Origin of the sequence: Methylobacterium sp. Leaf466 (genome assembly GCF_001425565.1) — a bacterium.
Classification (GTDB): Bacteria; Pseudomonadota; Alphaproteobacteria; order Rhizobiales; family Beijerinckiaceae; genus Methylobacterium.
The window spans coordinates 1-112,956 of sequence record NZ_LMRC01000031.1 but is presented as its reverse complement, the minus strand read 5'-3'; the positions used below and the strand labels follow the sequence as shown (position 1 = coordinate 112,956).

Here is a 112,956-nt window from a genome sequence, read left to right as displayed (position 1 = left end):
GTGCGCGACTTCAAGGCCCGCCACGCCTCGACGTTGCTGACCTTCGACGCCGTGGTCGATGCGCTCGACCGGGTGGAGGCCCGCCGCCAGGCCGCCGAATAGAGCACGATGCGGAATGAAGGGGAATCCGGTTTTCCGATATCATCGTGAAACACCAAGGAGATAGCGATGCGCCGCGCTGCGCATTGGGCGATCCGGGGCTACCAGCTCACCCTGTCGAGCCTCGTCGGCCGCCAGTGCCGCCATTGGCCGACGTGCTCCACCTACACCGACGAAGCGATCCAGCGACACGGGCTCTGGGCCGGCGGCTGGATCGGGTTTTCACGGATCTGCCGGTGCGGGCCGTTCGGGACGCACGGCATCGACCTGGTGCCGGAGACCCTGCCGGGCCGTGCCGCATGGTACCGGCCGTGGGCCTATGGCCGCTGGCGCGGGGTGCTGGCGCCGCCTCCATCGGCCGGAGACGTGGTGGCGAAGGACGGCGACGGCCGTTAGCGTGCTTGTCCCCTACAGCGAAGTACAGTCGGATGGTTCACTTCGCTGATCTGACGAGCAGTACCGTCCTGCCCGTCACAAACCCTCACCCCCCGAATGCCCTCAACGCGACCAGCGCCCCGGTCACCGTGAGCGCGCCCCCGATCCGCGTGGCGATCTGGGCGAAGGGCATCAGCGCCATGCGGTCGGCGGCGGTGAGGATGGCGACGTCGCCGGTGCCGCCCTGGCCGCTGTGGCAGGCGTTCACGATCGCCGCCTCGATGGGATACATCCCGAGGCGACGCCCCACGAAGAAGCCCGTCGCCATCAGCGTCGCCACGGTGGCGACGATGGTGACCACGTTGGGGAGGGTGAAGGCGGCGGCACCGTGATTTCGTCCCGCCCGGTTTCGGTCTAAAGGGCACGGCCCGCCCCCTTGGCGGGACCGCCGAAAAATTCCGCTTACCTGCCTCGTTCGCAGGAGTGAGCGACAGGAGACCTGACCGATGCCCATCCTGACATTCCCCGACGGCAATACGCGCGACGTCGAGGCCGGCACCACCGGGCGCAGCGTGGTCGAGGGCATCGCCAAGAGCCTGGCCAAGCGCACCGTCGCCATGGCGCTGGACGGCAGGGTCTGCGACCTCGCCGACCCCATCGACCGCGACGCGCGCATCGAGTTCCTCGACCGCGCCGACCCGCGCAGCCTGGAGCTGATCCGTCACGACTGCGCCCACGTGCTCGCCGAGGCCGTGCAGGCCCTGTGGCCGGACACGCAGGTGACCATCGGCCCGGTGATCGAGAACGGTTTCTACTACGACTTTTCGCGCCCCGAGCCGTTCACGCCGGAGGACTTTCCCAAGATCGAGGCCAAGATGCGCGAGATCATCGCGCGCGACGCGCCGTTCACGAAGGAGATCTGGACGCGGGAGGACGTGCGCGACCTGTTCTCGGAGAAGGGCGAGGCCTACAAGGTCGAACTCGTCGACGCGATCCCCCCCGGCGACGACCTCAAGATCTACCGCCAGGGCGAGTGGTTCGACCTGTGCCGCGGCCCGCACATGACCTCCACGGGCAAGGTCGGCACCGCCTTCAAGCTCATGAAGGTCGCCGGCGCCTACTGGCGGGGCGATTCCAACAACCCGATGCTGACGCGCATCTACGGCACCGCCTGGGCCACCAAGGAGGACCTCGACGCCTACCTGCATCGGCTCGAGGAGGCCGAGCGCCGCGACCACCGGCGCCTGGGCCGCGAGATGGACCTGTTCCACTTCCAGGAGGAAGGGCCGGGCGTCGTGTTCTGGCACGCCAAGGGCTGGACCGTGTTCCAGGAGCTCATCGCCTACATGCGCCGGCGCCTGAAGGGCGACTACGCCGAGGTCAACGCCCCGCAGATCCTCGACAAGTCGCTGTGGGAGACCTCCGGCCACTGGGACTGGTACCGGGAGAACATGTTCGCGGCCCAATCCGCCGGGGACGAGGCCGAGGACAAGCGCTGGTTCGCCCTGAAGCCGATGAACTGCCCCGGCCACGTGATGATCTTCAAGCACGGCCTGAAGTCCTACCGCGACCTTCCCTTGCGCATGGCGGAGTTCGGGGTCGTCCACCGCTACGAGGCGTCCGGCGCCATGCACGGCCTGATGCGGGTGCGCGGCTTTACCCAGGACGACGCGCACATCTTCTGCACCGAGGACCAGCTCGCCGCCGAGTGCCTGGCGATCAACGACCTAATCCTGTCCACCTACGCCGACTTCGGCTTCGGCGACATCGTCGTGAAACTCTCCACGCGCCCGGAGAAGCGGGTCGGGTCGGACGCCCTGTGGGACCACGCCGAGGAGGTAATGACCCGCGTCCTGGCGCAGATCGAGGAGCAGTCGGGCGGGCGGATCAAGACGTCGGTCAACCCGGGCGAGGGCGCCTTCTACGGGCCGAAGTTCGAATACGTCCTGCGCGACGCCATCGGCCGCGACTGGCAGTGCGGCACGACGCAGGTGGACTTCAACCTGCCCGAACGGTTCGGCGCCTTCTACGTCGACGCCGAGAGCCAGAAGACGGCGCCCGTCATGGTCCACCGCGCCATCTGCGGGTCGCTGGAGCGGTTCACCGGCATCCTGATCGAGCATTTCGCCGGGCATTTCCCGCTGTGGCTCGCCCCGGTCCAGGTGGTGGTGGCCACGATCACCCAGGACGCCGACCCCTACGCCCGCGAGGTCGTCGCCGCCCTCGACCGGGCGGGGATGCGGGTGGAGGCGGACCTGCGCAACGAGAAGATCAACTACAAGGTCCGCGAGCATTCGCTGGCCAAGGTGCCGGTGATGCTGGTGGTGGGCCGCAAGGAGGGCGAGGAGCGCACCGTCTCGATCCGCCGCATGGGCAGCCAGCAGACCCGGACCGTGGGCCTCGACCAGGCGCTGGCCGACCTCGTGGCGGAGGCGACCTCGCCGGATCGCAGGCGGGCAAATGCCGTCGCCGAGAGCGTGCCGAGCGAGGACCTGACGCTCGACGGGCGGCATGCGGTGGCTCCGGCGCCGTGAGCCGACGTTTGGACGTGTGCCCCTGTTCGATGTCGTCTTTCAGGGCCGCGTTTGGTACCTTCGGGACATGAGCCAAGCCGCCATCGAATCACGCCCGTCCCCGCAGAGCCTGATCGGCACATGGCGCCGGTTCGGGGAGATCGGCCCGGTCTATGAAATCGTCGGTGTCGGAACGACATCGTCCGCGGGTGATCCAGCCATGCGGGTTCGGGTCGTCGAGACGAACGAAGAGGTCGACTACCGCCTGAAGGACCTCCTCGACGATCCGATCGAAGGCTGATGTTCGCCATCGCCTTCGATCTGGTCGTCGCCGACACCCAAGCCCATCACCCCAAAGGTGTCCCGCAGGCCTACGCCGATATCCGTTCTACGCTCGATCGCTACGGTTTTGCGTGGATTCAGGGAAGTCTCTACGTCAGCTCCGACGAGGATCTCGCGGTCCTCTTCTCGGCGATCACGGCATTGAAAGCGCTTCCCTGGTTTCCACGGTCGGTACGCGACATCCGTGCCTTTCGGATCGAACAATGGTCAGATTTCACGACGCTCGTGCAATCCTGACCGCTATCACCCCGCCTTGGCCAGAACCTCGATATCCCGGTTCAGCCCGCTCTCGACCTTGAACTCGCGGGTGTAGACCTGACCGTCGTGGCGGGCGATCAGCACGTAGTCGCCCTCCGCCAGCGTCACCGCCGGGAAGGCGCCGATCGCCTCGCGGATGGTGTCGCCGCCCGGGGTCAGCACGCTGAAGGCGGTGCCGGCGAAGGCCTCGGCGCCGGGTGCCGCCACGAGCTTGAGGGTCACCGTGGCGGCACGGTGGTTGAGGGTGGCGTCGGTGACCTTGCCGACGTCGACCTTGAGGTCGGCCCGCTGGATCGCGTTCGATTCCCCGTAGGTGGAGACCACGTGATAGGTCCCCTCCGGCAGGCGGATCAGGTCGCCGGCCTTGACGGCGCTGCGCACCAGGCGCCCTTCGGAATTGGCCCCGATCGGCACGAAGATCGAGAAGGCGAGGTCGGCCGGCGCGATCCGCACGTCGCCGATGGCGCCCGAGAGCCGCAGGGCACCGGCGTTGATCCGCACCTGCTCGGTCATGGCGGCGCCGGAGACGACGATGCGCCTGGAGGCGCTGGCGAAGCCGTAGGTGACGGTGGCGACGTAGGCCCCCGGCGCGAGGGAGAAGCGCGGGTCGGCGTCGGTGGAGCGGGCGACGATGGCGGGGCGGCCGGCATCGCTGCGATCCTCGTAGATGCGCCAGGTGAGGCCCGAGCGCAGGGCCCGGTCGCTCCCGGCGAGAAGCGCTGTGAGACTCAAGGCGGTCTCGCCCTGGGTGGAGGGGAGGGGCAGTTGCCCGCCGGTGATGGACGGGGTCGGCAGGCCCTGGTTGCGGCCCGGGGGCTCCTCGGCCCGAACCGGGGCCGGGCCGGCGATCGTGAGGATCACGGCGAGGATCGAACCGCACCGTCCGGATCGACGGCAGGTCAGCCGCATCGCATTCATCCCACGCCTCCCGAAAGCCCGCATCCACCGGCCATGCCGCGCGACCGTGGCGGCTCCGTGACGAAAGCCGATGCCGGCGTGGACGCCCGTCCGCATCCATGGATCGCTTGGGGCATTTCTGGGGGTATTTCCGGACCCTTTGCCGCGTCCGCCTCCATTCCGGCGGATGGGCCGCTTCGCCTATAGGGGGTGTCGCACCGTGGGCGGGACCGAAAGCGGCCGCCCACGACCGACAGCCGCGAAGAGCCCCGATGACCGCCACCCTCGACCTGCTGCGCACCCGCCGCTCCGTGCCCCCGGTGAACCTCGCCGAACCGGGTCCGAGCGAGGAGACGCTCGACGCCATCCTCGCCATCGCCGCGCGGGTGCCCGACCACGGCAAGCTCGCCCCCTGGCGCTTCATCGTCATCGAGCGTGAGGCGCGGGCGCGCATCGGGGAGGTGATCGCCGAGGCCTACGGCGCCGACCATCCCCAGGCCGATGCCGGCCGCCTCGAGCTCGAACGCAGACGGCTGTCGCACGCCCCCTGCGTCGTGGCGGTGGTGTCGCGCGCGGGGCCGCATATCAAGATCCCGGAGTGGGAGCAGGTGCTCTCGGCAGGGGCGGCGACCATGAACCTCGTGGTGGCGGCCAACGCGGCCGGTTTCGCCACCGCCTGGCTCACCGAATGGTTCGCCTACGACCGGCGCGTCCTCGACGCGCTCGGGCTGGCGCCGCAGGAGCGGATGGCCGGCTTCGTCCACATCGGGCACCCCACGGACATCCCGAGCGACCGGCCGCGGCCGGATCCGGCTTCGATCGTCACCCGGCTCTGAGGGTCCCCACCGAAACGAAGGACTTCGAGCCACCGGACTTCCAGCAGAATTCACGTCGCGACACGAAGTCCCTGTTTCCGTGGGAGCCCCGAGGCCCGCATGCACTACGATTCGACCGACCGGACCCTGCCGCACAACCCGTTGAAGGCCCTCGTCGCGCCGCGGCCGATCGGCTGGATCAGTTCCATGGACAAGGCGGGCGCGCTCAACCTCGCCCCCTATTCCTACTTCAACGCCATCGCCAGCGACCCGGACATGGTGATGTTCTCCTCCTACGGCCGCAAGGACGCGCTGGCCTTCGCGGAGGAGGGCGGCGAGTTCGTGTGCAGCCTCGCCACCTACGCCCTGCGCGATGCCATGAACGCCACCTCGGCGCCGCTGGAGCGCGGCCGCAGCGAGTTCGCCTTCGCGGGCCTGACCCCGGCCCCGTCGCGAAAGGTGAGGCCGCCGCGGGTGGCCGAATCGCCGGCGGCGATCGAGTGCCGCTGGGTGCGCACCGTGCCGCTGGTACCCCTGGAGGGCGGCGAGGCCAGCCACTTCATGGTGATCGGGCAGGTGGTGTCGGTCTATATCGACGACGCCTTCGTCAGGGACGGCCAGGTCGACACCGCCGCCATGGGCCCGATCATGCGCGGCGGCCATACCGACTACTTCACGGTCACGCCCGAGAGCCGGTTCGAACTCAAGCGTCCGCCTGGGGCGGGGCAGTGATCGCCGCGACCTGGCCGGGCCGGGCCGCGATCTTGGCCGCGAACCCATAGGCCCGGGCGGCGGCGACATCGCCCGCCAGCTCCGGATCGTCGGGGCAGGCCGTATCGATCGCCGCGATGCCGGCGGCGGCGGCCGCGATCCGCACGAGCCCCCTGATCCGGGCGAGCGGCGCGACGAGCCCGCCGGCCGCGTCGCGACAGGCCGGCAGCCCCATCTCGGCGCAAAGGGCCTGCGCGTCCCAGGCGATGCCCGACAGCCGCGGACCGGCTCCGACGAGGCTCGGCAGGCCGAGGACGCCGCGGGCGTCGGCGATCATCGCCACGATCCGGATGGACCCGTCGCCGAGCCCGGCCCGCGCCTCATGGACCGCCAGCCGGACGCCGAGACGCGCGACGTCACGCCCGTCGCGCACCGGTAGCAGGAGGCCGGCGGCACCGGTCGCGATCGGGGCCCCGCCGTCGCCGTCCTGCGTGGGAGCCGGCGCGAGCCAATCCACCCCGGCGGGCCAGTCCACCCCGGTGGGACCGAACCGGTCCTGGCCTGCGTCGCCCAAGAGAATCGCTCGCATGAGGGAATCGCTCGCATCGGCGGTCGCCGGCCTGCGGGAAGGGTGAACGGCGCGGGGCCGCCTTCAAGCTTCCTTTACCATAGGCAAGACAAAATCGCGCGACCGAGGGAGGGCCGACGCCATCCCTCCGGCGCGGCGTCCCATCCGGCGCGGCGCCCTCACCCGGACAGCGCATGTACCTGTTCACCACGCCCACCGCGACCACCAGGGAGACCGGCACCGGCCGGGACGCCGGTGCGCGCGCCACGGCCGGGACGGGCGGCGGCGCGGTGGTGGACGCCATCCGCGAGGGTGCGCAGAGTTCGGGGATGGGGTTCGACTATCTCCTGGCCACCGCCAAGCGCGAATCCGGGCTCGATCCCTCGGCCAAGGCCGGGACCTCCTCGGCCACCGGCCTGTTCCAGTTCATCGAGCAGACCTGGCTCGGGGTCATGAAGACCGCCGGACCCAAGCTCGGCCTCGCCACCTATGCCGACGCCATCACCGCGCGCGCCGACGGTACCTTCGCGGTGGCGGATGCCTCCGCCCGCCAGGCGATCCTCGACCTGCGCCGCGACCCCAGGATCGCCGCCACCATGGCCGGTGCCCTGACCCAGGCCAACCGCGACGCCCTCACCACCAGCCTCGGGCGCGAGCCGACCTCGGGCGACCTTTACGCCGCCCATGTGCTCGGCGCGCGCGGGGCGGCCTCCCTCATCGGCACGGCGCAGGCGAGCCCGGCCCGCGCCGCAGCCCTCGACATGCCCGAGGCCGCGGCCGCCAACCGCTCCCTGTTCTACGACAGGACCGGGCGGCCGCGCGGCGCCGCCGAACTCTATGCCTTGCTGGGCACCGCCCAGGCCGCGGGCCAGGCCGGGGCGGCTCGGCCGGTCGCCTCCACGATCACCGACCTGCCCAGCGCCTCCACCGCCTATGCCGCCCTCGAGGGCGGCGGCCTGCGCTCGATGTTCCAGACCGACCGTCGCCAGGGCGCCGTCTCGGACGGCGTCGCCAAGCTCTGGCAGGCGCGCGGCACCATCGAGGCGACCCGCAGCGCGCCGAGCTACTTCCCGCGCTCGGACGGCACCGGCACCGAGACGGTGGCGGCGCCGGCCGCCACCGCGGTCCAGGCCGAGACGGCGCGGGTCTCGACCGTCTCCGTCGCCCTCGTCGGGGCACCGGCGCCGCCGCCGCGCCCGGCCGAATTCGTCGTGCCGCCGAGCCGCCAGGCGGGCAGCCTCGTTCCTTTCCTCTCCACGACCCGGAGCGGTCCATGATCATCCGCCAGTTCCTCGCCTGGACCCAAGACGATTCGACGGCCCGGCGGGCGGAGGCGGCGACGCATCTCGCCAGGGCCTTCCTCTACGGCGGCCTCGACGCGGAGGAGACCTGGAACGCCAGGACCGCCCTGATCGGGCTCCTCGACGATCCCTCGCGCCAGGTTCGGCTGGCGCTGGCGCTGGCCTGCGCCAGTGCGCCCGAAGCGCCGCGCGCGCTCATCATCGCCCTGGCCTCCGACCAGGCCGACATCGCCGCGGTGGTGCTGGCGCGGTCGCCGGTGCTGAGCGACGCCGACCTCGTCGACGGCATCGCCATCGGCTGCGAGACGGTCCGTTCGGCGATCGCCGCGCGCGACCGCCTCAGCTACGCGGTGGCCGGCGCCCTGGCCGAACTCGGGGAGGTGCCGTCCCTGGTGGCGCTCGCGACCAACCACGAGGCCGAGATCACCACCGGGAGCCTCCTGCGCATGGTGGCCCGGCACGGCGACGCGGCGCCCTTGCGCGAGGCGCTGCTCGCCCGGCCGGACCTGCCCCTCGAAGTGCGCCAGGCGATCACCGCCCGCCTCGCCGAGACGCTCGCCGCTTTCGCGGTGGATTCCGGCTGGCTGACGCCGGTGCGCTCGGAGCGCGCGAGCCGCGAGGCCCGCGAGCGCGCCACCCTCACCTTCAGCGTCGACGCCCACCCCATCGACCTCGCCCGCCTCGTGACGCACCTGCGCCGCCAGGGCGAACTCAACGCCGGCCTGATCCTGCGGGCGATCCTGTCGGGGCGGATGGCCTTCGTGGAAGCGGCCCTTTGCGATCTCACGGGCCTCGGCGGCAACCGCGTCGCCGGGCTGATGCTCGATTCCTCGGGTGCGGGATTCACCGCCCTCCATCGCCGCGCCGGCCTGCCGGAGGCGCTGCTGCCGGCCTTCTCCGGCGCCCTCTCGGCGTGGCGGGAGGCCAGCCGCGGCCGCGTCGAGATCTCGGACGCGGCACTGTCGCGGCGGATGATCGAGCGGGCGCTCACCGCCTGCGAGGCGATGCCCTTCGCCGAGGCGTCCGGCATCGTGGCGCTGCTGGCGCGCTACGAGGCCGAAGCCGCCCGCGACGAGGCCCGCCTCGTGGCCAAGGCGCTGGGCGAGGTCGCCCAGGCCGAGGAGAAGGCCCGTATCGAGGCCGAGGTGATCGATGCCGAATGGCGCGACGCGCAGGCCCGGATCGCCCAGGCGCCGGACTACGCCGACCTGGAGGCGACCGCAGCCCCCGCCGCCGATGTGGCCGCGCCCGGATCGGTGGCCGCCATCCTCGACGGCCTGTCCGACGCGCTGATGCGGGAATTCGCGCAAGGGGTCGAGCGGACGCCCCCCACGGCTACCACCGAGGACACGATCCCCGACACCCTCGTGGCGAGCTACCGCGCCGACCGGGTGCGGCTCGCCGCTTGATTGAGCCGGCGGAGCCGGTTCACCCGAACTGCTCGCGCAGGATACGCTCGTCGAGGCTGTGGTCGGGGTCGTGCAGGAGGACGAGGTCGGTCTCCTGGTCGAGCCAGGTCTCCACCGTGGCGACGCGGCGGAACTCGGTGTGGTCGGCCACCGCCGAGACCGGCCGATGCTCGGCGTCGATCACCTCGATGCGGATGCGGGCGTAATCGGGCAGCAGCGCCCCGCGCCAGCGCCGGGGCCGGAACGCCGAGATCGGGGTCAGGGCCAGGAGCTGGGCGTTGAGCGGCAGGATCGGCCCGCCCACGGAGAGGTTGTAGGCGGTCGATCCGGCCGGGGTCGCCACGAGCACGCCGTCGGCGATGAGTTCGGGCAGGCGGACATGACCGTCCACCGCGATCGTCAGCTTGGCGGTCTGGTGGGTCTGGCGCAGCATGTAGACTTCGTTGAGGGCGCGCGCCCGGTGCGACCGCCCCTCGGTGTCCACCGCCTCCATCAGCAGGGGATGGATGATGCTGACCTGCGCCGCCTCCAGCCGCTCGATCAGCCCGTCCTCCCGGAATTCGTTCATCAGGAAGCCGACGGTGCCGCGGTTCATGCCGTAGATCGGGGTGCCGGCGGCCATGAAGCGGTGCAGCGCCTGCAGCATCAGGCCGTCGCCGCCCAGGGCCACCACCACATCGGCCTCCTCGGGCGCCACGTGGTCGTAGCGGCGCATCAGCGTCGCGGCGGCCTGGCGCGCATCCGGCGTCGGGCTCGCGATGAAGGCGAGCCGGTGGAAGCGCCGCGGGTTCAGCATGCGTCCGCCTTCTTGACGCGGGGGCTTCCCGCACCTCTCCATCGGGGGCCGCCGTATCGGCGGGTCCGACGAAAGGCTCTTAGCATGGAGCGTCCGCTCCTCGTCTACACCACCTTCCCCGACGCCGGCACGGCGCTGGCCATCGGCGAGGAACTGGTCCGGGCCAGGCTCGCCGCCTGCGTCAACGTGCTGCCCGGCATGACCTCGGTCTATGCGTGGAAGGGCACGGTGGAGCGCGGGAACGAGGTCGTGACGATCCTCAAGACCCGCGAGAGCCTGGGGCCCGCCCTGGCCGCGGCGCTCAAGGCGCGCCATCCCTACGAGACGCCGATCGTCCTGCATCTGCCCGTGCTGGAGGCCGACCCGGACACGATGGCCTGGATCGTGGCCGAGACGGGCGACGAGCCTCAGGCTCCGCCGACGGGGTAGCTCCGGCCCTTCCACAGGGCGGCGCCCGCCCGCTTCTTGCGCAGGAGCACGTTCCATTGGATCGCCAGCGCCACGGCGACGCCGAGCGGATGGAGCAGGATGGTCGCCGCCGGCTCGCGGGTGACCAGCGTGATCGCCATGCGGGTGCCCAGGGACACCAGCAGGGCGGCGAAGGCCACGAAGGTGGCGGCACCGGATGAGGCGCCCACCGCGGCGGCGGCCAGCAGCAGCCACGGGAGGATGTGCCCCCCGGCGAGCAGCAGCGTCCAGACCGGCAGGGCCCGGGGGGTGGCCAGCCCCTCGTGGGCGTTCTTCGAGAAGCCGGCCCAGGATTCCCCGAAGCTGCGGTACATCCGGCAGGTCGCCAGCGCATGGCCGGCGACGAGGTCGGTGCGGTGTCCGGCCTCGCGCAGGAGCCGCGGTAGGAAGACGCCGTCGTGCAGCCGCGCCCGGATGGCGCCGTGGCCGCCGGTGGCGGCATAGACGGCCCGGTCGACGAGGACCAGTTGCCCGCAGGCCGCGCCGAGGGACGGACGCAGCGAGGCGCGCATCATCGCGATCGGCAGGTAACCGACGAGCAGGAAGTTGATCATCGGCACGGTGAGCCGTTCGCCGAGCGTCTCCATGCGCTGGCGCGGCACGGCGCTGACGAGAGCCGCGCCGCTGCGGGTGGCATGGGCGGCCAGACCGGCGGCGGCCCGCGGCGCCAGGGCCACGTCGGCATCGATGAACAGCAGGCGGTCGCCGCGGGCCTCGGCGGCGAGCTTCGCGCAGGCGTGATTCTTTCCCGTCCAGCCCTCGGGAAGGGCCGGGATCGCGACGAGGCGAAGGCGCGGGTCGGCGTTCGCCATGTCCCGCACGATCGCGGCGGTGGCGTCGGTGGAGTGATCGTCGCCGACGAGAACCTCGACGGCGATGCCGGTGCTGGCAAGGGCGGCGGTGACGGTGCCGGCGATGGTCGCCGCCTCATCGCGCGCCGGGATCAGGATCGAGACGAGACCGCCGCTGGCGGCGTCGGGCTCGGGCGTCCGCAGCAGGGTGAGATTGATGGCGGCGAGGACGGCGGGAAGCAACGCGAGGGCGAAGGCGGCCAGCGAGAGGGCGAGCATCACGGGGCGGGTTTCCCGAGCGCGGCGGCGCGGTGGGCGGGGTCGAAACGGCGTCCCGTGACGAGGCCGCGCAGGCGACGCCAGCCGTCGTAGACGCCCCCGACGCCCTTCGTCCCCGCCACGAGATCGTCGAAGCGGGCGGGATCGCGGGCGATCACGTCGCCGCTCAGCCGGTCGAGGGTCGCGGTCAGGTCGGCCTCCAGGCGTGGCAGGCGCTGACCCCGGGGCAGGGCGAGGAGGTCGCGGGCGAGGATCGGCGCGCCGAAGGCGGCGAAGGCCTCGCCCCCCCGCTCCTCCCAGAACGCGTATTCGAGGGCGAGCGGCACCAGGACGGCGTCCGGGGCGATCTCGGCGACATGGGCGACGCCGGCCTTGAGGCCGAGGGGCCGCACCCGGACGTCGGAAAAGCGCCCCTGTGCGGTGATCCACATCATGGCGTCGCGCCGCGCCAGGAGCAGGCGGGCGGCGCGCAGGAACTGGGCCGCCCCGCGCGGCGAGTCGATGTCCACCGCGAAGGCGCCGATGCGGGAGAAGATGCCGTAGCGCTCGAGCATCTTGGCGTCGAACGGCGCGAAGCTGACACGGGCGGGGAACAAGCGGTCGGCGAGGAGGACGACGACGGCCGCATCCCACCAGGCCGGGTGGTTGCAGTAGACCACCACCGGCCCGGGGTGATCGGCGATCGCCGGGCGCCCCCAGTCCGCCAGCCGTACCGCGTTGAGGTGGCGGCGGGTGAACCGGGTGAAATAGGCGACCATGAACGCCCAGGCGAGGGCCGAACGCGCGGCGCCCGGATCGTCCGCCGCCGGCCGCCGGCTCACGCTCGAACCCGGGACATGCGCTTCATGCCGCGCTCTTGCCGGCCCTGGCGCCACCCTGGATGTCGGTATCGAGGGCATCGGCCGCGATCCAGCCCGACATCATCACCATGGGCATGCCGGGGCCGGGATGGGCGGCGCCGCCGGCGAGATAGAGGCCGCGCACCTGGCGCGAGCGGTTGCCCGGCTTGAACGCGCCCATGAACTTGCCGTGGGAGGCGAGACCGTAGATCGCGCCGTTCAGGACCTTGTAGCGCTCGTGGATGTCCTGGGGCGTCAGGTGCCGCTCCACCACGATGCGCTCCTCCAGGTCCGGCATGCCGGCGGTGCGCTTGAGCTTGTCGAGGATCACCTGCCGGTAGGCCGGGAACATCGTGTTCCAGTCGTGATGGGGCCGCAGGTAGGGCGTATGGACGAGGACGTAGAGCGCCTCGCCGCCCTCGGGCGCCACGCTCGGGTCGGTGGAGGAGGGGGCCGCGAGATAGGCGGTGGGGTCCGGGGCCGGCTCGCCCTTGTGGTAGATGTAGTCGAACTCCTCCTCCGGATCGCGGGAGAAGACGAAGTCGTGGTGGTTCAGGTGCTCGTAGCGCTTGTTCAGCCCGAGGTAGAGCACCACGCCCGAACAGGCCGGCTCGAAACTCTTCTTCTCGTAGGATCGGCCGACGTCGCCACCCACTAGCTCGCGGTAGGTGCGGACCGAATCCATGTTGGAGATCACGGCGTCGAACGGCGTGACGCCGGTGGCGGTCTTCACGCCCTTGACCGCGCCGTTCTCGATGGAGAGGCCGGTCACCTCGTCGCCGGGGCGCAGGGTCGCGCCGAGTTCGCCGGCGAGCTTGGCCAGGGCCTCGGCCACCGCGCGGGTGCCGCCCATCGGATACCAGACGCCCTCGGCGGTCTGCATGTGGGCGATGGCGCAGAGGACGGCCGGGGCACCGTAGGGCGAGGAGCCGACGTATTGCACGAAGTGGTCGAGCATCTGCGCCAGGCGCTCGTCCTTGACCTTGGACCGGATGGTGCCGGCCACCGACGAACCCATGCGCAGGGACAGGACGTCCCGCAGGGTGCCGGGATTCATGTTGGCGCGAATGTTGATGGTGTCGAACAGGTCTTCCACCGGCTTCCAGAAGAAGAACTTCTCGGAGACGCCGTGGAGATGCTCGGAGATTTCGAGAAACTTCTTGTAGCCCTCGCCGGAGCCGGTGCCCGGCGCGAAGCGGTCCATGGACGCCGCCATGGTCGGCACGTCGGCCATCAGGTCGATCTGGGTGTTGTCGTCGAAGAAGCAGCGCCACTGCGGGTCGAGCCGGCGCAGGTCGAGGTAGTCGGTGATGTCGCGCCCGGCCTCCTGGAAGATGCGCTCCAGCACCTTCGGCACGGTGAGGATGGTCGGCCCCATGTCGAAGCGGAAGCCGCCCTCGTGCAGCACCGCCGCCTTGCCGCCGAGCCAATCGTTCTTGTCGTAGAGCGTGACCTTATGGCCGCGCGCAGCACTCACGCAGGCCGCTGCCAACCCGCCCAACCCCGAGCCGATGACGGCAACCGAAGACTCGACACCCATGTTCTTGACGCTCCCGCGGGCAGCATGACCCACCGCTGCCCGGATGCAAGCTAGGCCGGATCACCGGACGGTCAACGCGCTACCCGGTCGCGCCCCATCGGGGTCCATCGGTCCCGCGCCGCGCGCTCGCGGAGGTGGAGAAATCCGGCCGGCGGCGGCCGGGCCCGGCCCGGTCCGGTCCGCCCGACCGTCGCGCGATCGGGGCTTGCGATCAGGGCTTGACTTCGGCGGCCGGAAGCGGCTTGGGGCTCTCGGCGAGGGTACGCAGGTAGGCGATGACGTTGGCCCGCTCCTGCGGCGAGGAGATGCCGGCGTAGGCCATCTTAGTCCCCTTGATGTACCCCTTCGGGTTCTCGAGGAAGCCGTCGAGCTGCGCGTAGTCCCAGACGCCGCCCTTCTCCTTCAGGCCGGCCGAGTACTCGAAGCCGGCGTGCGAACCGAGCTTGCGATCGACCACCTCCCAAAGGCCGGGGCCGACCTTGTTGGCGCTGGCCTTGTCGAAGCTGTGGCAGGCCTGGCAGGCCTTGCTGCCGGCCTGGCCCTTCTCGGCGCTGGCGCTGGCCAGGCGGACCGCGATCGGCTCCACCTTGGCCGCCGCCGCAGGGGCGCCGGTGGCGGCGACGGGCTCGGGCAGGGCGTAGCCCGCACCGCCGGCGGGCTTGGAACTGTAGATCAGCTCGGCCACGAACCCCGAACCCATGGCGAACAGGAGGGTGCCGAGCACCGCGCCAGCAACCTTGTTCAGCTCGAACGAGTCCATTCTCGACAACTCCGGTGCGACCAGCCGCGATGGCGCGCGGGCACGTCCGGCGGTCGTTGCACGCCGGACTTTTAAAAAGGGTTGAGGGTGCTTAGCCGCTCGGGGTCGATCTTGACAATGCCGGATCGAAATTCCTCGGCGTCGCAGTCGCCGCTTTGCCGGGACGGGACGGAGGAAGCGCCGGAAACCGCTGCGGTCCCGGCTTGGAAGAGTCCCGACCATGACAAGAGTCCCGACCATGACAAGTGCCGACCCCCCTGGTAAGCACGCGGCGCGGGCCGCCGCTTCGCCTTCGACCGGTCGGCCGCGAAGGTCGCCGATCCGCGGCGGGCCGCCGCGCCACGCAGGGTTTTTTGGGCATCGATGTCGGATCCCCTCGTCCTGATCCCCGCCCGTCTGGCGGCCACCCGCCTGCCGAACAAGCCGCTCGCCGACATCGCTGGCGAGCCGATGATCCTCCACGTCTGGCGCCGGGCGGTGGAGGCGGGGATCGGTCCGGTGGTGGTGGCCACCGACGCCGAGGAGATCGTCGCGGTGATCGAGGCGGCCGGCGGGCTCGCGGTGCTCACCGCGGCGGACCACCCCTCCGGCTCCGACAGGCTGGCGGAGGCCCTGGAGATCATCGACCCCGAGGGCAACCACGACGTGGTCGTCAACGTGCAGGGCGACCTGCCGACCATCGACCCGGCGGTGATCGGCGCGGCGATCACGCCGTTGGCCGACCGCACGGTCGACATCGCCACCCTCTGCGCGGTCATCACCCGCGACGAGGAGGCGCGCGACCCGAACGTGGTCAAGCTCATCGGCCACAGCGTCGGGCCCAACCGCCTGCGCGCGCTCTACTTCACCAGGGCCCAGGCGCCCTGGGGCGACGGGCCGCTGTTCCACCACATCGGCCTCTACGCCTACCGCCGGAAGGCGCTGCGACGCTTCATGGCGCTGCCGCCGGGCGAACTGGAGCAGCGCGAGAAACTCGAGCAGCTGCGCGCCCTCGAGGCGGGCATGCGCATCGACGCCGTCGTCGTCGAGGACCTGCCCCTGGGCGTCGACACCCCCGCCGACCTGGAGCGCGCCCGCGCGCTCCTCACCGCCCGCCGCCTGAACTGAGCCGCATGACCCAGACGACGATCTCCTACCAGGGCGAGCCCGGCGCCAACTCGCACATCATCTGCTCGCAGGCCTATCCGGACTGGACGCCGCTGCCGTGCCCGAGCTTCGAGGACGCCTTCGCGGCGGTGATCGAGGGGCGGGCCGCCCGCGCGATGATCCCGATCGAGAACTCGATCGCGGGGCGGGTCGCCGACATCCACCACCTGATCCCGACCTCGCCGCTCCACATCGTGGCCGAGCACTTCCTGCCGATCCACTTCCAGCTGATGGCGCTGCCCGGCACGCCGGTGTCGGCGCTCACCAGCGTCCACAGCCACGTCCACGCGCTGGGCCAGTGCCGGCGCCTGATCCGCCGGCTCGGGCTCAAGGCGGTGGTGGCAGGCGACACAGCGGGTGCCGCCCGCGAGGTGATGGAGGCGCGCGACCCGAGCCGCGCCGCCCTGGCGCCGGCCCTGGCGGCGGAGGTCTACGGCCTCGACATCCTGGCGCGCGACGTCGAGGACGAGAGCCACAACACCACCCGGTTCGTGGTGTTCGCGCCCGAGCCGGAGGCGCCGGCGGCGGGTGTCGCCGCGGTGACGAGCTTCGTGTTCCGGGTGCGCAACCTGCCGGCCGCACTCTACAAGGCGCTGGGGGGCTTTGCCACCAACGGCGTCAACATGTCGAAGCTCGAGAGCTACATGGTCGAGGGCCAGTTCTCGGCCACGCAGTTCTATGCCGAGGTCGACGGCCGGCCCGACGACGCCGGCCTCGCCAGGGCGCTCGAAGAGCTGCGCTACTTTTCGCGGGAACTGCGCATCATCGGGACGTATCCGGCGCATCCGTTCCGCGAGGCGTCGCGGGTGGCGGCCGAATAGGCCTATTCGCGCTTGAGCACCCGGTCGACCAGGAGGTCCGACCAGAACCCGGCCCGGAACTCGCGCGTGAGCCGTTCCGGGTCGTATGTGGTCTCGACCCAGGTCAGGAAATCCATCCCCTTCGCCTCGCCCTCGCGCCGGTAGAGGTCGAAGAAGGCGTCGAGGATGCCGGTCTTGGCGAAGCGGAAGTGGCCGTAGCGGGCCGAGAGCTGCCCCATCGCCTCGGCCACCGGCCGGCCCTCGTGCAGGATGAGGTAGAGCACCGAGCCGAGGCCGGCCCGGTCCGCGCCGGACTTGCAGTGCATGACCGCCGGATAGGCGATACCGTCGAAGAAGGCCTTGGCGGCCAGGATCGTCTCGCGGGAGGGCGCCTCGCGCGAGCGCAGCACGAATTCCACCAGCACCAGCCCCTCGCGCTCGCAGGCCTCCCGCTGCAGCGGCCACGAGCCGTGCTCGCGGCCACCGCGCAGGGAGACCACGGTCTTCACGCCCTGGCGGCGGAACCAGGCGAGCTGGTGCGGGGTCGGCTGCGCCGAGCGCCAGATCTTGCCTTGCCCGAGCCTGTGACGGTTGAGGTAGGCCAGCCTGAAGATGCCGTGATCCACCAGCAGCATGTTGGCCCAGGCCTTGGCCCGCGAGACCGGGCCTGCGATCGGCCGCTCGAACCGGGCGATGCGCGCCATGCGCCGGGCATAGCGGGTCTCTGGCTTCAGGAAGCGCTTGAACACGAGGGGGAGGGGCCAGCCGGGGTCTTCGAGGGACGATCCGTCCGGCTCTACCAGTCGGCCAACGGGGCGGCAACGTGGCCGGCATCGGGGACGGGCGCCACGTCGGACCGGGCGCCACGTCGGACCGGGCGCGTGCTGCGCATCCGGCATCGGGCTTGCCTTGCGCGACCGGCCTTGTCTTTGCCGACATCGTAGTCTTCGATGCCGGTTCGCTCTTCCCATCCGCCGCGGGGACACGTCATGAGCACGAGCACGATCAGCATCCGCCGGGCCCGCACCGAGGACGCGGATCGTCTCTCCGACGTGTTCGACGAGACCTGGCGCGAGGCCTACCGCGGCATCATCCCCGGCATCTGCCTGGAGCAGATGATCGCCCGGCGCGGCCCGGCCTGGTGGTGCGCCGCCGCCCGGCGCGGCCGCCCGCTCGTGGTGGTGGAGGCGGCCGACACCATCGTCGGATACGCCAGCTACGGCCGGACCCGCGGCAGCATCCTGCGCACGGCCGGCGAGGTCGACGAGATTTACATTACCCCCGCCTACCAGGGCCTCGGCCTCGGCCGGCGCCTGTTCCGGGCGATCCGCAACGACCTGGCCGACCGCGGCATGGGCCGGGTGGGCGTGTGGTCGCTGGCGGACAACGAGCGGGCCCTGGCGTTCTACGTCGGCCAGGGCGGGATCGTGGTCGGGCAGTCGGTGGAGCGGCTGGCCGGCGCGCTCCTGCCCAAGGTCGGCTATCGGTTCGGTTGAACGCCGACGCGCGTTCGTTCGTTCACGTCCGTAAGGGGCCGCCATCCTGTCGCGGTCGCCCGAGGAGCGAACGACCATGGACGTCACGGCCGCCGATTGGGATTCCCGCGTCGACCGGTTGAGCGCGAAGCTGCCGGATCGCCTGCGCGCCGGCCTCGACTGGCTGCGCGAGCCGTCCCGGCGTCCGGTGCGGATCGTCGCGGCGGCGCTGTTCATGCTCGGCGGGGTGTTCTCGATCCTGCCGGTCCTCGGGCTGTGGATGCTGCCCGTGGGCCTCGCCCTCATCAGCCAGGACGTCCCGGGCCTCAAGGTGCCCCTCGAACGCTCCGCCCGCTGGATCGAGCGGACCTGGGAGCGCCTGGCCGCGCGCTGGCGCAAGCCAAGCGCCTGACCCTTCGCTCCGGTCGAAACGCCCGGATTGTCACCGGAAACCGCCGCGGACGATTTTGCTTCGCGGCGCGGGCGCCTTAAAGACACGGGCAACGGGGCCACAGGCCCTCGATGCCCGGGAGATAACGAACCATGATCATCGACGCCGTCTCGATCGGAAAGAACCCGCCCCACGACGTCAACGTGATCATCGAGGTGCCGATCGGCGGCGAGCCCATCAAGTACGAGATGGACAAGGAGGCCGGCGCCCTGGTGGTGGACCGCTTCCTCTACACCGCCATGCACTACCCGGGGAACTACGGCTTCATCCCCCACACCCTGTCGGGCGACGGCGACCCCTGCGACGTGCTCGTGGCCAACACCCGCGCCATCGTACCCGGCGCCATCATCAGCGTGCGCCCCGTGGGCGTCCTCGTGATGGAGGACAATGCCGGCGAGGACGAGAAGATCATCGCGGTGCCCTCGCGCAACCTCACCATGCGCTACGACCGCATCGAGAACTACACCGACCTGCCCGACATCACGATCCACCAGATCCAGCACTTCTTCGAGCACTACAAGGACCTGGAGCCCGGCAAGTGGGTCAAGATCCTGCGCTGGGGCGACAAAGCGGAGGCCCACCGCCTCATCCTCGAGGGCATCGAGCGGGAGAAGGCCCGCAAGGCCTGAGGCCGCCCGGAGCGGGCACAGGTCCGCATCCGGCCTCACCGGCCGGATGCGGGTTTCAGAGCGGCTCGCCGCGCAGGAGCCGCGGCAGGGCCTTGGCCTCGCCCGACGCCTGGCCGATGAACCGGCGCTTGAGGCGGGGCAGCCTGTCGACGAGGCCGAGGCCGAGATCGCGCAGGAGACGCAGCGGCAGGATGTCGTTGGAGAACAGGCGGTTGAGCCCGTCGGTGGCGGTCGCCATGGCAAGCGTGTCGAACCGGCGGCTGCGCTCGTAGGCCAGCAGCACGTCGCGCCCGCCGGGGTCCATGCCGAGCCGCAGGGCGTCGGTGACCGCCTCGGCGAGGGCGGCGACATCGGCGAGGCCGAGGTTGAGGCCCTGGCCGGCGATCGGGTGGATGACGTGGGCGGCGTCGCCCAGGAGCGCCAGCCGCTCCGCCTGGAACGCCCGTGCGATGCCGAAGGCGAGGGGGTAGGCGCGCGGCGCTCCTTCCAGCGCGATCCGTCCGAGACCGGCGCCGAAGCGGCGCTCGACCTCGTCCAGGGTGTCCTCGTCCGTGCCGCCCAGGAGAGCGGTGGCATCCGCGCTCCGCTCCGTCCAGACGATGGAGGAGCGGTGCCCGAGGGATCCGCCGTCCACGAGGGGCAGGATCGCGAAGGGGCCGCTCGGCAGGAAATGCTCGATCGCCCGGCCGTGGTGCGGGCGCTCGTGCGCCACCGTGGCGACGATCCCCACCTGCGGGTACGACCAGCCGACCCAACCGATCTTGGCGGCCTCGCGCAGGCGCGAGCGGGCACCGTCGGCCGCCACCACCAGGCACGCGGCGACGACGCTGCCGTCGTCGCGCCGCACCGACAGGGCGCCCACGGCCGGGACCGCCTCCACCACGCCGGAGGCCTCGAGGCGGACACCGGCGGCGGCGCAGGCCGAGAGCAGCGCCGCCACGAGGGGCTCGGCCTCGACCATGTGCGCGAAGGGTGCGGTCTCGCCCGCATCCGCATCCTGCGCGAAGGTGAGGAACACAGGACGCACGGGGTCGGACAGGCGGCTGTCGCTGATCGTCATGTCGCGGATCGGCTCGGCCGCACCCGCGATCCCGGACCAGAGCCCGAGGCGCGTCAGCAGGCGCCTTCCCGCGCTGGCGACGGCGTAGGCGCGCCCGCGATGGCGGTGGGCTCCCGCCGGCAGGGCGGGATCGCAGACGAGGACGTCGAGGGATTCGCCGTGCGCCTGCTTGAGGGCCAGCGCCAGGACGAGGCCGGGGATGCCCGCGCCGGCCACGAGGATGGTCCGTCGCGGCAGGCGTCTCTCGGCCGGGTCCGTCGTCACGCCGTCCATTCCGCTCATTCCTTCCTGCGTCCCATCCTGCATCGGTGTCGCGAACCGTCTGGATCGCGGCACCGGGACTGCTATGTCCCCCGTCCAACGGCCGCAACGCGGCCATCGGTCCGGATCACCTTCCCACGGGATCGCGACCGCATGAAGGGCACCCCGGCCGCATGACTGGCATCGTCACCGAACTCCTCCACGTCCTCGATCTCGACGCGATCGCCGAGGATGCCTATCGCGGGATCAGCCCGACCGTCGGCTGGCCCCGGGTGTTCGGGGGCCAAGTGGTGGCCCAGGCCCTCGTGGCGGCGACCCGGACCGTGCCTGCGACGCGTCCGCCCCACTCGCTGCACGCCTACTTCCTGCTCGGCGGCGACCCGAAGGAGCCGATCCTCTACGAGGTCGAGCGCATCCGCGACGGGCGCAGCTTCACCACCCGGCGGGTCGTGGCAAAGCAGCACGGCCGGGCGATCTTCGCGATGTCGGTGTCCTACCACGACCCGGAGACCGGCGTCGTCCACCAGTTGCCGATGCCGGACGTGCCCGGCCCGGAGGGCCTGCCCGATTCCCGCGAGGTCGCCGCCAAGGGGGGAGGGGGCATGCCGAGCCCCGTCCTGGCCTATTTCGGGCGCGAGCGCCCGATCGAGCTGCGGCCGGTGGAGATCGAGCGCTATCTTCGGCGCGAACCGCGCGAGCCGCGCTTCCACGTCTGGCTGCGCGCCGCGGCTCCCCTGCCCGACGATCCGGCGATCCATCAGGCGGTGCTGGCCTACGCCTCCGACATGACGCTGCTGGACGCCACCCTGATCGCCCACGGCCAGACCGTGTTCGACGGGGCCATCCAGTCGGCCTCCCTCGACCATGCCCTGTGGTTCCACCAGCCGTTCCGCGCCGACGAGTGGCTGCTCTATGCGCAGGACAGCCCGAGTGCGGGCGGTGCGCGCGGTTTCGCGCGGGGGCTGATCTACACGCAGGACGGCCGCCTCGTGGCATCGGTGGCGCAGGAGGGGATGATTCGCCCTCGCCGCAGCGAAAGCTGAGCCGTCGCACAGCCCGGTTTGCCTATTTTGTCGCCAATATGCGACTTCGATGATCTGAAGCCCCCGGCTCTCCGCCCACGAGCGCATCGCCCAGCCGCTTTGGGCGCCAGAACAGGCCGCCGGGCGGGCAGATACGCCCGGACACAAAAGGTTCCGCTTGGCATAGTCCTTGAATGACGGCGGCCCGAGCGGAGCCATGCCGGCCCCCGCGACATCGTCCGGATCGCGTCCGGTCCCGCCCTCGAGCGGGACGGGGGTCCGGGCCAACATCGGACAAGGGGGCGCCGCCCATGAAAATCGTGATGGCCATCATCAAGCCGTTCAAGCTGGAGGAGGTGCGCGACGCCTTGACCGGCATCGGCGTCCACGGCCTCACCGTGACCGAGGTGAAGGGTTACGGCCGGCAGAAGGGCCACACCGAGATCTACCGCGGCGCCGAATACGCGGTCAGCTTCCTGCCCAAGCTCAAGATCGAGGTCGCCGTCTCCGCGGACGTCACCGGAACCGTGATCGACGCCATCGCCGCCGCCGCCCGCACCGGCCAGATCGGCGACGGCAAGATCTTCGTGCTGCCCCTCGAGAAGGCCGTCCGCATCCGCACCGGCGAGACCGACGCCGACGCCCTCTAGGACGTCGCAGCCGCCCCTCACGGGCAGGACGGCCCGCCGCGGGCAGCCCCCACCCTTCACCCCTTCACATCAGCATCGCACCCCGATCGGGAGTCTCGTTTCCATGAAACTTCGCAATGCCCTGGCGCTCGGGATGGGAGGCGCCGCACTGGCCCTTCTCATCATCGAGCCATCCCTCGCACAGACGCCGACGCCCGCCGCGGCCGCGACACCGCCGGCACCGGTCCCGAACAAGGGCGACACCGCCTGGATGCTCATGTCGAGCGCCCTCGTGCTGCTGATGACGCTGCCGGGCCTGGCCCTGTTCTACGGCGGCCTCGTGCGCACCAAGAACATGCTCTCGGTTCTGACGCAGGTCTTCGCCATCGCCTGCCTCGTCTGCCTGCTGTGGGTCTGCTTCGGCTACAGCATGGCCTTCACCAACGGCGGCGGCCTCAACGACTTCGTCGGCGGCTTCTCGAAGGCCTTCCTCAAGGGCGTCGACCCGACCACCACGGTGGCCACCTTCTCCAACGGCGTCGTCATCCCGGAATACGTCTACATCTGCTTCCAGATGACGTTCGCGATGATCACCCCCGGCCTCATCGTCGGCGCCTTCGCCGAGCGGATGAAGTTCTCGGCGCTGGTCGTGTTCATGGTCCTGTGGGCCACGCTCATCTACTTCCCGATGGCGCACATGGTCTGGTACTGGGGCGGCCCGGATCTGGTCGGCAACGCCGCCGCGGCGGTGGCCGCAGCCACGGACGAGGCCTCCAAGGCCACGGCCCAGGCGGCGCTCGACGCGGTCAACGCCGACGCCGGCATGATCTTCAAGTGGGGCGCCCTCGACTTCGCCGGCGGCACCGTCGTGCACATCAACGCCGGCGTCGCGGGCCTGGTGGGCTGCATCATGCTCGGCAAGCGGATCGGCTACGGCCGCGACCTGCTCGCTCCCCACTCCCTGACCATGACCGCCATCGGCGCCTCGCTGCTCTGGGTGGGCTGGTTCGGCTTCAACGCCGGCTCCAACCTCGAGGCGAACGGCACCACGGGCCTGGCCATGATCAACACCTTCGTCGCCACCGCCGCGGCCGCCGTCTCCTGGCTGTTCGTGGAGTGGCTGCTCAAGGGCAAGCCGTCGCTGCTCGGCATGCTCTCGGGCGCCATCGCCGGTCTCGTCGCGGTGACGCCGGCGGCGGGCTTCGCCGGCCCGATGGGCTCGATCGTGCTGGGCCTCGTGGCCGGCGCGCTCTGCTTCATCATGTGCTCCACGGTGAAGAACGCGCTCGGCTACGACGACTCGCTGGACGTGTTCGGCGTCCATTGCGTCGGCGGCATCCTCGGTGCCCTGGCCACCGGCATCCTCGTCAGCCAGGACTTCGGCGGCGCGGGCCTGCCGGACTACACCACCAAGCCCGGTGAACTCGTGGTGGGCAGCTACGACATGGCCACGCAGATGCTGGCCCAGGCCAAGGCGGTGGGCTTCACCATCCTGTGGTCGGGCATCGGCTCGGCGATCCTGTACAAGCTCGTCGACCTGACCATCGGCCTGCGCGTCACACAGGACGAGGAGCGCGAAGGCCTCGACATCGCCGACCACGGCGAGCGCGCCTACAACTACTGACCGGCCGACGACGGGATCGGCGGTCGCCGCCGAGACCGTCGATCGCGGCGAGCTGACGTCAAAGGGCTCCGGTTCATCGAACCGGAGCCCTTTTTCATTGCCCGCCGCTGCCGCGCGGCGAAGGCACCACCGGTCGAACCGGCGAGCACACGCGTCCGGCGACGGCGATCCGACGGCGAAATTGTGTCGCGAAAACAACATCGCGGCGGGAACCCCCATGCAGAGGGGTTATCTGCCCAAGAATTGGGCATTTGCCCGAAAGTTAGTTTTGCTGTCTCCCCCCGTTTCCGGCACCGTCAGTCAACGTCGAAAAAGGGGCTGAGGTCTATGAAGTCGAAGATGTCCATGCGCGGAGTTGCTGCTTCCGTCGCGGCCCTGCTGAGCCTGGGCCAGGCTCATGCAGCAGATCTCGCAGCCCCCAAGGTCATGCCGATCGAAGCCAAGGCTCCGGATCCGTTGATCGGCTTCTCGTTCGGTTCGCGCTACCAGACGGACTACAACTTCCGCGGTATTTCCCAGTCGAACCGCCAGGGCAGCTACCAGACCTTCTTCGAGGCACAGTATTTCGGCGGCTTCGCCTACACGGGCTTCGCCACCTACCAGACCCGCCTGCCGACGCGCCCGGACATGGAGTTCGATCTCGTCGCCGGTATCCGCCCGACCTTCGACAAGCTCGCCTTCGACTTCGGCGTGATCTACTACTTCTACCCCAACGAGACGCAGCTGTTCGCCGCCCCGGGCGTGCCGTTCACCACCAAGAACACCGACTTCATCGAGTACGCCGGCAAGGTCACCTACCCCCTGACCGACTCGCTCACCGTCGGCGCCAACGTGTTCTTCGCGCCGAACTACCTCGGCACCCACACCAACGGCACCTACGCTTCGGGCACGCTCGCCTACACGCTTCCCGCGACCCTGTTCTCCTTCCTGCCCGAGGCTTATGCCGGCGGCTTCTCGATCTCGGGTGAAGGCGGCCATTACTTCCTCGGCGCCCTCAAGAACTCGGCCAGCGGCTTCAACCCCGCCATCGGTCGCTTCAACGTGATCGACCTGCCGAGCTACGCCTACGGCAACGTCGGCATCTCCTACACCTACAAGAACATCGTCCTCGACGCCCGCTACCACACCACCAACCTGAACCAGGTCCAGTGCGGCACCGTCTCGGGAGACTTCCGCGGACTGGTGACCGGCGGCCGTTCCAAGTGGTGCGGCGACTCCTTCATCGGGTCGATCACCTTCCAGACCTCCACCGCGGCTCCCGGCATCTACGCCGAGCCGGGCGGCCTGCTGAACCTCTTCCGCTGATCTCAGCCGACGCGACTGCCTTGGGGCTCCGGAGCGATCCGGGTCCCTTTTTCGTGGGCGCGTCCGATCGCGCCGCAGAGGTTCGCGACGGGTGTTCGGCCGCCGCCCACAGGCATCTGGCGGCCACGGCGGCATCCTTAAACGGCCGTTAACTCGACGGCCGTTAGCGTTACCGGACAGTTCTCATTGTGTCTGGTCCCGCATGCGCTCGCTCCGACGTTCCGCATCGCCCTACGAGACCTTCGTCGAATCCCTGCGTCCGTTCCTGGCCAAGCGGATGACGGAACTCGGCGGCCTCGTCCTGTTCGCGGGCGCCACGGCGCTCACGGTGGCCTTGGCCACCTGGTCGATCGACGACCCCAGCCTCAACCACGCCACCAACCATGCCGCCCACAACGTGCTCGGCGCGCCCGGTGCCGTGGTCTCCGATCTCGCCATGCAGCTGATCGGGCTCGGCTCGCTGGCCTTCGCCCTGCCGCCGACCCTGTGGGGCATCCGCCTCATGCGCTCGCGCGACCTGCCGAACGGCGGCCTGCGCATCACCCTGTGGATCATCGGGTTCTTCGCGGCCAGCGCCGTCGCCAGCGCCCTGCCGCCGACCACGCGCTGGCCGCTGCCGACCGGGCTCGGCGGGGTCGCCGGCGACGCGCTGATGCATGCCGCCCGCACCCTGGTCGGCGTCGTCTCGACCGCTGCGGCCTCCCTGTGCGGCTTCGGCTTCGCGGTCGTGGCGATCCTGGCGCTCACCGCCGCCTGCCGGGTGGGCCCGGCGGACGAGATCGAGGAGGAGCCCTATCCGGCCGTGCGCAGCCCCGTGCGGCGCGAGCCCGGCCGGGCGGAGCGGGAGGCCGCCGACGAGCCGAGCTTCGGCATCCTGTCGCTGGGTACGGTGGCGCAGGGCGTCATGGCCGGGCGGGAGGGCATCGGGACCTGGGTGCGCGACTGGCGGGCGCAACGGACCGCCGCCGCCACGGCGGCCGTCTACACGGGCAACTCGCCGGCGCTCGCCGCCAAGCGGGCCTTCGCGGACGAGGACGAGCCGGCCTGGACCGGAGCCGCCGGGCACGACGGGCGGCGCGAGCCCGTCTTCGACGTGTCGGATCGGCCCGCGGCGCCTGCACCGGTCGCGGCGCGCAGGGCAAGCCTGGCGCCGGTCCTGCACGACGACGAGGGCGACGACGACACGGTCGTCGAAGAGCCGCTGCACGAGACGCCCGCGCCCGTGCGCTCGCGGGTCAGCCAGCCGCCGTCGTCGGTACCGCCGACCGTGCGCCCGGCCGCCGCAGCGCCCGCCCCGCGCAACGGCGCCTATGCGCATCCGGCCCTGACGCTGCTGGCCGAGCCCAAGGGTCCGTCGGCGTCCAGCCTGATCTCCTCCGATGCGCTGGAGCAGAACGCGACGCTGCTGGAGGCCACGCTGAGCGATTTCGGCGTGCGCGGCGACATCCTGGCGGTGCGGCCCGGCCCGGTGGTGACCCTCTACGAGCTGGAGCCGGCGCCGGGCACCAAGTCGAGCCGGGTGATCTCGCTCGCCGACGACATCGCCCGCTCGATGTCGGCGGTCTCGGCCCGCGTCGCCGTGGTGCCCGGCCGCAATGCCATCGGCATCGAACTGCCCAACGACAAGCGCGAGACCGTGTACCTGCGCGAACTCCTGGCCTCGGCCGACTTCGCCGAGACGCCGCACAAGCTCGCCCTGTGCCTCGGCAAGAACATCGGCGGCGAGCCGATCATCGCCGATCTCGCCAAGATGCCCCACCTGCTGGTGGCCGGTACCACTGGCTCGGGCAAGTCGGTGGCCATCAATACCATGATCCTGTCGCTGCTCTACCGGATGAAGCCGGAGGAGTGCCGCCTGATCATGGTCGACCCCAAGATGCTGGAGCTGTCCGTCTACGACGGCATCCCGCACCTGCTCTCCCCGGTCGTGACGGACCCCAAGAAGGCGGTCATCGCCCTCAAGTGGGCCGTTCGCGAGATGGAGGAGCGCTACAAGAAGATGTCGAAGCTCGGTGTGCGCAACATCGACGGCTTCAATGCGCGCCTGACGGAGGCCCGCGACCGCGACGAGGTCCTCACCCGCACCGTCCAGACCGGGTTCGACCGGGACACCGGCGAGGCCGTCTACGAGACCGAGGAGATGGACCTCAACCCGCTGCCCTACATCGTGATCGTGGTCGACGAGATGGCCGACCTGATGATGGTGGCGGGCAAGGACATCGAGGGCGCGATCCAGCGTCTCGCCCAGATGGCGCGCGCCGCCGGCATCCACCTGATCATGGCGACGCAGCGCCCGTCCGTCGACGTCATCACCGGCACCATCAAGGCGAACTTCCCGACCCGGATGAGCTTCCAGGTGACGAGCAAGATCGACAGCCGCACGATCCTGGGCGAGATGGGCGCCGAGCAGTTGCTCGGCCAGGGCGACATGCTGTTCATGGCCGGCGGCGGGCGCACCACTCGCGTGCACGGGCCGTTCTGCTCGGACGCTGAGGTCGAAAGCGTGGTCGCCCACCTCAAGCGCCAGGGCCGGCCGTCCTACCTCGACGCCGTCACCGCCGACGACGGCGCGGGCGATCCGGCCAAGCCGGGGGAGCCCGAGGCCGACATCGCGGTGTTCGACCAGGGCAGCTTCGGCGAGGCCGGTGGCGAACTCTACGACCAGGCCGTGGCGGTGGTGCTCAGGGACAAGAAGGCCTCGACGAGCTACATCCAGCGCCGCCTGCAGATCGGCTACAACCGCGCCGCCTCGCTGATGGAGCGCATGGAGGTCGAGGGCATCGTCGGGCCGGCCAATCACGCCGGCAAGCGCGAGATCCTGGTGGAAGCGGACGCTCAGGTCTCCTGAGCGCCCGAGTCGCCTGCGCGGCCCAAGTCGCCTGATCGCCCAAATCGCCTGATCGCCCACGATCGTCCCGGACCTCACGAAGGTCCGGGATCGCTGTCGGCTCAGGCGCGGTGGATGCTGGCGCCGGTGATCTCGGCGAGCCTGGTCGCACCGACCTGGCGCATGATGGTCTCGAACTCGCGCTGCATGATGGTGAGCACCATCTCGACGCCGGGCTGGCCGAAGGCGGCGAGCCCCCAGACGTAGGGCCGACCGATGCAGACGGCGGTGGCGCCCGAGGCCAGCGCCTTGAGGACGTCGGTGCCGCGGCGGAACCCGCCGTCGACCAGCACGGGGATGCGCCCGTTCACCGCCCCGACGACCTCCGGCAACACACCGATGGTCGACTGCAGGCTCTCCTCGGCACGGCCGCCGTGGTTCGAGACGATGATGGCGTCGACGCCGTAGTCCAGCGCGGTCCTGGCGTCCTCGTGGGTGACGATGCCCTTGAGGACGAGCTTGCCCTTCACGATGCCGCGCAGGCGCTTCACGTAGTCCCAGGTCATGCCGGTGCCGTAGAGGTTGGTCACCTTGGACACGTCGATGCCGTCGAACATCGGCTTGCGGCTGACCTCGTTCTTGAACCCGGGCGTATGGCAATCGGTGCAGGTGCGGGTGTCGCCGCGACGGTCGCGAAACAGGGTCTCGGTGTTGCGGCCGCCCTGGCGGTCTACGGTCAGGACGATGGCGGGCGCGCCGGCCATCTCGGCCCGCGCCACCAGCAGTTCCGTCACCGCCCAGTCGTCGGTGGGGTAGAGCATGTACCAGACCGGGGCGCCGCGCTCCTTGATCACGTCCTCGATCGAGGTGCTGCCCACCGTCGAGAGGATCATCTGGTGACCCTTGACCTTGCAGGCGCGGGCGGCCGCCGCCTCGGCCTCGGGATGGAAGGCGCCGACGCTGCTCACGGGGGCCAGCGCAATGGGGCTCGCCCAGGTCTCGCCGAAGATCTTCACCGAGGTGTCGATCTTGCGCACGTCGATCAGGCGGCGGGTGCGGATGGTGATCTTGTCGAAGTCGTCGCGGTTGGCCTTGAGGGTCTTGTCCGCGTCGACGCCGCTGGCGAGGTAACCGTAATGGGCCGGGGGCAATTCCTTCTTGGCCACCGGCTCGAAGTCGAACACGTTGAGCGCCTGGGCCGGCGAGGCGATGAGGTCGCCGTTCATGACGGGGGCTTGCCGCAGCACGTCGTAGCTCTGGGCGATGGCCTCGGATGTGCCGAGCGCCAGCAATCCGGCCACGGCCCTGGCGCCGCTCGGGGCGAGGAGCGGGCTGGCGGTCAGATACTCAAGCAATCGGCGCCGGTTGAACGATGTCTCGGACACGGATTTACCCTCGGAAACTGAATTTTCATGCATGATCGGACTCGCAGTTCGGTCATCGGCAATGATGTCGTCTATCATCACCGATGACCGGCCTACTATGCCGCAGCGCAAAATTTTTACGTCGCACCGCAAATAAATTGACGGCCGTCGCCGCCGGGGCACGCGGCCGGCGGCGGTCGGGGCCGCTCAGGGCTCGGGCAGCGTCTCGGCGTCGCCCGTGAGCTGGACGCGGTGGAGGCGGGCGTAGGCCCCGCCCGATGCCATGAGGGCCTCGTGGGTTCCGGTCTCGACCACGCGGCCGGCTTCCATCACCACGATGAGGTCGGCGTCGCGCACGGTGGAGAGGCGGTGGGCGATGACCAGGGTGGTGCGGCCGCGCATCAGCTTGGCGAGCGCCGCCTGGACCAGGCGCTCGGATTCCGAATCGAGGGCGCTGGTGGCTTCGTCGAGGAGGAGGATCGGCGCGTCGCGCAGGAAGGCGCGGGCCAGCGAGATGCGCTGGCGCTCGCCGCCCGAGAGGCGGCCGCCCCCGGGCCCGACCCGGAAGTCGTAGCCCTCCGGCAGGCGCGAGACGAAGCCGTGCGCCGCGGCGGCTTCGGCGGCGGCCTCGATCTCGGCGCGGGTCGCACCGGTCCGGCCGAAGCCGATGTTGGCCGCGATCGTGTCGTCGAACAGCACGATCTCCTGCGAGACCACGGCCACGGCCTCGCGCAGGGAGGCGAGCGTCACCGCGCGCACGTCCTGGCCGTCGATGGCGACGTGTCCGGCGGTGACGTCGTAGAGGCGCGGCACCAGGTTGAGCAGCGACGACTTGCCGGAGCCCGAGCGCCCCACCAGCGCGGTGACCGAGCCCGCCGGCACGGTCAGGTCGATCCCCTCCAGGGCCGGGGCGTCGTCGCGGTAGCGGAACCGCACGCCCTCGAACCGGATCTCGCCGCGATCCAGACGCAGGGGCGTTGCGTCGTCTGCCTGCCGGACCCGCGGGGCCTCGTCCATCAGGGCGAAGTAGCGCTGCAGGGCGGCCGCAGCCTCCTGCAGGATGGCGTTGAGGGTGCCGAGCGCCCGGGCCGGCTGGGCCGCCAGCAGGAGCGCGGCGACGTAGCCGGTGAAATCGCCCACCGTGCGCTCGCCGGACATGACGCGCTGGCCCACCAGCACCAGCACGGCGGCCACCGCCAGGCCGCCGCCGACCTCTAGGAGCGGATCGAGCCGTCCGCGGGCGTTGGCGGTCTTCATCTTGAGGCGGCGGACCTCGTCGAAGGCCTGCCTGGCCCGGCCCTTGAGGTAGCCCTCCAGGCCGTAGGTCTTGGCGATGCGCGCCCCCTGCAGGCTCTCGTTGATGAGGCTGGCGGCCGCTCCCATCTGCTCCTGGGTCGAGGTCGAGACCCGCCTGAGCTTGCGCCCGATCCGCGCGATCGGCCCGGCCACGAACGGCACCGTCACCGCCGCCACCAGCGTCAGCACCGGGTCCATCCAGACCAGCGCCGCCACCAGCGCCACCAGCATGGCGATGTCGCGCAGGAGCACCGTCGAGATCCGGGTCAGCGCCTCCTTGATGTAGGCGAAGTCGGTGGTGAAGCGCTGCGTGAAGGCGGCCGGGCTCTCGCGCCCGAGCTGGGCGAGGTCCGCCTCGATCAGGTGGGAATAGAGCGCCACCTGCATGTCGGCCTCCACCCGCGTCACCACCCGGTTGGTCAGCACCGTCTGCCCGAACAGCGCGAAACCGCGGATGGCGGTGATGGCGACCACGACCATCGGGCCGTAGGACAGCGCGCCGACGTCCTTGGCGTCGAAGGCGTCGAAGGCGGACTTGATCAGCACCGGATAGAGGCCGGTGGCGGCGCCGACGATGGCGATGAGCACCAGCACCACGGCCAGCGTCGCCCGGTGCGGCGCCAGCCATTCCCGCCAGACGCGGCCGAGGAGGGGGAGGGTATCGCCCCTCGGGAGCGGCCGACGCGCCATGCTGATCCGTTCGTGGTGTCCGACGCGAAGGCCGGTCGCCGCCGCGTCGCCCGCTGTTTGGCGGTGCCCGGTCCCGAGATCAAGATCATGGGGCGGATTGGCAATGTGATAGTGTTACACTAAGACGTCGCGATCGATGAGGACGAGGCCCCGCATGCGACCCCGATTTCCCTCCCGCCCGGACCGGCGCTCACGCGCGATCGTGTTCCTGACGGTCCTGCTCTCCGGGCTCGGGTCCGCTTTGGCCCTCGGGTCCGCCACGAGCCAGGAGGCGGCCCCGATCCGGGCGGTGGCCACCTTCTCCATCCTCGGCGACCTCGTGCGCCAGGTCGGCGGCGACCGGGTCGTCGTCTCGACCCTGGTGGGGCCGGATGCCGACGCCCACGGCTACAATCCGGCCCCCGGCGACGCCCGCACCCTGCTCGAGGCGCAGCTCGTGTTCGTCAACGGGATCGGGTTCGAGGGCTGGATCGACCGGCTGATCAAGGCCTCGGGCAGCAAGGCGCCGGTGATCACGGCCTCGACGGGGGTCGCCACCATTGCGGATCAGGATCACGGGCATGATCATGGAAAAGACCACGCGGTCGATCCGCATGCCTGGCAGAGCATTCCCAACGCCAAACGCTACGTCGCCAACATCCGGGACGGGCTCGCCAGGGTCGATCCCGCTCATGCCGCGGCCTATGCGGCCAACGCCGCCGCCTATCTCGCCAGGCTCGACGCCCTCGATGCGCGGGCCAGGGCGGCGATCGCGGCGATCCCGGCCGACCAGCGCCGGGTCATCACGACGCACGATGCCTTCGGCTACTTCGGTGCCGCCTACGGCCTTCGCTTCATCGCCCCCCAGGGGGTCTCGTCGGACAGCGAGGCGAGCCCGCGCGACGTCGCCCGGATCATCCGCCAGATCCGCAAGGACAAAATCCCCGCCGTCTTCCTGGAGAACATCGCCGATCCGCGCCTGATGCAGCAGATCGCCAAGGAGAGCGGCGCCCGCATCGGCGGCAAGGTCTATTCGGACGCCCTCTCGAAGCCGGACGGGCCGGCGGCCAGCTACATCGACATGATGACCAACAACTTGGCGGCGTTCGGCTCGGCCCTGACGCCGCCCTGAGCGCTCAGCCGCCGGTCATCGGCGGGAAGAAGGCGATCTCGCTGGCCCCGGCGAGCGCGGAATCCGGCTTGGCGTGGACCTTGTCGATGGCCGCCCGCACCACGCCGGCATCGGCGAAGGCGGCGGCATACTCCTCGCCGCGCCCGCGCAGCCAGCCGACGAGGTCCGCGACCGTGGCGATGCCGGCGGGCAGCTCCACAATCTCCTCGGCCTTGCCGACGCGCTCGCGCACCCAGGCGAAATAGACGAGCTTCATTGTCCGGCTCCTCAGCCCTGCCCCGATCAGCGCGGATCGTCGATCACATGCTTGATGCCGGCTCTCATGTAGTCGTAGCCGGTGTAGAGCGTGAGGGCCGCGGCGAGCCAGAGCAGGCCGATCCCGGCCGCCATGGTGCCGGGCAGCAGCGTCTCGCCGGCCGGACCGGCGACCAGGAAGCCGATCGCCACGAGCTGCAGCGTGGTCTTCCACTTGGCGACCTTGCTCACCGGCACGCCGACCTTGAGCTCGGCGAGGTATTCCCGCAGGCCCGACACCAGGATCTCGCGGCACAGGATCACGATGGCGGCCCACAGGGTCCAGCCGGAGATCGACCCGTCCGCCGACAGCATCAGCAGGCAGGCGGCTACCAGGAGCTTGTCGGCGATGGGGTCGAGCATGCGACCCAGCGCCGAACTCTGGGCATAGGTGCGGGCGACGTAGCCGTCGAGATAGTCGGTGATCGCGGCCAGGACGAAGACGCCGAGCGCGGTGAAGCGGGCCGCCGGCTCGTCGGGCCAGTACAGCAGGGCGACCATCACGGGCACCGCCGCCAGGCGCCCGTAGGTCAGGCAATTCGCCAGGTTCCAGGCCGGCGACCGGCGTCGGGGGAGGACGGCGTTCATGGGCGCGGTGAACCACGCTGGGTCGCGGGGGTCAACCGGTCCGCTAGGCCATCCCATGCGGCGAGGCCGCGCCATCCTCACCCGTTCGCATGGAAGAAATCGTACACCGCCCGCGCGGTGGCGGCGTTGACGCCCGGGGTCTTGGCGATGTCCTCGAAGGCGGCGCGCTCGATGGCCTTGACCGTCCCGAAGTGGTTGAGCAGGGCGCGCTTGCGGCTCGGGCCGATGCCGCCGATCTCGTCGAGGGGGTTGCGCACGAGCTCGCGCTTGCGCTTGGCCCGGTGGGTGCCGATGGCGAAGCGGTGGGCCTCGTCGCGCAGGCGCTGCACGAAGTACAGGGTCGGATCGCGCGGCGGCAGCTTGAACGGCGGCTTGCCCGGCACGAAGAAGGTCTCGCGGCCGGCGTCGCGGTCGCGGCCCTTGGCGATGCCCACGAGCGTCACGTCGGTGACGCCGATCTCCTCGAGGGCGGTGCGCGCGGCGTCGAGCTGGCCCTTGCCGCCGTCGACGAGGACGAGGTCCGGCCAGGCCGGGAAGGTCTCGACCTCGTCGGGCAGATCGGCCGGGGGAGCGGAGGCATCGGCGGCCACCACGGGCTCGACGGCGTTGCGCGGCGCTTCCTTGACGAGGCGCTTGAAGCGCCGCTGCAGCACCTCGCGCATCATGCCGTAGTCGTCGCCGGGGGTGATCTCCTCCGACTTGATGGTGAAGGTGCGGTAGTGGGTCTTCATGAAGCCGGTGGGTCCGGCCACGATCATGCCGCCGACCGCGTTCGTGCCCATGATGTGCGAATTGTCGTAGACCTCGACCCGGCGCGGACTGCTGGCGAGCCCGAACGACTGCCCGAGCGCCACCAGCAGCTTGCCCTGGGAAGCGGTGTCGGCCAGCCGGCGGGCCAGGGCCTCCTTGGCGTTGCGCTGGGCGTAGAGGACGAGGTTCTTGCGCTCGCCGCGCTGGGGCATGTGGATCTCGACCCGGTGCTCGGTGCGGCTCGACAGGGCGGCGCCGAGCAGCTCGGCGTCCTCGATCGGATGCGAGACCAGCACGATCCGGGGCGCGGGCTTGTCGTCGTAGAACTGCCCGATGAAGGAGGCGAGCACCTCGTCGGGCGTCATGGTCCGGTCGGCCTTGGGGAAATAGGCGCGGTTGCCCCAGTTCTGGAAATTGCGGAAGAAGAACACCTCGATGCAGAACTGGCCGGCCTGTTCGTCGAGCGCGAAGACGTCGGCCTCCTCGACCCCTTGGGTGTTGACGCCTTGCGTCCCCTGGATCGCCGAGAGCGCGGCGATCCGGTCGCGAAAGCGGGCGGCGCGCTCGAATTCGAGGGCCTCGGAGGCCGCCTGCATCTCCTCGCGCATGCGGTCCTTCACCGCGTTCGACTTGCCCGAGAGGAAGGCGCGGGCGGATTCGGCCATGCCGGCATAATCGTCGAGGGCGATCTCGCCGGTGCAGGGGCCGGCGCAGCGCTTGATCTGGTAGAGCAGGCAGGGCCGGGTGCGGTTCTCGTAGTAGCTGTCCGAGCAGGTGCGCAGCAGGAAGGCGCGCTGAAGCGCGTTCACCGTCCGGTTCACCGCCCAGACGCTGGCGAAGGGCCCGTAGTAGCTTCCCTTGCGCCGGCGCGCGCCGCGGTGCTTGACGATCTGCGGGGCCTCGGAATCCGCCGTCACCAGGATGTAGGGGAACGACTTGTCGTCGCGCATCAGCACATTGAAGCGCGGCTTCAGCTGCTTGATGAGGTTGGCCTCGAGCAGCAGCGCCTCGGTCTCGGTGGCGGTGGTGACGAACTCCATCGCCGCCGTCTGCGAGATCATGCGGGCGATGCGGTTGGAATGCGCCTGGCCCCGCGCGTAGGAACCGACGCGGGCCTTCAGGTTCTTGGCCTTGCCGACGTAGAGCACGTCGCCCTTGTCGTCGAACATCCGGTAGACGCCCGGCCCCGAGGGCAGCGTCGTCCAGAACCGGCGGATGATCTCGGTGCCGGCCTTAACCGCGCCTTCCTCGAAATCGAAGTCGATCTCGGGGCTGTCGTCGGCACGCTCGGGCGACTCGTCGACCTCCTCGCGCTCGTCGAAGCCGTCCGGCGGCAGGTCCTTCTGGAAGGAACGGTCTTTCGCGGGCACGCGGCTCATGCCGGAGACTTAGGCCGCGGCGCCGAGCGAGGGAAGGGCCGGGCGCGTGTCACGCCCGGCCGACGTCCTCGATCCTACCGCACGGCCTCGACCACGATTCGATCGTCGGCGGGCGGGCTCGCCGGCCGCCGGACGAGCCGCGGGCGCCAGACGCCGAGCACCACGTTGGCCGTCGACACCGCCAGCAGCGTCCACAGCACGCCGCGCTCCGAGCCGAGGTCGGCCAGCATCGCGGGGTCGACCCGGCCGGCGAGGGCGCCCGCACTGAGGTCGGCCTCCTGCCGCATCGGCCCCTGGATGTAGACGAGCCCGCCCTCGAAGATCAGGACGCCGGTGGCGAGCTTGGCCCAGGCCCAGCCGGCGTTGTGGAAGGCGCGCTGGGCGATCGCCAGCAGGCCCGCCAGCAGAGTCAGCGCCATCGACGGGAGGAAAACCCAGGTGGCGACGGCCCCCATGGCACCGCGCATCAGGGCGTAGCCGGGCAGCGCGGCCGGGGGCGGGGTGAAGCTCAGCATCACGACGAGGCAGGCCATCGCCCCCATCATGCCGATGGCGCCCATCGTGTGCAGGAATTTCAGGAGGCGTCGCACGACGTCCGGCCCTCCGCCGCCATTGCTCGAGGGGTCAGCCTACGACAGGAAGCCGGTCCCCGCGAGCGGACCCGCCGCCGCAGGATCGCCGCGGCCGGGAGAGCGCGTTGGCCCCCTCAATACCCCCGCGCGGCGATCGCCTCCGACCAGTTCACCGCGCGCCGCGCCATGCCGATGTGCTGGCGCTCGTACATGCGGCCCTCGACCTTGATGGCGCCGCGGCGGGCGTTCTCGGGCTTGTCGAAGGCGTCGATCACGAGCTGGGCGCGGCGGACCTCCTCTTCGGTGGGGGCGAAGGAGGTGTTGGCGGGCTCGAGCTGGTTGGGGTGGATCAGGGTCTTGCCGTCGAACCCGAGGTCGCGCGCCTGGCGGCACTCGACGCGGCAGCCCTCGACGTCGGCGATGTCGTTCCAGACGCCGTCGAGGATGGTCAGGCCCTCGGCACGGGCCGCGGCCAGGGTCAGCATCATCCAGGGCAGCATCGGCACCCGGCCGGGCACGAGCTGGGCCCAGGTGTCCTTGGCCAGATCGTTGGTGCCGAGCACGAAACAGGTGAGGCGGGTGCGCCGGTCGCGCCGGGCCTTCGCGATCTCCTGGATGTTGAGGATGGCGGCCGGGGTCTCGATCATCGCCCAGATTGCGATGTGCTCGGGCGCGTCGAGGGCCTCCAGGTGGTTGGCGATGCTCTCGAGCACCGCCGGCGAGGAGACCTTCGGCATCAGGATCGCGTTGGGCCGCGCCTGGATCGCCGCCTTGAGGTCGGCCTCGCCCCACGGGGTCTGGGGGGCGTTGACGCGGATGACGAGTTCGCGCTCGCCGTAGCCGCCCGATTCCACCGCGGCACAGACCTGCTGGCGGGCCAGTTCCTTCTCGTCGGGCCCGACCGCGTCCTCGAGGTCGAGGATCAGCGAATCCGCCTGCAGCGTCTTGGCCTTCTCCAACGCCCGGGCGTTCGAGCCGGGCATGTAGAGGACGCTGCGGCGAAGGCGGAGGTCGGACATCGGGCATTCCCCTGGTGAGGCCGCGGAACTTAATGCACGGCGCCTGCCGCGACACCCTGCCAAGCTGCGAAAACCTGTCGATCCCACCGGTTTGATACCATCGCGGAGGCGCCGGACACGGGCGACATCCCCGGTTGCCGACGCCGGGAGGCGGGGCGCACGAAGCCTTAACCGGTTGCCGCCATCGTCCGATCCTCCCGCAGCGGAACGGGTTTCGCACGCCGACACACCCTGGGCGCGAGGCCTCGTCCCCGGCCGGGACGGGCGCGTGGGGGCGCCGGCCCGCGGCGTGGCCGAGGGGCAAGGGCCGTGACGCAGCTTCGCAAAGACATCCGTGGGACGTTCTCGGGGGCGCAGGAGCGGGTGATCGCTCATCCCCCGGGCGATGCGGGCCTTGCCGTCGCCCTGATGCGCTGGCTCGACGGCGCCACGCGCTTCATCGCCCCCCACCCCGCCGTCACGGCCGCGCGGCGCGGCGTCCACGAGCGCGCCGACGCCGTCGTGGAGATCGAGACGAACACGGGAGGGATCGTGAACCGCGTGGCGCGCCGGCACCTCCTGGCCGCCCTGGCCGAGATGGAGGCGGCGATCGACGCCCACGGCCGTGCCAATGCCGACGCGGACAGGGTCGGGATCGCCACGGAGGGCAGCCCGGTCCGAGAGCCGGCGGCGGCCCGACCGGCGGGATCAGGAGAGTCTTAATCCTTCTCGCCCACTCTCCTATCTTCGAGACCGAGTCGCGCGCCCAGGACCGTGAGCGAGGGCTGGGGTCCTCCGGCGGGGATTGCTTCTTCCATGGTGGCCGCGCTCGCTTCGCTCCTCACCGACATCGAGGATTCCGTCGCCCGCGGCGGGCTCGGTCGTCGTGACGGCCTTCTGCGCGGGCTCACCACCCTCTTCACCGACGAGGCGCCCCGCCTCGGGGAAGATCAGGTCGCGGCCTTCGACGCCGTGATCCTGCATCTGGCCCGCGAGATGGAGGATGCGGCGCGCGCCGAACTGTCCGAACGGCTCGCCGACATTCCCAACGCCCCGCGCGGGGTGGTGCGGGACCTCGCCTTCGACGCGGTGCTGGCGGTGGCCCGGCCGGTCCTGGCGCGCTCGCGCCGGCTGGTCGACGCCGACCTCGCCGCCCTGGCCTCGCGGCGCGGCCAGGGCCACCTCCTCGCTATGGCGCGGCGCCTGGTGCTGAAACCGGCCGTGGCCGACATCCTGGTGGCGCGCGGAGAGCCCGAGGTGGTGCGCCTCGTCGCCGGAAACCCTGGCGCCCGGTTCACGCCGCAGGGGTTCATGGCGCTCGGCGACCGCGCCTTCGCCGATGCGGACCTCGGGCAGATGCTGGCACGCCGCGGCGACCTGCCGGCCGACCTGCGGCTGCGCCTGGCCAATTTCGCGAGGGTGCGCGCCGCCGAGCCGACGCCGACGCCGCTCCCGCCGGTTCGCAGCAACGCCCTCCTGGCGGCCGAGGTGTTCGTGAGCACCCAGGCCCGCCGGGTCGACATCGACGAGGGCGTGCTGATCGCCTGGATCAGGGCGGGCAAGGTGATGGAGGCGCTGGTGGGCCTCGCGCGCCTCGCCGGCGTTCCGAGCCAGATGGCGGTGGATGCCTACGAGAGCGGGAGCTACGAGCCGCTGCTGCCGATCGTGCGCTCGATCCGGTTCGGCTGGCGCATCCTGTCGAGCCTCACCACCGCCAGGACCGCGGACGAGCCGCCGCCGGAGATGATGCACGACGTGATGCAGGCCTTCCAGGGCCTCAGCGTGGTGGCGGCCCAGGCCCAGGTCAGAGCCGCCGCGGCGCGCTACCGTCGCCCCTGACGGCGAGCGGCGTGCCGAAGGTGCGCGCCACGAGGCCCGGATAGGCCAGCGCCTGCCCGATCCCGCGCGCGCCCAGGAGCCCCAGGAAGGCGAGCCAGAGGCCGAGGTTGCCCCCGCCCGCCTGCCATGTCGCGACGATCAGCACCGCATAGACCAGGGTCGCCGCCAGCATCAGGTCGCGCATCGCCCGGGTCCAGGTGGCGCCGATGTAGATCCCGTCGAAGGCGAAGGGCAGGCCGGCGATGAGCGGCGCCAGGGCCGCGGGCACGAGGTAGAGCCGGGCGGCCTCGCGCACCTCCGGGCTCGTGGTGACGCCGTCGATGAAGCGCTCCCCGCCGAGGAGGAACAGGCCGGAGATCGCAGCACCGAACACCAGGCACCAGGCGAGGCTGAGGCGGGCGGCGCGTCGGAACGCCGTCTCGTCGCGCGCCCCCACCGCCTGGCCGCACAGGGTCTCGGCGGCGGTGGCGAAGCCGTCGAGGAAGAACCCGCCCACGAGGAAGAGATTCCACAACACGGCATTGGCCGCCAGGGTCACGTCCCCGGCCCGCGCCCCCAGCGCCGAGAACAGCACGATCGCGCCGACGAGGAGCAGGGTGCGGATCATCACGTCGGCGTTGACGCTGAGCATGCGCGCCAACGCCAGGGGGTCGCGGATCGCCGCCAGGGGCACGCGGAACGGCCGCGACCCGAGGCGGGCGAGGACGAAGAGACCCAGGCCCGTGCCGGCGGCCTCGGCGACGAGGGTGGCGATCCCCGCCCCCGTCACCCCGAGGCCGGCGCCGAGCACCAGGACGAGGGTGAGCGCGATGTTGGCGAGGTTGATCGCGACCTGGATCACCAGGCCGATGTCGGTACGGCCGCGCCCGAGCACCGACCCGAGAATGGCGTAGTTGGCCAGCGTGAACGGCGCGGCGAAGATGCGCACGTGGAAATAGGCCGCCAGGGCCGCCAGCACCTCGGGGCTCGCCCCGCTGATCCGGAAGGCCAGCGCCGCGATCGGCACCTGCGCCAGCACGATGACGAGCCCGACCAGCACCGCGGCGGCCAGCGCCCGGGCGAGGGTGCGGTCGACGTCGTCACGGTCGTGCGCCCCCACCGCCTGGGCGGTGAGCCCGGCGGTGGCCATGCGCAGGGAACCGAACGACCAGAAGATCGCATCGAAGATCACCGCCCCCAGCGCCATAGCGCCGAGCAGCGCCGCCTCCCCGAGCCGCCCGATCACCATCGCGCCGACGAGGCCGAGCAGCGGCGTCGTCACATGGGCGAGGGTCATCGGCAGCGCCAGGGCGAGGACGCTGCGGCTGGTGGGCGGCAGGGAGGCGGCCATGCGGCGGTTCGCGGCCTACTTCGAGACGGACAGCAGCCGCGACAGGAACCACAGCGGCACCACCACCACGGCCCCGGCCAGGATCCAGCCGCCGAAATCCTGGAAGGTCACGAGGCCGAGGTCGATCAGGTCCCGGACCGTGTCGTAGACGCTCCAGAACAGGCGCCCGGGGGTCAGGCCCAGCATCGCCATGCCCGCGCCCACCAGGACGGACAGGAGCAGGAGCTTGACGAACACCGCCACCGGCGAGCCGCCGAGGAACCGGTGCAGGGCGGAGCGCGGGCGGGCGGGGTGGATGCCGGGATAGGCCGGGCCCTCGCGGCGCGGGTCGTGGTCGACGATCATCGGGTCAGGTCCTCAACGGTTCGGGGCCCTCGAAGCCCTGCGAAACCGGCGGAAGCGTGACCGGCGCGCCACAGGCGTGTGAAACTGCACCGGCACTGGAGCGTTACGCGGTTCCGTGGCAAGGGCCGGACTGGCATCCTCCACGGCTGCGCCGTCGCGCGTGGGCGATTCCCCATAGGCGACGGCCCCACCCACTCCCTCGGCCATCCGACAACGAAACGAACGCTTTCATGATCGACCACGCCCTGTTCGACCCGGCGACGATCGATCCGGAGACCAAGCGCCTCAACGCCGAGGTCATCGCGGCCCATGCGGCGCAGGACGACCCGTGGTCGCTGCCGATCGCCGAGGTCCGCGCCCGCCGCCGCCGCGGCACCCAGGCCTCGCCGGCGATGCCGCGCAGCGCGCGCGCCGAGGTCATGACCATCGATGGACCGGGCGGGCCCCTCTCCCTGCGCGTCATCCGCCCCCTCGCCGCGAAGTGGGGCAAGCTGCGCGGCGCCTACCTGCACATCCACCGGGGCGGCTGGGTCTGGGGGGCGGCCGACGAGCAGGACCCGTGGCTGGAGCGCATCGCCGACCGCTGCGGCTTCGTCTGCCTGTCGGTCGAGTACCGCCTCGCGCCCGAGCATCCCTATCCGGCCGCCCTCGAGGATTGCGAGGCGGCGGCCCTGTGGCTGGCCGGGCCGGGCCGGGCCGAGTTCGGCATCTCGGCCCTGACGATCGGCGGTGAATCCGCTGGCGCGCACCTGGCGGTGATGACGCTGCTGCGCCTGCGCGACAGGCACGCCATGCCGAACGCCTTCCGCGGCGCCAACCTCAACGCCGGCTTCTTCGACCTCGGGCTGACGCCGAGCGTGCGCAACTGGGGCGAGGAACGCCTCGTCGTGAACACCCGCGACCTCACCACCTTCGCCAACGACTACGTCCGCGACGGCATCGACCGGCGTCGCCCCGACGTCTCGCCTCTCTATGCCGACCTCAGGGGGCTGCCCCCGGCGCTGTTCTCGGTGGGCACCCACGACCCCCTCCTCGACGACACCCTCTACATGTCCTCGCGCTGGGCGGCGGCGGGCAACGGCGGCCATACCGCGATCTATCCGGGCGGCTGCCACGTCTTCATCCGCTATCCCGGCGCCCTGAGCGAGCGGGCCCTCGAACTGATCGACCGCTTCCTCGCAGCGCTTGCCTGATCCCGCCCCGCCGCAGCCGGAGGGGCTGCCGGAGCGCTTCGCCGCCTGGTTCGCGGCGCGCGGCTGGCAGCCGCGGCCGCACCAGCTCGACCTCCTCGCCCTGGCCGGGGCCGGACGCTCGGCGCTCCTCGTGGCGCCCACCGGCGCGGGCAAGACCCTGGCCGGGTTCCTGCCGACCCTGGTCGCCCTGTCGCAACGGCCCTCGGGCCGGAAACCGCGTGGGCTGCACACCCTCTACGTCTCGCCGCTCAAGGCCCTGGCGGTGGACATCGCCCGCAACCTCGAGGCCCCCATCGCCGAGATGGGCCTCGCCGTGCGGGTCGAGACCCGCACCGGCGACACGCCCTCGCACAAGCGCACCCGCCAGATCGAGCGCCCGCCCGACATCCTGCTCACCACGCCGGAACAGCTCGCCCTGCTCATCGCCCACCGCGAGGCGGAGGAGCTGTTCTCGACTCTGGCCTGCGTGGTTCTCGACGAGCTGCACGCGCTGGTCACCTCTAAGCGCGGCGACCTGCTGTCGCTGGGCCTCGCTCGCCTGCATCGCCTGAGCCCCGGGCTCAGCGCGATCGGCCTGTCGGCGACGGTGCGCGAACCGGACGCGCTGAGGCGGTATCTGGTGCCGCAGGGATGCTCTTCCCCCCCGTGTGGGGAGGGGGCGATGCGCATGGCCGACCTCGTGGTCGTCGAAGGCGGTGCCGCCCCCGACCTGCGCATGCTCGTCACGGGGCGCCGGCTGCCGCTGGCCGGCCACACCGCCCTCCAGACCATGCCGGCGATCTACGAGCTGATCGGGACCCACCGGATGGTGCTGGTCTTCGTCAACACCCGCCTGCAGGCCGAATACACCTTCCAGGAACTCTGGCGCATCAACCAGGACGCGCTGCCCATCGCCCTTCACCACGGCTCCCTCGACGCGAGCCAGAGGCGGCGGGTGGAGGCGGCGATGGCCGCCGGGCAGCTGCGCGCCATCGTCTGCACCGCGACACTGGACCTCGGCATCGACTGGGGCGACGTCGACCTCGTGATCAACATCGGGGCGCCCAAGGGCGCGAGCCGGATCATGCAGCGCATCGGCCGGGCCAACCACCGGATGGACGAGCCCTCGAAGGCCTATCTCGTGCCGGCCAACCAGTTCGAGATGCTCGAGTGCCAGGCCGCGCTGGAAGCGGTGGAGGCCGCCGCCCAGGACACCCCCGATGCCCGGCTCGGCGCCCCCGACGTGCTCGCCCAGCACGTGCTCGGCATGGCCTGCGCGGGTGCCTTCGATCCCCTGTCGCTCTACGACGAGATCGTCTCGGCCGCACCCTATGCCGGCTTGTCGTGGGAGGACTTCGAGGGCGTGGTCGATTACGTCGCCACCGGCGGCTACGCGCTTCGCGCCTACGAGCGGTTCGCCAAGATCCTTCGCGGGCCGGACGGTCTCTGGCGGGTGCGCGACGCGCGGGTCGCGCAGCAGTACCGCATGAACATCGGCACCATCATCGAGGCGACGACGGTGAAGGTCCGCCTCGGGCGCGCCATGCGAGGCAAGCCCGGCACGGTGGTGCCCAGGACCGGACGGGTGCTCGGCGAGATCGAGGAGGATTTCGCCGACGGCCTGACCCCGGGCGACACCTTCCTGTTCGCGGGCGAGGTCCTGCGCTTCGAGGGCCTGTCGGAGGACGAGGCGCTAACGAGCCGGGCCGGGCCGGGCACCGATCCGGCGATCCCCTCTTATGCCGGCTCGAAGTTCCCGCTCTCGACCTTCCTGGCGGCGCGGGTGCGGGCGATCATCGCCGATCCGTCGAGCTGGGACCGGCTGCCGGCGCAGGTGTCGACCTACCTCGGCCAGCAGCGCGACCGCTCGGTGCTGCCGGGCGCGGGCGACCTCCTGGTCGAAACCTTCGCGCGGGGCGGGCGCCACTATCTCACCGCGTTCCCCTTCGAGGGACGGCTGGCGCACCAGACCCTGGGCATGCTGCTCACCCGGCGGATGGAGCGGGCGCGGCTGCGACCGCTGGGGTTCGCCGCCAACGACTACGGCATCGCGATCTGGATGACCCGCGATCTCAGCGAGCGCATCGCCCTGGAGCCGGGCTTCCTCGACGCCCTGTTCGCGCAGGACATGCTCGGGGACGACCTCGAGGCCTGGCTCGACGAATCGGCGATGATGAAGCGCACCTTCCGCCAGTGCGCGGTGATCGCCGGACTGATCGAGCGGCGCCATCCCGGCAAGAAGAAGACCGGCCGGCAGGTCACTATCTCCACCGACCTCGTCTACGACGTCCTGCGCAAGCACCAGCCCGACCACCTCCTCATGCGGGCCGCGCGGCAGGATGCGGCAACCGGACTCCTCGACGTGGTACGCCTCGGCGTGATGTTGGAGCGCGTTCAGGGGCGCATCGTCCACCGGGCCCTGGACCGGGTCTCGCCGCTCTCCGTCTCCGTCATGCTGGAGATCGGTCGCGAACGGGTCTACGGCGAGGGGGCCGACGAGATCCTGGCGGAAGCCGAAGCCCAGCTCCTCGACGAGGCGCTGGGGTAACGGGGTGGAGCGCGCCTCACAGAGACCACAACAGCCAGACCACAACAGCAAGGATGCCGCCTTGGCGCTCGGCCAGAGACTCGAACGAACCGCGAAGATCCCCGGCCTGAGTTTGGCCGGCGAAACCCTCGTCCTCGACCTGTGCGGCGGCCTGTGGCTGCCCGCCCACCGCACTCTGGTGGTCTCGGACCTGCACCTGGAGAAGGGCTCGTCCTTCGCCGCCCAGTCCGGGCAGTTCCTGCCGCCCTACGACACCCGCGAGACCCTGGCCGGCCTGCACGAGGTGATCGCGCGGCTCGATCCGGCCTGCGTCGTGGCGCTGGGCGATTCCTTTCACGACGCGCGCGGCCCCGAGCGGCTGGAACCGGGCGACCGCGCCCTCATCGCCGTGCTGCAGGAGGGGCGCGACTGGGTCTGGATCGCGGGGAACCACGACCAGGCGGTGCAATCGGGCGTCGGCGGGCGCTACGCCGAGGTCCTGGCACTGGGCGGCCTGACCCTTCGCCACGAACCGCTGCCGGGCGCGAAGGAAGGCGAGGTCGCCGGCCACCTCCACCCCTGCGGCAAGGTCGCCATGCGCGGGCGCGCCGTGCGGCGGCGCTGTTTCGTCACTGACGGCCATCGGATGGTGATGCCGGCCTTCGGCGCCTACGCCGGCGGCCTCAACGTGCGAGACCCGGCCTTCGAGCCGCTGTTCCCGAAAGGGTTTAATGCGCATCTGCTCGGCGACGGTCGCATCTTCGCGATCGGCAAGGCGATGCTGGCGCGGGATTAGGGGCGTCAGGCCGCCACCAGCAGCGACACCCCGGCGACGCTCGACAGCACGAGCCGGAGACGTCCGAGCCAGAGCGGCACCAGCCCGCGCCGGACGAGGTCCTGGTCGACGAGGCCCCAGCCGAGGACGAGCAGGCCGAGCACCCGCAGGTCCCAGGGGGCGGGTATGGCGAGCGCCGCCCAGGCGACCAGGGACGGCACGATGGCGATGACGTAATCGGCGTTGCCGCCCTCGCGCGCCGCCGCGGCACCCCAGCGGATGCCCCCCAGGAACGAGGCGATGACGGCGCCGTAGGCCGAGAGGATGAGTCGGGGCGAGAGGCCGATGGTGCCGAGCCCGCCGTCGCTGCCGCTCAGGGAGAGGGCGGCGAACCCGATGAAGGGGATCAGGCCGCCCAGGCCCAGGACGACGGCGATCAGGGGAACCGGCTTTCCGAGAGGCATCGTGTCATCCGGCTGCGATCGCGCGCCACTGCGGGATCGGCAGACCGGGCTATTCGCACCGCGGACCGAGGTTCCCGCAAGGCGGCCATGAGCCGCCGGGGTGCGGCGGATCGCGCCGCCGCACCCCGAGACCCAGTGTCAGCTACGCTTCGGAGCTAAGACCGGAGCGGGGGCGGGGGCTCCCAGCAGCGTCATCGCCGCCGACGCGGCGACCGCCGGCGGTTCGTTGGCGGGCAGGTCTACCGCCTTGGGCTTGAAGGCGGCCGCCAGGCTGCGCGCGGTGGCCAGATCCTTGGGCGCGAGCTTACCGGCGACATCGTCGCGCTTCTTGCCGGCGTCCTCGTCGCCCTGGGCGGCGGCGGCGGAGAACCAGAGGTAGGATTGCACGAGGTCCTGGGGCACCCCGAGGCCGCGGGCGTGGAGCACCGCGAGGTTGTACTGGCTGTCGCGCACGCCGTGATCGGCACCGCGCCGGAACCATTGCGCCGCCGTGACGAAATCGGGCTTGCCGGTGGCGCTCGGGTTCTCGGCGAAGATCACCGCCAGGTTGTGCATCGAGCGGATGTTGCCCTGGTCGGCGGCGCGACCGTACCAGATCTTGGCCAGGGCGATGTCGCGGGTGACGCCCAGGCCCTTCTCGTACTGGCCGGCGAGCTTGTACTGCGCCGGCGCGTAGCCCGCCGCGGCGAGCTTCTCGAACAGCTTGGCCGCCAGCACCATGTCGCGGGTGACGCCGCGGCCTTCGGCCTGGCGCGCGGCAAGGTCGTAGATGGCGGCGCCGTCGCCGTCGAGGGCCGCCTTCTTCACGGAGGCGAGGCTCGCGGGCAGGCCGTTCAGCACTCCCGCGAGGCTCCCCATGTCGGCGACCTTGGGCACGGCCTTGCGGGCGGGCGACGGCGCCGGCTTGGCGCCCTCGGCCGGATCGACCGGGGCGGCGGGCGGCGGGGACGCACTCGCCGCGGTGTCGGGCGCGGTCGAGATCGACTGCGTCGTCAGGGGATCGGCACGCCCGGCATCCGGGGGGAGGGCCGCCGGCTTGTCGAGGGCGACGGACTTCTCGGTATCGACAGGCTTGTCGGAACCGAGGGCCTTGGTGCCGGCATCCACGGGCGCGGCGTTCGAGGGAGCCGTCGCGTCGGCCGATGCGCCGACCTCCTGCACCGGCGCCTGGGCCGGCGAGAACGCGCGGATGGCCTGGAGGCCGCCCAGCGCCAGGATCACGGCGGCGAGGCCGAGCAGGAGGTGCTTGCGGCGCTTGTCGATCGCCGCGCGCATCTGGCCGGTGCGCGAGGGCGTCGGCTCGCCGGCGGCGACGCCGGCCTCGTCGGAGGCCGGGCGGACGCTGCCCAGGCCTTCGCGAAAGCGGCTCTTGGGGCTCGCGGTCTCGGCCGCTTCGGCCTGTGCGGCGAGGGCGGCGCGGCGCGCGGCGGCGATGAAGTTCGACTTGATCTCGCTGCTCGACGGGGCGGGCGCCTCAGGCTCGGGCTCGATCGGCGTGGCGCCCGGCCGTGCGCGGGTCGGCCGGCCGGCGCCAGGCTCCAGGATCTCGTCCTTGGCCCGCGACCACTCCGAGGGGGAATCCGGGGTCGGCACCACGGCGCTCTTCGGAAGCTCCGGCCGCTTGGGCGCGGCGCCCTGCGGGCGGGGTGCGGCCGCCGGCGTGGGCGCCTCGGGCATGGCGATGCGGGCCTGAGGCGCGGCGGGCGCCGGAGCAGACGCCGCGGGCGCTTGAGGGGACGCCGCAGGCGCTTGAGGGGACGCCGCAGGCGCTTGAGGGGACGCCGCAGACGCCTGCGCGGTCGGGCCGCCGAACTGGCCCGCGAGCCGGTCGAGGGCGGCATGGACGCCGTTGAGCGTCGCCTGCATGCGCTGCTCGGACGCCGCCTGATGGGTCCGCAGCTCCTCCAGATCCGCCTTGAGCGAGCCGATCTCGGTGCGGCCGGCCACCGGCGCCTCGGGCGTGCCGACCTGGGCGAGGAGGTCCCTCATCGACCGTTCGAGGCCGAGGATCGCCGGGTCGGAGCCGCGGGTCTCGATCCGCTGCGACAGGGCGACGATCTGCTTCTCGAGGGCGTCGAGCCCTTCGCCGGAAGAGCCGGCGCCGGGGCCCTGGACCCGGTCGACCTTGTCGGCGAGGTCGTGGAGCATGGAATGGATGCTGGCGAGGTCGCCGCCGGGGACGGCCGGCCGGCGCAGGGTCTCGCCGAGGTCCTCGAGGCGGCCGATGAGGTCGCCGACCGGGTTGACGCCGACCCGGTCGACCTTGTCGGCCAGGGCGTCGATCCGGTCGATGATCGCATCCGACCCGGAGGCGTCGGACAGGGGCCGGGTGCGCAGGACGTCGAGCATCTCGCCCATCGCCTGGATCTGGCGACCGATGCCGTCGTCCTTGGGCGCCTTAAGGTCGCTGCGGATCTCCTCCAGCAGCGGCCGGATCTCGGCCATGCGGGTGGCGTCCTGGTCGGCGTCGCCCTGCAGCTTGGCGATCTGGGCGCTCAGGGCCTGAAGGCCCTGGGCGAGGCTCTGGATGCGCTCGGGGCCGGCCAGGGCCGCGATGAGGTGGCGGATCTCCTCGATCTCTCCGAACAGCCTGCCGAGGGCGTCGCGGTCGGCATGGTCGGAGGGTGCGACGCTCAGCACCCGGTCGAACCGGTCGGCCAGGCGCTCGACGTCCCCCGCCACGCGGGCGTGGACGTTCTCGGCGACGTCCTCGGCCAGCCGCGAGACCTGGACCTGGATCATCTCGATGGGCTTGACGATCGCGGCGAGGTCGGCGGGCTTCTGCGCCTGCCCGACGCCGCTGGCGAGGCTGAGCACCGCCTGTTCGAGGGCGTTGACGTCCTGGCCGGTGGCGAGGCCGCCGATGGAATCGCGCAGGCGGCTCGTCTCGCGCTGCAATTCGCCGATCGTCGAGGACGGCGTGCCGCCGAAGGTCGCCTCCATGGCGGCGGCCACCTCGTGCTGGAGCGCCGCCACCGAGCGATGCGCGGAGGCCTGGCCCTCGCCGCGCTCCTCGAGCTCGCGCTGGCGCTGGCGGATCTCGCCCACCGCGTCGGCCATCTCGAGGGCGGCGGATCGGCCGCGCCGGCCGAGGGCGCGCGGCTGGGCGAGCTGCTCGCCGAGCTCCGCCATCCGGCGCTCGATGGTGGCGAGGCGCTCGGTCATCTCGGCGACGGGCGGAAGCCCGCCGTCGAGCACCGTGGACAGCCGCGCCTCGATGCCGGCGACGCTCGTGGTGGCCGCGTCGCGCGCCGCCTCGTGGGTGCCGTCGATCTTCCTGTCGATGGCGTCGAGGCGCTGGAACATCTGCGCGAGGGATGCGGCGAACGCGTCGAGCGGGACAGGCGGCTCCGCCGGGGCGGCGACGGCCGCTTCGACGGAAGCGGGCGCCTCGTCCGAGACCGCGGGCGCAGGTGCCTCCACGGGCGGGGAAACGGGGGGAAGGCTGCTCGCCTCGGCCGGACGGTCGGCGACGGGCGGGGCCGGCGGCGCATCGGCGGTGCGAGCGAACGCAAAGCCCGGATCGGGCATACGCGATTCGGGCAGGCGCGGCTCGGCGATGGCGGCGGTGGACGAGGCGAATCGCTGGGGCAGGCTTGCGGGAGCCGGACCTGGGGACGGGACGGTCGCGGTCGGCAGGCTTCCGGGACCGCGCTTGCGCCGCGCATGCGGCTCGGCCTCCTGCTCGACCACGGAGGCGATCCAGGTCTCCAGGGGAATGCCGGCCCGGCGCGCCACGTCGCGGGCCGCGTCGAGCACGTCCGGATCGAGGCCCTTGAGGTTCAGCGTCGCGTTGCGTTTCATCGTCAAACCTGAGCGGCGAGGTCCGGACTTCGCCCCGACGTCTCCGAGGCGCCTCGCGGCGACGGGGACGGAAGGGTTCGATTGCGCTCGACATTTGGCGTTCTTGGTAAACAGCGGGTTAAGGACTATGCCGAAATGGGAAAGCGGCCTCCGACCGGCCCCGTCCGGCGGCAGCGGTTCACGGCCCCCTTGACGTTTGTGCCGCCTGATAGTTTACATATGAACCATCGAGGAAGCCGGCGGTCCCGACGGGCCGAAACGGCGACCCCAGATCCTGGAGGATGCGAGATGCCGAGCTATCGGGCGCCTGTCGAGGACACGCTGTTCCTGCTGAACGACGTGTTCGGCTTCCACCGCTACGACAACCTCGCCGGCTTCTCGGATGCGTCGCCCGACGTGGTCGAGGCGGTGCTGAACGAGGGCGCCAAGCTCGCCGAGACGGTGCTCGCCCCCCTCAACGCGGTGGGCGACCGCGAGGGCTGCAAGCGCCATCCCGACGGCAGCGTCACGACGCCCACCGGGTTCAAGGCCGCCTACGACGCCTATGCCCAGGGCGGCTGGATGGGCCTTTCGCTACCGGAGGCCTACGGGGGCCAGGGGCTGCCGCACACGCTCAACTGCGCGATCCAGGAGTTCGCCTCGTCGGCCAACCTCGCCCTCGGGATGTACCCGGGCCTGACGCAGGGTGCGATGGCGGCCCTGCTGGTCCACGGCTCCGACGCGCAGAAGCAGACCTACCTGCCCCGGATGGCCGAGGGTGCCTGGACCGGCACGATGAACCTCACCGAGCCCCATTGCGGCACGGACCTGGGCCTCCTCAAGACCAAGGCCGTGCCCAACGGCGACGGCTCCTACAGCCTCACCGGCACCAAGATCTTCATCTCGGCCGGCGAGCACGACATGGCCGAGAACATCATCCACCTCGTCATCGCCAGGATCGAGGGCGCGCCGGCCGGCACCAAGGGCATCTCGCTGTTCGTGGTGCCGAAGGTCCTCGTCAACGCGGACGGCTCGCTGGGCGCGCGCAACGGCGTCTCCTGCGGCTCCCTCGAACACAAGATGGGCATCCACGGCAATTCGACCTGCGTCATGAACTACGACGGTGCCACGGGCTGGCTGGTCGGCCAGGAGAACCGCGGCCTCAACGCCATGTTCGTGATGATGAACGAGGCGCGCCTGGCGGTGGGCATCCAGGGGCTGGGCCAGTCGGAGGTCGCCTACCAGAACGCGGTGGCCTACGCGAAGGACCGGCTCCAGGGCCGGTCGCTCACCGGGGCCAAGGCGCCCGAGAAGGCGGCCGACCCGATCATCGTCCACCCCGACGTGCGCCGCACGCTGATGGGCATCCGCGCCTTCAACGAGGCGGGGCGCGCGCTGATCCTCTGGACCGCCCTGCAGGCCGACATCGGCCACCGGTCCGACGACGAGGCCCAGCGCCGGGCCGCCGAGGACCACATGGGCCTGATGACCCCGGTGGTGAAGGGCGTGCTCACCGACAAGGGCTTCGACAACGCGGTGGCCGCCCAGCAGATGTTCGGCGGGCACGGCTACATCGAGGAATGGGGGATGTCGCAGTTCGTGCGCGACGCCCGCATCGCCATGATCTACGAGGGCGCCAACGGCATCCAGGCGATGGACCTCATCGGCCGCAAGCTGCCCAAGGACGGCGGCCGCGCGATGATGGCCTTCCTCGGCGAGGTCCAGACCTTCGTGAAGGACCACGGCGAGGACGAAGCGATGACGCCGTTCACCGCGCCGCTCCAGGCCGGGCTGAACGACCTCCAGGCCGCGACCCTATGGTTCATGCAGAACGCGTTCTCCAAGCCCGACAATGCCGGCGCGGGGGCCACCGACTACATGCACCTCCTCGGCCTCGTGGCCATGGGCTACATGTGGGGCCGGATCGCCAAGGCGGCCATCGCCGCGAAGGCCTCGGCGCCCGAGCGCATGGAGGCCAAGCTCGTCACCGGCCGCTTCTACATGGAGCGGATCCTGCCCGAGACGGCGATGCGCCTCGTGCGGATCAAGGCGGGTTCCGAGACGACCATGGCGCTGCCGGTCGAGGCGTTCTAGAGCGCTCGGACCGAGCCGTTCGACACGGGTCGTTCCGGGGCGCTCGCAGAGCGAACCCGGACTCCATGACAGCCGTCGGTTCAGACCGAGGCACGACCTCGGCTGATGGCTTCCGGGTTCTGCTGCGCAGCCCCGGAACGACGGGATCAGGTCGGCAAGACACAGCCCGCTCGTCGGCGGGGACAACCTGGGACGCGCACATGACCGAGGCCTTCATCTACGATCACGTCCGCACCCCGCGCGGCCGCGGCAAGCCCGACGGCGCGCTGCACGAGGTCACCGCCCTGCGGCTGGCCGAGGTCGCGCTGCGCGCGCTCAAGGACCGCAACCACCTCGACACGCGACAGGTGGACGACGTCGTCCTCGGCTGCGTCGATCCGGTCGGCGAGGCGGGCGGCGACATCGCCCGCGCCGCGGCGCTGGTGGCCGACTACGGCACCCACGTGCCGGGCATCCAGATCAACCGGTTCTGCGCCTCGGGCCTCGACGCGATCAACTTCGCCGCCGCCCAGGTCATGGCCGGCCAGCACGACATGACGGTGGGCGGCGGCGTCGAATCGATGAGCCGCGTCGGGCTCGGCGCCTCGGGCGGCGCCTGGCCGGTGGACCCGCAGATCGCGATCAAGTCGTGGTTCATGCCCCAGGGCGTCTCGGCCGACCTCATCGCCACCAAGTACGGCTTTTCCCGTGACGATTGCGACGCCTATGCCGTCGAATCGCAGAAGCGCTCGGCCAAGTCCTGGGCGGACGGGTTGTTCAAGAACTCGGTCGTGCCGGTGAAGGACATCAACGGCATCACCCTGCTCGCCACCGACGAGCACATGCGGCCCTCCACCGACATGCAGTCGCTGGGGCAGCTCAAGGCCTCCTTCGTCCAGATGGGCCAGATGGGCGGCTTCGACGCCGTGGCCATCGACGCCCATCCGGACGTGGAGATGGTCGAGCACGTCCACCACGCCGGCAATTCGTCGGGCATCGTCGACGGTGCCGCCGCGGTGCTGCTCGGCTCGAAGGAAGCGGGCGACCGCGCCGGGCTGAGGCCGCGTGCGCGGATCCGCGCCTTCGCCAACATCGGTTCCGATCCGGCCCTGATGCTCACCGGCCCGGTGGACGTGACGAAGAAGGTGCTAGCCCGCGCGGGCCTGAGCCTGTCCGACATCGACCTGTTCGAGGTCAACGAGGCCTTCGCCGCCGTGGTCCTGCGCTTCATCCAGGCCTTCGACGTCGATCCGGCCAAGGTCAACGTCAACGGCGGCGCCATCGCCATGGGGCATCCGCTCGGCGCCACCGGCGCGATGATCCTCGGCACGGTGCTCGACGAACTCGAGCGCACCGGCAAGGAGCGGGCGCTCGTCACCCTGTGCATCGGTGCCGGCATGGGCACCGCCACGATCATCGAGCGCGTCTGAGGATCGGCCCGCCGACCGGCGGCCGCTCTGCCCGGCCGTACCAAAGCCTGATAGACGCGGGCCCGCGCCCGACGCCGCCTGGAGCGGCGCGGTTCGAGCCAACATTGCGGAGGAAACGCCCCTATGACGAGACTGCTTCCCACCCTGGCCCTGGCCGCCCTGCTCGGCCTGCCGATGGCGGCCCGCGCCGACGAGGCCTCCGACCGGATCGAGGCCGCCAAGGCGCTGGTCCAGAAGACCGTGATCAAGAACCTCGAGACGGGCTTCACCGGCGCGCTGGAGAAGACCGTGGCCGCCATGCCCGCCGAGAAGAGCGACAAGGTCCGCCAGGAGGTCCGCGCCGAGTTCGACCGCCAGCGCACCGCGCTGATCGAGGGATTGTCGAAGGAATACGCCGACAAGTTCACCCTCGACGAGATCAAGCATCTCTCGGGCATCTACGACGACAAGATCTACCAGAAGTTCCAGGCGATCAACGCCGATCCGGGTTCGACCATCACGCTGATCTCGCAGGCGGCGGTGACCAAGCTCGTCAACATGCTCACCGTCGCCGCGGCGGCCGACGCTCCGGGCCTGCCCGGGCAGGCGCCGGGCCCGGCACCGACTCCCGCACCGGCCCGCTGAGCCGCGATGCCCCGCGGCCGGGCGGCGACGACCATACGACCGGGCCGCCCCCCCGCCGCGGTGGCGCAGAACCGGGCGGCGCGACCTCGCGCCGCCTCAGTGGACCGGGGCGACGCGCACGGCCGGCGTCTCGAAGCCCGTGGGGACCGGGGCGGCCTGCGTCTCGAACCCCGCCACGGCCGGCAGGGCTTCGATCTGGGGCTTGGCGAAATGGTAACCCTGGAACAGCGTCGCTCCGAGTTCGCGCAGGGTGTCGAGTTCCGCCCGGGTCTCGACGCCCTCGGCGATCACCGCCACGCCGAGCTGGCGCGCGATGGCGATGATCCCGCCCGTGATGATCTGGCGGCCCTTGTCGGTGTCGATGCCGCGCAGGAGGTCCATGTCGATCTTGATGAGGTCGGGCCGGAAGTTGGCGAGCAGGCTCATCCCGGCGAAGCCGGCGCCGAAATCGTCCAGCGCGGTGAGGAAGCCCTGCTTGCGGTACTCGGTGACGATGCGCTGGACGTGGGCGGTATCGCGGAATTTCTCGTTCTCGGTGAACTCGAACATGATCCGGTCGTGGGCGAACCCGAAGCGGCGCGCCGCCTCCAGGGACGAACGGATGCAGGCCGCCGGCTCGTAGACGGCGTTGGGCATGAAGTTGATCGAGAGCTTGGTCTCGTCGTCGGCGGGAAAGAGCCTGCCCGCGAGTTCGATTGCCTTCACCCGCGCCGCTTGGTCGAAGCGGTAGACCGTCTCCTCCGTGACGCGGCTGAGGATGGAACCGGCGGACTCGCCGTTGGTCCCGCGCACCAGGGCCTCGTAGCCCCAGATGCGGCCGCGTTCCACGTCGAGGATGGGCTGGAAGGCCATCGTGAAGGTGAAGTCCAGGGCTTTGCCGGTTCCACACCCCTTGCAGGCTACCTTCGCGCTCATCCCATCGTATCCCATGTTAATGTCGGTCGTTTGTCTTCAAAACCATGACGGCAAAAATCCTTTCATCGACTTAAGAAGCCGACGGTCCACGCCGCCCCCTTTGGAGGATCAGCCATGAATCTCACGAACTTCCGCTTCGAGACCGACGCCGACGGAATCGCGCTCGCCACCTGGGACATGCCCGGCCGCTCGATGAACGTGATCACGGCGCAGGTCATGGCCGAGCTCCATCAGATCATCGACGCCGTGGTGGCGGATGCCGCCGTCAAGGGCTGCGTCATCACCTCGGGCAAGGACAGCTTTTCGGGCGGCGCCGACCTGACGATGCTGCAGGGCCTCGGCCGCGAATACGAAAAGCTCAAGGCGAAGTCCGGCGAGGAGGAGGCGATGCGCCACTTCTTCGAGGAGTCGCGGCAGTTGACCCTGGTGTTCCGCAAGCTCGAAACCTGCGGCAAGCCGTTCGCCGCCGCCGTCAACGGCCTCTGCCTCGGCGGCGCGTTCGAGCTCAGCCTGTCCTGCCATCACCGGGTGTTGTCGGACGACGAGAAGACCCGCGTCGGCCTGCCCGAGATCAAGGTCGGCCTGTTCCCCGGTGCCGGCGGCACCCAGCGCGTGCCGCGCCTGATGCAGACCGGAGACGCCCTGCAGATGCTGTTCAAGGGCGAGCAGATCCGCCCGCTGATGGCCAAGACCATGGGCCTCGTCCACGAGGTCGCCCCCAAGGCCGAGATCGTGGAGAAGGCGCGTGCCTGGATCAGGGCCGGCGGCTCGGCGGTGGCGCCCTGGGACGCGCCCAAGTTCAAGGCGCCTTCCGGCAAGGTCTACTCGCCCGCCGGCATGATGATCTGGCCACCCGCCAACGCGATCTACCGCCGCGAGACCCACGACAATTATCCCGCCGCCAAGGCCATCCTCGGGGCGGTCTACGAGGGCCTGCAGCTGCCGATGGATCTGGCCCTGCGCGTCGAGAGCCGGTACTTCGCCAAGATCCTGCGGTCGAAGGAGGCCGCGGCGATGATCCGCACGCTGTTCCTGTCGATGGGGGAGCTCAACAAGGGCGCGCGCCGCCCCAAGGACGTGGCTCCCACCAGCGTCAGGAAGGTCGGCGTCGTCGGGGCCGGATTCATGGGGGCGGGCGTGGCCTACGTGAGCGCCAACGCCGGCATGGAGGTGGTGCTCGTCGACCGGTCGATGGAGGCCGCCGAGAAGGGCAAGGCCTACGCCCATACCCTCATCACCGGACAGATCAACCGGGGCCGCGCCAAGACCGCCGACCGTGACGCGCTGCTCGCCCGCATCACCGCCAGCGCCGATTATGCCGACCTCAAGGGCTGCGACCTCGTCATCGAGGCGGTGTTCGAGGACCCCGCGGTGAAGGCCGAGGTGATCGCCAAGGTCGAGGCGGCCATCGGGCCGGAGGTGATCTTCGCCTCCAACACCTCGACCCTGCCGATCTCGGGCCTGGCCAAGGCTTCCTCCCGGCCCGACCAGTTCGTGGGCATCCACTTCTTCTCGCCCGTGGAGAAGATGATGCTCGTGGAGATCATCAAGGGCGAGGCGACCGGCGACCGGGCCATCGCCACCGCCCTCGACTACGTGCGGGCCATCAAGAAGACGCCCATCGTGGTCAACGACAGCCGCGGCTTCTTCGCCAACCGCTGCGTCACGGCCTACCTGCTCGAAGGCCACAAGATGTTCCTCGAAGGCGTGCCCGCCGCGATGATCGAGAACGCCGGCAAGCTGGCCGGCATGCCGGTGGGCCCGCTCTCGCTCAACGACGAGGTCGCCCTCGACCTCGGCCTGAAGATCGCCAGGGCCACGGAGGCGCAGCTGGGCCCCGACGCGGTCGATCCCGGCCAGAAGCAGCTCCTCGTCACCCTGGTGGAGACCGAGGGCCGGCTCGGACGCAAGAACAAGCGCGGCTTCTACGACTACCCCGAGGGTGCTCCGAAGCGGCTGTGGCCGGGCCTGAAGGCACTACAGCCCAAGACCCTCGACCCGGACGCGGTGGATGTCACGGAACTCAAGCACCGCTTCCTCGTGGTGCAGGCGCTGGAGGCCGCCCGCACCGTCGGCGAGGGCGTGATCACCGATCCGCGCGAGGCCGACGTCGGCTCGATCCTCGGATTCGGATTCGCGCCCTTCACCGGGGGCACCCTGTCCTACATCGATTTCATGGGCGCCGGGGAGTTCGTGGCGCTGGCCCGCAGCCTGGAGGCCAAGCACGGCGCGCGCTTTGCGGTGCCCGAGAACCTCGCGGCGATGGCCGAGACGGGGAGCACCTTCTACGGCGAGGCCGCCAAGCGGGCGGCCTAGCCCAGGACGCTCGACGCCACCCGGGGCCGGTGCCGCGAGGCGGGACCGGCCCTTCCCATGTCCGGTGACCGGCGGCGGGGGAGGGGGTATGACCCCTCGACCCTCCCTCGGTCATGTGCCGCAACGGCAAGGACACGCGATGTTCCTCACCTCGCCCGATCTCGCGGACCCCGCGATCCGGCATGCCTTTTTCACCCGCCGGGGCGGCGTCTCGGAGGGCCTCTACGCCTCGCTCAACGGCGGGCTCGGCTCGAGCGACCACGCCGGCCGCGTGGCCGAGAACCGGCGGCGGATGTGCGCGGCCCTCGGCGTCGCCGAGACCGCCCTGGCCAGCCTCTACCAGATCCATTCCGCCGAGGTGGTCGTGCTGACGCAGGCGCCGGCGCTGGCGGAGCGACCCAAGGCCGATGCGATGGTGAGCGTCGTGCCGGGGCTGGCGCTCGGCATCGCCACCGCCGATTGCGGTCCGATCCTGTTCGCCGATACCCGCAACGGCGTCGTCGGTGCCGCCCATGCCGGCTGGAAGGGGGCGCTCGGCGGCGTCGTGGCCGCCACGGTGGCGGCGATGGAGGCGCTCGGCGCCGAGCGCGGGTCGATCGTCGCCGTGCTCGGTCCCACCATCCACCAGCCGTCCTACGAGGTCGGCACGGACCTGCGCGACCGCTTCGAGGAGGCGGCACCGGGGGCGGCGCGGTTCTTCGCGCCCGGCGACCGGCCGGGCCATGCCCAGTTCGACCTGCCGGGCTTCGTCCTGTGGCGCCTGGAACAGGAGGAGATCGGCCGCCACGCCTCGCTCGGCCTGTGCACCTATGTCGACGCCGAGCGCTTCTACAGCTACCGGCGCACCACCCACCGCCAGGAGGCCGACTACGGCCGCCTGATCTCGGCCATCGCCCTGGCGCCCTGAATTCCGGCCCCGACAAACGGATTCCAGGGGTGCGACAATCCGTCATCCTGGTCGAGCCGGAAAGGCGCCGTCGCGATTGAACCTTGGCCGTTCGAGCGCGTTCAGGGTCGAGGTAGCCCAAGGTCGAACGAACACAACGGACGGATCATCGCCACAAAGGGGTCGCTTTTCCGGCGACTGGCGTGATCGGTCCGCAACAGCTTCTTCCAGGCTGCTGAACTACAGACGAGGCTTCGTGAGGCCGGCGCCGGCGCCGTCTCATCGACAGTATGAGGACCAGCACCATGAAATCCTTCCTTCGGGCCACCACCGCTCTTGCCGGCATCGTCCTGGCGGGCTCGGCCTTCGCCGCCGACCTTCCGCGCCGCGCCGCGCCGCCGGTCTTCGTCCCGGTCCCGGTCTTCACCTGGACGGGCTTCTACTTCGGTATCAACGCCGGCTACGGCTTCGACGCCGGMAACCAGGACCGCAACGTCTACGACAACGTGTTCCCCGGCCTCGTGCGCAACTTGCCCGGCACCGCCAACGGCCCGTCGCAGATCGCCTTCTCCAACAGCTCCAACGAGGGCTTCACCGGCGGCGGCCAGGTCGGCTACAACTACCAGTTCACCCCGGGCTCGGGCCTGGTGGTCGGCGTCGAGGCCGACGCCCAGTACGTCGANCTCCAACGAGGGCTTCACCGGCGGCGGCCAGGTCGGCTACAACTACCAGTTCACCCCGGGCTCGGGCCTGGTGGTCGGCGTCGAGGCCGACGCCCAGTACGTCGATTTCGGCCGTAACCGGAACGCCTTCGTCCTGACCCCCGGCTTCGCCCCGATCGACGGCAACGTCACCTTCGTCGATCCCCGCGGCACCGCCAGCCTCGACTACTTCGGCACCGTGCGCGGCCGCATCGGTTACGCCTTCGACAAGGTCCTGTTCTACGGCCTACGGCACCGGCGGCTTCGCCTACGGCGCCGGCAGCAACGAGCGTTCGTTCGGCGGCTTCCGCGGCAACGACGACTTCCGCACCGGCTACGCCGCCGGCGGTGGTATCGAGTACGCCCTTCCCACCGACTCCTTCCTGAACTTCTTCAAGTCCTCGGCTGTCACGCTCAAGGTCGAAGGCCTGTACGTGAACCTCGAGAACAACAACCGCAACGCCGGCGTCTACGCCTTCGACACCAACGGCGTCACCTACCGCCAGCCCGGCTTCTCNCTACGGCACCGGCGGCTTCGCCTACGGCGCCGGCAGCAACGAGCGTTCGTTCGGCGGCTTCCGCGGCAACGACGACTTCCGCACCGGCTACGCCGCCGGCGGYGGTRTCGAGTACGCCCTCCCCACCGACTCCTTCCTGAACTTCTTCAAGTCCTCGGCYGTCACGCTCAAGGTCGAAGGCCTGTACGTGAACCTCGAGAACAACAACCGCAACGCCGGCGTCTACGCCTTCGACACCAACGGCGTCACCTACCGCCAGCCCGGCTTCTCCAACCGCAGCAACGGCACCGAGTTCGTCGAACAACAACCGCAACGCCGGCGTCTACGCCTTCGACACCAACGGCGTCACCTACCGCCAGCCCGGCTTCTCCAACCGCAGCAACGGCACCGAGTTCGTCGCCGTCCGCGCCGGCCTGAACTACAAGTTCGGCTCCTACTAGGATCCGACCGTTCCGATCGGAGCCGGCTTTCGGCCGGTTCCGGCTCGATCCGCATGAGAAAGAGGCCGCCCCTTCGCCGGGGCGGCCTCTTTCGCGTCATTGGCCCTGTTCGGCCCAACCGCCGACGGGAAACCCCGTCGCCGCTTCTGTTCGGCCCTACCTCAGGGTCGACGGCTCGCCGGGCTTGAGGGGGCGATCCTTGCCCTCCGGCCCGCTATCGGCACCGCGTGCGTCGAGGCGCTCCAGGTGTTCGAAGACGTGCTCGAAGGCGCTGGTGACCGCCTGTTCGAAGGTTCCGTCCGCCTTGCCCATGGCGGCCTTAAGCCCGGCGATCAGCGCGCGGTGTGTCTCGATATCGCTCGACATGGCGGTTCCTCCTGGTCCGGTTGGACGACGATCCGGGAAGCCAAGCGTCGGCGTCGGGCGCCGGTTCCAAGGCGCCGGTTCCGACGGATGTAAGCCGCAGCTGCCGGGCGGCACTCCACGCCGGCTTCAGAAACGACGACGCTGCTCCAGGTCGGCGAGGTCTGCGGGTTCCGCCACGTCGCGCCGTGCCGCCGCGATGACGAGGTCCGCGTGGCGCAAAAGTTCCTTCACGCGGCTCGGCGAACCCTCGACGTGTGCCACCCGACCGAAGACGTCGAGCATGTATCCGAGCACGTAGGGCGACCCGGCCGCGTTCTGGCGGATCAGGTGGAACATGGCATCGCACAGCCCGCCGTAATCGGTCACGGGATGGATCAGGGCGATCCGGCCCTGACGGGCGAGGACGCCGGTGGGAAGATGGCGCGAGGCGAGGCGACAGAGGGCGTCGCCCATGTGGGCGACGACGCTGACGGCGGTGAAGGGATCGTTGATGCCGGGCGACAGGGCCCGGACGGCGATCTCCGAAAGCTGCCGCACGGAGAATTCCAGGTCCTGCAGCGCCGCCGGCCGCCGGCCGAAGGTGAGGGCGCGCGCGAGCGCCTGCTCGATGCCGTCGACGGACGCGGAGACCTCGGCGAGGGGCAGACCGGTCGGGACGTAGTCGCCCGGGCGGACCCTGAGGCGCACGACGACCCCGCGTCGGTGGGCCCAATCGGCGAGGCGCTCGGCGTTCACGGCCTGGAGATAGCCGCTCGCCGGCGTGGCGACGGCGAGTCCGGGCGGGCCCTGCGCCGGAACCGGCAGGCCGGGTGCGGCCAGCGACCGGTCCGCGACGGCCTCGCACAGGTCGCGATGGACGGCATCGACCACGGTCTCGACGTTGATGCTCGTCGCGATGTGATGGACGAACCAGACCAGGGTCGCGACGCTCAGCATCGCGAGCACGATGGCTCCGGTGACCGCGAGGTGCGGGACGAAGGAGGTCTCCTCCACGGTCCGGACCGTGCGCAGGACGATCAGGGCGTAGGCGAACGTCCCGAGGAAGATGCCGAGCACGATCTGGTTGCGGGCGTCGCGGGTGAAGTTGCGCAGGAGTCTCGGCCCCATCTGGCCGGAGGCGAGGGACAGCGCCGCGATGGTGATGGAGAAGGTGGTGCCGGCGACCCCGATCACCGACGACGCCACCGCACTAAGAAGCGCGCGGGCGCCCTCGGCCCCGCCGGAATACCCCCAGTTCGCGTCGGGCGAGGAGGCGTCGTAGCCGGCGACGCGCGCGGTCTCGAGCCAGACCGCGATCTGCCCCAGGGCGAGGCAGGCGAGCACGATCGACGCCGGCCGAAGCCAGAACTGGTCCCCGAGGATCTCCAGCCAGGCTCTCACCCGCGCGTTCATGCGGCCTCCGATGCGCGTGATCGATGTGAAACGGTCGAACGGCCGGATAACGCGAAGTTCGCGGCGGCCCCCTGACAAAACCCGATCGACGCACCCATCTCAAGCACGCCTGAGCGGAGCAAACCCGCCGGCTTGCCCCAGGAGGACGACTCCATGAACAGCGAAGAACGTGACGTCATCAACGGCATCTTCCAGCGTCTCGAGCAGGCGGGAAGCCAGCCCCGCGACGCGGACGCCGAGCGTTTCATTGCCGACAAGCTTCGGAGCCAGCCCTACGCCCCCTACGCGATGGCGCAATTGATCTATGTGCAGGAGGAGGCGATCAAGAGCCTCAACCAGCAGCTCGAGCAGGCCCGCGAGGCGGCCTCGCACGCCCAGCAGCAGCCGCAGGGCGGCGGCGGTTTCCTGTCGAGCATCTTCGGCGGCGGCTCGCGCCAGGAGCCGCAGCGTCCCGCGGGCCAGCCGTGGGGTGGCCAGGGCGGGCAGCCCGGATACGGTCAGCCCCAGCCCGGCTACGGCCAGCAGCCCGGCTACGGCGGCCCGCAGGGTGGCCCCTGGGCCGGACAGCAGCAGGCTCCGGCGCGCGGCGGCGGCTTCATGGCCACGGCCCTGCCCATGGCCGCCGGTGCGGCCGGCGGCATGCTCCTGGGAAGCGCGCTGTCGAACGCGTTCGCCGGCGGTCATTCGAGCCTCGGCAGCGCCGCGGCGGCGGGCCTCAGCGGTACCGGTGCGGAGGCGGCGGGCCTGAGCGGCGGCACCCAGGACCTCGGATCGGCGCTCGGCGGCGGCAACGATCTCCAGGGCGCCTCGTTCGACAACGATGCCGGCGGTGATTTCGGCGGCGACCTCGGCGGCGGCGGCGACGACGACTGGGTGTGAGCCCGATCGGCCCCGTCGTACGGGGCCGATTTTGAAGGATCGCGCGTTCTTCGACGGACGCCCGGCACCGGTTCCCGGTGCCGGGCGTTTTTCGTCGTCAGATCACGTCGACGCGGGTGCCGACCCCGGCCCGCTCGTAGAGGTCGATGACGTCCTCGTTCATCATCCGGATGCAGCCCGACGAGACCGACTGCCCGATGGTGTGCGGCTCGTTGGTGCCGTGGATGCGGTAGAGGGACGAGCCGAGATAGAGGGCCCGCGCGCCCAAGGGATTCTCCGGGCCGCCGGCCATGTGGCGCGGCAGGTCGGGACGGCGGCGCAGCATCTCGGCCGGCGGCGTCCAATCCGGCCATTCCTTCTTCTGGCTGACGGTCTTCGTGCCCGCCCAGGTGAACCCGGGCCGGCCGACGCCGATGCCGTAGCGCAGGGCCTTGCCGCCGGGCTGGACCAGATAGAGGAACTTCGAGGGCGTATCGACCACGATGGTGCCCGGTGCCTGGCGGCCGTCAAAATCCACCACCTGGCGGCTGAAGCGCGGATCGGGGGCTCGGGCGATGACGCCCTGGTCGGGATCCCGCAACGGCGTCGCCTGGGGCAGGGCGGCCAGGCGTGTGGGTGCGCGCAGCACGGCCGCCGGCATCGGCTCGTCGGGGACGCGGTCGCCAGAGAACAGGCGGCGGGGGGCGGGGGCCACCACGCCGCCGTGGCCGTAGGCGGCGGCATGGTCGGGCACCGCCCAATCGGCACCGATCCGTGCGCCGGACCGGGCCGGACCCACGGGAGCGGGACGACCGTTGCCCGTCACCAGGAACTCGATGAAGCCGCCGCCGTAGCGGCTTCCTTGCGCCTGCGCTTCCGCGCCGGACGTGAGCGCCATCGCCCCCGCCACCGCCAAACACCACCCTGCGCGCATCGCCCGTTCCCCCGTCCGCCGGCCTCGTCGGGCGCGATGATGCGGAGGGGGCCGGGATCGCCCGATGAAAGAACGTGGTGAATCCTCCGGAAATCCGATCGCACAGCGGTGCGGGAGCGAGTCAGCGTAAAGATTCGGTCACCACGGGCAAAGACCGATCCCATTCAGCAATTGGCAACCCCTTTCGTTCACCGTCCCGGCGGTGACCTCATAGCCGGCTGATCCCCCACCATGACCATGAAGCGCTATCGCATCGAAGACAGCCTCGGTCTGGCGAGTGTTCAGCCGGCGATGGCGCCGGTGGCGTCTGCAGAAACCTCGGACCTGAACGCCGCCCGCCTCACCGAAATCCTGTCCGCGATCCAGGATCTGCGGAAGATGACGCAGACGAGCACGATCGAGACGGTGGAAGCCTGCCGGCGCGAACTGACCGACGCCCTCTCCATGCGCTCCGAACTCGACATCATGAAGGACGCGATCACCCGGACCAAGACGGAGATCGCGACGCTCTACCGCTCGGAGAGCACCGGCAAGGGCATGCGCCGGGTCGCGGGCGAACTCGACGCGGTGGTCGATTCCACCGAGCGGGCGACCAGCACGATCCTCGGGGCCATCGAGGAGATCGAGACCAACGCCGGCATGCTGCGGGCCATGAGCACCTCGGCGGCGGGCCGCGAGAACGTCGATGCCATCCTCGAGCGCGTCGTCGTCGCCTACGAGGCCTGCAACTTCCAGGACCTCACCGGCCAGCGCATCAGCAAGATCGTCGGCGTCCTGAAGTTCGTGGAGGAGCACCTCGACCGGATGATCGAGGCCTGGGGCGGCCTCGACAGCTTCAAGGACGTGCTCGGGGTCGGCCCCATCAAGCCCGACGTCGACGACGAGAGCTCGCTGCTCAACGGGCCGCGGCTCGGAGACGATCCGGGCCACGTCGACCAGGGCGACATCGACGCGCTGTTCGACTGAGCGGGGCCGGACCGTCCGTTGGCCGAAGGCTCCGCCTCAGCCCGGCAGCTTCGCCAGGGCCGCCGCATCGCGGCCGACCACCGCCGCGAGGCTGTCCCCGCCCTCGGCGCGGATGCGTTTGGCAAGGCCCGCCTTGATCGCGCCGACGAGGCCGGGACCGGCGTAGACCAACGCCGAATAGAGCTGGAGGAGGGAGGCGCCGGCCCTGACCTTGGTCCAGGCGGCGTCCGCCGAATCGATGCCGCCGACGCCGATCAGCGGCAGCGTGGCACCCACGCGCAGGTAGGTCTCGGCCAGGAGCCGGGTGGCGGGGCCGAACAAGGGCCGGCCCGAGAGGCCGCCGGTCTCCCCGGCGAGGCCGGTTTCGGTCAGGCTCGCGGGACGGGCGACGGTGGTGTTCGAGACGACCAAGGCCGAGACGCCGCGCCGGACCGCCGTGGCGGTGATGGCGTCGAGGGCGTCGAGGGTGATGTCCGGGGCGATCTTCAGGAGGATCGCGGTGGTCGGCTGGACGTCGTCGCGGGCGGCCACCACACGGGCCAGGAGTTCGTCGAGGAAGGCTTCGCCCTGCAGGTCGCGCAGGCCCGGGGTGTTGGGCGAGGACACGTTGACGGTCACGAAGTCCACCAGCGGCGCCAGGGCCGTGGTGCAGGCGACGTAGTCGGCGAGCCGGTCGGTCGCCTCCTTGTTGGCGCCGATGTTGACCCCGACGAGGCCCGGCCGGCCGCGGCGGGCGGCCAGGCGCCCGGCGACCACCGCGAGGCCTTCGCTGTTGAGGCCGAAGCGGTTGATGACGGCCCCGTCGGCGGGAAGGCGGAACACCCGCGGGCGCGGGTTGCCCGGCTGGGGCTTAGGCACGACGCCGCCGACCTCCACGAAGCCGAACCCGAGGCCGAGGAGGGCGTCGGGCGCCTGCGCGCCCTTGTCGAAGCCGGCGGCGAGCCCCACCGGGTTGGGGAAGCGCCGCCCGAGGCACGCCACCGCCAGGACGGGATCGTCGGTGGCCGGCGCCAGGGCCGGCATCAGGCTCAAGCCGCGCAGGGTCAGGTTGTGGGCGGTCTCGGCATCGAGGCCGTGGAGGAGCGGCCGCGCCAGGGGGAACAGGGCCCCGATCATGCCGAGGGTCCTCCCAAGCCCGCCGGAAAGACGTCAGCCGGAAAGACGTGGCGGCCGACGGCATCGAGGGGCAGGTCGGCCACCGCGACCACGGCCGAGAGCGGCAGGTCGCCGTAGAGATGCGGAAACAGGTCGCCGCCGCGGGAGGGCTCGTAGCGCAGGCCCGCCCCCAGGGCATCGGCGTCCACGCTGAGCAGGAGCAGGTCGTCGATTCCGGAAAAGTGCCGTGCCGCCGTCTCGACGGCCTGCGCGGCGGTCGAGAAATGGATGTAGCCGTCGGCCAAGTCGACGGGCGCGCCCCGGAAGCGGCCCTCGGCTTGCGCCGCGCGCCACAGGTCGCGCGGACAGATCTTGTAGATGAGCGCCATCGCAAGGGTCCTCGCGGCACGTTGGAAGGGGCCGGCCGCGCAGGGTTGGCGATAGAGGGCGGCGCCGATGGCGGCAACCGCTGTTGCCTTTCGCCGCGGCAAGTTCTAATTTCCTAGACCTAGGCTGTATGTCTTATTCGCTGCTTCGGCCGAGGCCGCCATGCTGTCCCACGAGCAGATCTGGACCGCCATCGACAGGCTGGCCGAACGCTACGGCCTGTCCGCCTCCGGCCTCGCCCGTCGGGCCGGCCTCGACGCCACCAGCTTCAACCGCTCGAAGCGGATCGGGCCGGACGGCCGCAAGCGCTGGCCCTCGACCGAATCGGTCTCCAAGGTTCTCACCGCCACCGGCGCCAGCCTCGACGACTTCCTGCGCCTGATCGAGGCGCGCTCGGGCCCGCCGCGCACCACCGTGCCCCTGATCGGCATGACCCAGGCCGGCTCGGGCCGTCTCTTCACCGACGAGGGCATCCCCACCGGCGGCCCCGGCTGGGAGGAGATCGACTTTCCCGATCTCGGCGAGGCCCGGGCCTTCGCGCTGGAGGTGCAGGGCGATTCGATGGAGCCGCTCTACCGCGACGGCGACGTCCTCATCGTCTCGACCACCGCCGACATCCGCAAGGGCGACAGGGTCGTCGTTCGCCTGGAGGCGGGCGAGGTCCTGGCCAAGGAGCTCAAGCGCAAGACCGCGCGGACCATCGAGCTCGCCTCGCTCAACGCGGCCCATCCCGACCGGACCGTCAACCTCGGCGAGATCGCCTGGATGGCGCGGGTGATGTGGGTGCGCCAGTAGGGCACGATACGGACAAGGGGAAGCCGCTCTTCCGGCATCGTCACGCGACAGCGGTGGGAGAGAGCAGACCGCCGCTTCGGCGAACCGGCGGTTCGCTCGACCCGATTTGGCCGGACACGCCGTCGGGGGTATCGATGACGGCGAAGGGGAGCACCCCCGGCACCTCGGATCGACCACATGGCCTGTCGCGCTGGCGAGGAGACCCGACCGATGCCGGCCGAACCGGACACGGCAGAGGTGGCGGCAGCAGACGTACCCGCGGCAGCGGCGCCGCTCGGTACCGAAGCCGCCGCCCTGTTCGAGGCCTCGGCGGTGCCGGCCATCCTGTGCGATCCAGCCGACCCCGAGATGCGGATCGTGGCGGCCAACCCCGCCTTCCTCGCCCTGACGCATCATGCCGCGAACGAGGTCCTGGGCCGGTCGCCGCAGCTCCTGCTCGGTGCCAGGACAGAGCGTGACGCGAAGGCCGCCCTCGCGACCGTGGTGGCCGACGGCGGCACCATCGAGGTCCTGGCGGCCCGCAAGGACGGCGCGACCCTCTGGGTAGAGTGCCATGCGGCGACGGCGGGCCGCTACCGCCTGGTCGAGGTGGTGGACGTCACCCGGCGCCGCGACGCCGAGGCCGCCCTCGCCCTGTCGCGCCAGCGCGAGGCCCTGGGCCTGCTCACCAACAGCGTTGCGCACGAGTTCAACAACTTCCTCCAGATCCTGATCGGCTACATCGACGGCCTCAAGCGCCGCCTCGGCGACCGGGAGGAGCCGTTCATCCAGCGGGCGATCCTGCGCTCCACCGACGCGGCCGAGCGCGCCACCATCCTGACCCGGCAGCTGCTGGCGTTTTCCCGGCGGATCGCCCCGGACGTGCGGCCGGTGGACCTGGGGGCGGTGGTCGGCGATTTCGTCGCGGTCTTCCGCCCGACCCTGCCCCCCCGGGTGACCCTGGCCGTGGAGTGCAGGCCGGGCCTCGCCTGCGCCATGAGCAACCCGACGCAGATTTCCTTCGCCCTCGCCCAGATCCTGACCAACGCCTGCGAGGCGATGCCGAAGGGCGGCACCATCACCATCTCCACCTTCGCGGTGGCCCCGCACGACCACGGCATGGCCCGCCCCTCGGACGGGGCGGTGGGCATCGCGGTGGCCGATACCGGCCCGGGCATGGCGCCGGAAATGGCGGCCCGGGCGCTCGCTCCCTTCGCCACCAGCCGCGAGGCCGGGCGGGGGACGGGTCTGGCCATCGTCCACGGCCTGATGAAGCGCCAGGGCGGAACGGTCTCGGTGGAGAGCCGGCCGGGAGAGGGGACGGTGGTGAGGCTGATCTTCCCGGCCACGGGCGTGCCGTAACGAAGGCTTAGGGATGGCCGCCGTCGCGCGATTGCGGCCGGTCGCGATGGACTAAAACTCCGCCTCGCCCGTCACCATATAAGGTTCGGCATTTCCGCCGGGACTCATTCGATCTTCGCAGAGGCGAAACCATGCTCACCTCAACCACGCGCTTCAAGCGCGCGGCCACCCTACTGACCCTCGTCGTATCGCTGGCCATGGCCGCGCCGATCGTGGAGGCCCGTCCGGGCAGCAGCGGGGGAATGGGCTCGCGCGGCTCGAAGACCTATACGGCCCCCTCGGCCACGCCGACCGCACCCGGCGCCGCCGCGCCGATCCAGCGGACCCAGACCCAGCCCGGCCCCGCCATGGGCAACCCCGGCATGAACCCGGCCGCGGCCCAGCGTCCGCGCTTCGGCGGCGGCTTCATGGCCGGCCTGCTTGGAGCGGGCCTGCTCGGCGCGCTGCTCGGCGGCGGTTTCTTCGGTGGCCTCGGCGGCATCGCCTCGATCCTCGGCCTGCTGCTCCAGGTCGGTCTCGTCGTGCTGATCGTGACCTTCGCGGTGCGGTGGTTCCGTCGTCGCCAGGGCACCCCGGCCGCGGCCGGTCATGCCCGCACCGAGATGGGCTCGGGCGGCGCCCCCGGCGGCATGAACGGGGGCGGCCTCGGCAACAGCCGTGGCCTCGGCATGGGCGGCTCGCCCGTGGGGGGGTCCGGCATGGCCGGCCCCGCGATGGGCGGTCCCGCTCCCGTGGCGACCGGCAAGGTCGCCATCGGCCCAGGCGACTTCCAGAGCTTCGAGCTCGCCCTCAACGACGTCCAGGAGGCCTACGGCCGCGAGGACGTCGCCCGGCTTCGCACCGTCGCGACACCGGAGATGGCGGGTTACTTCGAAGAGGAGCTGCGCGCGAACGCCCAGCGCGGCGTCGTCAACCGGATCTCCGACGTGAAGCTCCTGCAGGGCGACCTGTCGGAATCCTGGAGCGAAGGCCAGACCGAATACGCCACGGTCGCCATGCGCTACGCCATCAAGGACGTCACCCTCGACAAGCGCAGCAACGCGGTAGTCGAGACCGGCGAGCCGGAAGCGGTGGAGCTGTGGACGTTCGTGCGCCAGCGCGGCGGACGCTGGCTGGTCTCGGCGATCCAGCAGGGTCGCTGAGACGCCGGACGCCGTGAGAACGAAGGCCGCCGGGGAAACCCGGCGGCCTTTTTCGTGCCTGCGATGAAGGATCTTTGGCGAGCCTATCCGGCCAGTGCCCGCGCCATCGCCACGAACTGCGCCACGGTGGCCTCCTCCGCCCGGGCCGTCTCGGGGATACCGGCCGCTTCGAGCAGGCGGGACGGGTCCGGTGTGGCGCCCTTCAGGCTCTGGCGCAGCATCTTGCGGCGCTGGCCGAAGGCCGCCCGCGTCACCGTCTCCAAAGCCGCCACGGAGCAGGGCAGAGGCTCGGAGCGGGGTCGGAGCTGCACCACGCTCGAGGTCACCTTGGGCGGCGGCACGAAGGCGGAGGGCGCCACGTCGAACAGGATCTCGGCCTCGCAGCGCCAGCCGCAGAGCACGCCGAGGCGGCCGTAGTTGGCCCGGTCGCCCTCGTCGGCGACGATGCGCTCGGCGACCTCGCGCTGGAACATCAGGGTCAGCGACTCCCACCACGGCGGCCATTCGGGCGCGGTGAGCCAGCCCGTCAGCAGCGGCGTGCCGACGTTGTAGGGCAGGTTGGCGACGACGCGGACCCGCCCCGCGCCGGCGAGGCCGCGCGGGTCGAAGCGCAGGGCATCGGCCTCGACCACGTCGAGGCGGCCGGGGTAATGCGCCGCGATCTCGGCGAGCGCCGGCAGCGCCCGCGCATCGCGCTCGATGGCGACGACGCGGGCGGCACCGGCGGCGAGGAGGGCGCGGGTCAACCCGCCCGGACCGGGCCCGACCTCGACCACGGTGACGCCGTCCAGCGGGCCGGCCGCCCGGGCGATCCGCCCCGTCAGGTTGAGGTCGAACAGGAAGTTCTGCCCGAGCGCCTTCTTCGGTTCCAGCCCGTGCCGGCGGACGACGTCGCGTAAGGGGGGGAGCCCGTCGTCGCTCACGGCACGCTCCTGATCAGGCGCGCGGCCAGCCGCAGGGCCGCCATCAGGCTGTCGGGACGCGCCAGCCCGCGCCCGGCGATATCGAAGGCGGTGCCGTGGTCGGGCGAGGTGCGCACGAACGGCAGGCCCAGGGTGACGTTGACGCCCTCGTCGAAGGCGATGGTCTTGATCGGGATCAGGGCCTGGTCGTGGGTGGGGGTCAGCGCCACGTCGTAGCCCGCCCTGGCGCGGGGGTGGAACAGGGTGTCGGCCGAGAGCGGGCCGCGGATGTCGATGCCCTCGGCCCGGAGGATCGCCACCGCCGGCTCGAGCACGTCGCGGTCCTCGGTGCCCATGGTCCCGGCCTCGCCGGCGTGGGGATTGAGCCCCGCCAGGACGAGGCGGGGCCGCGCGATGCCGAAGCGGCTGCGCAGGTCGGCCGCGACGATGCGGGCGGTGCGCACGACGAGGTCCTGCGTCAGCAGGTCGGGCACGCGGCGCAGGGCGACGTGGATCGTCACCGGCACCACCGCCAGCGTCTCGCTCCACAGCATCATGACGGGCAGCGGCGGGGTCTCGCCCGGCGCGACGCAGAGGGCGGCGAGGAACTCGGTGTGGCCGGGATGCGCGAAGCCGACCTGGGTCAGGACGTATTTCGCGATGGGGTTGGTGACGAGGGCGCCGGCGAGACCGGCGCGCACGAAGCCGAGGGCGGCGGTGATCGATTCGAGGGTGGCGCCGGCGTTGGCCGGATCGGGCGAGCCGGCGATGGCCAGGATGCGGGCACCGCTCGGCAGCGCCACCACGGGAAGCGCGCGGGGAAACACCTCGACGGCGAGCTCCGGCCCCACCTCCGCCACCGGCACCTGAAGGCCGAGTTCGCTCGCCCGCCGCTCGACGAAATCGGGGTCGCCGACGAGGAAGAAGGGCGGCAGGCCGGGGCCGTCGTCCCGCGCCAGCCAGGCCGACAGGGCGATCTCGGGCCCGATCCCGGCGGGGTCGCCCAGCGTCAGGGCGAGGGGAACATGGGGTGTCATGACGGCTCCGGTCGATCGCCGCCGCAGGGCGACGATCGCCGGCAAGCCCTAGCGCACGGCGGCGATGCCGTCAGCCGCCGTGACGGAGCTGACGTTCTGGCGCAGGTCCGCCTCGCCGAGCGTCTTCAGCTCGACCCGCAGCAGCACCGTCTGGTTACGCTCGCGCGTGCCGAGCGCGGTGGCCGTGGGCGCCACGATGTAATTGAGCGAGACGGTGGTGCATTCGTCCTGGTAGCCGCCGCCGAGGCTCATGCCGGAGACGAAGAACCGGCCGGAGCGGTCGTAGATCGGCGCCGAGCCGACCGGGTTGGCGATGTAGTTGGTCAGCGCGTCGGCGTAGGTGTCGCGCACGTCGAGGTAGTGGGTCAGGTCGACGATGGCCGATCCGGTGAGGAACCAGTTCGGGGTGACGTGGTAGGTGGCCGCCGCCGAGACGCCCTCGCGGCGGTGGTTGAAGCCGAGCGACGGCTGCGCCTCGTAGTAGGAATAGAACAGCGACAGGTCGACCGGAGCGAAGGGCGCCAGACGCGCGATCACGCCGGTCTCGAAGCGGTTGACCTTGAAGTCCTGCTGGTCGAACCGCGCCCGGGCGATCATGCTGATGTTCTGGTTGGGCGAGACCTGGAACCGGCCGACGTAGTCGGACGCCCGCCGCTCCAACCCGGAGTCGAGGCCGACGTTGGCGATGTCGCCACGACGGAACGAGTTGACGCCCGCGATCTGGATCGACTCCCCGAACAGGATGTTGGCGTACCAGCCCGACGGTGTCACCACCGAGTACTGGGCGCCGACGTTGGCCCGCAGGCCGCCCTCGACCCGGTCGTAGCCGGAGAACTTGTCCCATTCGAACAGGGAGGTGTCGTCGAACACCAGGCTCTGGGCGTCCTCGTTGGGCAGGCGCCCGATCTTGGTCTCGCTCGGCCGCGCGATCACCTGGACGATGGGCTCGATGGTGTGGACGCCCAGGCCTCCGAAGTTGCCGACGAAGGGGTAGCGGTAGTCGATGCCGATGGCCGGCATCACCCGGCCGGAGAAGTCGTTGTCCTGCGTCGTGATGTTCTGGACGAGGTTGTTCTGGAAGCCGGTGCGGCTCGGATCGACGAAGAACGCGTCGGTGCGCAGGTAGGCGAACGGCGTGATCGACTGGCCGATGTCGTCGATGAAGGTGCGGCGCCACGAGGCCTGGGCCGAGACGCGGGTCTGCTCGCCGGCCAGGCCCCTGATCAGGCAATTGGCCCGATTGAAGGTCGTGCAGGTCTCGTAGAGCGGGTAGCTGATGCCGTTGGCGCTCGGGCTGAACAGGTAGCTGCCGGTGCGCGGGATGCCCTGGAAGTCGGTGGCTTCCCGGCTCAGGTGGGTGATATTGGTCTCGAACCGGACCTCGCCGCCCAGCGGCTTGGGGCCGTTGATGCGCTTGTCGTAGTCGATCACCGGCGCGACGATCGGCTGTTCCTTCTGCCAGTCGAAGCTCGACAGGCCCTTGAAGTAATAGGCCCGCGCCTCGAACCACGAGCGGTCGCCCTGGCCGATCAGGTAGGCGGTGGAGACCGCCTCGCGGAAGTAGTCGGTGGTGATGCTCTGGTTGCGGATGCGGTAGTTGTCGAGGAACCACTTGTCGGTGACGCCGACCACGTCCCAGCCCGCCCGCCAGCGGTCGTTGATGTAGAACTGGCCCTTGGATTCCACCGCGCCGCGAAAGTCGCGGTCGCCGGCGCCCAGCGGGCCCGGCAGGAACGCGCTCGGGGTCGTCTGGAAGATGCCGCTCAGGCGGACGCTGTAGGAGCCGTTGTCGAGGCGGTGGCGGAACTCGCCCTGGCCCAGCACGCCCTGGTTGCTCAGGAAGGCGGGCGAGAGGGTCAGGTCGTAGTTGGGCGCCAGGTTGAAGAAATAGGGGACCGCGATACCGCTGCCGAGCGCCGTCGACGAGATGAAGCGCGGCGTGAGGAAGCCGGACTTGCGCCTCACGGTCGGGTCGGCGGCCTCGAAATACGGCAGGTAGGCCACCGGGATGCCGGCGAGCTCCAGGGTCGATTCCTCGAAGGCGATCGTGTGCGTCTCGTTGTTGTGGACGATCTTGGTGGCGCGGATCTGCCAGAGCGGCGGCGTCTCGGGGCGGTTCTTGCACGGCTCGCAGGCGGTGTAGGTGCCGTAGTCGAAGCTCGTCTGCTCGCCCTCGATGCGCTCGGCGCGCGGCGCCGAGAACCGGGCGCGCACGACCTGCCCCTTGGTCTCGACGGTCTGCTGGATGCGCAGGGCGTCGATGAAGCCGTTCTTGAAGTCGTCGGTCAGCTCCATCTTCTCGGCCGTCAGCACCGCGCCGGTCTCGTCGGTGAGACGCACGTTGCCTTCGGCGAAGACGCGGCTGGTGGTGCGGTCGTAGAGCACCCGGTCCGCCTGCAGGGTGCGCGGGCCGTAGTTCAGCTCGGCGTTGCCGCGCGCCATCACGGTGTTCTTGTCGTTGTCGTAGACGAGCTCGGCCGCCTCCACGAGCAGGCGCTCGCCGGCCTTCGGCGCCGCCGGCTTGCCCGGAATCGGCTTGCCCGGCATCGACTTGGCGGCTCCCGACCGTTGGGTCTGGGCAGCCGCGGAACCCGCCGCTGCCAGGGGCAGGGCGACGGTCAGCAGCGCCGGAACACCGGCCGCGATCGCGATGGCAGCGACCTTACGCAACGCTTGTCTCAACTCCCGCCGCAACCGGACGTGACGCAACGACCCATGCCAACCGACGCTCCCGTCACGACCATCCGGGCCCGGCATCAGCCGTCCTCCTGATGGAGAAGCGTGAGCGTACCCAACAAACTCCCTACCACGGCGGGGAACCATGCCGCCACCGTCGGGGCGACGATCCCCGACGCGCCCAAGCCCTCCATGACCTGGCGCGCGACGTAGAGCAGGAACCCCGCCGCCACGCCGCCGAGCACCAGCCGGCCCACACCACCAAAGCGGAAGAACCTTAAGGAAACGCTGGCCGCGACCAGAACCATGGCCACGAAGAGGAGCGGTCTCGCCATCAGGACACCGTACTGGAGCCGGTAGCGGGTGGCATCCAGGCCGGCCCGCTCGGTCCGCGAGATGGTGTCCGGCAGTTGCCAGAAAGGCACAGATTCCGCGGGCGTGAAGCGCTGCCGGATCTGGGCCGGGTCCAGGGTCGAGGCGACGAGGTAGGTGTCGAAGGTCTCGGGTGCCGCGCCCTCGCTCATGAGCCGGGCTTCGGTGAGTTCCCAGTAGCCGTCGTGGAGGTTGGCCCGCGCGGCCTCGATCTGCGAGACGAAGCGGCCGGACCCGTCGAAATTGAACACCGAGACGCCGGCCAGGGAGGTCGTCCCCTCCACCGCCGTCTCGGCCCGGATGATCGCCTGCCCGTCGAGGCTGCGCTGGCGGATCCACAGGTCCTTGCCGGAGGTCGCCTTGGTGGAGCGCGCGAAGATCTTGGCCTCGATCTCGGTGGAGCGCTGCTTCATGAGGGCCGAGGCCGGGTTGTAGACCGCCACCGTGAAGATGCCGATGCCGAGCGCCACGAACAGGCCCGGCTGCAGGAACTGCCAGGCCGAGATGCCGGCGGCACGGGCCACCACGAGTTCGAGCTTGCGGGAGAGCTGGAGCAGGGCGGCCATGGAGCCGAACAGGATCGCGAAGGGTAGCACCCCCTCCGCCACGGCGGGGGTGCGATAGAGCGAGAGCTGCGCCATCAGCCCGGCCGAGGCGCCGGCGGTGTCGCCCGCGCGCCGCAGCAGCTCGACGAAATCGAGGGTGTAGACCAGCGCGAACACCGTGAGGAACACCCCCAGGATCGTGCGCAGGAAGCGGGCGGCGAAGTAGCGGCCGAGGGTGGCGCCGATCAGCATGGCGGCGCCCTCAACCGAGCCGGGGGCGGCGCGGGGCGAGGACGCCCCGCAGGCCGTGCCCGAGCCGCGCCGCCGCGTCGCGCAGCGCCGGCCCGTGGAAGATCATCAGGGCGGAGAGCGCCATCGCGACGAGCGGCACCGCATAGACCGCCACCACGGCGCCCTGGCTGCGGACGGCGGCACTGGTGGCGGTGAAGCCCGCGATGCGCAGGAGGACCACCGCGATCACGGCACCGGCCACGGCCAGGCCCCGGCCCTGCCGGGTGGTGCGCGGATCGCCCAGGGCGGCGAAGGCGATGAGGGCGATGGCCAGGGGGTAGAGCCAGGCCGAGAGCCGGTCGTGCAGCTCCGCCCGGAACCGGCCCTTCTGAAGGGTGTAGTAGCCCTCGCTCCGGTCGGGGAACAGCAGCTGGCTGGTGGAACGCTCGCGGGGCTTGAACACCACCTCCGCGTCCGGCGGCGTGAAGGCGGCCAGATCGACGGTGTAGCGCTCGAAGGTGATGATCGAGGCGTCCCGCGTGTCCTTCTGCTGACGGTGGATGCTGCCCTTCTCGAGGGCAAGGTAGCTCTGCCCGTCGTAGTCCACCGCCTGGCCGCGCTCGGCGAGGTAGACCACGGTCTTTCCCGCCTCGCGCTTGTCCTGGATGAACAGGCCGAGCAGCGTGCCGCCGGGGCCGCGCTCGCGGAAGTGGAAGGTGATGCCGTTCTCCAGGCTGGTGAACTGGCCTTCCTTGACGACGTTGGCGATGAAGTCGCCGCGCACCCGGGTGACCACGTCGCGCAGCTCCTGGAAGCTCGACGGCATCACCTGGATCGTCAGGAACGCCACCGCCAGGCTCACCGCCAACCCGAGGGTGAGGAACGGCCGCAGGATGCGCCGCGGCTCCATGCCGGCGGCCGACATCACGATCAGCTCGGAATCGCCGTTGAGCCGGTTGAGCGCGTAGACGATGGCGATGAACAGCGCCACCGGGGCGATCACCGTGATCAGGGTCGGCAGCGACAGGCCGGTGATCAGGAAGAAGATCACCAGGGTCTGGCCCTTGGCGGTGATGAGGTCGAGCTCGCGCAGGGCCTGCGTCACCCAGATCGTGCCGGTGAGACCGACGAGGCAGGCCAGGAAGGCCGACAGCGCGATCCTGAAGATGTACCGCTGGATCTGCGTCATCGTCTCTCGCGGGTCGCGCCGGATCGATGCGGCGTCGGGGGCAGTGGCCGGCGGCCTGCCGGTGGCGGTTGCGCGCGCCAATCGGGGCCGTTTCGCGGCACCGCGGTCACGTTGCGTTCTGAAGCCCGATCAGTACACAGGATGCGCGAGCACGCCCTGAACGGTGCGTGCCGCGGCACACATCCGGACAGAGTGGAAAGCGAACGTCATGGCGGACGGTATCACGATCGCGTTCGGGCCGCTCGGCCCGGTGGGCCAGGGAGATCTGCAAGGCGATCTGGTCGTGTTCGTCGGCGACGACCTCGTGCTGTCGCCCGCCGTGATCGAGGCCGTGGGGCAGGGCGCCGCCGACCTGGTGGCGCGGGCCGCCGCCAGCGAGCGGTTCAAGGGCAAGTCCCTCTCCGCCCTCGTCCTGCCGGCGCCCGCCGGCCTGACCGCGGACCGTCTCGTCGTGGTCGGCCTCGGCTCCGAGAAGGACCGGGCCAAGACCGACTGGCCGGCGCTCGGCGGTTTTACCGCCTCCAAGGTTTCGGGCCGCACCGCGCATCTCGCCCTGTCGTGGCCGGGTGTCACCGCCGCGAACGCCGCCGAGGTCGCGCTGGGCGCGCGCCTGCGGCACTACAGCTTCGACCGCTACAAGACCAAGAAGAAGCCCGAGGGCGAGGAGCCCAGGGGCACCACCCTGACCGTGATGGTCGAGGATCCCGCCGCCGTGCGAGCGGCCGCCGCCGCGACGGAGGCCGTCGCCGAGGGCGTCCTCCTCGCCCGCGAACTCGTCAACGAGCCGCCCAACGTCCTCTATCCGGAGGAGTTCGCCAACCGTGCCGAGGCCCTGACCAAGCTCGGCGTCGAGGTCGAGGTGCTGGGCCTCGAGGAACTCACCGAACTCGGGATGGGCGCGCTGCTGGCGGTGGCGAAGGGCTCCACCCGGCACCCGCGCGTGGTGCTCATGCGCTGGAACGGCGCACCCGATTCCACCGAGCCGCCGATCGCCTTCATCGGCAAGGGCGTGTGCTTCGATTCGGGCGGCATCTCGATCAAGTCGGCCGGCGGCATGGAGGACATGAAGGGCGACATGGGCGGCGCGGCCTGCGTCGTCGGCACCCTGCATGCGCTCGCCGCCAGGAAGGCGAAGGTCAACGTGGTCGGCGCCATCGGCCTCGTCGAGAACATGCCCGACGGCAACGCCTACCGCCCTGGCGACATCGTCACCTCGATGTCGGGACAGACCATCGAGGTCATCAACACCGACGCGGAAGGCCGCCTCGTGCTGGCCGACGTGATCTGGCACGTCCAGGGCACCTACAAGCCCAAGATCATGGTCGATCTGGCCACCCTCACGGGCGCCATCATCGTGGCCCTGGGGCAGGACATCGCCGGGCTGTTCTCCAACGACGACGCCCTCGCGGCCAAGCTCACCGCGGCCGGGGAAGCCACCGGCGAAACGGTGTGGCGGATGCCGCTGATCCCGGCCTACGACAAGGCGATCGACTCGAAGTTCGCCGACATGAAGAACACCGGTGGCCGGCACGGCGGCGCGGCCACGGCCGCCTCCTTCATCAAGCGCTACGTCAACGACGTGCCATGGGCCCACCTGGACATCGCCGGCGTCGCGATGTCGTCGAGCAGCAGCGAGATCAACCGCTCCTGGGGGGCGGGCTGGGGCGTGCGGCTCCTCGACCGCCTCGTGCGCGACAACTACGAATCATGAATTCCTTCGCCGCCGCCGGGCTTCCCCTCGCGGCGGCGCTGGCTTGCATCCTCGCCGCGACCCTCGGCGGGCTCGACCAGAACAGCGCGTTGCCGCCGGGGCTGGCGCCCTACGCCTACGGCTTCTTCCTCGATCGCTATCCGCTGTTCGCGGTGGCCATCGTCTACGGGCTCGCCCGGCTGATCGCCGCCGCGACGGCACCCGGACCCGCCGGATTTCCTCGTCGCGCGGCGGGCCTCGCCGTCGGGGCCGCGACGCTGCTCGCATTGAGCCTCTATCCGACCTTCGGCGGCCTCATTCTGCGGGGCGCCTTCGGCAGCGGCAGCATGGCCTTCCTGAACCAGCAGCCGATGGGGATGGCGTACGCGCTGGGTTCGGCCCTGGGCGCCGCCCTGTTCGGGACGGCGATGGGCCTCGGCGTGATCGCGATGACGGCCCGGCGCGTCTCCCTGCGGCGGTTCGCGAGGCGGACCCTCCCGGCCGCCCTGGCGGCCTTCCTCGCCCTCTGGTTCGCCTTCGCCGTCCTCGGCCTCGCCCACGCGGCCGGCCTGGGGCCGTGGCCGCGGCGAGCGCTGACGGCCGGCGATGCCCTCATCGCCGCGGGGCTCGTCGTCGTCGCCTTCCTGCCGCACGCGCTGCTGGTGGCGTGGCGGACCGGGGCGGAAGAGGTCCGCCCCGCCGGTGTCGTGACATGACGGCCGTTTCGACCGGCGGCGGAGGGCGCACCGGCTTGATCGGCGCGGCGGGATGTCGCTAGATGGTTCAGATGTGAACGAAGGCGACTGACAAAAGACGCCGCGTCACCACAGGGAGGACGCCATGCTGACCGACCGGACACCCGCGCGACCGTGGCTGTCGTCCTATCCGCCGCATGTACCGGCCGAGATCGAGGTCGACCGCCTGGGCACCCTCGTCGACCTGTTCGAGGCCAGCCTGTCGCAGTTCGCGGACCGTCCGGCCATCCAGTGCTTCGGGGCCCAGATGAGCTACGCGGCGGTCGGGCAATCGGCCCGGGACCTCGCGTCCTGGCTGGCGACGCAGGGCCTCGGCAAGGGCGACCGCGTCGCCCTGATGATGCCCAACGTCCCGGCCTACCCGGTGGCGATCTTCGGGGTGCTCCTGGCCGGCTGCACCGTCGTCAACGTCAACCCGCTCTACACGCCCCGGGAACTCACCGCCCAGCTCAACGACTCGGGCGCGAGGATTCTCGTGGTCCTCGAGAACTTCGCCCACACCGTGGCGGATGCCCTGCCCGAGATCGCCCTCGACCGGGTCGTGGTGGCCGGTCCCGGCGACGGGCTCGGGCTGAAGGGGCGCCTGATCGGGCTGGCCTCGCGCCATATCAAAAAGGCGGTGCCGGCCTATTCCTTCCCGGCCGGCCTGGCGATCCGGTTCGAGGCGGCGTTGAAGGACGGCCACGGCCGCAAGCCGCCCGAGGTCGCGGTCTCGCCCGACGACCTCGCCTTCCTGCAATACACCGGCGGGACGACCGGCATCGCCAAGGCCGCGATGCTGACCCATCGCAACATCGTCGCCAACGTCACGCAGTCGGAGGTCTGGCTCGGGGTGGCCCGGAGCAAGGCCGGCCGCAAGGTCATGGTCACGGCGCTGCCGCTCTATCACATCTTCGCCCTGACGGCCTGTTTCTTCTTCTTCTTCAAGGTCGGCGGCTGCTGCCTGCTGATCCCCAACCCGCGCGATGCGGCGGGTTTCGTCAAGACGCTCAAGGGCACCCGCTTCACCCACCTGTCGGGGGTCAACACGTTGTTCAACCTGCTCCTGAACACGCCGGGGTTCGATCAGGTCGATTTCTCCCGGGTCGAGTTCACGATCGCGGGCGGCATGGCGGTGCAGGCCCCGGTCGCCGCCCGCTGGCAGGCGGTGACGGGCCACGCCATCATCGAGGGCTACGGCCTCTCTGAGACCTCGCCGGTCGTCTGCGTCAACCCGCCCGGCCTCGCGCAATGGTCCGGCACGATCGGCTATCCGCTCTCGTCGACGGATCTGGTCATCCGGGACCTTGACGGGCGCGAGCTGCCGTTCGGCGAACCGGGCGAACTCTGCGTGCGCGGCCCCCAGGTCATGGCCGGGTACTGGAAGCGGCCCGACGAGACCGCCCGGGCCACCACCGCCGACGGCTTCTTCCGCACCGGCGACGTCGCGGTCCTCGGGGCCGACGGCCAGGTGCGGATCGTCGACCGGATGAAGGACATGATCCTGGTCTCGGGGTTCAACGTCTATCCCAACGAGATCGAGGATGTCCTGGCGGGCCATCCCGGAGTGCTCGAATGCGCCGTCGTGGGCGCCGAATCCGAGGAGACCGGGGAGACGGTGGTCGCCCATGTCGTGCGCAAGGACGAGGCCCTCACCGCCGAGGCGTTGCGGGCCTACGCCCGTTCGCAGCTGACCGGCTACAAGGTGCCGCGGCGCATCGTCTTCCGCGACACTCTGCCCAAGACCAACGTCGGCAAGGTGCTGCGCCGCGCCCTCAGGGACGAAACCGGCCCGGTGTGATACGGTTTCCGCTTGGATCAAGCGGGAACCGTATCACCGAGCCCGCGCGGCGCCTGAGCGAAGCCCATGTCCGCATCACGAAGTGATCACCCGGAAATGGTGTGAGGCCGTCGGGGCTGTCCGAGCGGCCGTAACCGCGGCGGCGGTCGCGCCGAATGGAGACGAGCGCGCTTGCCGAGGGACGGTGGCGTGCCGATGTTCGTCGGCAAGCGCGCCGCCAGGCCCGCACCGCAGGAAGCCCCGAGGAGTCACGATGTACGTCAAGCGCCGCCGCGGATGGGAGATCCCCGAGACCCAGGCCACCCCGGAGAGCGTCTTCCTCAACCGACGCGCCCTGCTCGGCGGTGCCGCCGGCCTCGCGGCCGGATCGGCGTTCGGCGGTCCGGCGGCCTTCGCCGCAGACGGCGGCTATCCGGCACCGCGCAACGAGGCCTACACCCTCGACCGGCCGGTGACGGCCGAGAAATACAGCGCGAACTACAACAACTTCTACGAGTTCAGCACGTCCAAGACCGTGCTGCCCGAGGCCAATGCCCTCAAGACGAAGCCCTGGACCATCAAGATCGATGGTCTCGTCGAGAAGCCGTTCGAGATCGCGGTCGAGGACCTGATCAGCAAGATCGGCCTCGAGGAACGCCTCTATCGCCACCGCTGCGTCGAGGCATGGTCGATGTCCGTTCCCTGGACGGGCTTTCCCCTCTCCAAGCTCGTGGCGCTCGCCAAGCCCTTGTCGGGCGCGAAATACGTGCAGATGCAGACCTTCATGGACAAGGCCGTGGCCCCGGGCCAGCGCCAGTTCATCTATCCCTGGCCCTACACGGAAGGGCTGACGATGGAGGAGGCCGCCAACGACCTCGCCTTCATCGCCACCGGCGTCTACGGCAAGCCGCTCGCCAACCAGTTCGGTGCCCCGATCCGCCTGGCGGTGCCGTGGAAGTACGGCTTCAAGTCGGTCAAATCGATCGTGAAGCTGTCCTTCGTCGAAGCCCGCCCGAAGACCTTCTGGGAGGGGCTGCAGGCGCAGGAGTACGGTTTCTGGGCCAACGTGAACCCCGCCGTGCCGCACCCGCGCTGGAGCCAGGCCAGCGAGCGGGTCCTGGGCACCGACCAGCGCGTGCCGACCCTGATCTACAACGGCTACGGCGAGCAGGTGGCCGGGCTCTACAAGGGGCTGGAGAAGGAGCGGTTGTTCGTGTGATACGGTTTGCGCTTGAATCAAGCGGGAACCGTATCACCGAGCCCGCGCGGCGCCTGAGCGAAGCCCATTTCCACATCACGAAGTGATGTGGAAATAGTATGAGGGACGTCCGCCCGGATGGAGTTCACCCCAAGGCGCGGCGGAGGCTGGCATTCACACGGTCATGCCAGCCGGGAGCCGACGCACGAAAGCGCGCGATGACGTCCGCATCGAGGCGCAGGGTAACCGGCTGCTTTGACCCGGTTTCATCGTGGCCATCGGGAACAGGCTCGCCGTCGATCAGGCGGACGGCAAGCGTAGGCCTTCCTCATCGAGAAGACGGGACGGCTCTCGCCACGTGAGGTCCAACCGACGACGACCATCCGGCCGGCGAGGCGCCCAACCGTGACGATACGAGCGTCGCCGTATGCGGCCCGCAGATCTTCGAATTCATAGACCGGGCCCGCGAAGACGGGTTCCGCCGCCCGAAAATCGAGGCCTCGTTCGATCAGGGTCCTATCACGCTTCGACGGATCGACCGTGATCATCGATGGGCGGTGTCCCGATGACCTTCCGTCACGGTGGGTCGGATTCGACCGGCCAGGGGCGTCCGCCCCCGCTCAATAAATCCAGCGCTGCGCCTTCGCGACGAGAAAATCGCGAAACGCCTGGACGCGGGCGACGGTGCGCATCTCCTCGGCGTAGACGAGGTAACTTTCCATGTGCGGCATCTCGCTGTCGCGCATGACCTGGACGATCCCGTCCTGCCCGTCGACGGCGTAATCGGGAAGGATGCCGATGCCGGCTCCGGTCTCGATCGCCTTCTGCAGGGCGGCGATGTTGTTGACCGTGAAGTGGATGGTCCGGCGCTCCAGCCCCTCGCGGCCCACCGTGGCGAGCCAGTGGGTGGCCAGCAGGTAGGACGGCTCGTTGCCGCCGAACGAGACCAGGCGGTGCTCGTCGAGGTCGGCGATGGATTTGGGTTCGCCGAAGCGCTTGACGTAATCCTGGCTGGCGAACGCATGGTAGTGGACCGTGAACAGCCGGCGCTGGATCAGGTCCGGCTGGGCCGGGCGGCGCATCCGGATGGCCACGTCGGCCTCGCGCATGGCGAGGTCGAGTTCCTCGTTGGTGAGGATGAGCTCGACGCGCACGTCCGGATAGAGGTCGAGGAACTCGGCCACCCGTTGCGACAGCCAGGAGGTGCCGAGGCCTGTGGTGGTGGTCACCTTGAGGTCGCCCGACGGCCGCTCGCTCGTCTCCACGAGGCGGGCGCGGGTGTTCTCTAGGCGTAGTTTCATGTCGCGGGCGGCGCGAAACAGGAGGTCGCCCTGCTCGGTGAGGATCAGGCCGCGGGCGTGGCGGTGGAACAGCGGCGCCTTGAGCTCGCGCTCCAGCGCGCTGATCTGGCGGCTGACCGCCGACTGGCTCAAGCCGATGTCGTCGCCCGCCCGCGTGAAGCTCCCGGCCTCTGCGACATTGAGGAAGATGCGGATCTTATCCCAGTCCAAGGCCGAAGCACTCCCGAACGCAATCCGTCGCCGACCCGTTTCGTGCGGAAAGACCTTGCCGCCTTTGGCGGCATCCGCCCTAAACTACGGCGTCGATCTTGCGATTGTGTTGCACTCCTGTGCAAGCGCGACACACGGGAAAACGCTGGAGCGTCGGACCGAAAGGGGGATACCGGCTTTCGGGGCAACCACGACGCCACGACGACGGCCGGCCGCTATTCCGCCGCCGCCTGCTGCGGCGTCTCGCCGACGTCGAGGGCGGCGAGGAACTTCTCCGCCTCCAGGGCCGCCATGCAGCCCATGCCGGCGGCGGTGATGGCCTGGCGGTAGACGTCGTCGGTGACGTCGCCGGCGGCATAGACGCCGGGGATCGCCGTCTCCGTCGTGCCGGGCCGCACCGTGATGTAGCCGCCCTGGCGCAGGTCGAGCTGGCCTTCGAACAGGCCGGTGGCGGGCTGGTGACCGATCGCCACGAAGACGCCGTCGGCCTTGCGCTCGACGATCTCGCCGCTGCGCACGTCCTTGAGCCGCAGGTGCGTGACCGAAGGCGGCTTCTGCGTGCCGCAGATCTCCTCCACCGCGTGGTGCCAGAGCACCTCGACGTTGGCGTGCTTGAACAACCGCTCCTGCAGGATGCGCTCGGCCCGGAACTCGCCCCGGCGGTGGACCACGGTGACCTTGGCGGCGATGTTGGCGAGATAGAGGGCCTCCTCGACGGCGGTATTGCCGCCGCCCACCACGGCGACCTCCTTGCCGCGGAAGAAAAAGCCGTCGCAGGTGGCGCAGGCCGAGACGCCGAAGCCCTGGAACGCCGCCTCCGAGGGCAGGCCGAGCCACTTCGCCTGGGCGCCGGTGGCGATGATCAGCGCGTCGCAGGAGTAGGTCTCGCCGGAGTCCGCCTCGAGCCGGAACGGCCGGCTCTTGAGGTCGACCTTGGTGATGTACTCGGCCAGCACCTCGGTGCCGACGTGCTCGGCCTGCTGCCGCATCTGCTCCATCAGCCACGGGCCCTGGATGGCTTGCGCGAAACCCGGATAGTTCTCGACGTCGGTGGTGATCATGAGCTGGCCGCCGGGCTGGAAGCCGGAGATCATCAGCGGCGCGACCATGGCGCGGGCGGCATAGATCGCCGCCGTGTAGCCGGCCGGACCCGAGCCGACGATGACGAGGCGGGCGTGACGGTGGGCCATGGCGAACGACTCCTGGTGGCGATCAACGGGAGAGCGCGATCCCTGCCTGATGACGCATGTAGGCATCGGCGAGGCGTCGCGCGATCTCCGGTGTCGCGTCGATGGGTGCGTAATGCAACATGTCGAGCTGGCCCGTAAACGGCGCCAGGGCGCCGGCCGCCTGCAATCCCGCAAAGAAGCGGCGATGCCGGACATAGGTCCCGGGGAGTTCGAACAGCAGCACGGCGACGCCGGTGCTCACCGCCTCGCCGACCATGTTGGCGGAATCGGAGGTCACGACCACCGCCTCGGCCAGCGCCAGCATCGGCACGTAGGGGTTCTCGCCGCTCCCGTCCCAGAAGAAGGCGGGCCTGTCCTTCGCGAGGGCGGCCAGCGCCGCGCGGAGTGCCGGAGGCGTGCGCCGGGAGACCGTGAGCATGAGGGAGGCCCCCGCCTCGCTCAGGGCCGACAGCTCCGCCAGCAGGCGGGCGGTGTCCGCCGCGGAAAATCGCAGGTGCCGGCTGTCGCCTCCCACCAGGACGGCGACGCGCGGACGGGGGAGGGCGGCAAGGCGCGGGTCGGGCGCGGCGCGGGCGGCGGCCAGGCGCGCCGGCGTCACGCGATGCGGCGGCGTCGGCGTGGTCAGGACGTTCGCACCGCGCAGGTCGTCGTAATCCGGCACCCAGATGAAGTCGGCGCTGGCCGGACCGGTGCGGGGGTCCTTGAGAAAGGCGGTGAAGGTGCGGCCGGCGCTCGCCCGGCGGATGGCCCGCAGGTAGGGCACCGCCTGCCGGCCGGAGGCGAGGAGAAGGTCGGGGAGGGGACCGGCCAGCGCGCCGCCGGACCGGCCGGGGGCATGGCGGGGGTCGACGGGCCCCCATGGAGCCAGCCACGAGAACGGCGCACGGCCCGGGATGCGACGGACGTCGGCCCGGAGGCCGAGGGTCTCGACGAGGCCGAGGCACTGGGTCTCGTCGCCGGCCTTGCCGTCGGTGATCACCCAGGCCCGGGCGCGGGCGATGTCCGGCGGCGGGGCCGCGGAACCGGCCTTCACCCGTCGGGCAGCGCGCGGCGCAGCCATTGCGCGTAATGCTCGGCGATGGCCGTGACCCGGCGGCGCTCGGATTCGGGATCGTACCAGGCGCCGCCCGAACTCGCCGGCAGGGCGGACAGCTGGGGATGCCGGGCGATGACCTCGCCGCGAGGGCCCAGGAGCAGGGCCTCGCCGTCGAGGTAGTCGGTCTGGCCGCCGCCGCCGAAGCGGCGTCCCTCGGAACCGACGTAGGCGGTCAGCGACAGGCTGCGGACCACCACGACGAGGGCAGGCCCCTGGCCGCCGAGGCGGTCGGAAAAGCTCCTGCGCAACGCCGCCAGGAGATCCGCCTGCAGGGCCTCCGCCTCGGCGCCGCCGCCCTTCGCCAGGAAGGGGCGGACGTCGACGCGGATCGCCGAGACCCGGCCGCCTGCGAGGGCGGCGAGGCCCTCGGCACGGAGGCCGATCCCGCCAGCCAGCAGGACGGCGAGCGTCAGGGCGATCCGCTGCACGCCGATCCGGCCAAGGCGTGCGAAGGCCTCAGCCACCATACTGGACGGCGACGACTTCGTAGGACTTGCCGCCGCCGGGCGTCGTCACCTCGACGGTGTCGCCCACGCCCTTGCCGATCAGGGCGCGGGCGATCGGCGAGGTGATCGAGACCAGCCCCGAGCGCACGTCCGCCTCCGGCTCGCCGACGAGCTGATAGGTCTTCTCTTCCTCGGTATCCTCGTCGACGAGCTTCACGGTGGCGCCGAACTTGATCTTGGTGCCCGAGAGCTTGGTGACGTCGATGACCTCGGCGCGGGAGATCATGCTCTCCAGCTCGAGCACGCGGCCCTCGTTGTGGGACTGCGCCTCCTTGGCGGCGTGATACTCGGCGTTCTCCGAGAGATCCCCCAGGGCGCGGGCCTCCGAGATGGCCTGGATGATGCGCTGGCGCTCCACCTGCTGGCGATGCTTGAGCTCGGCCTCCAGGGCCGCGAAGCCCCGCACCGTCATCGGAACCTTGTCTATCGTCATCGTCTCGCGCCACAATGAATAGGCCCGGTCGGGAACGCTGCCGCTCCCTCCGGGCCAAATGAAACATGTCCCGTTCGCCGCCCCTGGAAGGGCGAGGCTAGGACGGCCTGCGCGCACTATTTCAAGCCGCGAAGTATTCCTGCAAGGCGCGGACCTGAAGATCGCCTTCGAGATAGGCCTCGATGCCCTCGGCCGCCGCCATGGCTCCGGCTAGAGTGGTGTAGTACGGCACTTTATGCAAGAGGGCCGCCCGGCGCAGGGACCGGGAGTCCGATAGGGCGCCGGCGCCCTCGGTGGTGTTGAGGACGAGCTGGATGTCGCCGTTCTTGATCGAGTCGACCACGTGCGGCCGGCCCTCCAGCACCTTGTTGATGCGGTCGCAGGGCACGCCGTTCTCCACCAGGTAGCGCTGGGTGCCGCTGGTGGCCACGATCTCGAAGCCGAGCCCGGACAGGAGCTTGATCGCCGGCAGGATGCGCACCTTGTCGGCATCGCGCACCGACACGAACACCCGTCCGCTCCGGGGCACGTTCGTGCCCGAACCGAGCTGGCTCTTGGCGAAGGCGACGCCGAAGCCGGCATCGAGGCCGATGACCTCGCCGGTGGAGCGCATCTCGGGGCCGAGCAGCACGTCGACGCCGGGGAAACGCGCGAAGGGGAACACCGCCTCCTTGACCGCGATGTGGTCGAGCACCTTCGGCTTGAGCGCGAAGCTCGCCAGGCTCTCGCCGGCCATCACCCGGGCGGCGATCTTGGCGATGGGCTCGCCGATCACCTTGGCGACGAACGGCACGGTGCGCGAGGCGCGCGGGTTGACCTCGAGCACGTAGATCGCGCCGTCCTTGATCGCGTATTGCACGTTCATCAGGCCGCCGACCCGCAGGGCCAGCGCCATCGCCTTGGTCTGGCGCTCCAGCTCGGCGATGGTCTCGGGCGAGAGCGACCGCGACGGCAGGGAGCAGGCGGAATCGCCCGAGTGGATGCCCGCCTCCTCGATGTGCTCCATGATGCCGGCGATGAACACGTCGGTGCCGTCGCAGATGGCGTCGACGTCGATCTCGGTGGCGTCCGACAGGTAGCGGTCGAACAGCAGCGGGTTCTTGCCCAGCACCGTGTTGATCTGTCCGGTCTTGTCGTTGGGATAGCGCGACTTGACGTCGGACGGGATCAGGCTCGGCAGGGTGTCGAGGAGGTAGTCGGCGAACTGGGCCTCGTCGCGGATGATCGCCATGGCGCGCCCGCCGAGGACGTAGCTCGGGCGCACCACGAAGGGCAGGCCGAGGTCGGCCGCCACCAGCCGGCTCTGCTCGACGGAATAGGCGATGCCGTTCTTGGGTTGCTTCATCCCGAGCTTGTCGAGCAGGCGCTTGAACTGGTCGCGATCCTCGGCGAGGTCGATGGCGTCCGGCGAGGTACCCAGGATCGGGACCCCGGCGGCTTCCAGGGCGCGCGCGAGCTTGAGCGGGGTCTGGCCGCCGAACTGCACGATGACCCCGTGCAGCGTGCCGGCCTGGCGCTCGGTCGCGATGATCTCGAGGACGTCCTCCTCGGTCAGCGGCTCGAAGTACAGCCGGTCGGAGGTGTCGTAGTCGGTGGAGACGGTCTCGGGGTTGCAGTTGACCATGATGGTCTCGTAGCCGGCCTCCGTCAGCGCGAAGCAGGCATGGCAGCAGCAGTAGTCGAACTCGATGCCCTGGCCGATCCGGTTGGGGCCGCCGCCGAGGATGATGACCTTCTTCGCGTCGGTGGGGCGCGCCTCGTCGGCCACGGCGCCGGCGAAGGGGGCGACATAGGTCGAGTACATGTAGGCGGTGGGCGCCTTGAACTCGGCCGCGCAGGTGTCGATGCGCTTGAAGACGGGACGGACGTCCAGAGCGCGGCGCTGGCGGCGGACCTCGTCCTCGTCGGTCCTGGCGAGCACCGCGAGGCGGGCGTCGGAGAAGCCGGCGGCCTTGAGCTGGCGCAGGGCGCCCGGCGTCGTCGGGATGCCGTGCGCCCGCACCCGGTTCTCGAGATCGATGATGCCCTGGAGCTGTTCGAGGAACCACGGATCGATCTTGCAGGAGGCGTAGACCTCCTCCTGGCTGACGCCGAGGCGCAGGGCCTGGGCGACCTTGAGCAGCCGGTCTGGCGTCGGCGTGCCGAGGGCGGCCTTGATGGCGTTGTGGTCGTCGCCCTTGCCCAGCCCCTCGATCTCGATGTCGTCGAGGCCGGTGAGGCCCGTCTCCAGGGAGCGCAGGGCTTTCTGGAGGGATTCGGCGAAGCAGCGGCCGATGGCCATGGCCTCGCCCACCGACTTCATGGCGGTGGTGAGCGTCGGCTCGGCGCCGGGGAATTTCTCGAAGGCGAAGCGGGGGATCTTCGTCACCACGTAATCGATCGTGGGTTCGAAGGAGGCCGGGGTCGCGCCGCCGGTGATGTCGTTGGCGATCTCGTCCAGCGTGTAGCCGACCGCGAGCTTGGCCGCGACCTTGGCGATGGGAAAGCCGGTGGCCTTGGACGCCAGCGCCGACGAGCGCGAGACGCGCGGGTTCATCTCGATGACGATCATCCGGCCAGTGGCCGGGTCGATGGCGAACTGCACGTTGGAGCCGCCGGTCTCGACGCCGATCTCGCGCAGGACAGCGAGGGATGCGTCGCGCATCACCTGGTATTCCTTGTCGGTCAGCGTCAGGGCCGGCGCGACGGTGATGGAATCGCCGGTGTGGACGCCCATCGGGTCGATGTTCTCGATGGAGCAGACGATGATGCAGTTGTCGTTCCTGTCGCGGACGACCTCCATCTCGTATTCCTTCCAGCCGAGGACCGATTCCTCGATCAGGACCTCGTTGGTGGGCGAGGCGTCGATGCCGCGCTCGACGATGTCGAGGAATTCCTCCCGGTTGTAGGCGATGCCGCCGCCGGTGCCGCCCATGGTGAAGGACGGCCGGATGATGGCCGGCAGGCCGACTTCGGCCAGCGCGATCAGCGCCTGGCCGATGGCGTGTTCGCCGTAGCGCTTGCGCCGTTCGGATTCGGTGGACCGCCATTTCTTCTCGAAGGCGCTAACGGCACCCGCGCGCTCGTCCTCGGGGGTGGTCGCCTCGATCCTGGCGATCTCGCCGAGGTAGCGCTCGCGGTCGGCCTTCTTGGCGGCGGAGGCGTTGGCGAGCGCCGACTTCGGCGTCTCCAGCCCGATCTTCGTCATGGCGTCGCGGAAGAGGTGGCGGTCCTCGGCCTTGTCGATGGCCTCGGCGGTGGCACCGATCATCTGGACGTCGTATTTCTCGAGGGTGCCCATCTTCTTGAGCGAGAGCGCGCAATTGAGCGCGGTCTGGCCGCCCATGGTCGGCAGCAGCGCGAAGCCCCCGGGGAGCACGTTGCGCTCCTTCTCGATGATCTTGGCGACGATCTCGGGCGTGATCGGCTCGACGTAGGTGGCGTCGGCCATGTCCGGGTCGGTCATGATCGTGGCCGGGTTCGAATTGACCAGGACGATCCGGTAGCCCTCTTCGCGCAGGGCCTTGCAGGCCTGGGTGCCGGAGTAGTCGAACTCGCAGGCCTGCCCGATCACGATGGGCCCGGCGCCGATGATCAGGATCGTGGAGAGGTCGGTGCGCTTCGGCATCGGACGCCTTGGATGCGGGCGCGCGCACCCGACCTCGCCGGGCGCCGATACGCGGCACGGGCAAAGGGGCGCTGGCGGCCGGGATTGTCGTTGGAATTTGGCCTTACACGGCGGACGCGCGGTTTGGAAGGGCGCACGACCCGGGAAGGGGCAGGAGTGCCGTCCGGGCTATGTGCCCGCCGCGCGATCGGATCCCGGTCTTTGCGGGGGCGGCTGCGCGCGGTCGGCCGTCAGAGGCCGAGGTAGAGGGCGGAGACGGCCCGGTCGATGGACAGGTAGAACACGCCGAAGGCGACGAGGGCGGCGGCCGCGAACTCCACGGCGACGTTCGGCAGCGCCTGCGACCGGCGCATGATCTCGCGTCCGAAGTGGAAGCTGACCCAGGCGACGGTGAGGACCACCGGCATCGCGAACAGGAACGACCAGGTGCTCTCGATCCGGTCGAGGCCCGCGGTCGGATCGATCAGGGCGCGGATGTTGCGGACCCACGGTGCGTAGCAGGCCGAATACAGCGACGTCATCCAGGAGAGGCCGACCGCGACCCCGAAATGGAACGTGAAGATCCCATGCAGGCGCGAGAAGTCGTCGCGCACGTCATCCACCGTCATCGTCAACCCCTGAGCGGCACCGTCCGAGCGTGGTGAGGGAGCTTTCGTCCGACACCGTTATCGCTTCGTTAACGGGCCGCCCAATGGCGGGAAAAACGGGATTTTTTGTGACTCGCCGCGCTCACGGGGAGGGGGGCGAGACGGTTTCCGGCTTGCCCGCCCGCATCAGCGCCACGAACCGCTCGAACAGGTAGTGGCTGTCGCGCGGGCCGGGCGAGGCCTCGGGGTGGTGCTGCACCGAGAAGGCGGGCCGATCGGTGAGGGTGAGGCCGCAGTTCGAGCCGTCGAACAGGGAGACGTGGGTCTCCACCGCGGTGGCCGGCAGGCTCGCGGGATCGACCGCGAAGCCGTGGTTCATCGAGACGATCTCGACCTTGCCGGTGGTCTTGTCCTTCACCGGGTGGTTCGCGCCGTGGTGGCCCTGCGCCATCTTCACGGTGCGACCGCCCAAGGCGAGGCCCATGAGCTGGTGCCCGAGGCAGATGCCGAAGGTCGGCACCCTCTCGTCGAGGAGCGCGCGGATCACCGGCACCGCGTAGTGCCCGGTCGCGGCCGGGTCGCCCGGGCCGTTGGACAGGAACACGCCGTCCGGCTTCATCGCCATGATCGCTTCGGCGGAGGTGGTGGCCGGGACCACGGTGACGTCGCAGCCGGCTTGCGCCAGCAGGCGCAGGATGTTGCGCTTCACGCCGTAGTCGATGGCCACGACCTTCAGGCCCTGCCCGGCGGCGCGGCTGCCGTAGCCGACCTTCACGTCCCATGCGGTCTGCGACCAGTCGCTCGCCTGCGTGCTGGTGACCGGCGGCACGAGGTCGAGGCCCTCCATCGGGGCGAGGGCGGCGGCACGGGCCTTGAGCGCATCGCGGTCGAACGACCCGTCCGGGTCGTTGGCGATCACGGCGTTGATCATGCCGTTGTCGCGGATCAGCGCGGTCAGGGCCCGGGTGTCGACGCCGGTGATGCCGACGATGCCGCGGGCCTTCAGCCAGGCGTCGAGATGGCGCGACGAACGCCAGTTCGACGGGTTGGTCACCGCCGAGGCCACCACGGTGCCGCGCACCCCGGAGGCCGGGGCATCGGCCAGGCTCTCGAGGTCCTCGTCGTTGGTGCCGGTGTTGCCGATGTGCGGGAAGGTGAAGGTAACGATCTGCCCGGAATAGGACGGGTCGGTCAGGATCTCCTGGTAGCCCGTCATGGCGGTGTTGAAGCAGACCTCGCCATCGGCGATCCCGGTCTGGCCGATGCCGAAGCCCTCGATCACCATCCCGTCGGCGAGGACGAGGAGGGCGGTGGGCACCGGCTCGGCCCAGGGAGCGGGTACGCGGGCGGTGGCGCCGTCGTCTTGCAGCATCGGCTCGATCTCGCTTATGTCCGGCCATTCCCGGCGCCGTCGAAGACGGCGCGTGCGGGTGGCATCGTCGTGCCGTGCTCATACCGAGCGGGCGCTGACGGGGTCAATGTGGCCCCGGCCGCCGCCCGGCTCAACCGCCCCGATTCGCACACCCCCCCCGATGTCGACGCCCGACAGGAGACGACCATGCTGCGTGCCCGCCTGACCACCGAGATGAAGGAGGCCATGAAGGCCGGCGACAAGGCCAAGCTCGCCACCGTGCGGATGATCCAGGCCGCCCTCAAGGACAAGGACATCGAGGCGCGTGGGCTCGGCAAGGAGCCGGCCTCGGAGGAGGAGATCCTGGCGCTGCTCCAGAAGATGATCAAGCAGCGCAACGAATCGGCCGGCGTCTACGACCAGGGCGGCCGCCCCGAGCTCGCCGAGGCCGAGCGGGCCGAGGCCGCGATCATCGCCGCCTACCTGCCCCAGCAGATGGACGAGGCCGAGACCAGGGCCGCCATCGACGCGGCCATCGCCGAGACCGGTGCCGCCGGCCCCAAGGACATGGGCAAGGTCATCGCCGCCCTGAAGGGCCAGTTCGCCGGCCGGATGGATTTCGGGCGGGCGAGCGGGCTGGTGAAGGAGGCGTTGAACGCCAAGGGGTGAGGATCGTCCTCATGCCGCCGGGCCGGGCTCGCTTTCCTTCGCACGCATGTAGCTGCGCAACACGGCGTTGATCCGGCTCTGGTAGCCGGCTCCGCCGCGTTTGAAAAAATCGAGCACGTCCTCGTCCAGCCGGATCGAGATCGGAGCCTTGCGCTGCGGGATCACCAGCTGCGCCCGCGACCAGTCGATGTCGAGGGGCGCCGCGTCGGGATCGGACGCGACCGCAGCCGCGATATCCTCGTCCGACAAGGCCTCCAACCGTGCCAGGTCGGTCAGGCCCACGGGGCGCTCGTCAAGCGGACCGACCCGCGTGATAGATGTCTCGCTCATTTCGCCTTGCCCTTCTCGCAGAGATGATTCGCCTCACACCGCCGCGATCCGTCCAGACCACGGCGATGACGCCCGACCCGGGTGCGCCAAGCCCAAGCACCCCAAGGGTGACATTCCTATTCTCGTCGCCACGCATCGAGGAAAAGGTCAAATGCGGGCGGCTAAATACAGAGATCACGTCTCTAAAATCGATACCGTGCTTTATGAGGTTGCCGTTTCGTTTTTCTTCATTCCATTCGTAGGAAATATCTTCCATTTAAGAATTTCCCGATGCCGTTTGATCGATGATGAAATCAATATATCATGAAAAAACTCGCAATTATTTCATAAAAATAGAGTTTGATTACGCGATCAATCGACACCAAACTGTATGATGCTCGATCTCTCACAATGCCGAGACAATCAATACAAACGTATATACACCGGTTGAGTTCGGAGAGCAAGACGTCCGACGGGGTCGCGCCGACCCGCGATCGTGGACCGATCTGGAGGGCCAGCTTACGACTTGGGAACGGTCCATGCGATAAGGGTTGGGTCGGTGGACGCCCACCGTCGACCATCTCGAAGGCCCATGCGCTACCCGCCCCACATCCTCGAAGAGATCCGAGCGCGGTTGCCCGCCTCCGACGTGGTCGGGCGGCGGGTGCGGCTGAAGAAGGCCGGGCGCGAGTGGCGCGGGCTGTCGCCGTTCAACGCGGAAAAGTCGCCGTCCTTCTACGTCAACGACCAGAAGCAGTTCTACCATTGCTTCTCGTCGGGCAAGCACGGCGACGTGTTCACCTTCCTGATGGAGACGGAAGGCCTGAGCTTCCCCGAAGCGGTGGAGCGGCTGGCCTCGGAGGCCGGCGTCGCACTGCCCAGCCCCAGCGCCGACACCCGGGCGATGGAGACCAAGCGCAAGGGCGCCTTCGAGGTGATGGAACTCGCCGCCGCCTTCTTCGAGGAGCAGCTGCGCGGGCGCCCCGGCGCCTCGGCCCGCGCCTACCTCGACGGCCGCGGCCTCACGCCCGAGATCCGCGCCCGCTTCCGGCTCGGCTACGCCACCGGCGACCGCTACGGCCTGCGCGACCACCTCGCGGCCAAGGACGTCGAGAAGGAGCTGATGGCCGAACTCGGGCTGCTGGTCTCGGGCGACGACATCGCCGTCCCCTTCGACAAGTTCCGCGACCGCATCATCTTCCCGATCACCGACAGCCGCGGCCGGGTCATCGCCTTCGGCGGCCGGGCGATGCAGGCCGAGGCCAAGGCCAAGTACCTGAACTCGCCGGAGACGCCGCTCTTCCACAAGGGGCAGGTGCTCTACAACCTGCACGGCGCCCGCAAGAGCGCCCACGACCGCGGCACCATCGTCGCCGTGGAGGGCTATGTCGACGTCATCGCCATGACCATGGCCGGCCACGCCAACGCCGTGGCCCCGATGGGGACGGCCCTGACCGAGGAGCAGCTCGCCCTGCTCTGGCGCCATGCGGACGAGCCGATCCTGTGCTTCGACGGCGATGCCGCCGGCCAGCGCGCCGCGCTCAGGGCGATCGAGACCGCCCTGCCGTCCCTGGAGCCGGGCAAGTCGCTGCGGTTCGCGCTCCTGCCCGAGGGCCAGGACCCCGACGACCTGTTGCGGTCGGGCGGCCCGTCCGCGATCGACACGGTGCTCGCCGGCGCCCGCCCCCTCGTCGAGGTGCTGTGGTCGCGCGCCCTCGAAGCCGGCCCCGTCGATACGCCCGAACGCCGGGCGGGCCTCGCCAAGGCGGTGCGGGCGATGGTGGCCGGCATCCGCGACGAGACCGTGCGGCGGTTCTATCGCGACGAGATCGAGGATCGCCTGCGCAGTCTCTCGCCGCAGGGCGGCCCGGCCCGGCGCCGCGACGACGGGCGAGCGCCGTATCAGCCGCGCGGCGGCCCGCGGCGCGGGCGCATGGACGAGCCCGCGCCCTCGCCGCGGATCACCACCACCTTCAACCCGCTCTTTGCCGGGGCCACCGGCGCCTCGGGCCATGCCGCCTTCCGCGACCGCGAGGCCATGATCGTGGCGAGCCTGCTCGTCCACCCGGAACTGCTCGGCATTGAGGCCGAGGACCTCTCCGCACTGGTCCTCGACGATCCGGACGCCCAGGCCCTGCGCTCGCTCCTGCTCGACGCCCATGCCGAGGCGCACCAGCCGGAGGTGGAGGTTCTGGCCAACCGCATCGAGCGGGCGGGTTTGCAGGCCGCCGTGACCCGGCTATCCTCCCACGTCAGGCCCGGAGACCGCTGGGCCCTCGATCCGCACGCGGATTCCGTGCGGCTCGAAGACGCATTGCGTCAGGCCGTGATCTTGCACTGCAAGTCAGGCGCGCTAAATAGCGAACTCCGCCAAGCCGAGCGGGCCCTGGCCGAAGACCCGACCGAGGCCAATTTTGCTTGGCTATGCGACGTGAAGGACCGTCTGGCGGTGATCGCCGGGGCCGAGGCGGAAGCGGATGTGCCGGAGGAGGGCGATCCGCCCAGGCTTTGAGCCTTCGGCGAACGCCGTGGCGGCCGCCCGATCGCGGGCCATAGTTAACAATCGGTCAAGCGTCTTGCTTGCATACCGGGATCTGACATCGACGCGGTCGCATCCGAGCCTCCGCAGACCAATATGAAAGTGCGGCATCGACCGCGTGGGGCGTTCTCGCTCCCGCTCGACGTACGTGCGGCAACAATAGGCTGATCATGGCAACCAAGGCAACGGAACGGGACGAGACGGATGCTGCCCCCGAGCAACAGACCGACGGACCGCTCCTCGACCTGACGGATGCCTCCGTCAAGCGGATGGTGAAGCTCGCCAAGAAGCGCGGCTACATCACCTATGAGGAGATCAACGAGGTCTTGCCCGACGGGCAATCCGACCCCGACCAGATCGAGGATGTCCTGTCCCAGCTCTCCGAGATGGGCATCAACGTCGTCGAGGCCGAGGAGACCGAGGACGCCGCGACCGAGAAGCCCGCCAACGGCGAGGCTTCCGACGACGAGGAGGCCGCCGAGGGGACCGAGGTCGCCGAGATCGCGCCGGCCAAGGCCGTGGCCCTGCGCGAGACCACCACCAAGGAGCCCACCGACCGCACGGACGATCCCGTGCGCATGTACCTGCGCGAGATGGGCTCGGTGGAGCTGCTCTCCCGCGAGGGCGAAATCGCCATCGCCAAGCGGATCGAGGCCGGTCGCGAGGCGATGATCGCGGGCCTGTGCGAAAGCCCGCTGACGTTCCAGGCGATCATCATCTGGCGCGACGAGCTCGTCGACGGCCGGGTGCTCCTGCGCGACATCATCGACCTCGAGGCCACCTACGCCGGGCCGGACGCCAAGAACGCGCCGCAGATCGCCGAGGGTGAGGAGGGCGAGGAAGCCGAGGCCGAGGCGCCGATCCCCGCCGAGGGCAGCGACGACGACGACGATATGGAGAACAACGTCTCGCTCGCGGCGATGGAAGCCGAGATCAAGCCGCGCGTGCTCGAGACGTTCGACAACATCGCCAACAACTACAAGAAGCTGCGCAAGCTCCAGAACGAGCACGGCGAGATCAAGGCCGGCGGCGGCACCCAGACGGCGGCCCAGGGCAAGAAGCAGTCCGAGCTAAAGGACACCGTCGTCGCCGACGTGAAGTCCCTGTCCCTCAATGCCAACCGCATCGAGGCCCTGGTCGAGCAGCTCTACGACATCAACAAGCGCCTCATCAGCCATGAGGGCCGCCTGATGCGCTACGCCGAGACCCACGGCGTCGCCCGCGACGAGTTCCTGCGCCACTACCAGGGCTGGGAGCTCGACCCGAACTGGATGGAGCGGGTCGGCAAACTCGGCGGCAAGGGCTGGAAGAACCTCGTCGAGAAGGGCGCTAAGCAGGTCGGCGACCTACGCGAGCAGATCCTGACCCTGGCCTCCGAGACCGGCCTCGAGATCGGCGAGTACCGCAAGATCGTCAACATGGTCCAGAAGGGCGAGCGCGAAGCCCGCCAGGCCAAGAAGGAGATGATCGAGGCGAACCTGCGCCTCGTGATCTCCATCGCCAAGAAGTACACCAACCGCGGCCTGCAGTTCCTGGACCTGATCCAGGAGGGCAACATCGGCCTGATGAAGGCGGTCGACAAGTTCGAGTACCGCCGCGGCTACAAGTTCTCGACCTATGCCACCTGGTGGATCCGGCAGGCCATCACCCGCTCGATCGCGGACCAGGCCAGGACGATCCGCATCCCGGTGCACATGATCGAGACGATCAACAAGATCGTCCGGACCTCGCGCCAGATGCTGCACGAGATCGGCCGCGAGCCGACCCCGGAGGAATTGGCCGAGAAGCTGGCCATGCCCCTGGAGAAGGTCCGCAAGGTTCTCAAGATCGCCAAGGAGCCGATCTCCCTGGAGACGCCCATCGGCGACGAGGAAGACTCGCATCTCGGCGACTTCATCGAGGACAAGAACGTCGTCCTGCCCATCGACGCGGCGATCCAGTCGAACCTGCGCGAGACCACGACCCGCGTGCTCGCCTCGCTCACGCCCCGCGAGGAGCGGGTGCTGCGGATGCGCTTCGGCATCGGGATGAACACCGACCACACCCTCGAAGAGGTCGGCCAGCAGTTCTCCGTGACCCGCGAGCGCATCCGGCAGATCGAGGCGAAGGCGTTGCGCAAGCTCAAGCACCCGAGCCGTAGCCGGAAGCTGCGCAGCTTCCTCGACAACTGAGGCCGATTGGACCGGGTGGCCCTTCGCTCCGCCCCGATGGGGCGGGCGGAGGGTTGTCAGGACGGGAATCGCCGGCCGCCGCGAGGGATAGCGGCGGTTGCCATGGCCGGTCGTTGTCGTTGCCAGAATGCGCCGGAGCGGACCCCAAGCCTCGACGCCCATCCCTGTAGACGACAGAAGTTGCCCTCAACTCCAGACTTCCGTCTGTCGGGACATGCGAGCGGGCGGAGAAGGCCCTGTCGCACGCTTCCGACCGAGATGTAGACTATACGGACCGGAGGGGGGCGCCCCATCCGTCCGCCGGTCACCACCAGGAGCGCGGACGGCTCGGTGCCGGCGTCCACAGGCCGGGCTCGCCGAAGTCGTTGGACGGTCGCTCGGCGGTGGCGGCCCGGGCCGAGCGGCGCGGGACGGAGGCGGGAGCCGGGTCGGCGACCGGCCGCGCCACCTGAGTAGGAGCGACCTGGGTAGGAGCCACCTGGGCCGGGCGTCGGCGCGGCTCGGGCGAGAGCTTGACCATCGCCGGCCCGGCACCGCCGAGGCCGAGGGCGGCCTTCATGCGGGCATCGTGGCCGTAGAGGTCGGGCAGGGTGCGGTAGGCGCCGCCGTCGTCGACGTAGGCGGTGAAATACGCCAGGTGGACCGGCAGCTTCTGCGTCAGCCGGATCGTGCGCTCGCCCTTGCCGATCAGGCCCTTCAGCCGCGAACTCGACCATTCCTCCGGCAGTACGGAATCGGCGAACCGGAAGGGATCGTCGACCCGCACGCAGCCGTGGCTCAACGCCCGCTGCGAGGCGGCGAACAGGGAGCGGTTGGGCGTGTCGTGCAGGTAGACGGCATGGTTGTTGGGGAACATGAACTTGATGAAGCCCAGCGCGTTGCGCTCGCCCGGTGGCTGGCGCACCGACACGGTCTTGCCGCTGTAGACGACCTGATAGCCGCGCCGGGCGGCGTAGTTGGGGTCGCGGGCGAGCCCGGGCAGGAACTCGTTCTTGAGGATCGAGGGCGGCACGTGCCAGGACGGATTGACCACCGCGTATTCCATCGCGCCCGAGAAGATCGGGGTCGGCGACTCGGTCTTGCCAACGATCACCCGCGCCTCGTCGCGCTGGCGCCCGTCGCGCACCACGCGCAAGCGGAACTCGGGGATGTTGACCATGACGTAGTCGGGACCGAGGTCCGACGGCAGCCAGCGCCAGCGCTCCATGTTGACGATGAGCGCGGCCTCGTCGGCGGTTCCGGTGGGGGCCGCCCCCTCGGACGAAGCCAGGGCGGCCACCGTCTGGGCGGTGAGGTGCCCGTTGGCCGGGAGGCCGCGGCGCTTCTGGAACGCGCCGACGGCGGCGACTACGGCCTGGTCGTAAGCGTCGGGCTCGCCCGGAGCGGCATCGAGGGTTCCGGCGGTCCGGGTCTCCAGGTCGAAATGCGTGCGGATGGCCGGCACCCGCGGATCGCGCATGCCGAGCTTGAGCACCGGCCCCGCCGGCAGCCGCAGCGTCCCGGAGACGGGCGGCTGGCTGTGGCCGCGGCCCGCGGCGAGGCGAGCCTTGAGGGCACGGTAACCCGGCTGGTCGGGATTGAACCGCTGCAGCAGCGCCCCGGCCTCGGTGCCGGCGGTGGCGAGGCGCCCCAGCACAGCGTCGGGCGCGGGCAGGTCGAGGGTCGGCGTGATGAGGCGGGACAGGTTGGCAAGGGAGATGCGGCCGCCGCGGGCGTCGCGGGCGTAGAGGACGACGGCCGAGGACAGCTTCAGGTCGGCCTGGGCCACCTCGGCCTCGGTGAGCTTGGCGGTGCCGAGCACCGGGGCCGGATAGGCGAGGGGGTCGAGGCCGTCCTCGCCGGCCTGCGCCAGGCGCCCCATGACCGCCTTGGCCGCCGCCGAGAAGGCGCCGTCGACGATCCAGGCCGGCTTGAAGGCGCCGAGCGCATAGAACGCCTGGATCGCCTCGCGCTCCTTGGTGGTCAGGCGTGCGAGGAGCGGCGCCGGATCGGCGAGGCGGGCGGCGACAGCGGCGGCGAGGGGATCCGATGGCGGCGGCGGAACAACCGTCACCTGGGCGGGCGCGTCGGGCGCCGGCGGCGAGGCGGACGCTGCGCCATCGGCCGGGAGGGGGAGGGACGGGCGCAGCGGCTCCGTCGAGGGCTCGGCGGGCGCTGTGCCCTGCGAAACCCCGACCGGCTGAGGATCGGTCGATTGGGTCCCGGTGACCTGGGCGTGGGCGACCGGGGCGAGCACCGCCTGACCGATGCAGGCGCTCAGGGCAGCGGCCAGAACCACGGCGGCGGGACGCGAAGCGCCGGTGACGGATGCGCCCATGACCAAAGCTCCTCGGAATCCGGCCAGCCGGCCCGTTCCAGGTTAGAGACCATCATATCAATCTCGGCCGTGCGCAACCACACGTTACACGCACGACCGCGGCACGGCAGCGGCAGGCCCTCGCGGGTCCGACCATCGCGGGAGTCCTCAGGCCGCGGCCTCGTCGGGCTTGTCCTCGGCGTCGAGGCCGAGGTCCTTGAGCTTGCGATACAGCGTCGAGCGCCCGATGCCGAGCCGCCTCGACACCTCCGACATGCGACCGCGATAGAATTGCAACGCGAAACGGATGGTCTCGCTCTCGACGACGTCCATCGTCTTCATCTCGCCGGTCTCCTCGACCACCAGCGAGAGGGCGTGGGGATCGCGCACCTCCACCCGGACGATCTCGCGGACGGGGTCGGGCATGCCGGGCTGCACCATCGGCTGGCTGGGTGCGGCCGGGATGCGCACGTCGAACCCTGCCACCTGCGCCGCGATCTGCGGGAATTCGGCCACCGTCAGTTCGTCGCTGTCGGCGAGCACCACCGCACGGAACAGGGCGTTCTCGAGCTGACGGACGTTGCCGGGCCAGCCGTACCGGGTCAGGAGCGCCATCGCCTCGGGGGTCACCGCCCGCACCCGCTTGCCTTCCTCGGCGGCGAAGCGCGCGCAGAACGAGCGCACGAGATCCGGGATGTCCTCGCGCCGGGCCCGCAGGGGCGGCAGGGTCATCGGGAAGACGTTGAGGCGGTAGTAGAGGTCTTCGCGAAAGCGCCCCTGCTTGACGAGGTCGAGGAGGGAGCGGTTCGTCGCCGAGATCAGGCGGATGTCGACCCGCACGCTGCGCTTGGCGCCGACCGGATCGACCTCGCCCTCCTGCAGGGCGCGCAGGAGCTTGACCTGGGCGTCGAGGGGAAGCTCGCCGATCTCGTCGAGGAACAGCGTGCCGCCCGAGGCCTCCACGAACTTGCCGGTGTGGCGCTCGGTGGCGCCGGTGAAGGCCCCCTTCTCGTGGCCGAACAGGGTCGATTCCACGAGGTTGTCGGGGATGGCGCCGCAGTTGACGGTGACGAAGGCCTTGCCGCGCCGGTCGCCCGAGCCCTGGATCGCGCGCGCCAGCACCTCCTTGCCGACGCCGGATTCGCCCTCGATCAGCACCGGGATGTTGGACTTGGCGGACCGCTCGGCCAGCCGCATGACCCGATCCATGTCGGGGCTCTTGGAGGCGAGGTCCTTGAAGGTCAGCGAGCCGGAGGCCCGCCGGCGCATGCGCCGCACCTCCTCTTCGAGCTGGTCGACCTTCAGCGCGTTCTTGATCGAGACCTGGAGGCGCTCGGCGCCCGCCGGCTTGACGACGAAGTCGATGGCACCGGCGCGCATCGCCGTGACCACGGCATCGATGGAGCCGTTGGCGGTCTGGACGATGACCGGGGTGTCGATTCCGGACTTGCGCAGCTCGGCCATGACGCCGAGGCCGTCGAGGCCGCCGGGCATCACGAGGTCGAGCAGCACCACGTCGATGGGCTCGCCGGTCTTCAGCATCTCGATGGCCTGCTCGCCGCCCTCGGCGACCCTGGCCTCGAAACCGAGGCGGCGCACCATCGCCTCGGCGAGGCGCCGCTGCACCGGGTCGTCGTCGACGATGAGGACGGTTGTCGACATGCGGTGAAGCCCCGGGTCCGCTCGGGCGCAGCGGTGAGCGCGAGGAGGAACCTCCGCGTGACACCGGCCGGCCGCTGTTTCGTTTCGAAGCGTACCGTGGCGCAAGACCGTAAAGCTGGCCTTAACGACGAATGACGGTCGTGCCCGCCCCTCGCCGTCCCTCGCCGATGCCTGCGACCGGTTGCCCCTGGCGATTGGGGCTGCCCGATCGGTTGATCGCGGACCGCCGGCGTTCGATATGATCGCGCGCGGCGCTCGATCGCCGGAACGACGTCGCGGCGCCCGGGCGCCGCCAGGGAAAAGTAGGTCAGCATGTCGAGCCGATCCGTCGCCAACGCCACGCCGCCGGCCCCGGTGCGGCAATCCGAGGGAGCGCACGCCGCGCGGGCGGCCGCCCTGGCGGTGGACCTGGGCGCCCTGCCGGAATGGGACCTGTCCGATCTCTACGCGGGCATCGAGTCGGACGATTTTCGGGCCGACCTCGCCAGGGCCGAGGCGCGGTGCAAGGCCTTTTTGGAGCGCTATGCCGGCAAGATCGCGGTCCTGGCGGGCACTCCGGATGCCTCGGTTCTGCTGGGCGAGGCGGTGGCCGAATACGAGGGGGTCGAGGATCTGCTCGGCCGCCTGATGTCGTTCGCCGGCCTCGTCTATTCCGGCGACACCACCGACGAGCGCCGGGAAAAGTTCTACGGCGACACCCAGGAGCGCCTGACCAAGGCCGCCGGCGACCTCCTGTTCTTCACCCTCGAACTGAACCGGGTCGAGGACGCGGTGATGGATGGAGCAATGGCGGCGGGGCCGCTCGCGCATTACCGCCCGTGGGTCGAGGACCTCCGCCGCGAAAAGCCGTTCCAGCTCGACGACCGCCTCGAAAAGCTGTTCCTCGAGAAATCCGTCACCGGCCGGGCCGCCTGGAACCGGCTGTTCGACGGCACCATCGCCTCCCTGCGGTTCACGGTGCAGGGCGAGCAGCTGACCCTCGAACCGACGCTCAACAAGCTCCAGGATTCGGACGGCTCGGTCCGCAAGGCCGCAGCCGGAGCCCTCAGCGAGGTGTTCCGGGCGAACCTGCGCACCTTCACGCTGATCACCAACACCCTGGCCAAGGACAAGGAGATCGCCGATCGCTGGCGCGGGTTCTCGGACGTCGCCGACGCGCGCCACCTCGCCAACCGCGTCGAGCCGGAGGTGGTGGCGGCCATGGTCGAGGCGGTGCAGGCCGCCTATCCGCGCCTGTCGCACCGCTACTATCGCCTGAAGGCCAAGTGGTTCGGCGTCGACGCGCTCCCCTACTGGGACCGCAACGCGCCGCTGCCGCGGGTCGAGCAGCGTACCATCCCCTGGGCGGAGGCCCGCGACACGGTGCTCGACGCCTACGGCGCGTTCTCGCCGCGCATGGCCGACATCGCCAGGACGTTCTTCGACCGGCGCTGGATCGACGCGCCGACCCGGCCGGGCAAGGCGCCGGGCGCTTTCGCCCATCCCACCGTGCCTTCGGCGCATCCCTATGTGCTGGTGAACTACCAGGGCAAGCCGCGCGACGTGATGACGTTGGCGCACGAGCTCGGCCACGGCGTCCACCAGGTGCTGGCCTCGCCCAACGGCGCCCTGATGGCGCCGACGCCCCTGACGCTGGCCGAGACCGCGAGCGTGTTCGGCGAGATGCTGACCTTCCGTCGCCTGCTCTCGGGCATCACCGCACCGGCGCAACGCCGCGCGATGCTGGCGGCCAAGGTCGAGGACATGATCAACACGGTGGTGCGCCAGATCGCGTTCTACGCTTTCGAGCGCAAGGTCCACCTTGCTCGGAGCCAGGGCGAGCTCACCGCGGAAGCCATCAACGCCCTGTGGATGTCGGTGCAGACGGAGAGCCTCGGACCGGCCATCGCCCTCGACGCGGGCTACGAGCCGTTCTGGGCCTACATCCCGCACTTCATCCACTCGCCGTTCTACGTCTACGCCTACGCCTTCGGCGACTGCCTCGTGAACTCGCTCTACGGCGTCTACGCCAGGGCCGAGGGCGGTTTCGTGGACCGGTATTTCAGCCTGCTCTCGGCGGGCGGCTCGAAGCCCTACGGCGAATTGCTGGCTCCCTTCGGCCTCGACGCCCGCGATCCGGCCTTCTGGCAGATCGGCCTGGGGATGATCGAGGGGATGATCGCGGAGCTGGAGGCGATGGAGGGCTGAAGCTTCGATTGTGACGCCGACCCTTTCCGTTGTACATCGCGTACAACGGAAAGGGTCCCGGCCATGAAGCTCGAAGTCAAGAAGATCGGCAATTCCACCGGACTCATCCTGCCGCGCGAATTGATGGGAAAGCTCAATCTCGCGCAGGGGGATTGGCTCTACGTCACCGAGAACGCGGACGGCTCCGTGCGGCTTTCACCCCTCGACCCGACTTTCGAGCAGGGGATGGAGATCGCCGAGAAGGCGATGAAGACCTATCGCAACGCTCTGTCCGAGCTTGCGAAATGAGCGAAGTTGTCTGGCTGACGAGCGATCTGGTCCAAGCCATACATGCGCGGCAGCTTAAGATGTTCGGCGGGCCTGCTGGCCTCCGGGATATCGGAGCCTTGGAATCCGCCCTCGGTCGTCCGCTCAACCGAGCCGCCTATGGCGAGGTGGATCTCGCCGAACTTGCGGCGGCCTACGCCTTCGGCATCGCCAAGAACCATCCCTTCGTCGACGGCAACAAGCGGGCGGCGCTCCTCTCCCTCGTCACCTTCCTTGGCCTCAACGGTATCGACTTTCTGGCCGATGAGGCCGAGGCGGTGTTGATGATCCGTGGCCTCGCCGCTGGCGACGTCGACGAAACCGGCCTCACGCGCTGGATCAGGGACAACTGGCCCGCCGCCTGAACGGCCGCGACCCGCCGCCTCAGCGCCCTGACATCGGCGGGCGGACGGCTTATGTGCGAAGCGTCATTCCTTAGAGCGGACACCCGTCGATGGCCGACCACGACAGCGAAGCCAATCGCTTCTCCGCCCGCGCCAGCCGCTATGCCCGCGTCGGCGCCAATGTCGGCGGCGTCGCCGCGCGCATGGCCGGGGCCAAGCTGTTCGGTGCGAAGGGCGGCGAGACGCCGAGCAACGCCGCCGCCCTGGCCCAGGCCCTGGGGGGGCTCAAGGGGCCGATCATGAAGGTGGCGCAGCTGCTGGCCACCGTGCCCGACCTCCTGCCCCCCGAATACGCCGCCGAATTGCAGAAGCTGCAGGCCGATGCGCCGCCCATGGGCGCGGCCTTCGTCAAGCGCCGGATGATGGCCGAGCTCGGCCCCGACTGGCAGAAGCGGTTCGCCAGCTTCGACCTCAAGCCCGCCGCGGCGGCCTCCCTGGGCCAGGTCCACAAGGCGGTCGGCCTCGACGGCACGCCCTTCGCCTGCAAGCTCCAGTATCCCGACATGCAGTCGGCGGTGGAGGCCGACCTCAAGCAGCTGGAGGTCGCCTTCGCCCTGCATCGCCGCCTGAGTTCGTGGCTCGACACCCGCGAGATCGCCAAGGAAATCGGTGCCCGGGTGCGCGAGGAGCTCGACTACGAGCGCGAGGCCAAGCACGCGGTCCTCTACGGCAACGTGCTGCGCGACATCGAGGTGGTGCGGGTGCCCGCCATCCACCACGACCTCTCCACAAAGCGGCTTCTCACCCTCGGTTGGCTGGAGGGCGAGAAGATCCTCAACTTCGCCGATGGGCCGATCGAGACGCGTAATCACCTCGCCCAGTCGATGTTCAAGGCGTGGTGGCATCCCTTCAGCCGGGCCGCCGTCATCCACGGCGACCCGCATCTGGGCAATTACACCGTCTTCTCCGAGGACGGACGGCCCGGCGGCATCAACCTGCTCGACTACGGTTGCGTACGGATCTTCCACCCCCGCTTCGTCGGCGGCGTGGTCGACCTCTATCGCGGCCTCCTCACCGACGACCATTCCCGCATCGTCCACGCCTACGAGACCTGGGGATTCAAGAACCTCAACCGCGAACTCATCGACATCCTTAACATCTGGGCCCGTTTCATCTACGGCCCGCTCCTGGAAGACCGGACGCGTACGGTGGCCGATGGTGTCAAGCCCGGCGAATACGGCCGTCGCCAGGCCTTCGCCGTGCACCAGGCGCTCAAGGAGCGCGGCCCGGTCACGGTCCCGCAGGAATTCGTCTTCATGGACCGGGCCGCCGTCGGCCTCGGCGCGGTCTTCCTGCACCTGCGCTCGGAACTGAACTACCACAGGCTGTTCGAGGCTGAGATCGACCGCTTCAGCCTCGACGAGCTGGCGGTCCGCCAGAGCGAAGCCCTGGCCGTCGCCGGCCTGCCCGACCCGCTCTGAGACCCGCCCCGCTCACTGCGAATCCCCACAAAAACCGCGGCCTGGTATTCCAAGCCGTCCGCAACTCGATTGCGGGCCGCCTAGGCTTGCGCTAAATCCCTTGGAACCAATCAAGACGACGCCACGGGGACGACCATCAGATGGCCGATACGAAGACCACGTCCGGTTTCACCTACAGCCCGGCGATGGACGACAAAACGCACGAACAGACCTATCGTGGCTTCGTCCGCTTCGTGGAAATCGGCACCGGCGTCGTACTCTGCTGGGTCCTCGCCCTGGCCGTCGGCGGCATCCGTGAAGCCTGGCTGATGGCCATCTTCGGCGTCTTCCTGTCGGGCGCGGCCGGTGCTTTGGGCGCCCTGTCCCCGGCGGTCGGCTGGAAGGGACCCCTCGCGGTCGGCATCCTGCTCGCCCTGTATCTCGCCTTCGCCTGACGCCGCCGCTACCCGGCCACGATCACGGTCTTCATCCCGAGGGAATCGTTGAATGCGCGTCGCTGTCCTGTGTGAGACGGATCCCGCGGAGCCGCGGGTCGCGGCGGTCCCCGAAACGGTGAAGAAATTCACGGCCCTCGGCGCTACCGTCGTGGTCCAGTCGGGGGCCGGCACCAAGGCCGGCGTTCCCGACGGCGACTACGAGGCGGCCGGCGCCAGCATCGCCGGTTCGGCCGAAGACGCCGCCCGCGACGCCGACCTCGTCCTGAAGGTGCGCCGCCCAGCCACCGACGAGCTGGCGCTCTACAAGAGCGGCACCACCGTCGTGGCGATCATGGACCCCTACGGCAACGAGGACGCCCTCAAGGCGATGGCCGAGGCCGGTCTGTCCACCTTCGCGATGGAGCTGATGCCCCGCATCACCCGCGCCCAGGTGATGGACGTCCTGTCGAGCCAGGCCAACCTCGCCGGCTACCGCGCCGTGGTCGACGGTGCCTCGGAATACGGCCGCGCGATGCCGATGATGATGACGGCCGCCGGCACCGTGCCCGCCGCCCGCGTCTTCGTGATGGGCGTCGGCGTCGCCGGCCTGCAGGCCATCGCCACCGCCCGCCGCATGGGTGCCGTCGTCACCGCCACCGACGTGCGTCCGGCCACCAAGGAGCAGGTCGAGTCGCTGGGCGCCAAGTTCGTCGCCGTCGAGGACGACGAGTTCAAGCAGGCCGAGACGTCGGGCGGCTACGCCAAGGAGATGTCGGCCGAATACCAGAAGAAGCAGGCCGACCTCGTGGCGACCCACATCGCCAAGCAGGACATCGTCATCACCACCGCACTCATCCCGGGTCGGCCCGCCCCCAAACTCGTCTCCGAGGCGATGGTCGCCTCGATGAAGCCGGGCTCGGTCCTGATCGATCTCGCGGTGGAGCGCGGCGGCAACGTCGAGGGCGCCAAGGCGGGCGAGATCGTGGTGACGGGCAACGGCGCCAAGATCGTCGGTCACCTCAACGTGCCCGGCCGGCTCGCGGCCACCGCTTCGAGCCTCTACGCGCGCAACCTCTACGCCTTCGTCGAGACGCTGGTGGACAAGGAAGCCAAGACCCTGGCCGTCAAGTGGGACGATGAACTCGTCAAGGCCACGAACCTGACCCGCGACGGCCAGGTGGTCCACGCCGCCTTCCAGCCCAAAGCCTGATCCCGTCGGAGGACCCTAGATGGCCACGCTTCCACCAGACCTGGCGGCCGAACAGGCGCGCGCCGCCGCCGCCGCCGCGCGCACCGCCGCCGACATCGCCCGCCAGAACGCCGATCAGGCGCAGAGCATCGCCGACAGCATCGGCCACGGCCTCTCGGCCGTGACCCACGGGGCCGTCGACCCCTTCGTCTTCCAGCTGGCGACCTTCGTGCTGGCGATCTTCGTCGGCTACTACGTGGTCTGGTCGGTGACCCCGGCCCTGCATACGCCGCTGATGTCGGTGACCAACGCCATCTCCTCCGTGATCATCGTCGGCGCCATCCTGGCCGCCGGCGTGCCGCTCATCGAGCATGGAACCGGCTGGGCCCGCTTCTTCGGGTTTCTCGGCATCGTCTTCGCCAGCGTGAACATCTTCGGCGGGTTCCTCGTCACCCAACGCATGCTCGCCATGTACAAGAAGAAGGCCTGAGACGATGTCCCAGAACGTCTCCAGCCTGCTCTACATCGTCGCCGGCATCCTGTTCATCATGGCGCTGCGGGGGCTCTCGCACCCGACCACCTCCCGGCAAGGCAACCTCTACGGCATGGTGGGCATGGGCCTCGCCGTGCTCACCACCCTCGTCGGCCATCCGCCCTCGGGTGCGGGTGCCTGGCTGATCGTGCTCCTCGGCCTCGCCATCGGTGGCGGTGCGGGCGCCCTCATCGCCAAGCGCGTGCCGATGACGGCGATGCCCGAGCTCGTGGCGGCCTTCCACTCCCTGGTCGGCCTCGCGGCGGTGGCCGGCGCGGCGGGCACCCTCTACGCGCCCCAGGCGGTCGGCATCCTCGAGAACGGCCACATCCACAAGGAGTCGCTGTTCGAGATGGCGCTCGGTGTCGCCATCGGCGCCATCACCTTCACGGGCTCGGTCATCGCCTTCGCCAAGCTCTCCGGGCGGATGTCGGGCAAGCCGATCATCCTGCCCCAGCGCCATGCCATCAACATCGTGCTGGCGATCGTCCTGGTGGCGATGATCGCGATGTTCATCGGCACCGAGAGCAAGCTCCTGTTCTGGCTCATCGTGCTGGTGTCCTTCGTGCTCGGCGGACTCCTGATCATCCCGATCGGCGGCGCCGACATGCCGGTGGTCGTGTCGATGCTCAACTCCTATTCGGGTTGGGCGGCGGCCGGCATCGGCTTCACGCTGGGCAACCTCGCGCTGATCATCACCGGCGCGCTGGTGGGCTCCTCGGGTGCGATCCTGTCCTACATCATGTGCAAGGCGATGAACCGGTCGTTCATCTCGGTGATCCTCGGCGGCTTCGGCGGTGACGCCGTGGCGGCCGGCGCCGGTGGCGCCGTCGAGACGCGCCCGGTCAAGCAGGGTTCGGCGGACGACGCCGCCTACATCATGAAGAACGCCGAGCGGGTCATCATCGTCCCGGGCTACGGCATGGCGGTGGCCCAGGCCCAGCACAGCCTGCGCGAGATGGCGGACATGCTCAAGAAAGAGGGCGTGGACGTGAAATACGCGATCCACCCCGTCGCCGGCCGCATGCCCGGCCACATGAACGTGCTGCTCGCCGAAGCCAACGTGCCCTATGACGAGGTGTTCGAACTCGAGGACATCAACGGCGAGTTCCCGCAGGCCGACGTGGCCTTCGTGATCGGCGCCAACGACGTCACCAACCCCGCCGCCAAGACCGACAAGGCCTCGCCGATCTACGGCATGCCGATCCTCGACGTGGAGAAGGCCAAGACCGTGCTGTTCATCAAGCGCGGCATGGGCTCGGGCTATGCCGGCGTCGAGAACGAGGTGTTCTTCCGCGACAACACCATGATGCTGTTCGGCGACGCCAAGAAGGTCGTGGATTCGATCCTCAAGAACCTCTGAGCGATCCCAGGGGAAGACCTCCCCGACGACTCCAACACGAGAAGGGGCCGGCAACCGATGCCGGCCCCTTCGTCGTTCGGCGGGGTCGACGGCTCAGGCCGTCTGCCGTCGGTCACTCCGCGATGCGGATAGGGCCTTGGCTCGGGTGCCGCGTCGGTCGCCGATGCGGCCCACCGTGTCGAGCGACCGCCGGCCATGGGCGACAGGAACCGGCCGGGTGGCGCCGGACGGGTCCGAGCGGGTAGGGTGGCGCCCGTGTCAGCCGCATCCATCCTCGCCCCGCCCCGCGCCTTCCTCGACGTCTCCGCATCGGTCCTGGGGCGGACTTGGCGCGACCGCTGCGCCGATGCCGCCCTTCAGGCCGATGCCGCCACCATGACGCAGGCCCACGGCCTGCCTGACCTCCTGGCCAGGGTCCTGGCCGGTCGCGGCATCCGGCCGGCGCAGGCTCAGGCGCACCTGCAGCCGCGCCTGCGCGATCTGATGCCCGACCCCTCCTGCCTCGTGGACATGGGCCCGGCCGTCGAGCGCCTCGCCCGGGCCTGCCGGACCGGCGAGACCGTGGCGATCTTCGGCGACTACGATGTTGACGGGGCCGCGAGCGCCAGCCTGTTGGCCGGCTACCTGCGCCATCTCGGCGTCGAGGCCCGCATCCACATCCCCGACCGGATCACCGAGGGCTACGGCCCCAATGTCGGCGCCGTCACCGATCTGGCGCAGGCGGGCGCCACGCTGCTCGTCACCGTGGATTGCGGGACGGCGGGCCACGCGCCGTTCGAGGCCGCGGCGAGGCTCGGCCTCGACGTCGTCGTGCTCGACCACCACGGCGCGCCCGAGCATCTGCCGCAGGCCCGCGCCATCGTGAACCCCAATCGCCTCGACGACCTCTCGGGCCTCGGCCACCTCTGCGCGGCGGGCGTCGTCTTCCTGACCCTGGTCGCCCTGAACCGGTTCCTCCGCGGCGCCGGCATGCCGGCGACCCGGCTGCCCGACCTCCAGGACGGGCTCGACCTCGTGGCCCTGGCCACCGTCGCCGACGTGGTGCCGCTGCACGGGCTCAACCGCGCCTTCGTGGTGCAGGGGCTCACCGTCATGCGGGCGCGGGGGCGGCTCGGGCTCGCCGCCCTCCTCGACGCGGCGGCACTGACCGAGCCGCCGGAAGCCTGGCATCTCGGCTATCTCCTCGGTCCGCGCATCAATGCCGGGGGACGCATCGGGGACGCCTCCCTCGGGGCGCGCCTCCTCCTGACGCGGGATGGCGCCGAGGCGACGCGCATCGCCGCCGAACTCGACCGGCTCAACCGCGAGCGCCAGGTCGTCGAGGCGCAGGCCGTGGACGAGGCAGAGGCCGAGATGGACCGCGCGCTCGGCCTCGATCCCGACCAGCCGGTGCTGGTGACCGGCTCGGCCGATTGGCATCCGGGCATCGTCGGCCTCATCGCCGCCCGCCTGAAGGAGCGTTTCGGGCGGCCGGCCTTCGCCTTCGCCTTCAGGCCCGACGGCAGCGCGGTCGGGTCCGGCCGCTCGATCGCCGGGGCCGACCTCGGCGAGGCGGTGCGCACGGCGGTGGCGGCGGCGATCGCCGTGAAGGGTGGCGGCCACGCCATGGCGGCGGGGGTTACCATGGCCGGGACGGATCTCGCGCGGCTGCGCGACCATCTCCGCGACCGCCTCGGCACCGCCGTGGCGCAGGCGCGGACCGTGGACGCGCTGCTCCTCGACGGGACCGTCAGTGCCGGGGGCGCCACCGCCGAGATGGTCCGAACGATCCAGCGGGCCGGGCCGTTCGGGCAGGGTGCGCCCGAGCCGGTCTTCGCGCTGCCCCGGCACAGGATCGTCGACGCCGGCATCGTCGGCACCGGCCATGTCCGGTCGCGCCTGCGCAGCCGCGACGGCCAGACCATCGGCGCCATCTCGTTCCGGGCGGCGCAGGGCCCCCTGGGGCAGGCGATCCTCCAGGGGATCGGCCAGGAATTCCACGTCGCCGGCACGCTGAGCTGCGACCGTTGGCGTGGCACGGAGCGGGCCCAGGTCCGGATCTGCGATCTCTCGCCTGCCGCGGACGCCAACCGATACGGTTGACACCCGCCCGTGCCCTCACCATAAGGACCGCCGCGGACCGGGGTCTCGACAGACACCAGGACACGCGTTTGGGGGAATGTCCCGAGCGGCAAAGGGGGCGGACTGTAAATCCGCTGCGTAAGCTTCGTAGGTTCGAGTCCTACTTCCCCCACCAAGCGCTTCAGCCGATCCTCGATCCTGCCAGACGAAATGCCGGCGCATCGGATCGGGTCCGATACGCCGGGATGTGGTCACGCGGGCGTCTCAGCCTGCGCCAAATCGTCGGTGCGCCGCCTCAGCGGCCCTTCTTGTAGAGCTTGCTCGCGATCTCGAAGATCTCCTCGGGCGCGTAATCGGGTGCGAAGGCACCGTAGTTGCCGTCGAGTTCCGGGATCTTGCCGCCCTCGGGGTGACCGTCGACGATCTCGAGGTTGCCCGGCGGATCGCCCGGAAGCGCCACCTCGTCGTTGGACCAGACGCCGGCGGCCTCGCGGTAGTCGTCGGGGCTGAAATGGTAGAGCCGACGGTGGCTGCCCTCGTCGAGATACTTCTGGCACTCGGGAATGCGGCTGAGGTTGATGTTGGGCGTCGGCAACATCTTCTCGATCTCGACGCCGGTGAGCTTCTTGATGGCCAGCGCGTAGGCGTGGGCGTGGACACCGCCACGGACCAGGAGATAGCCGCAGACCTCACGGCCGGTGGGATCGGTCAGCGTCTCGTAGACGCGCAGCTTGTGGAGGCGGGCGCCGCATTCGAGATGGAAGTTGTGCAGCAGGTCGATGATCAGGTTACCGGTGGTGGTGACCATGTCCATGTTCCAGGACGCGGCGTTGCTGTTCATCGGCATCGCGCCGCCGCCGTTGCTGAGGAAGCTTCCGGCCAGCCGGATGTCCTGCATGTCCTTGAACGGCGCCTTGGAGATATCGACGTCCTTGGTATCGTCGCCAGGCCCGCAATTGAGCATCGACACGCCGGTCGACACGAGTTCGACGTGCCCCAGCTCCTCGGCGAAGATGCTCGATACGAGGCTATAGAATGGGCGCAGCTTGGTCTTGTTGCGGAAGTTGAAACTCTGGAACATGTAGTTCCCAAGTGTCGACATCTCCCCGTACTTGCCTCCGAGCAGTTCCTGCAAGGCTGCGGCCGCATTGGGATCGGCTCTCTTCGGCTCGGGTAGCTCGGCCTGTAGGCGATCGACGCGCATAAACATAGGTTATGACCTTTCACAACGAGACTGGTCCCGTGCAAGGGTTACCTCGGGATGAGAGGAACTGTTCCGAGGGCCGTCGTGATCGCGACCGCCGGCAACGGTTCGCGGAACGGCCGGCACAGGCGCCATGCGGGGTCGATCGGGACGGGCGGTCAAAGCCGCGCGTCGACCTGCAGGATGTCCACCGGCGCCGGCTCGGCATCGGTGAAGACCGCCGCCGTCAGGGTCCGCCCGAACACGCAGGCGGTGTCGAGGTTGCTGCGGTGGCGGCGCAAATCCGGTCGGCCGGACTTCTGCGGGGTGTGGCCGTGGACCACGTGCTTGCCGAAGTCGAAATCGGTCCCGAGGAAGGGCTCGCGGATCCAGAGGCGGGTGCGGACGTCGGGGTCGATGCCGGGGCGCTCCGGCCGGAAGCCGGCGTGGACGAAATAACGCCGGGCATCCTCGTGGACGGTGGGCAACCGCGCGATCCAACCGAGGACGTCGCGAGGCAACGCCTCCGGATCGTCGATGCCGAACGAGGCGAGGGAGGCGATGCCGCCGTTCTCGAGCCAGGTCGTGGTCCCCAGCCCGGTGCGGTAGGCTTCGGCCATCAGGGCCTCGTGGTTGCCCATGAGGCAGGTGACGGCACCGGGCTCGCGCGTCTGCAGGTCCCTCAGGGCCGAGACCACCCCGGCGCTATCGGGCCCGCGATCGACGTAGTCGCCCAGAAAGACGAGCCGGCGGCAACGCCCGGCGGCGTGTCGCCCGATCGCGGCCAGGAGCCGGTCGAGGGCATCGCGGCAGCCGTGGATGTCGCCGACGGCGTAGGTGAGGGTCTCCATCGGCAGGCCTCGATCCCCGGACGTTCGACGCGGCGCGACCACCGGGCCGAACCGCTCGTCGAACCCCGACACGATACCACCGTCACGCGCGATCGTAGCGACCGCGGCGGTCCGACATCGCTCCGGTCGAGCGACCCGCCGACGTGGCCCTTGCGGAACCGGGCGAAGAATCGTAAGCGGGCGCCGAATTTCGACCTGGAACAGGTGTATCTCGGCAATGGCCAAAGAGAAGTTTGCTCGCACGAAGCCGCACTGCAACATCGGCACGATCGGTCACGTGGACCACGGCAAGACGTCGCTGACGGCGGCGATCACG

Annotated in this window: 99 protein-coding genes, 1 tRNA gene and 5 pseudogenes (1 of these 105 only partly in view); 57 read left to right on the top strand and 48 right to left on the bottom strand. The window is 70.3% G+C overall.

Annotated features, from left to right (window positions below; genetic code table 11):
• Both ASG59_RS11955 and yidD read left to right on the top strand, forming a co-directional pair.
• Positions 1–102, top strand: partial view of an iron-sulfur cluster assembly scaffold protein gene (locus ASG59_RS11955; RefSeq protein WP_056286256.1) — the end only. It extends 345 nt beyond the left edge of the window; 102 of the gene's 447 nt are visible here — the last part of the coding sequence; its start codon lies off the left edge, out of view; its stop codon occupies positions 100–102.
• A gap of 66 nt (positions 103–168) precedes the next feature.
• Positions 169–495, top strand: coding sequence for a membrane protein insertion efficiency factor YidD (gene yidD / locus ASG59_RS11950; protein WP_056409058.1), 327 nt, complete (start codon positions 169–171; stop codon positions 493–495).
• A gap of 85 nt (positions 496–580) precedes the next feature.
• Here the strand turns inward: yidD and ASG59_RS11945 are convergent.
• Positions 581–856: pseudogene (locus ASG59_RS11945) on the bottom strand (2-hydroxycarboxylate transporter family protein); the annotation flags it as partial.
• Between the two features lie 124 nt (positions 857–980).
• Here ASG59_RS11945 and thrS point away from each other — a divergent pair.
• The 3 genes from thrS to ASG59_RS11930 all read left to right on the top strand — a co-directional run bounded on the left by thrS (position 981) and on the right by ASG59_RS11930 (position 3,566).
• Positions 981–3,008 carry a threonine--tRNA ligase gene (gene thrS, locus ASG59_RS11940; protein WP_056409055.1) on the top strand — a complete coding sequence of 676 codons (2,028 nt, stop codon included), beginning with the start codon at positions 981–983 and terminating at the stop codon, positions 3,006–3,008.
• A 67-nt stretch (positions 3,009–3,075) separates the two neighbouring features.
• On the top strand, positions 3,076–3,288 hold the full coding sequence (locus ASG59_RS11935; protein WP_055888540.1) for a DUF5397 family protein: 213 nt from the start codon (positions 3,076–3,078) through the stop codon (positions 3,286–3,288).
• Positions 3,288–3,566 (top strand): virulence factor, encoded by a 279-nt coding sequence (locus ASG59_RS11930; RefSeq protein WP_055888416.1) that lies wholly within the window; start codon positions 3,288–3,290, stop codon positions 3,564–3,566. Before ASG59_RS11935 ends, ASG59_RS11930 begins: the two co-directional genes overlap by 1 nt.
• 6 nt (positions 3,567–3,572) lie before the next feature.
• Here the strand turns inward: ASG59_RS11930 and ASG59_RS11925 are convergent, their stop codons facing one another.
• The gene (locus ASG59_RS11925; protein WP_244472457.1) at positions 3,573–4,448 is read right to left on the bottom strand and encodes a hypothetical protein; all 876 of its coding nucleotides are present in this window, start codon (positions 4,446–4,448) and stop codon (positions 3,573–3,575) included.
• Between the two features lie 308 nt (positions 4,449–4,756).
• Here ASG59_RS11925 and ASG59_RS11920 point away from each other — a divergent pair, with 308 nt between their 5' ends.
• The gene (locus ASG59_RS11920) at positions 4,757–5,320 is read left to right on the top strand and encodes a nitroreductase (RefSeq protein WP_055888418.1); all 564 of its coding nucleotides are present in this window, start codon (positions 4,757–4,759) and stop codon (positions 5,318–5,320) included.
• A gap of 99 nt (positions 5,321–5,419) precedes the next feature.
• A complete protein-coding gene (locus ASG59_RS11915) occupies positions 5,420–6,031 on the top strand; it encodes a flavin reductase family protein (protein ID WP_055888424.1) in 612 nt (203 codons plus the stop codon).
• Here ASG59_RS11915 and ASG59_RS11910 read toward each other — a convergent pair.
• Positions 6,003–6,599 carry an aldolase/citrate lyase family protein gene (locus ASG59_RS11910; protein WP_082528740.1) on the bottom strand — a complete coding sequence of 199 codons (597 nt, stop codon included), beginning with the start codon at positions 6,597–6,599 and terminating at the stop codon, positions 6,003–6,005. The two genes, ASG59_RS11915 and ASG59_RS11910, sit on opposite strands and share 29 nt — an antisense overlap.
• Before the next feature lie 173 nt (positions 6,600–6,772).
• Here ASG59_RS11910 and ASG59_RS11905 point away from each other — a divergent pair, with 173 nt between their 5' ends.
• Together ASG59_RS11905 and ASG59_RS11900 are read left to right on the top strand one after the other, a co-directional pair.
• The gene (locus ASG59_RS11905) at positions 6,773–7,855 is read left to right on the top strand and encodes a lytic transglycosylase (protein ID WP_056409050.1); all 1,083 of its coding nucleotides are present in this window, start codon (positions 6,773–6,775) and stop codon (positions 7,853–7,855) included.
• A complete protein-coding gene (locus ASG59_RS11900; protein WP_056409049.1) occupies positions 7,852–9,288 on the top strand; it encodes a DUF2336 domain-containing protein in 1,437 nt (478 codons plus the stop codon). The genes ASG59_RS11905 and ASG59_RS11900 overlap by 4 nt, the downstream gene beginning before the upstream one ends.
• Positions 9,289–9,307: 19 nt before the next feature.
• Here the strand turns inward: ASG59_RS11900 and ASG59_RS11895 are convergent, their stop codons facing one another.
• A complete protein-coding gene (locus ASG59_RS11895) occupies positions 9,308–10,084 on the bottom strand; it encodes an NAD kinase (protein ID WP_055888432.1) in 777 nt (258 codons plus the stop codon).
• Positions 10,085–10,168: 84 nt separating this feature from the next.
• Between ASG59_RS11895 and cutA the strand changes: the two genes are divergently transcribed.
• A complete protein-coding gene (cutA, locus tag ASG59_RS11890) occupies positions 10,169–10,513 on the top strand; it encodes a divalent-cation tolerance protein CutA (protein WP_055888434.1) in 345 nt (114 codons plus the stop codon).
• On the opposite strand, the gene ASG59_RS11885 is transcribed toward cutA, so the two are convergent.
• From ASG59_RS11885 to ASG59_RS11870, 4 genes and pseudogenes are all read right to left on the bottom strand, one after another.
• Positions 10,492–11,622, bottom strand: a complete 1,131-nt coding sequence (locus ASG59_RS11885; protein ID WP_056409047.1) for a glycosyltransferase family 2 protein — start codon at positions 11,620–11,622, stop codon at positions 10,492–10,494. The genes cutA and ASG59_RS11885 overlap by 22 nt on opposite strands.
• A complete protein-coding gene (locus tag ASG59_RS11880) occupies positions 11,622–12,380 on the bottom strand; it encodes a lysophospholipid acyltransferase family protein (RefSeq protein WP_082528757.1) in 759 nt (252 codons plus the stop codon). Before ASG59_RS11880 ends, ASG59_RS11885 begins: the two co-directional genes overlap by 1 nt.
• Before the next feature lie 85 nt (positions 12,381–12,465).
• Positions 12,466–14,001, bottom strand: coding sequence for a phytoene desaturase family protein (gene crtI, locus ASG59_RS11875; RefSeq protein ID WP_056409043.1), 1,536 nt, complete (start codon positions 13,999–14,001; stop codon positions 12,466–12,468).
• 223 nt (positions 14,002–14,224) lie between these two features.
• Positions 14,225–14,761: pseudogene (locus ASG59_RS11870) on the bottom strand (cytochrome c family protein); the annotation flags it as partial.
• Between the two features lie 363 nt (positions 14,762–15,124).
• Here ASG59_RS11870 and ASG59_RS11865 point away from each other — a divergent pair.
• Positions 15,125–15,868 (top strand): 3-deoxy-manno-octulosonate cytidylyltransferase, encoded by a 744-nt coding sequence (locus ASG59_RS11865; protein ID WP_055888450.1) that lies wholly within the window; start codon positions 15,125–15,127, stop codon positions 15,866–15,868.
• A 5-nt stretch (positions 15,869–15,873) separates the two neighbouring features.
• Positions 15,874–16,728: a prephenate dehydratase gene (locus ASG59_RS11860; RefSeq protein ID WP_056409039.1), complete on the top strand. Its 855-nt coding sequence runs from the start codon at positions 15,874–15,876 to the stop codon at positions 16,726–16,728.
• 2 nt (positions 16,729–16,730) lie between these two features.
• On the opposite strand, the gene ASG59_RS11855 is transcribed toward ASG59_RS11860, so the two are convergent.
• Positions 16,731–17,456: a tyrosine-protein phosphatase gene (locus ASG59_RS11855; RefSeq protein WP_056286210.1), complete on the bottom strand. Its 726-nt coding sequence runs from the start codon at positions 17,454–17,456 to the stop codon at positions 16,731–16,733.
• A 240-nt stretch (positions 17,457–17,696) separates the two neighbouring features.
• On the opposite strand from ASG59_RS11855, the gene ASG59_RS11850 reads away from it, so the two are divergent.
• The 3 genes from ASG59_RS11850 to ppa all read left to right on the top strand — a co-directional run bounded on the left by ASG59_RS11850 (position 17,697) and on the right by ppa (position 19,262).
• On the top strand, positions 17,697–18,203 hold the full coding sequence (locus ASG59_RS11850) for a GNAT family N-acetyltransferase (protein ID WP_055888456.1): 507 nt from the start codon (positions 17,697–17,699) through the stop codon (positions 18,201–18,203).
• Between the two features lie 76 nt (positions 18,204–18,279).
• Positions 18,280–18,594: a hypothetical protein gene (locus tag ASG59_RS11845; protein ID WP_056409037.1), complete on the top strand. Its 315-nt coding sequence runs from the start codon at positions 18,280–18,282 to the stop codon at positions 18,592–18,594.
• Positions 18,595–18,725: 131 nt separating this feature from the next.
• Positions 18,726–19,262 carry an inorganic diphosphatase gene (gene ppa, locus ASG59_RS11840; protein ID WP_056409035.1) on the top strand — a complete coding sequence of 179 codons (537 nt, stop codon included), beginning with the start codon at positions 18,726–18,728 and terminating at the stop codon, positions 19,260–19,262.
• A 55-nt stretch (positions 19,263–19,317) separates the two neighbouring features.
• Here ppa and ASG59_RS11835 read toward each other — a convergent pair whose 3' ends face one another.
• Complete coding sequence (locus ASG59_RS11835) at positions 19,318–20,595, bottom strand: FAD-dependent monooxygenase (protein WP_056409033.1); 1,278 nt, start codon at positions 20,593–20,595, stop codon at positions 19,318–19,320.
• Positions 20,596–20,756: 161 nt separating this feature from the next.
• Between ASG59_RS11835 and tesB the strand changes: the two genes are divergently transcribed.
• The 5 genes from tesB to ASG59_RS11810 all read left to right on the top strand — a co-directional run bounded on the left by tesB (position 20,757) and on the right by ASG59_RS11810 (position 28,011).
• Positions 20,757–21,626: an acyl-CoA thioesterase II gene (gene tesB / locus ASG59_RS11830; RefSeq protein WP_056409030.1), complete on the top strand. Its 870-nt coding sequence runs from the start codon at positions 20,757–20,759 to the stop codon at positions 21,624–21,626.
• Positions 21,627–21,916: 290 nt separating this feature from the next.
• A complete protein-coding gene (locus tag ASG59_RS11825) occupies positions 21,917–22,255 on the top strand; it encodes a P-II family nitrogen regulator (RefSeq protein ID WP_055888467.1) in 339 nt (112 codons plus the stop codon).
• A gap of 103 nt (positions 22,256–22,358) precedes the next feature.
• Entirely contained in the window at positions 22,359–23,858 is a 1,500-nt protein-coding gene (locus ASG59_RS11820) for an ammonium transporter (RefSeq protein ID WP_056409028.1), read from the top strand.
• 345 nt (positions 23,859–24,203) lie between these two features.
• Positions 24,204–25,163 carry a TorF family putative porin gene (locus ASG59_RS11815; protein WP_244472456.1) on the top strand — a complete coding sequence of 320 codons (960 nt, stop codon included), beginning with the start codon at positions 24,204–24,206 and terminating at the stop codon, positions 25,161–25,163.
• 202 nt (positions 25,164–25,365) lie between these two features.
• Complete coding sequence (locus tag ASG59_RS11810; RefSeq protein ID WP_056409026.1) at positions 25,366–28,011, top strand: DNA translocase FtsK; 2,646 nt, start codon at positions 25,366–25,368, stop codon at positions 28,009–28,011.
• Between the two features lie 101 nt (positions 28,012–28,112).
• On the opposite strand, the gene ASG59_RS11805 is transcribed toward ASG59_RS11810, so the two are convergent.
• Positions 28,113–29,375, bottom strand: coding sequence for an alpha-hydroxy acid oxidase (locus ASG59_RS11805; RefSeq protein WP_244475697.1), 1,263 nt, complete (start codon positions 29,373–29,375; stop codon positions 28,113–28,115).
• A 186-nt stretch (positions 29,376–29,561) separates the two neighbouring features.
• On the bottom strand, positions 29,562–31,340 hold the full coding sequence (locus ASG59_RS11800; RefSeq protein ID WP_056409022.1) for an ABC transporter ATP-binding protein: 1,779 nt from the start codon (positions 31,338–31,340) through the stop codon (positions 29,562–29,564).
• Between the two features lie 202 nt (positions 31,341–31,542).
• Between ASG59_RS11800 and ASG59_RS11795 the strand changes: the two genes are divergently transcribed.
• Positions 31,543–32,451 carry a zinc ABC transporter substrate-binding protein gene (locus tag ASG59_RS11795; RefSeq protein ID WP_244475696.1) on the top strand — a complete coding sequence of 303 codons (909 nt, stop codon included), beginning with the start codon at positions 31,543–31,545 and terminating at the stop codon, positions 32,449–32,451.
• A gap of 4 nt (positions 32,452–32,455) precedes the next feature.
• Here the strand turns inward: ASG59_RS11795 and moaD are convergent, their stop codons facing one another.
• The 5 genes from moaD to ASG59_RS11770 all read right to left on the bottom strand — a co-directional run bounded on the left by moaD (position 32,456) and on the right by ASG59_RS11770 (position 37,053).
• Positions 32,456–32,707, bottom strand: a complete 252-nt coding sequence (gene moaD, locus ASG59_RS11790; protein ID WP_056409018.1) for a molybdopterin converting factor subunit 1 — start codon at positions 32,705–32,707, stop codon at positions 32,456–32,458.
• Between the two features lie 26 nt (positions 32,708–32,733).
• Positions 32,734–33,333, bottom strand: coding sequence for a CDP-diacylglycerol--glycerol-3-phosphate 3-phosphatidyltransferase (pgsA, locus tag ASG59_RS11785; protein WP_055888481.1), 600 nt, complete (start codon positions 33,331–33,333; stop codon positions 32,734–32,736).
• A 77-nt stretch (positions 33,334–33,410) separates the two neighbouring features.
• Positions 33,411–35,462, bottom strand: a complete 2,052-nt coding sequence (uvrC, locus tag ASG59_RS11780) for an excinuclease ABC subunit UvrC (RefSeq protein WP_056409016.1) — start codon at positions 35,460–35,462, stop codon at positions 33,411–33,413.
• A 74-nt stretch (positions 35,463–35,536) separates the two neighbouring features.
• The gene (locus ASG59_RS11775) at positions 35,537–36,052 is read right to left on the bottom strand and encodes a hypothetical protein (RefSeq protein ID WP_056286179.1); all 516 of its coding nucleotides are present in this window, start codon (positions 36,050–36,052) and stop codon (positions 35,537–35,539) included.
• 116 nt (positions 36,053–36,168) lie between these two features.
• The gene (locus ASG59_RS11770; protein ID WP_055888487.1) at positions 36,169–37,053 is read right to left on the bottom strand and encodes a CoA ester lyase; all 885 of its coding nucleotides are present in this window, start codon (positions 37,051–37,053) and stop codon (positions 36,169–36,171) included.
• A 309-nt stretch (positions 37,054–37,362) separates the two neighbouring features.
• Between ASG59_RS11770 and ASG59_RS11765 the strand changes: the two genes are divergently transcribed.
• Both ASG59_RS11765 and ASG59_RS11760 read left to right on the top strand, forming a co-directional pair.
• The gene (locus ASG59_RS11765) at positions 37,363–37,755 is read left to right on the top strand and encodes a hypothetical protein (protein ID WP_156399220.1); all 393 of its coding nucleotides are present in this window, start codon (positions 37,363–37,365) and stop codon (positions 37,753–37,755) included.
• 93 nt (positions 37,756–37,848) lie between these two features.
• On the top strand, positions 37,849–38,871 hold the full coding sequence (locus tag ASG59_RS11760; RefSeq protein ID WP_056409012.1) for a DUF2336 domain-containing protein: 1,023 nt from the start codon (positions 37,849–37,851) through the stop codon (positions 38,869–38,871).
• Here ASG59_RS11760 and ASG59_RS11755 read toward each other — a convergent pair.
• Entirely contained in the window at positions 38,837–40,201 is a 1,365-nt protein-coding gene (locus ASG59_RS11755) for an MATE family efflux transporter (protein WP_056409009.1), read from the bottom strand. The genes ASG59_RS11760 and ASG59_RS11755 overlap by 35 nt on opposite strands.
• A gap of 15 nt (positions 40,202–40,216) precedes the next feature.
• Positions 40,217–40,546, bottom strand: a complete 330-nt coding sequence (locus tag ASG59_RS20555; RefSeq protein ID WP_055888493.1) for a DUF6460 domain-containing protein — start codon at positions 40,544–40,546, stop codon at positions 40,217–40,219.
• 230 nt (positions 40,547–40,776) lie between these two features.
• Between ASG59_RS20555 and ASG59_RS11745 the strand changes: the two genes are divergently transcribed.
• The 3 genes from ASG59_RS11745 to pdeM all read left to right on the top strand — a co-directional run bounded on the left by ASG59_RS11745 (position 40,777) and on the right by pdeM (position 45,041).
• Entirely contained in the window at positions 40,777–41,739 is a 963-nt protein-coding gene (locus ASG59_RS11745) for an alpha/beta hydrolase (RefSeq protein ID WP_055888494.1), read from the top strand.
• Positions 41,732–44,266: a ligase-associated DNA damage response DEXH box helicase gene (locus tag ASG59_RS11740; RefSeq protein WP_056409007.1), complete on the top strand. Its 2,535-nt coding sequence runs from the start codon at positions 41,732–41,734 to the stop codon at positions 44,264–44,266. Before ASG59_RS11745 ends, ASG59_RS11740 begins: the two co-directional genes overlap by 8 nt.
• Before the next feature lie 61 nt (positions 44,267–44,327).
• On the top strand, positions 44,328–45,041 hold the full coding sequence (pdeM, locus tag ASG59_RS11735; RefSeq protein WP_056286165.1) for a ligase-associated DNA damage response endonuclease PdeM: 714 nt from the start codon (positions 44,328–44,330) through the stop codon (positions 45,039–45,041).
• Positions 45,042–45,046: 5 nt separating this feature from the next.
• On the opposite strand, the gene ASG59_RS11730 is transcribed toward pdeM, so the two are convergent.
• Complete coding sequence (locus ASG59_RS11730; protein ID WP_056409005.1) at positions 45,047–45,484, bottom strand: DUF3429 domain-containing protein; 438 nt, start codon at positions 45,482–45,484, stop codon at positions 45,047–45,049.
• Positions 45,485–45,622: 138 nt separating this feature from the next.
• Positions 45,623–49,288 (bottom strand): tetratricopeptide repeat protein, encoded by a 3,666-nt coding sequence (locus tag ASG59_RS11725; protein ID WP_056409003.1) that lies wholly within the window; start codon positions 49,286–49,288, stop codon positions 45,623–45,625.
• Between the two features lie 288 nt (positions 49,289–49,576).
• Between ASG59_RS11725 and ASG59_RS11720 the strand changes: the two genes are divergently transcribed.
• The 3 genes from ASG59_RS11720 to ASG59_RS11710 all read left to right on the top strand — a co-directional run bounded on the left by ASG59_RS11720 (position 49,577) and on the right by ASG59_RS11710 (position 53,394).
• A complete protein-coding gene (locus ASG59_RS11720) occupies positions 49,577–51,361 on the top strand; it encodes an acyl-CoA dehydrogenase C-terminal domain-containing protein (RefSeq protein WP_056409001.1) in 1,785 nt (594 codons plus the stop codon).
• Between the two features lie 200 nt (positions 51,362–51,561).
• On the top strand, positions 51,562–52,770 hold the full coding sequence (locus ASG59_RS11715) for an acetyl-CoA C-acetyltransferase (RefSeq protein ID WP_055888509.1): 1,209 nt from the start codon (positions 51,562–51,564) through the stop codon (positions 52,768–52,770).
• A 123-nt stretch (positions 52,771–52,893) separates the two neighbouring features.
• On the top strand, positions 52,894–53,394 hold the full coding sequence (locus ASG59_RS11710; RefSeq protein WP_055888511.1) for a hypothetical protein: 501 nt from the start codon (positions 52,894–52,896) through the stop codon (positions 53,392–53,394).
• 96 nt (positions 53,395–53,490) lie between these two features.
• Here ASG59_RS11710 and ASG59_RS11705 read toward each other — a convergent pair whose 3' ends face one another.
• A complete protein-coding gene (locus tag ASG59_RS11705; RefSeq protein WP_156387791.1) occupies positions 53,491–54,309 on the bottom strand; it encodes an EAL domain-containing protein in 819 nt (272 codons plus the stop codon).
• A 114-nt stretch (positions 54,310–54,423) separates the two neighbouring features.
• Between ASG59_RS11705 and ASG59_RS11700 the strand changes: the two genes are divergently transcribed.
• From ASG59_RS11700 to ASG59_RS20540, 5 genes and pseudogenes are all read left to right on the top strand, one after another.
• Entirely contained in the window at positions 54,424–56,625 is a 2,202-nt protein-coding gene (locus tag ASG59_RS11700; RefSeq protein WP_056286149.1) for a 3-hydroxyacyl-CoA dehydrogenase NAD-binding domain-containing protein, read from the top strand.
• 139 nt (positions 56,626–56,764) lie between these two features.
• Positions 56,765–57,532: a peptidoglycan editing factor PgeF gene (gene pgeF / locus ASG59_RS11695; RefSeq protein WP_056408999.1), complete on the top strand. Its 768-nt coding sequence runs from the start codon at positions 56,765–56,767 to the stop codon at positions 57,530–57,532.
• Between the two features lie 284 nt (positions 57,533–57,816).
• Positions 57,817–58,193: pseudogene (locus tag ASG59_RS21280) on the top strand (porin family protein); the annotation flags it as partial.
• Position 58,194: 1 nt separating this feature from the next.
• A pseudogene (locus tag ASG59_RS21100) lies at positions 58,195–58,729 on the top strand (porin family protein); the annotation flags it as partial.
• 1 nt (position 58,730) lies between these two features.
• Positions 58,731–58,944 (top strand): annotated as a pseudogene (locus ASG59_RS20540) (porin family protein); the annotation flags it as partial.
• A 382-nt stretch (positions 58,945–59,326) separates the two neighbouring features.
• On the opposite strand, the gene ASG59_RS11685 reads toward ASG59_RS20540, so the two are convergent.
• Positions 59,327–59,536 (bottom strand): hypothetical protein, encoded by a 210-nt coding sequence (locus ASG59_RS11685; protein WP_055883234.1) that lies wholly within the window; start codon positions 59,534–59,536, stop codon positions 59,327–59,329.
• Positions 59,537–59,662: 126 nt separating this feature from the next.
• Positions 59,663–60,928, bottom strand: a complete 1,266-nt coding sequence (locus ASG59_RS11680; RefSeq protein WP_056408994.1) for a DUF2254 domain-containing protein — start codon at positions 60,926–60,928, stop codon at positions 59,663–59,665.
• A 153-nt stretch (positions 60,929–61,081) separates the two neighbouring features.
• Between ASG59_RS11680 and ASG59_RS11675 the strand changes: the two genes are divergently transcribed.
• On the top strand, positions 61,082–61,807 hold the full coding sequence (locus ASG59_RS11675; RefSeq protein ID WP_056408992.1) for a DUF2076 domain-containing protein: 726 nt from the start codon (positions 61,082–61,084) through the stop codon (positions 61,805–61,807).
• A 97-nt stretch (positions 61,808–61,904) separates the two neighbouring features.
• Here ASG59_RS11675 and ASG59_RS11670 read toward each other — a convergent pair whose 3' ends face one another.
• Positions 61,905–62,720, bottom strand: a complete 816-nt coding sequence (locus ASG59_RS11670; protein WP_056408991.1) for a L,D-transpeptidase — start codon at positions 62,718–62,720, stop codon at positions 61,905–61,907.
• Between the two features lie 231 nt (positions 62,721–62,951).
• Between ASG59_RS11670 and ASG59_RS11665 the strand changes: the two genes are divergently transcribed.
• On the top strand, positions 62,952–63,686 hold the full coding sequence (locus ASG59_RS11665) for a hypothetical protein (protein ID WP_055883242.1): 735 nt from the start codon (positions 62,952–62,954) through the stop codon (positions 63,684–63,686).
• A 36-nt stretch (positions 63,687–63,722) separates the two neighbouring features.
• On the opposite strand, the gene ASG59_RS11660 is transcribed toward ASG59_RS11665, so the two are convergent.
• Both ASG59_RS11660 and ASG59_RS11655 read right to left on the bottom strand, forming a co-directional pair.
• Positions 63,723–64,802 (bottom strand): quinone-dependent dihydroorotate dehydrogenase, encoded by a 1,080-nt coding sequence (locus tag ASG59_RS11660; RefSeq protein ID WP_055883244.1) that lies wholly within the window; start codon positions 64,800–64,802, stop codon positions 63,723–63,725.
• A complete protein-coding gene (locus ASG59_RS11655) occupies positions 64,799–65,170 on the bottom strand; it encodes a DUF952 domain-containing protein (protein WP_056408990.1) in 372 nt (123 codons plus the stop codon). Before ASG59_RS11655 ends, ASG59_RS11660 begins: the two co-directional genes overlap by 4 nt.
• A gap of 160 nt (positions 65,171–65,330) precedes the next feature.
• Here ASG59_RS11655 and ASG59_RS11650 point away from each other — a divergent pair, with 160 nt between their 5' ends.
• The 3 genes from ASG59_RS11650 (at position 65,331) to ASG59_RS11640 (ending at position 68,446) form a co-directional block, all read left to right on the top strand.
• Positions 65,331–65,963: a helix-turn-helix transcriptional regulator gene (locus ASG59_RS11650; protein ID WP_056408987.1), complete on the top strand. Its 633-nt coding sequence runs from the start codon at positions 65,331–65,333 to the stop codon at positions 65,961–65,963.
• 210 nt (positions 65,964–66,173) lie between these two features.
• Complete coding sequence (locus tag ASG59_RS11645; protein ID WP_082528739.1) at positions 66,174–67,304, top strand: ATP-binding protein; 1,131 nt, start codon at positions 66,174–66,176, stop codon at positions 67,302–67,304.
• Between the two features lie 131 nt (positions 67,305–67,435).
• Positions 67,436–68,446: a TIM44-like domain-containing protein gene (locus tag ASG59_RS11640; protein ID WP_055883253.1), complete on the top strand. Its 1,011-nt coding sequence runs from the start codon at positions 67,436–67,438 to the stop codon at positions 68,444–68,446.
• Between the two features lie 83 nt (positions 68,447–68,529).
• On the opposite strand, the gene rsmA is transcribed toward ASG59_RS11640, so the two are convergent.
• The 5 genes from rsmA to lptF all read right to left on the bottom strand — a co-directional run bounded on the left by rsmA (position 68,530) and on the right by lptF (position 75,398).
• The gene (gene rsmA / locus ASG59_RS11635) at positions 68,530–69,369 is read right to left on the bottom strand and encodes a 16S rRNA (adenine(1518)-N(6)/adenine(1519)-N(6))-dimethyltransferase RsmA (RefSeq protein ID WP_056408986.1); all 840 of its coding nucleotides are present in this window, start codon (positions 69,367–69,369) and stop codon (positions 68,530–68,532) included.
• Positions 69,366–70,385, bottom strand: coding sequence for a 4-hydroxythreonine-4-phosphate dehydrogenase PdxA (gene pdxA / locus ASG59_RS11630; RefSeq protein WP_056408984.1), 1,020 nt, complete (start codon positions 70,383–70,385; stop codon positions 69,366–69,368). The genes rsmA and pdxA overlap by 4 nt, the downstream gene beginning before the upstream one ends.
• A gap of 48 nt (positions 70,386–70,433) precedes the next feature.
• Positions 70,434–73,055 carry an LPS-assembly protein LptD gene (locus tag ASG59_RS11625; RefSeq protein WP_055883260.1) on the bottom strand — a complete coding sequence of 874 codons (2,622 nt, stop codon included), beginning with the start codon at positions 73,053–73,055 and terminating at the stop codon, positions 70,434–70,436.
• An 86-nt stretch (positions 73,056–73,141) separates the two neighbouring features.
• Positions 73,142–74,230 (bottom strand): LPS export ABC transporter permease LptG, encoded by a 1,089-nt coding sequence (lptG, locus tag ASG59_RS11620; protein ID WP_055883262.1) that lies wholly within the window; start codon positions 74,228–74,230, stop codon positions 73,142–73,144.
• A 10-nt stretch (positions 74,231–74,240) separates the two neighbouring features.
• Entirely contained in the window at positions 74,241–75,398 is a 1,158-nt protein-coding gene (gene lptF / locus ASG59_RS11615; RefSeq protein ID WP_056408982.1) for an LPS export ABC transporter permease LptF, read from the bottom strand.
• A gap of 208 nt (positions 75,399–75,606) precedes the next feature.
• On the opposite strand from lptF, the gene ASG59_RS11610 reads away from it, so the two are divergent.
• From ASG59_RS11610 to msrP, 4 genes are all read left to right on the top strand, one after another.
• Positions 75,607–77,109, top strand: coding sequence for a leucyl aminopeptidase (locus tag ASG59_RS11610; protein WP_056408980.1), 1,503 nt, complete (start codon positions 75,607–75,609; stop codon positions 77,107–77,109).
• Positions 77,106–77,804, top strand: a complete 699-nt coding sequence (locus tag ASG59_RS11605; protein WP_055883268.1) for a hypothetical protein — start codon at positions 77,106–77,108, stop codon at positions 77,802–77,804. The genes ASG59_RS11610 and ASG59_RS11605 overlap by 4 nt, the downstream gene beginning before the upstream one ends.
• Before the next feature lie 124 nt (positions 77,805–77,928).
• Positions 77,929–79,623, top strand: coding sequence for an AMP-binding protein (locus tag ASG59_RS11600; protein ID WP_056408978.1), 1,695 nt, complete (start codon positions 77,929–77,931; stop codon positions 79,621–79,623).
• Between the two features lie 253 nt (positions 79,624–79,876).
• The gene (gene msrP / locus ASG59_RS11595; protein WP_055883272.1) at positions 79,877–80,821 is read left to right on the top strand and encodes a protein-methionine-sulfoxide reductase catalytic subunit MsrP; all 945 of its coding nucleotides are present in this window, start codon (positions 79,877–79,879) and stop codon (positions 80,819–80,821) included.
• Positions 80,822–80,945: 124 nt separating this feature from the next.
• Here the strand turns inward: msrP and ASG59_RS21440 are convergent, their stop codons facing one another.
• The 10 genes from ASG59_RS21440 to carA form a co-directional block, all read right to left on the bottom strand.
• Positions 80,946–81,101 carry a BrnA antitoxin family protein gene (locus ASG59_RS21440; RefSeq protein WP_277996115.1) on the bottom strand — a complete coding sequence of 52 codons (156 nt, stop codon included), beginning with the start codon at positions 81,099–81,101 and terminating at the stop codon, positions 80,946–80,948.
• Positions 81,067–81,348: a BrnT family toxin gene (locus ASG59_RS19955; protein ID WP_082528738.1), complete on the bottom strand. Its 282-nt coding sequence runs from the start codon at positions 81,346–81,348 to the stop codon at positions 81,067–81,069. Before ASG59_RS19955 ends, ASG59_RS21440 begins: the two co-directional genes overlap by 35 nt.
• Before the next feature lie 72 nt (positions 81,349–81,420).
• The gene (locus tag ASG59_RS11590) at positions 81,421–82,311 is read right to left on the bottom strand and encodes a LysR family transcriptional regulator (protein ID WP_055883273.1); all 891 of its coding nucleotides are present in this window, start codon (positions 82,309–82,311) and stop codon (positions 81,421–81,423) included.
• Between the two features lie 215 nt (positions 82,312–82,526).
• Complete coding sequence (gene trxB, locus ASG59_RS11585; protein ID WP_055883275.1) at positions 82,527–83,501, bottom strand: thioredoxin-disulfide reductase; 975 nt, start codon at positions 83,499–83,501, stop codon at positions 82,527–82,529.
• A 22-nt stretch (positions 83,502–83,523) separates the two neighbouring features.
• Positions 83,524–84,534, bottom strand: coding sequence for a mitochondrial fission ELM1 family protein (locus ASG59_RS11580; RefSeq protein WP_244475695.1), 1,011 nt, complete (start codon positions 84,532–84,534; stop codon positions 83,524–83,526).
• A complete protein-coding gene (locus ASG59_RS11575) occupies positions 84,531–85,016 on the bottom strand; it encodes a hypothetical protein (protein WP_244475708.1) in 486 nt (161 codons plus the stop codon). Before ASG59_RS11575 ends, ASG59_RS11580 begins: the two co-directional genes overlap by 4 nt.
• A 37-nt stretch (positions 85,017–85,053) precedes the next feature.
• Positions 85,054–85,530 (bottom strand): transcription elongation factor GreA, encoded by a 477-nt coding sequence (greA, locus tag ASG59_RS11570; protein ID WP_200938171.1) that lies wholly within the window; start codon positions 85,528–85,530, stop codon positions 85,054–85,056.
• Between the two features lie 127 nt (positions 85,531–85,657).
• Complete coding sequence (gene carB / locus ASG59_RS11565; RefSeq protein WP_056408974.1) at positions 85,658–89,143, bottom strand: carbamoyl-phosphate synthase large subunit; 3,486 nt, start codon at positions 89,141–89,143, stop codon at positions 85,658–85,660.
• A gap of 230 nt (positions 89,144–89,373) precedes the next feature.
• The gene (locus tag ASG59_RS11560; protein ID WP_055883285.1) at positions 89,374–89,751 is read right to left on the bottom strand and encodes a hypothetical protein; all 378 of its coding nucleotides are present in this window, start codon (positions 89,749–89,751) and stop codon (positions 89,374–89,376) included.
• Between the two features lie 121 nt (positions 89,752–89,872).
• A complete protein-coding gene (gene carA / locus ASG59_RS11555; protein WP_056408973.1) occupies positions 89,873–91,102 on the bottom strand; it encodes a glutamine-hydrolyzing carbamoyl-phosphate synthase small subunit in 1,230 nt (409 codons plus the stop codon).
• Between the two features lie 186 nt (positions 91,103–91,288).
• Between carA and ASG59_RS11550 the strand changes: the two genes are divergently transcribed.
• Positions 91,289–91,750 carry a GatB/YqeY domain-containing protein gene (locus ASG59_RS11550; protein WP_055883326.1) on the top strand — a complete coding sequence of 154 codons (462 nt, stop codon included), beginning with the start codon at positions 91,289–91,291 and terminating at the stop codon, positions 91,748–91,750.
• Positions 91,751–91,759: 9 nt separating this feature from the next.
• On the opposite strand, the gene ASG59_RS11545 is transcribed toward ASG59_RS11550, so the two are convergent.
• Positions 91,760–92,032 (bottom strand): BrnA antitoxin family protein, encoded by a 273-nt coding sequence (locus tag ASG59_RS11545; RefSeq protein WP_244472285.1) that lies wholly within the window; start codon positions 92,030–92,032, stop codon positions 91,760–91,762.
• A 10-nt stretch (positions 92,033–92,042) separates the two neighbouring features.
• A complete protein-coding gene (locus tag ASG59_RS19950; protein ID WP_200945958.1) occupies positions 92,043–92,336 on the bottom strand; it encodes a BrnT family toxin in 294 nt (97 codons plus the stop codon).
• A 315-nt stretch (positions 92,337–92,651) separates the two neighbouring features.
• On the opposite strand from ASG59_RS19950, the gene dnaG reads away from it, so the two are divergent.
• Both dnaG and rpoD read left to right on the top strand, forming a co-directional pair.
• On the top strand, positions 92,652–94,571 hold the full coding sequence (gene dnaG, locus ASG59_RS11540) for a DNA primase (protein ID WP_055883291.1): 1,920 nt from the start codon (positions 92,652–92,654) through the stop codon (positions 94,569–94,571).
• A gap of 197 nt (positions 94,572–94,768) precedes the next feature.
• Positions 94,769–96,769: an RNA polymerase sigma factor RpoD gene (gene rpoD, locus ASG59_RS11535; RefSeq protein WP_056281731.1), complete on the top strand. Its 2,001-nt coding sequence runs from the start codon at positions 94,769–94,771 to the stop codon at positions 96,767–96,769.
• 304 nt (positions 96,770–97,073) lie between these two features.
• Here rpoD and ASG59_RS11530 read toward each other — a convergent pair whose 3' ends face one another.
• Positions 97,074–99,086 carry a L,D-transpeptidase family protein gene (locus tag ASG59_RS11530; RefSeq protein WP_056408971.1) on the bottom strand — a complete coding sequence of 671 codons (2,013 nt, stop codon included), beginning with the start codon at positions 99,084–99,086 and terminating at the stop codon, positions 97,074–97,076.
• 147 nt (positions 99,087–99,233) lie between these two features.
• Positions 99,234–100,727, bottom strand: a complete 1,494-nt coding sequence (locus ASG59_RS11525; protein ID WP_055883298.1) for a sigma-54 dependent transcriptional regulator — start codon at positions 100,725–100,727, stop codon at positions 99,234–99,236.
• Positions 100,728–101,039: 312 nt separating this feature from the next.
• On the opposite strand from ASG59_RS11525, the gene ASG59_RS11520 reads away from it, so the two are divergent.
• From ASG59_RS11520 to ASG59_RS11475, 10 genes are all read left to right on the top strand, one after another.
• Positions 101,040–102,914, top strand: coding sequence for a M3 family oligoendopeptidase (locus ASG59_RS11520; protein WP_056408969.1), 1,875 nt, complete (start codon positions 101,040–101,042; stop codon positions 102,912–102,914).
• Between the two features lie 63 nt (positions 102,915–102,977).
• Complete coding sequence (locus ASG59_RS11515) at positions 102,978–103,202, top strand: AbrB family transcriptional regulator (protein WP_056281739.1); 225 nt, start codon at positions 102,978–102,980, stop codon at positions 103,200–103,202.
• Positions 103,199–103,585, top strand: a complete 387-nt coding sequence (locus ASG59_RS11510; protein ID WP_056408966.1) for a type II toxin-antitoxin system death-on-curing family toxin — start codon at positions 103,199–103,201, stop codon at positions 103,583–103,585. Before ASG59_RS11515 ends, ASG59_RS11510 begins: the two co-directional genes overlap by 4 nt.
• A gap of 89 nt (positions 103,586–103,674) precedes the next feature.
• Positions 103,675–105,045 carry an AarF/ABC1/UbiB kinase family protein gene (locus tag ASG59_RS11505; RefSeq protein WP_055883307.1) on the top strand — a complete coding sequence of 457 codons (1,371 nt, stop codon included), beginning with the start codon at positions 103,675–103,677 and terminating at the stop codon, positions 105,043–105,045.
• 140 nt (positions 105,046–105,185) lie between these two features.
• Positions 105,186–105,479, top strand: coding sequence for an aa3-type cytochrome c oxidase subunit IV (locus ASG59_RS11500; RefSeq protein ID WP_055883309.1), 294 nt, complete (start codon positions 105,186–105,188; stop codon positions 105,477–105,479).
• A 52-nt stretch (positions 105,480–105,531) separates the two neighbouring features.
• Entirely contained in the window at positions 105,532–106,671 is a 1,140-nt protein-coding gene (locus ASG59_RS11495) for a Re/Si-specific NAD(P)(+) transhydrogenase subunit alpha (protein WP_056408964.1), read from the top strand.
• 19 nt (positions 106,672–106,690) lie between these two features.
• Positions 106,691–107,140, top strand: a complete 450-nt coding sequence (locus ASG59_RS11490) for a proton-translocating transhydrogenase family protein (protein WP_055883312.1) — start codon at positions 106,691–106,693, stop codon at positions 107,138–107,140.
• 4 nt (positions 107,141–107,144) lie between these two features.
• A complete protein-coding gene (locus ASG59_RS11485; RefSeq protein WP_055883314.1) occupies positions 107,145–108,545 on the top strand; it encodes an NAD(P)(+) transhydrogenase (Re/Si-specific) subunit beta in 1,401 nt (466 codons plus the stop codon).
• 195 nt (positions 108,546–108,740) lie between these two features.
• Entirely contained in the window at positions 108,741–110,627 is a 1,887-nt protein-coding gene (gene recJ / locus ASG59_RS11480) for a single-stranded-DNA-specific exonuclease RecJ (RefSeq protein ID WP_055883315.1), read from the top strand.
• A gap of 70 nt (positions 110,628–110,697) precedes the next feature.
• Positions 110,698–110,781, top strand: a tRNA-Tyr gene (locus tag ASG59_RS11475).
• A 120-nt stretch (positions 110,782–110,901) separates the two neighbouring features.
• On the opposite strand, the gene ASG59_RS11470 is transcribed toward ASG59_RS11475, so the two are convergent.
• On the bottom strand, positions 110,902–111,816 hold the full coding sequence (locus tag ASG59_RS11470) for a manganese catalase family protein (RefSeq protein ID WP_055883317.1): 915 nt from the start codon (positions 111,814–111,816) through the stop codon (positions 110,902–110,904).
• Between the two features lie 152 nt (positions 111,817–111,968).
• Positions 111,969–112,646 carry a metallophosphoesterase family protein gene (locus ASG59_RS11465; protein ID WP_156399238.1) on the bottom strand — a complete coding sequence of 226 codons (678 nt, stop codon included), beginning with the start codon at positions 112,644–112,646 and terminating at the stop codon, positions 111,969–111,971.
• A gap of 211 nt (positions 112,647–112,857) precedes the next feature.
• On the opposite strand from ASG59_RS11465, the gene ASG59_RS20915 reads away from it, so the two are divergent.
• A partial coding sequence (locus tag ASG59_RS20915; protein ID WP_156375624.1) for a GTP-binding protein occupies positions 112,858–112,956 on the top strand: 99 nt, incomplete at its 3' end.

What these genes read in the sequence shown, in the direction of transcription:
- ASG59_RS11490 (WP_055883312.1), top strand. Translation starts at nt 106,691, where the DNA reads ATGGCCACGCTTCCACCAGACCTGGCGGCCGAACAGGCGCGCGCCGCC.
- ASG59_RS11640 (WP_055883253.1), top strand. Translation starts at nt 67,436, where the DNA reads ATGCTCACCTCAACCACGCGCTTCAAGCGCGCGGCCACCCTACTGACC.
- carB (WP_056408974.1), bottom strand. Translation starts at nt 89,143, where the DNA reads ATGCCGAAGCGCACCGACCTCTCCACGATCCTGATCATCGGCGCCGGG.
- ASG59_RS11760 (WP_056409012.1), top strand. Translation starts at nt 37,849, where the DNA reads ATGGTGGCCGCGCTCGCTTCGCTCCTCACCGACATCGAGGATTCCGTC.
- ASG59_RS11825 (WP_055888467.1), top strand. Translation starts at nt 21,917, where the DNA reads ATGAAAATCGTGATGGCCATCATCAAGCCGTTCAAGCTGGAGGAGGTG.
- ASG59_RS11920 (WP_055888418.1), top strand. Translation starts at nt 4,757, where the DNA reads ATGACCGCCACCCTCGACCTGCTGCGCACCCGCCGCTCCGTGCCCCCG.
- ASG59_RS11865 (WP_055888450.1), top strand. Translation starts at nt 15,125, where the DNA reads ATGTCGGATCCCCTCGTCCTGATCCCCGCCCGTCTGGCGGCCACCCGC.
- ASG59_RS11820 (WP_056409028.1), top strand. Translation starts at nt 22,359, where the DNA reads ATGAAACTTCGCAATGCCCTGGCGCTCGGGATGGGAGGCGCCGCACTG.
- ASG59_RS11720 (WP_056409001.1), top strand. Translation starts at nt 49,577, where the DNA reads ATGCCGAGCTATCGGGCGCCTGTCGAGGACACGCTGTTCCTGCTGAAC.
- ASG59_RS11560 (WP_055883285.1), bottom strand. Translation starts at nt 89,751, where the DNA reads ATGACGGTGGATGACGTGCGCGACGACTTCTCGCGCCTGCATGGGATC.
- ASG59_RS11655 (WP_056408990.1), bottom strand. Translation starts at nt 65,170, where the DNA reads ATGGCGCTCATCTACAAGATCTGTCCGCGCGACCTGTGGCGCGCGGCG.
- ASG59_RS11755 (WP_056409009.1), bottom strand. Translation starts at nt 40,201, where the DNA reads ATGGCCGCCTCCCTGCCGCCCACCAGCCGCAGCGTCCTCGCCCTGGCG.
- tesB (WP_056409030.1), top strand. Translation starts at nt 20,757, where the DNA reads ATGACTGGCATCGTCACCGAACTCCTCCACGTCCTCGATCTCGACGCG.
- recJ (WP_055883315.1), top strand. Translation starts at nt 108,741, where the DNA reads ATGGGCGACAGGAACCGGCCGGGTGGCGCCGGACGGGTCCGAGCGGGT.
- lptF (WP_056408982.1), bottom strand. Translation starts at nt 75,398, where the DNA reads ATGACGCAGATCCAGCGGTACATCTTCAGGATCGCGCTGTCGGCCTTC.
- crtI (WP_056409043.1), bottom strand. Translation starts at nt 14,001, where the DNA reads ATGGGTGTCGAGTCTTCGGTTGCCGTCATCGGCTCGGGGTTGGGCGGG.
- ASG59_RS11700 (WP_056286149.1), top strand. Translation starts at nt 54,424, where the DNA reads ATGAATCTCACGAACTTCCGCTTCGAGACCGACGCCGACGGAATCGCG.
- ASG59_RS11680 (WP_056408994.1), bottom strand. Translation starts at nt 60,928, where the DNA reads ATGAACGCGCGGGTGAGAGCCTGGCTGGAGATCCTCGGGGACCAGTTC.
- rpoD (WP_056281731.1), top strand. Translation starts at nt 94,769, where the DNA reads ATGGCAACCAAGGCAACGGAACGGGACGAGACGGATGCTGCCCCCGAG.
- ASG59_RS11685 (WP_055883234.1), bottom strand. Translation starts at nt 59,536, where the DNA reads ATGTCGAGCGATATCGAGACACACCGCGCGCTGATCGCCGGGCTTAAG.
- ASG59_RS11645 (WP_082528739.1), top strand. Translation starts at nt 66,174, where the DNA reads ATGCCGGCCGAACCGGACACGGCAGAGGTGGCGGCAGCAGACGTACCC.
- ASG59_RS11600 (WP_056408978.1), top strand. Translation starts at nt 77,929, where the DNA reads ATGCTGACCGACCGGACACCCGCGCGACCGTGGCTGTCGTCCTATCCG.
- ASG59_RS11745 (WP_055888494.1), top strand. Translation starts at nt 40,777, where the DNA reads ATGATCGACCACGCCCTGTTCGACCCGGCGACGATCGATCCGGAGACC.
- ASG59_RS11885 (WP_056409047.1), bottom strand. Translation starts at nt 11,622, where the DNA reads ATGCTCGCCCTCTCGCTGGCCGCCTTCGCCCTCGCGTTGCTTCCCGCC.
- ASG59_RS11835 (WP_056409033.1), bottom strand. Translation starts at nt 20,595, where the DNA reads ATGGACGGCGTGACGACGGACCCGGCCGAGAGACGCCTGCCGCGACGG.
- pgeF (WP_056408999.1), top strand. Translation starts at nt 56,765, where the DNA reads ATGTTCCTCACCTCGCCCGATCTCGCGGACCCCGCGATCCGGCATGCC.
- ASG59_RS11895 (WP_055888432.1), bottom strand. Translation starts at nt 10,084, where the DNA reads ATGCTGAACCCGCGGCGCTTCCACCGGCTCGCCTTCATCGCGAGCCCG.
- pgsA (WP_055888481.1), bottom strand. Translation starts at nt 33,333, where the DNA reads ATGAACGCCGTCCTCCCCCGACGCCGGTCGCCGGCCTGGAACCTGGCG.
- ASG59_RS11530 (WP_056408971.1), bottom strand. Translation starts at nt 99,086, where the DNA reads ATGGGCGCATCCGTCACCGGCGCTTCGCGTCCCGCCGCCGTGGTTCTG.
- ASG59_RS19955 (WP_082528738.1), bottom strand. Translation starts at nt 81,348, where the DNA reads ATGATCACGGTCGATCCGTCGAAGCGTGATAGGACCCTGATCGAACGA.
- ASG59_RS11880 (WP_082528757.1), bottom strand. Translation starts at nt 12,380, where the DNA reads ATGGTCGCCTATTTCACCCGGTTCACCCGCCGCCACCTCAACGCGGTA.
- ASG59_RS11485 (WP_055883314.1), top strand. Translation starts at nt 107,145, where the DNA reads ATGTCCCAGAACGTCTCCAGCCTGCTCTACATCGTCGCCGGCATCCTG.
- ASG59_RS11850 (WP_055888456.1), top strand. Translation starts at nt 17,697, where the DNA reads ATGAGCACGAGCACGATCAGCATCCGCCGGGCCCGCACCGAGGACGCG.
- ASG59_RS11900 (WP_056409049.1), top strand. Translation starts at nt 7,852, where the DNA reads ATGATCATCCGCCAGTTCCTCGCCTGGACCCAAGACGATTCGACGGCC.
- ASG59_RS11935 (WP_055888540.1), top strand. Translation starts at nt 3,076, where the DNA reads ATGAGCCAAGCCGCCATCGAATCACGCCCGTCCCCGCAGAGCCTGATC.
- ASG59_RS11610 (WP_056408980.1), top strand. Translation starts at nt 75,607, where the DNA reads ATGGCGGACGGTATCACGATCGCGTTCGGGCCGCTCGGCCCGGTGGGC.
- ASG59_RS11500 (WP_055883309.1), top strand. Translation starts at nt 105,186, where the DNA reads ATGGCCGATACGAAGACCACGTCCGGTTTCACCTACAGCCCGGCGATG.
- ASG59_RS11520 (WP_056408969.1), top strand. Translation starts at nt 101,040, where the DNA reads ATGTCGAGCCGATCCGTCGCCAACGCCACGCCGCCGGCCCCGGTGCGG.
- ASG59_RS11815 (WP_244472456.1), top strand. Translation starts at nt 24,204, where the DNA reads ATGCGCGGAGTTGCTGCTTCCGTCGCGGCCCTGCTGAGCCTGGGCCAG.
- moaD (WP_056409018.1), bottom strand. Translation starts at nt 32,707, where the DNA reads ATGAAGCTCGTCTATTTCGCCTGGGTGCGCGAGCGCGTCGGCAAGGCC.
- ASG59_RS11910 (WP_082528740.1), bottom strand. Translation starts at nt 6,599, where the DNA reads ATGCGAGCGATTCTCTTGGGCGACGCAGGCCAGGACCGGTTCGGTCCC.
- ASG59_RS11725 (WP_056409003.1), bottom strand. Translation starts at nt 49,288, where the DNA reads ATGAAACGCAACGCGACGCTGAACCTCAAGGGCCTCGATCCGGACGTG.
- ASG59_RS11930 (WP_055888416.1), top strand. Translation starts at nt 3,288, where the DNA reads ATGTTCGCCATCGCCTTCGATCTGGTCGTCGCCGACACCCAAGCCCAT.
- yidD (WP_056409058.1), top strand. Translation starts at nt 169, where the DNA reads ATGCGCCGCGCTGCGCATTGGGCGATCCGGGGCTACCAGCTCACCCTG.
- ASG59_RS11675 (WP_056408992.1), top strand. Translation starts at nt 61,082, where the DNA reads ATGAACAGCGAAGAACGTGACGTCATCAACGGCATCTTCCAGCGTCTC.
- ASG59_RS11730 (WP_056409005.1), bottom strand. Translation starts at nt 45,484, where the DNA reads ATGCCTCTCGGAAAGCCGGTTCCCCTGATCGCCGTCGTCCTGGGCCTG.
- ASG59_RS11660 (WP_055883244.1), bottom strand. Translation starts at nt 64,802, where the DNA reads ATGATCGGGGCCCTGTTCCCCCTGGCGCGGCCGCTCCTCCACGGCCTC.
- ASG59_RS11770 (WP_055888487.1), bottom strand. Translation starts at nt 37,053, where the DNA reads ATGTCCGACCTCCGCCTTCGCCGCAGCGTCCTCTACATGCCCGGCTCG.
- trxB (WP_055883275.1), bottom strand. Translation starts at nt 83,501, where the DNA reads ATGGCCCACCGTCACGCCCGCCTCGTCATCGTCGGCTCGGGTCCGGCC.
- ASG59_RS11810 (WP_056409026.1), top strand. Translation starts at nt 25,366, where the DNA reads ATGCGCTCGCTCCGACGTTCCGCATCGCCCTACGAGACCTTCGTCGAA.
- thrS (WP_056409055.1), top strand. Translation starts at nt 981, where the DNA reads ATGCCCATCCTGACATTCCCCGACGGCAATACGCGCGACGTCGAGGCC.
- carA (WP_056408973.1), bottom strand. Translation starts at nt 91,102, where the DNA reads ATGCTGCAAGACGACGGCGCCACCGCCCGCGTACCCGCTCCCTGGGCC.
- ASG59_RS11495 (WP_056408964.1), top strand. Translation starts at nt 105,532, where the DNA reads ATGCGCGTCGCTGTCCTGTGTGAGACGGATCCCGCGGAGCCGCGGGTC.
- ASG59_RS11605 (WP_055883268.1), top strand. Translation starts at nt 77,106, where the DNA reads ATGAATTCCTTCGCCGCCGCCGGGCTTCCCCTCGCGGCGGCGCTGGCT.
- ASG59_RS11860 (WP_056409039.1), top strand. Translation starts at nt 15,874, where the DNA reads ATGACCCAGACGACGATCTCCTACCAGGGCGAGCCCGGCGCCAACTCG.
- ASG59_RS19950 (WP_200945958.1), bottom strand. Translation starts at nt 92,336, where the DNA reads ATGGAAGATATTTCCTACGAATGGAATGAAGAAAAACGAAACGGCAAC.
- cutA (WP_055888434.1), top strand. Translation starts at nt 10,169, where the DNA reads ATGGAGCGTCCGCTCCTCGTCTACACCACCTTCCCCGACGCCGGCACG.
- ASG59_RS11915 (WP_055888424.1), top strand. Translation starts at nt 5,420, where the DNA reads ATGCACTACGATTCGACCGACCGGACCCTGCCGCACAACCCGTTGAAG.
- lptG (WP_055883262.1), bottom strand. Translation starts at nt 74,230, where the DNA reads ATGCTGATCGGCGCCACCCTCGGCCGCTACTTCGCCGCCCGCTTCCTG.
- ppa (WP_056409035.1), top strand. Translation starts at nt 18,726, where the DNA reads ATGATCATCGACGCCGTCTCGATCGGAAAGAACCCGCCCCACGACGTC.
- ASG59_RS20555 (WP_055888493.1), bottom strand. Translation starts at nt 40,546, where the DNA reads ATGATCGTCGACCACGACCCGCGCCGCGAGGGCCCGGCCTATCCCGGC.
- ASG59_RS11905 (WP_056409050.1), top strand. Translation starts at nt 6,773, where the DNA reads ATGTACCTGTTCACCACGCCCACCGCGACCACCAGGGAGACCGGCACC.
- ASG59_RS11665 (WP_055883242.1), top strand. Translation starts at nt 62,952, where the DNA reads ATGACCATGAAGCGCTATCGCATCGAAGACAGCCTCGGTCTGGCGAGT.
- dnaG (WP_055883291.1), top strand. Translation starts at nt 92,652, where the DNA reads ATGCGCTACCCGCCCCACATCCTCGAAGAGATCCGAGCGCGGTTGCCC.
- ASG59_RS11670 (WP_056408991.1), bottom strand. Translation starts at nt 62,720, where the DNA reads ATGCGCGCAGGGTGGTGTTTGGCGGTGGCGGGGGCGATGGCGCTCACG.
- ASG59_RS11715 (WP_055888509.1), top strand. Translation starts at nt 51,562, where the DNA reads ATGACCGAGGCCTTCATCTACGATCACGTCCGCACCCCGCGCGGCCGC.
- msrP (WP_055883272.1), top strand. Translation starts at nt 79,877, where the DNA reads ATGTACGTCAAGCGCCGCCGCGGATGGGAGATCCCCGAGACCCAGGCC.
- ASG59_RS11845 (WP_056409037.1), top strand. Translation starts at nt 18,280, where the DNA reads ATGGACGTCACGGCCGCCGATTGGGATTCCCGCGTCGACCGGTTGAGC.
- ASG59_RS11505 (WP_055883307.1), top strand. Translation starts at nt 103,675, where the DNA reads ATGGCCGACCACGACAGCGAAGCCAATCGCTTCTCCGCCCGCGCCAGC.
- ASG59_RS11650 (WP_056408987.1), top strand. Translation starts at nt 65,331, where the DNA reads ATGCTGTCCCACGAGCAGATCTGGACCGCCATCGACAGGCTGGCCGAA.
- ASG59_RS11550 (WP_055883326.1), top strand. Translation starts at nt 91,289, where the DNA reads ATGCTGCGTGCCCGCCTGACCACCGAGATGAAGGAGGCCATGAAGGCC.
- ASG59_RS11525 (WP_055883298.1), bottom strand. Translation starts at nt 100,727, where the DNA reads ATGTCGACAACCGTCCTCATCGTCGACGACGACCCGGTGCAGCGGCGC.
- ASG59_RS11515 (WP_056281739.1), top strand. Translation starts at nt 102,978, where the DNA reads ATGAAGCTCGAAGTCAAGAAGATCGGCAATTCCACCGGACTCATCCTG.
- ASG59_RS11510 (WP_056408966.1), top strand. Translation starts at nt 103,199, where the DNA reads ATGAGCGAAGTTGTCTGGCTGACGAGCGATCTGGTCCAAGCCATACAT.
- ASG59_RS11710 (WP_055888511.1), top strand. Translation starts at nt 52,894, where the DNA reads ATGACGAGACTGCTTCCCACCCTGGCCCTGGCCGCCCTGCTCGGCCTG.
- uvrC (WP_056409016.1), bottom strand. Translation starts at nt 35,462, where the DNA reads ATGAGCCGCGTGCCCGCGAAAGACCGTTCCTTCCAGAAGGACCTGCCG.
- pdxA (WP_056408984.1), bottom strand. Translation starts at nt 70,385, where the DNA reads ATGACACCCCATGTTCCCCTCGCCCTGACGCTGGGCGACCCCGCCGGG.
- ASG59_RS11470 (WP_055883317.1), bottom strand. Translation starts at nt 111,816, where the DNA reads ATGTTTATGCGCGTCGATCGCCTACAGGCCGAGCTACCCGAGCCGAAG.
- ASG59_RS11705 (WP_156387791.1), bottom strand. Translation starts at nt 54,309, where the DNA reads ATGAGCGCGAAGGTAGCCTGCAAGGGGTGTGGAACCGGCAAAGCCCTG.
- ASG59_RS11800 (WP_056409022.1), bottom strand. Translation starts at nt 31,340, where the DNA reads ATGGCGCGTCGGCCGCTCCCGAGGGGCGATACCCTCCCCCTCCTCGGC.